This window comes from uncultured Alloprevotella sp., from assembly GCF_963536905.1.
Classification (GTDB): Bacteria; Bacteroidota; Bacteroidia; order Bacteroidales; family Bacteroidaceae; genus Alloprevotella.
In genome coordinates, this window is record NZ_CAUTBW010000001.1 from 1 (window position 1) to 108,621 (window position 108,621).

The 108,621-nt window shown below is 48.5% G+C and carries 73 protein-coding genes, 1 tRNA gene and 1 pseudogene; 26 read left to right on the top strand and 49 right to left on the bottom strand.

The window, feature by feature from the left end; genetic code table 11:
• Positions 1-632, top strand: a 632-nt coding sequence (locus ABLA33_RS00005) for a thiamine-phosphate kinase (RefSeq protein ID WP_347718739.1), incomplete at its 5' end; no start/stop codon positions are given.
• A gap of 132 nt (positions 633-764) precedes the next feature.
• On the opposite strand, the gene ABLA33_RS00010 is transcribed toward ABLA33_RS00005, so the two are convergent.
• From ABLA33_RS00010 to ABLA33_RS00045, 8 genes are all read right to left on the bottom strand, one after another.
• Entirely contained in the window at positions 765-1,127 is a 363-nt protein-coding gene (locus tag ABLA33_RS00010) for a DUF488 domain-containing protein (RefSeq protein WP_311489575.1), read from the bottom strand.
• Between the two features lie 12 nt (positions 1,128-1,139).
• A complete protein-coding gene (locus ABLA33_RS00015) occupies positions 1,140-1,538 on the bottom strand; it encodes an FKBP-type peptidyl-prolyl cis-trans isomerase (protein WP_311489576.1) in 399 nt (132 codons plus the stop codon).
• 79 nt (positions 1,539-1,617) lie between these two features.
• On the bottom strand, positions 1,618-2,250 hold the full coding sequence (locus tag ABLA33_RS00020; RefSeq protein WP_311489577.1) for an HAD family phosphatase: 633 nt from the start codon (positions 2,248-2,250) through the stop codon (positions 1,618-1,620).
• 41 nt (positions 2,251-2,291) lie between these two features.
• A complete protein-coding gene (locus tag ABLA33_RS00025) occupies positions 2,292-2,918 on the bottom strand; it encodes a flavodoxin family protein (protein ID WP_311489660.1) in 627 nt (208 codons plus the stop codon).
• Positions 2,902-4,080: an iron-containing alcohol dehydrogenase gene (locus ABLA33_RS00030; protein WP_311489578.1), complete on the bottom strand. Its 1,179-nt coding sequence runs from the start codon at positions 4,078-4,080 to the stop codon at positions 2,902-2,904. The genes ABLA33_RS00025 and ABLA33_RS00030 overlap by 17 nt, the downstream gene beginning before the upstream one ends.
• A gap of 66 nt (positions 4,081-4,146) precedes the next feature.
• A complete protein-coding gene (locus ABLA33_RS00035; protein WP_347718740.1) occupies positions 4,147-6,294 on the bottom strand; it encodes a S8 family peptidase in 2,148 nt (715 codons plus the stop codon).
• A 107-nt stretch (positions 6,295-6,401) separates the two neighbouring features.
• Entirely contained in the window at positions 6,402-7,694 is a 1,293-nt protein-coding gene (locus ABLA33_RS00040; RefSeq protein WP_347718741.1) for an L-serine ammonia-lyase, iron-sulfur-dependent, subunit alpha, read from the bottom strand.
• Between the two features lie 146 nt (positions 7,695-7,840).
• A complete protein-coding gene (locus tag ABLA33_RS00045) occupies positions 7,841-8,263 on the bottom strand; it encodes a helix-turn-helix domain-containing protein (protein WP_311489581.1) in 423 nt (140 codons plus the stop codon).
• An 823-nt stretch (positions 8,264-9,086) separates the two neighbouring features.
• Here ABLA33_RS00045 and ABLA33_RS00050 point away from each other — a divergent pair.
• Entirely contained in the window at positions 9,087-11,168 is a 2,082-nt protein-coding gene (locus ABLA33_RS00050) for a TonB-dependent receptor (RefSeq protein WP_347718742.1), read from the top strand.
• 94 nt (positions 11,169-11,262) lie between these two features.
• Here the strand turns inward: ABLA33_RS00050 and ABLA33_RS00055 are convergent, their stop codons facing one another.
• On the bottom strand, positions 11,263-12,639 hold the full coding sequence (locus ABLA33_RS00055) for a hypothetical protein (RefSeq protein ID WP_347718743.1): 1,377 nt from the start codon (positions 12,637-12,639) through the stop codon (positions 11,263-11,265).
• Between the two features lie 276 nt (positions 12,640-12,915).
• Here ABLA33_RS00055 and ABLA33_RS00060 point away from each other — a divergent pair, with 276 nt between their 5' ends.
• Complete coding sequence (locus ABLA33_RS00060; RefSeq protein ID WP_311489584.1) at positions 12,916-15,306, top strand: GH92 family glycosyl hydrolase; 2,391 nt, start codon at positions 12,916-12,918, stop codon at positions 15,304-15,306.
• Between the two features lie 175 nt (positions 15,307-15,481).
• Here the strand turns inward: ABLA33_RS00060 and ABLA33_RS00065 are convergent, their stop codons facing one another.
• Positions 15,482-16,087 (bottom strand): DNA alkylation repair protein, encoded by a 606-nt coding sequence (locus ABLA33_RS00065; RefSeq protein WP_311489585.1) that lies wholly within the window; start codon positions 16,085-16,087, stop codon positions 15,482-15,484.
• Between the two features lie 391 nt (positions 16,088-16,478).
• Between ABLA33_RS00065 and ABLA33_RS00070 the strand changes: the two genes are divergently transcribed.
• The 7 genes from ABLA33_RS00070 to ABLA33_RS00100 all read left to right on the top strand — a co-directional run bounded on the left by ABLA33_RS00070 (position 16,479) and on the right by ABLA33_RS00100 (position 27,620).
• The gene (locus ABLA33_RS00070; RefSeq protein WP_311489586.1) at positions 16,479-17,771 is read left to right on the top strand and encodes a hypothetical protein; all 1,293 of its coding nucleotides are present in this window, start codon (positions 16,479-16,481) and stop codon (positions 17,769-17,771) included.
• Positions 17,772-17,821: 50 nt separating this feature from the next.
• Positions 17,822-19,102 carry an imelysin family protein gene (locus tag ABLA33_RS00075; protein WP_347718744.1) on the top strand — a complete coding sequence of 427 codons (1,281 nt, stop codon included), beginning with the start codon at positions 17,822-17,824 and terminating at the stop codon, positions 19,100-19,102.
• Positions 19,103-19,190: 88 nt separating this feature from the next.
• Positions 19,191-20,918 (top strand): di-heme oxidoredictase family protein, encoded by a 1,728-nt coding sequence (locus tag ABLA33_RS00080; RefSeq protein WP_347718745.1) that lies wholly within the window; start codon positions 19,191-19,193, stop codon positions 20,916-20,918.
• A 155-nt stretch (positions 20,919-21,073) separates the two neighbouring features.
• Complete coding sequence (locus ABLA33_RS00085; RefSeq protein WP_347718746.1) at positions 21,074-22,171, top strand: imelysin family protein; 1,098 nt, start codon at positions 21,074-21,076, stop codon at positions 22,169-22,171.
• Positions 22,172-22,173: 2 nt separating this feature from the next.
• Positions 22,174-24,426: a cytochrome c biogenesis protein CcsA gene (gene ccsA / locus ABLA33_RS00090; protein ID WP_347718747.1), complete on the top strand. Its 2,253-nt coding sequence runs from the start codon at positions 22,174-22,176 to the stop codon at positions 24,424-24,426.
• A gap of 614 nt (positions 24,427-25,040) precedes the next feature.
• The gene (locus ABLA33_RS00095) at positions 25,041-26,318 is read left to right on the top strand and encodes a histidine-type phosphatase (RefSeq protein ID WP_315089557.1); all 1,278 of its coding nucleotides are present in this window, start codon (positions 25,041-25,043) and stop codon (positions 26,316-26,318) included.
• A 111-nt stretch (positions 26,319-26,429) separates the two neighbouring features.
• Positions 26,430-27,620 carry a porin gene (locus ABLA33_RS00100; RefSeq protein ID WP_347718748.1) on the top strand — a complete coding sequence of 397 codons (1,191 nt, stop codon included), beginning with the start codon at positions 26,430-26,432 and terminating at the stop codon, positions 27,618-27,620.
• 173 nt (positions 27,621-27,793) lie between these two features.
• On the opposite strand, the gene ABLA33_RS00105 is transcribed toward ABLA33_RS00100, so the two are convergent.
• The 11 genes from ABLA33_RS00105 to pepT form a co-directional block, all read right to left on the bottom strand.
• On the bottom strand, positions 27,794-29,629 hold the full coding sequence (locus ABLA33_RS00105) for a WG repeat-containing protein (RefSeq protein ID WP_347718749.1): 1,836 nt from the start codon (positions 29,627-29,629) through the stop codon (positions 27,794-27,796).
• Positions 29,630-30,538: 909 nt separating this feature from the next.
• A complete protein-coding gene (locus ABLA33_RS00110; RefSeq protein WP_347718750.1) occupies positions 30,539-32,530 on the bottom strand; it encodes a dihydrofolate reductase in 1,992 nt (663 codons plus the stop codon).
• A gap of 13 nt (positions 32,531-32,543) precedes the next feature.
• Positions 32,544-33,998, bottom strand: coding sequence for a TrkH family potassium uptake protein (locus tag ABLA33_RS00115; protein WP_311489594.1), 1,455 nt, complete (start codon positions 33,996-33,998; stop codon positions 32,544-32,546).
• A 172-nt stretch (positions 33,999-34,170) separates the two neighbouring features.
• Positions 34,171-34,653, bottom strand: coding sequence for a hypothetical protein (locus ABLA33_RS00120; protein WP_311489595.1), 483 nt, complete (start codon positions 34,651-34,653; stop codon positions 34,171-34,173).
• Between the two features lie 16 nt (positions 34,654-34,669).
• On the bottom strand, positions 34,670-36,013 hold the full coding sequence (gene trkA / locus ABLA33_RS00125) for a Trk system potassium transporter TrkA (protein ID WP_347718751.1): 1,344 nt from the start codon (positions 36,011-36,013) through the stop codon (positions 34,670-34,672).
• Between the two features lie 51 nt (positions 36,014-36,064).
• Complete coding sequence (gene dxs, locus ABLA33_RS00130; protein WP_311489597.1) at positions 36,065-37,957, bottom strand: 1-deoxy-D-xylulose-5-phosphate synthase; 1,893 nt, start codon at positions 37,955-37,957, stop codon at positions 36,065-36,067.
• Between the two features lie 384 nt (positions 37,958-38,341).
• Positions 38,342-41,206, bottom strand: a complete 2,865-nt coding sequence (locus ABLA33_RS00135; protein ID WP_347718752.1) for a choice-of-anchor J domain-containing protein — start codon at positions 41,204-41,206, stop codon at positions 38,342-38,344.
• Between the two features lie 366 nt (positions 41,207-41,572).
• Complete coding sequence (locus ABLA33_RS00140; protein ID WP_311489599.1) at positions 41,573-41,728, bottom strand: hypothetical protein; 156 nt, start codon at positions 41,726-41,728, stop codon at positions 41,573-41,575.
• Positions 41,729-41,740: 12 nt separating this feature from the next.
• On the bottom strand, positions 41,741-44,098 hold the full coding sequence (gene feoB, locus ABLA33_RS00145; protein WP_311489600.1) for a ferrous iron transport protein B: 2,358 nt from the start codon (positions 44,096-44,098) through the stop codon (positions 41,741-41,743).
• Positions 44,099-44,333: 235 nt separating this feature from the next.
• The gene (locus ABLA33_RS00150; RefSeq protein WP_311489601.1) at positions 44,334-46,637 is read right to left on the bottom strand and encodes a cation:proton antiporter; all 2,304 of its coding nucleotides are present in this window, start codon (positions 46,635-46,637) and stop codon (positions 44,334-44,336) included.
• Positions 46,638-46,703: 66 nt separating this feature from the next.
• Complete coding sequence (gene pepT, locus ABLA33_RS00155) at positions 46,704-47,930, bottom strand: peptidase T (protein ID WP_311489602.1); 1,227 nt, start codon at positions 47,928-47,930, stop codon at positions 46,704-46,706.
• 81 nt (positions 47,931-48,011) lie between these two features.
• Here pepT and ABLA33_RS00160 point away from each other — a divergent pair, with 81 nt between their 5' ends.
• From ABLA33_RS00160 to ABLA33_RS00175, 4 genes are all read left to right on the top strand, one after another.
• Positions 48,012-48,479 carry a nucleoside deaminase gene (locus tag ABLA33_RS00160; protein ID WP_347718753.1) on the top strand — a complete coding sequence of 156 codons (468 nt, stop codon included), beginning with the start codon at positions 48,012-48,014 and terminating at the stop codon, positions 48,477-48,479.
• A 119-nt stretch (positions 48,480-48,598) separates the two neighbouring features.
• Positions 48,599-49,903, top strand: coding sequence for an MFS transporter (locus ABLA33_RS00165; protein WP_347718754.1), 1,305 nt, complete (start codon positions 48,599-48,601; stop codon positions 49,901-49,903).
• 52 nt (positions 49,904-49,955) lie between these two features.
• Complete coding sequence (locus ABLA33_RS00170) at positions 49,956-52,628, top strand: 4-alpha-glucanotransferase (protein WP_347718755.1); 2,673 nt, start codon at positions 49,956-49,958, stop codon at positions 52,626-52,628.
• An 81-nt stretch (positions 52,629-52,709) separates the two neighbouring features.
• Positions 52,710-53,636 carry a DMT family transporter gene (locus ABLA33_RS00175; RefSeq protein ID WP_347718756.1) on the top strand — a complete coding sequence of 309 codons (927 nt, stop codon included), beginning with the start codon at positions 52,710-52,712 and terminating at the stop codon, positions 53,634-53,636.
• A gap of 325 nt (positions 53,637-53,961) precedes the next feature.
• On the opposite strand, the gene ABLA33_RS00180 is transcribed toward ABLA33_RS00175, so the two are convergent.
• From ABLA33_RS00180 to ABLA33_RS00255, 16 genes and pseudogenes are all read right to left on the bottom strand, one after another.
• Entirely contained in the window at positions 53,962-54,696 is a 735-nt protein-coding gene (locus ABLA33_RS00180) for a DUF2807 domain-containing protein (RefSeq protein ID WP_347718757.1), read from the bottom strand.
• Positions 54,697-54,772: 76 nt separating this feature from the next.
• Positions 54,773-54,846 (bottom strand) — tRNA-Arg (locus ABLA33_RS00185).
• A gap of 97 nt (positions 54,847-54,943) precedes the next feature.
• Positions 54,944-55,981: an aspartate--ammonia ligase gene (gene asnA, locus ABLA33_RS00190; protein ID WP_347718758.1), complete on the bottom strand. Its 1,038-nt coding sequence runs from the start codon at positions 55,979-55,981 to the stop codon at positions 54,944-54,946.
• Between the two features lie 140 nt (positions 55,982-56,121).
• On the bottom strand, positions 56,122-57,138 hold the full coding sequence (locus ABLA33_RS00195; RefSeq protein WP_347718759.1) for an endonuclease/exonuclease/phosphatase family protein: 1,017 nt from the start codon (positions 57,136-57,138) through the stop codon (positions 56,122-56,124).
• A gap of 114 nt (positions 57,139-57,252) precedes the next feature.
• Positions 57,253-57,933 (bottom strand): BACON domain-containing protein, encoded by a 681-nt coding sequence (locus tag ABLA33_RS00200; RefSeq protein WP_347718760.1) that lies wholly within the window; start codon positions 57,931-57,933, stop codon positions 57,253-57,255.
• A 19-nt stretch (positions 57,934-57,952) separates the two neighbouring features.
• Positions 57,953-58,528 (bottom strand): DUF6624 domain-containing protein, encoded by a 576-nt coding sequence (locus ABLA33_RS00205; protein ID WP_347718761.1) that lies wholly within the window; start codon positions 58,526-58,528, stop codon positions 57,953-57,955.
• 59 nt (positions 58,529-58,587) lie between these two features.
• Positions 58,588-61,404 carry a putative LPS assembly protein LptD gene (locus ABLA33_RS00210; protein ID WP_347718762.1) on the bottom strand — a complete coding sequence of 939 codons (2,817 nt, stop codon included), beginning with the start codon at positions 61,402-61,404 and terminating at the stop codon, positions 58,588-58,590.
• Positions 61,405-61,493: 89 nt separating this feature from the next.
• Positions 61,494-62,030 (bottom strand): HDIG domain-containing metalloprotein, encoded by a 537-nt coding sequence (locus tag ABLA33_RS00215; protein ID WP_347718763.1) that lies wholly within the window; start codon positions 62,028-62,030, stop codon positions 61,494-61,496.
• A gap of 505 nt (positions 62,031-62,535) precedes the next feature.
• On the bottom strand, positions 62,536-65,136 hold the full coding sequence (clpB, locus tag ABLA33_RS00220) for an ATP-dependent chaperone ClpB (protein WP_347718764.1): 2,601 nt from the start codon (positions 65,134-65,136) through the stop codon (positions 62,536-62,538).
• A 178-nt stretch (positions 65,137-65,314) separates the two neighbouring features.
• Positions 65,315-65,857: pseudogene (gene msrA, locus ABLA33_RS00225) on the bottom strand (peptide-methionine (S)-S-oxide reductase MsrA); the annotation flags it as partial.
• A gap of 12 nt (positions 65,858-65,869) precedes the next feature.
• A complete protein-coding gene (locus tag ABLA33_RS00230) occupies positions 65,870-67,363 on the bottom strand; it encodes a sulfatase (RefSeq protein WP_347718789.1) in 1,494 nt (497 codons plus the stop codon).
• 161 nt (positions 67,364-67,524) lie between these two features.
• Complete coding sequence (gene glmM / locus ABLA33_RS00235; protein WP_311489618.1) at positions 67,525-68,943, bottom strand: phosphoglucosamine mutase; 1,419 nt, start codon at positions 68,941-68,943, stop codon at positions 67,525-67,527.
• A gap of 147 nt (positions 68,944-69,090) precedes the next feature.
• Positions 69,091-70,614, bottom strand: a complete 1,524-nt coding sequence (locus ABLA33_RS00240; protein ID WP_347718765.1) for a hypothetical protein — start codon at positions 70,612-70,614, stop codon at positions 69,091-69,093.
• A 16-nt stretch (positions 70,615-70,630) separates the two neighbouring features.
• Positions 70,631-72,214 (bottom strand): DUF6057 family protein, encoded by a 1,584-nt coding sequence (locus tag ABLA33_RS00245; protein ID WP_347718766.1) that lies wholly within the window; start codon positions 72,212-72,214, stop codon positions 70,631-70,633.
• Positions 72,215-72,910: 696 nt separating this feature from the next.
• Positions 72,911-74,050, bottom strand: coding sequence for an aminoglycoside phosphotransferase family protein (locus ABLA33_RS00250; RefSeq protein ID WP_311489621.1), 1,140 nt, complete (start codon positions 74,048-74,050; stop codon positions 72,911-72,913).
• Between the two features lie 188 nt (positions 74,051-74,238).
• Positions 74,239-77,991 (bottom strand): glycoside hydrolase family 2 TIM barrel-domain containing protein, encoded by a 3,753-nt coding sequence (locus ABLA33_RS00255; protein WP_347718767.1) that lies wholly within the window; start codon positions 77,989-77,991, stop codon positions 74,239-74,241.
• A 194-nt stretch (positions 77,992-78,185) separates the two neighbouring features.
• Here ABLA33_RS00255 and ABLA33_RS00260 point away from each other — a divergent pair, with 194 nt between their 5' ends.
• Positions 78,186-80,480 (top strand): CotH kinase family protein, encoded by a 2,295-nt coding sequence (locus tag ABLA33_RS00260; RefSeq protein WP_347718768.1) that lies wholly within the window; start codon positions 78,186-78,188, stop codon positions 80,478-80,480.
• Positions 80,481-80,505: 25 nt separating this feature from the next.
• Here ABLA33_RS00260 and ABLA33_RS00265 read toward each other — a convergent pair whose 3' ends face one another.
• The 4 genes from ABLA33_RS00265 to ABLA33_RS00280 all read right to left on the bottom strand — a co-directional run bounded on the left by ABLA33_RS00265 (position 80,506) and on the right by ABLA33_RS00280 (position 82,760).
• A complete protein-coding gene (locus ABLA33_RS00265) occupies positions 80,506-80,919 on the bottom strand; it encodes an RNA-binding S4 domain-containing protein (protein WP_347718769.1) in 414 nt (137 codons plus the stop codon).
• A gap of 1 nt (position 80,920) precedes the next feature.
• Positions 80,921-81,484 (bottom strand): aminoacyl-tRNA hydrolase, encoded by a 564-nt coding sequence (gene pth, locus ABLA33_RS00270; protein ID WP_347718770.1) that lies wholly within the window; start codon positions 81,482-81,484, stop codon positions 80,921-80,923.
• A 128-nt stretch (positions 81,485-81,612) separates the two neighbouring features.
• Positions 81,613-82,218: a 50S ribosomal protein L25/general stress protein Ctc gene (locus ABLA33_RS00275; protein WP_311489626.1), complete on the bottom strand. Its 606-nt coding sequence runs from the start codon at positions 82,216-82,218 to the stop codon at positions 81,613-81,615.
• Between the two features lie 287 nt (positions 82,219-82,505).
• Positions 82,506-82,760: a hypothetical protein gene (locus tag ABLA33_RS00280; RefSeq protein WP_347718771.1), complete on the bottom strand. Its 255-nt coding sequence runs from the start codon at positions 82,758-82,760 to the stop codon at positions 82,506-82,508.
• A gap of 418 nt (positions 82,761-83,178) precedes the next feature.
• Here ABLA33_RS00280 and nusB point away from each other — a divergent pair, with 418 nt between their 5' ends.
• The 10 genes from nusB (at position 83,179) to ABLA33_RS00330 (ending at position 96,655) form a co-directional block, all read left to right on the top strand.
• Positions 83,179-84,108 carry a transcription antitermination factor NusB gene (gene nusB, locus ABLA33_RS00285; RefSeq protein WP_347718772.1) on the top strand — a complete coding sequence of 310 codons (930 nt, stop codon included), beginning with the start codon at positions 83,179-83,181 and terminating at the stop codon, positions 84,106-84,108.
• Positions 84,109-84,239: 131 nt separating this feature from the next.
• Positions 84,240-84,563: a preprotein translocase subunit YajC gene (yajC, locus tag ABLA33_RS00290; RefSeq protein ID WP_315089525.1), complete on the top strand. Its 324-nt coding sequence runs from the start codon at positions 84,240-84,242 to the stop codon at positions 84,561-84,563.
• 140 nt (positions 84,564-84,703) lie between these two features.
• A complete protein-coding gene (locus ABLA33_RS00295) occupies positions 84,704-85,696 on the top strand; it encodes a YbbR-like domain-containing protein (RefSeq protein ID WP_347718773.1) in 993 nt (330 codons plus the stop codon).
• Entirely contained in the window at positions 85,689-86,315 is a 627-nt protein-coding gene (gene coaE, locus ABLA33_RS00300) for a dephospho-CoA kinase (RefSeq protein ID WP_347718774.1), read from the top strand. Before ABLA33_RS00295 ends, coaE begins: the two co-directional genes overlap by 8 nt.
• Positions 86,316-86,381: 66 nt before the next feature.
• Entirely contained in the window at positions 86,382-86,801 is a 420-nt protein-coding gene (locus ABLA33_RS00305; RefSeq protein WP_347718775.1) for a DUF5606 domain-containing protein, read from the top strand.
• Positions 86,794-87,405 (top strand): DUF6621 family protein, encoded by a 612-nt coding sequence (locus ABLA33_RS00310; RefSeq protein ID WP_347718776.1) that lies wholly within the window; start codon positions 86,794-86,796, stop codon positions 87,403-87,405. The genes ABLA33_RS00305 and ABLA33_RS00310 overlap by 8 nt, the downstream gene beginning before the upstream one ends.
• Positions 87,406-87,680: 275 nt before the next feature.
• The gene (locus ABLA33_RS00315) at positions 87,681-90,587 is read left to right on the top strand and encodes a glycoside hydrolase family 27 protein (RefSeq protein WP_347718777.1); all 2,907 of its coding nucleotides are present in this window, start codon (positions 87,681-87,683) and stop codon (positions 90,585-90,587) included.
• 656 nt (positions 90,588-91,243) lie between these two features.
• Entirely contained in the window at positions 91,244-92,458 is a 1,215-nt protein-coding gene (locus ABLA33_RS00320; protein WP_347718778.1) for a saccharopine dehydrogenase family protein, read from the top strand.
• Between the two features lie 253 nt (positions 92,459-92,711).
• On the top strand, positions 92,712-93,743 hold the full coding sequence (gene recA, locus ABLA33_RS00325; RefSeq protein ID WP_347718779.1) for a recombinase RecA: 1,032 nt from the start codon (positions 92,712-92,714) through the stop codon (positions 93,741-93,743).
• A 374-nt stretch (positions 93,744-94,117) separates the two neighbouring features.
• On the top strand, positions 94,118-96,655 hold the full coding sequence (locus ABLA33_RS00330) for an adenosylcobalamin-dependent ribonucleoside-diphosphate reductase (RefSeq protein WP_347718780.1): 2,538 nt from the start codon (positions 94,118-94,120) through the stop codon (positions 96,653-96,655).
• Positions 96,656-96,849: 194 nt separating this feature from the next.
• Here the strand turns inward: ABLA33_RS00330 and folB are convergent, their stop codons facing one another.
• Genes folB through ABLA33_RS00345 form a run of 3 tightly spaced genes read right to left on the bottom strand, consistent with a single transcriptional unit; the run spans position 96,850 to position 100,657 of the window.
• Positions 96,850-97,218: a dihydroneopterin aldolase gene (gene folB, locus ABLA33_RS00335; protein ID WP_347718781.1), complete on the bottom strand. Its 369-nt coding sequence runs from the start codon at positions 97,216-97,218 to the stop codon at positions 96,850-96,852.
• A gap of 12 nt (positions 97,219-97,230) precedes the next feature.
• Complete coding sequence (locus ABLA33_RS00340) at positions 97,231-99,702, bottom strand: bifunctional UDP-N-acetylmuramoyl-tripeptide:D-alanyl-D-alanine ligase/alanine racemase (protein ID WP_347718782.1); 2,472 nt, start codon at positions 99,700-99,702, stop codon at positions 97,231-97,233.
• Positions 99,703-99,748: 46 nt separating this feature from the next.
• Positions 99,749-100,657 carry a GSCFA domain-containing protein gene (locus ABLA33_RS00345; protein WP_347718783.1) on the bottom strand — a complete coding sequence of 303 codons (909 nt, stop codon included), beginning with the start codon at positions 100,655-100,657 and terminating at the stop codon, positions 99,749-99,751.
• 125 nt (positions 100,658-100,782) lie between these two features.
• Here ABLA33_RS00345 and yfcE point away from each other — a divergent pair, with 125 nt between their 5' ends.
• Complete coding sequence (gene yfcE, locus ABLA33_RS00350; RefSeq protein ID WP_347718784.1) at positions 100,783-101,325, top strand: phosphodiesterase; 543 nt, start codon at positions 100,783-100,785, stop codon at positions 101,323-101,325.
• A gap of 536 nt (positions 101,326-101,861) precedes the next feature.
• On the opposite strand, the gene ABLA33_RS00355 is transcribed toward yfcE, so the two are convergent.
• From ABLA33_RS00355 to ABLA33_RS00375, 5 genes are all read right to left on the bottom strand, one after another.
• Positions 101,862-102,314, bottom strand: coding sequence for a peroxiredoxin (locus tag ABLA33_RS00355; RefSeq protein ID WP_009346954.1), 453 nt, complete (start codon positions 102,312-102,314; stop codon positions 101,862-101,864).
• Positions 102,315-102,402: 88 nt separating this feature from the next.
• The gene (locus ABLA33_RS00360; protein ID WP_347718785.1) at positions 102,403-103,152 is read right to left on the bottom strand and encodes a YaaA family protein; all 750 of its coding nucleotides are present in this window, start codon (positions 103,150-103,152) and stop codon (positions 102,403-102,405) included.
• A gap of 674 nt (positions 103,153-103,826) precedes the next feature.
• On the bottom strand, positions 103,827-105,602 hold the full coding sequence (locus ABLA33_RS00365) for an ATP-dependent helicase (RefSeq protein ID WP_347718786.1): 1,776 nt from the start codon (positions 105,600-105,602) through the stop codon (positions 103,827-103,829).
• Positions 105,599-107,710 (bottom strand): AAA family ATPase, encoded by a 2,112-nt coding sequence (locus ABLA33_RS00370; protein WP_347718787.1) that lies wholly within the window; start codon positions 107,708-107,710, stop codon positions 105,599-105,601. The genes ABLA33_RS00365 and ABLA33_RS00370 overlap by 4 nt, the downstream gene beginning before the upstream one ends.
• Positions 107,711-107,850: 140 nt before the next feature.
• The coding region (locus ABLA33_RS00375; protein ID WP_347718788.1) for a Fic family protein at positions 107,851-108,621 on the bottom strand (771 nt) is incomplete at its 5' end.

Below are 108,621 nucleotides of genomic sequence, written 5' to 3' on the forward strand. Positions count from 1 at the left end.
GCTTGGCTCTCAGTCTGACGTGTATCGGTGAAGCATCAGCCGAAGACCTTGTTTATCGCAGTGGCGCAAAAGAGAACGACCTCATTTGCGTGAGCGGTAATCTCGGAGCGGCCTACATGGGACTCCAACTGATGGAGCGGGAGAAGCGCGTTTTTGAAAGTCGCCCCGCACAGGATGCCGAAGCCGCGCAACCCGATTTTGCAGGGCGCGAATATCTCCTTGAGCGTTTCCTCAAGCCCGAAGCCCGTCGCGACATCGTTGAACGCCTGCGCACTGCTGGCGTTCGGCCAACGGCCATGATGGACGTCAGCGACGGCTTGTCGAGCGAATTGCTCCACATCTGCCGTGCGAGCCATTGCGGTTGCCGCGTCTATGAAGAGCGCATCCCGCTCGACTATCAAACGGCTGTGACGGCAGAAGAACTCAATCTGAATGTGACGACCTGCGCGCTCAACGGAGGCGAGGACTACGAACTGCTCTTCACTGTGCCGCTCACCGACCATGAGAAAGTGGAGCAAATGGAGGATGTGGCCGTCATCGGAGCTATCACGCGCGAAGCCTTAGGCCCACAGCTCGTGGCACGCGATGGACAAGAATTTGAATTGAAAGCACAAGGATTTAAGGCATTCTAAGATAGGAATCATTCAAAAGAATCAACAAAAAGCCCCTTCCAGTATTCCCGCAAAGAGAACTGGAGGGGGCTTTGCTTATTAGTTGGACTGGTCAGACTAGTCCGACCAGTCCGAGAACTTCCTTTTTCTTTTTTACAACCGCTTTTTCAGCCAGTCGCACAGGACGATGGCGTGGTTGTGTTGCTCGTCTTTAGCACCATAGAGGAGAGTGACGTTGTGCTGCTGGAGTTGCTCGCGGCAGCGTTCCACAAAGGCTGGAGCTTCAGGATTAGCATTGAGTTCGGCTGTATATTGTTCCGTGAAGTCAGGGAAGCGTTCCGGCTGATGATTGAACCATTGGCGCAAACTCGTGGTAGGCGAAATCTCTTTGCCCCAATAGTCGATGGCAGCTTTTTCTTTTGCCATGCCACGCGGCCAAAGTTTGTCGGTTAGGATGCGATAACCATCTGTTAGTTCAACCGGCGCATAGATGCGTTTTACAATAAGCTGATACATATTCTATAGGTTTTAAGAAACACTTATAAGTTCCAAATCGAAGATGAGTGTAGAGCAACCAGGAATATCTCCTGAGGAGCGCGTGCCATAAGCCTCAGAGTGGGGGATGTAGAGCGTCCAGCGGTCGCCAGCATGCATAGCGCGCAGAGCAATCTGGAAGCCCGTGATGAGATCACTCACGCGGAAGGCTTCAGGATAGCCGCGTTCCCACGCATCATCAAACACCTTGCCCGAGATGAGGCTCCCACGATAGTAGCACGTTACGATGGAGCGCGGTCCTACATCGCGCGTCCCGTCGCCCGACTTAGTGATGCGATACAAGATGCCGTGGGGCAATTCGTGGATGCCCTCTTCTTTGCGGATTTCTTCGAGGAATTCCTCGTTTTTGCGGAGATATTCTTTTTTGTTCATATTTTGTTTTTGGAAAAAATAAAGGGGCAGCTGCATAGGCAGGTTGCCCCATATAGTTGCAGGGAGAAGTCTGAAAAAGTTAGGGGAGGCGCAACAGTTGAAATAATTCTTCTGTCCAATCCTCGCCATTGACGGGCTGGAAGGTGGCTATTCCCAATTGCTGCGCAGCAGAAATGTTGTGGGATGAGTCGTCGACAAATAGGAGTTCCTCGGGGTGTACGCCTTCAGCTTCGAGCACGCGGTGGAAGATTTCGGCCGACGGTTTCATCACCTTCATCTGATAGCTCAGATAGAGCGCGTCCACATAGTCGGCAAGGGAATTTCCGTTGCCGTCAAAGTCCTTGCTCAAGGCCCAACCCATCATGAAAGGATTCGTATTAGAAAGGATAGAAAGACCATAACCCTCGCGGCGGAGACGCTGTAAGGCTTCAAGATTGCGCTGCGGGAGTCCGTCGCAATAGCCTCGCCAAGCGTAGCTACAATCCTCGATAGTCACGGCGCGTCCGATGAGCAAACTCAGTTGCCAGCGGAAGTCCTCCGCCGTAATCTTACCTTCTTCCAATTGCCCAAAGATGCCCTGCTGCGTGTAAGCACCCAGTCGTTCCTCCGCATCGAGCAATCCTATCTGCTTGAAGCGTTCCACGGCCTGTTGTTGGTTCTGTCGGATGATGACTCCTCCGAAATCGAAAGCGATTCTTTTGATTTTATTCATTGCGTTATCCTTTTGTTTGTTACGGCAAAGTTAGTGATTTCTCACCGAATGATTTTTTGTGCCAGTCGGTGCGCACGTTGCAAGTCCTTCGGCGTGAGTGGGTGTTTCTTTGTGCCGCCTCGTTCCAGCGTTCCACAGATTCGGAAACCACTCCATTTCAGGATTTCTTTCAAGGCTCGCACCACGCCGCGCGTTTGATGGAACCAAATGTTGAACGGCCAGAATGTGGTGCTGGTGCTGACAATTGCCGCCCGCTTGCCCTTCATCAATCCGATGGGAATACCGCGTTTGTCTTCGTCCATCATTCCGTAGACGAGGCGGTCAAAGAGAATTTTTAGTTCGCCAGGGATGTTGCCCCAATAGCAGGGCGCGCCGATGATGAGGAATTCACACGCCTGCAGTTCCTCCAGCACTCGCACGGAATCGTCCTCGGGCAGACAGCAAGCATGCTTACTGCGGCAGTACATACAGCCCGTGCAATGCCTCATTTGTAGGTCGGCCGTTCGGATGAGATGCACCTCTTTACCCGCTTCTTGCAGTGTGCGTTGTATTTCTTCCAGCATTTGCGCGATGAGCCCTTTTCGGCGCGGACTGGCATTGATGATGAGCACTCGCCCCTTGATGGTTTCCGTGGGGGCGGGGGAGCCATGGTTATCCTCTGACGGCATATTCATAGATTTGACGCGTGTGTGCCTCGTTGAGCGGGACAAAATTACCCACCAGTTCGCCTTTGGTCACATGGAGATGACTGTTGATGAGTTCCAAGTCGAAGTTGTCGATGCCCAATTCAGCGATGTTTGTAGGCATTCCGATGGTGTGGAAAAAAGCCTTTAAGCGCGCAATGCCTTCGAGCGCATCGGCTCGCTTGTTAGCCGTAGCAGGAACATTCCACACCTTATGTGCGTAGTGGGCCACTTTATCTACATTGTGGTCGGCCATGAATGTCAGCCAAGCCGGGAAGATAACTGCCAATCCTGCACCATGTGTGACACCATAGAAAGCACTGAGTTCGTGCTCGATGGCGTGTGACGACCAGTCCTCCTCGTTGCCCGTGCCACAGAGTCCCGTGTGTGCCAGCGTACCACACCACATCAGTGCAGCGCGCGCATCATAATCGTTGGGACTTGCTAAGACTTTCGGCGTCACCTCAATGATGGTGCGCAACAGCGACTCACTCAGCGCGTCCGTCACTTCAGTGTGCGGCGTATTGGTGAAGTAACGCTCCTGGATATGTGCCATCATATCGACCGCTCCGGCCGCAGTCTGGTAGGGCGGGAGCGTCATGGTGAGTTCGGGGTTCATGATAGCAAACTTTGGGCGCAGGGCGCGCGGCGTTCGGAGGCTGATCTTTTTGTTTGTACTCACTTGTGTGATGACGGAGTTGCCCGAGCCCTCACTACCTGCAGCCGGAATGGTGAGGACAACGCCCACGGGCAGCGCGGTCTGAATAATGGCCGTACCCGCATAAAAGTCCCAAAAATCACCCTCATAAACCAATCCGGCCGCAATGGCCTTGGCCGTGTCGATAACAGAACCGCCGCCAATAGCCAACAGCATATCGACCTGCTTTTCTTTACCTAAGCGGATGCCTTCATAAACCTTTGTATCTATGGGATTGGGTTGGATGCCACCAAAGAGCGTGTAGTCGACGCCCGCCCTACGGAGCGATTCCTCCACTCGGCCTGCCAAACCAGTGTGGACGATGCGTTCGCTACCATACACCAGCAATACGTGGTGGCCACCATACCGCGCCACCATTTCTCCCGTTCGCTCTTCTGTGTTCTTACCGAAGACGAACTCCGTAGGACTATAAAAAACAAAGTTGTTCATACCTATATTTCCTTAAAATAAAAAAGGCCTCATCCAGAAGGACGAGGCCTATGAGAGTTTTTATACTTATTTGACAACGACCTTCTTGCTCACCGTGGCATTTGCTGTGGTGACATTGAGGAGATAGACGCCAGCGGGCAAACCGCTCAAGCTGATGGTTTCCTCCTGGCCTCGGCTGATGCCTTGCAAGTTGCGCTGGTTCAGCAGTTGTCCACTCACGTTGTAAATAGCTATGTGGGCAAAATTCTCATCGCTGTTGAAGAGAATGTTCCAAGCCTCGGGCTTCATGTTGATAGTGACAGGCTGGTTGGTATATTCCACCGGATTAATACCCGTACTATTATCCATAGTGAGAGCCATTTTGAGTCCTTCGTAAGCATCCAGTTTTCCGTAGCCAAACGTAGGCGTCCATGTGTCATTTCCGGTGTATCTGTCGTGGCGAGCCGTTTTTTTGAGAATCTCAACGATTTGTTCAGAAGTCAATTTAGGATTGGCTTGCATCCAAAGGGCTATTGTACCCGTAACTACCGGCGTTGCCATGGAAGTTCCGTTCATTGCACCATAGTAATAAGTCTTTCCATTGATAACCAGTTTGTGTGTCACTTCTTCCTGCAAATCGTCAAGACCATGATCGTATTGGTTGAAAGCAGAAAGTATGAAAGTTCCTGGGGCAGCAATGGTGGGCTTCATGATGGTAGAGTCGCCCAGCCATGGACCAGGACTGGAGAATTTCGCAATCCTACCTGGGGTATAGCCAGGTAGAGAGTATGTAGAGCCTTCTGAGTTTGTGAAACGCGTAGAGAGGGTGTAGGCCGCAACGGAAATAGCACTCGGTACGTTAGCACCGCCTTCGCTACTGAGATATTTACTGTCGCCTCTGAGGAAACCGCCCGCTGAGTTGTCAAATTCACCATATTCAACTTCCATCCAGCAGTGGACCTCGGCATCCTTTTGGCCCGTGAGTTCAACGCCGAATTGTGCATCACTACCTCCGATAGATTCGATGGTAGAACTATTCAAAACGAAGGAGAAGAAGTGCTTGTTATTGTTTTGGTCGATGTCGTCATCGATACCTAAACCGCCTCCGCTAAGCGTAGAGATCTGGCTGTCGGTCAGATACGTTTTTCTACCATTATAATAGTAGAACGGACGGAATGTTACATGCTTTTGACCGTCTGCGATAGTCTCCCAGCACTGCCCAATAAGAAGGGTGTTATTTCCCCTGTTCGGAGAGTCTGGCGTCTTTACAAGGAATGATTTCGATTGATTGTCGGCCGTGAACTTGTGATAAGTGTGGATGGGGTCTTCACCTTCGTTGCCCGCTGCTGCCACTAGAACGCCGTTGTATCGCTTAAAGAGGCGGTCCATTGTGCGGTCGTAAGTGGTGGTGCCATCGTGTGGGCCGCTCTGTGCGCCCAAACTCATGTTCACCACGAAAGGTTGTTTTTTTTGCTGCGCATATTGTGCTATAGCACGAACATCCTCCAGCATTTCTTTCTCATCGAATGAAGAAGAAATGAAGTAGAGGTCGGCGGCTGGAGCAATACCCTGCAAATCGTTGCCGAGGTTGCGTCCACCAGCGATATTAGCAACGTGAGTGGCGTGTCCCTGTGCTTGCAGACCATCGCCTTGATTGGGAAGAACCGTTGTGGGATTGGCTGATGTGGGCTTTGCTCCGCGTCTCCACCACATTTTTACGCGGGTTTCGTTCTTAGCGTTGGTGAAAGCTAAGTGCTTGGGATAGAAGCCTTGGTCTATCACGCCGATGAGCACGCCTGTGCCATCAAACGGCGTGTCGAGATTGGTTCCTGCCTGCACTTTGTCGGCTCCAATGTCGTGACGGGCCTGTTTGAGCAGCGGACGGAACTTTCTCGAAACCTGCATGATATTGATATCATTGCGTGTAGCGAGTTGCTGAATCTGTGCCGCAGTGAGCGTGGCCGAAAGGATGTTGTCATCAATAGCCGTCACATCGAATCCTTCAGCTTGGAGTTCTTTCTCCAGGGCTTCGGCGTTCTTCGCATCAATAAGGATGGAGAACTCTTCGGGTTGGGTGGCACTGATTCCGCGGGCTTTTGCCGCTGTGGCTTGTTTTACGAGGCGCTCCAGTTGAGTAGACATTTTGCTACCATTGCCGCAGAGGGCTGTTTGCGCCATTACTGAAGAACTGATTGTCAGACCAAAGGCTAACGTGCAAAGTATTTGTTTCTTCATTGATAAATATGAATATTTTGTTTATATGTACGCAAAATTAAAAAATATCCAGACACATTCCAAGAAAGGAGTGTCTGGATAGCTATTTTTTTTGCTTGTGGTGCTAATTATTTTTTATGCGTCATGATATTGAGTACGCAGCGGTCGGTTTCGTCCATAGCATCTGTACCGATAGAAACGAGGTTGCGGATACTTTGTTCCACGTCGTCGTCGATGATACCTTCCACGCTCGTAACATATTCGTTCTGCATGGCCAGCATAGCACACATCACGGCCGTGCTAACGCCTGTGGTGAGCTTCATCGCACAGCTGGGCTTTGCTCCGTCGCAGATCATACCCGTTAGGTTAGCAATCATATTCTGAACCGCGTATGTAATCTGTTGGTAGTTGCCGCCCATCAAGTAGGTAATGCCGCAACTCGAACCCGTGGCAGCCACCACGCAACCACAGAGAGCCGAAAGCGTGCCAAGATGTTCTTTTATATAAATGACAGTGAGGTGCGAGAGCATGAGCGCCCGAATCATTTCCTCCTCCGTATTGTTGTTTTCGCGCGCAAAGACCACAATGGGATTGGTAGCACAGATGCCTTGATTGCCGCTGCCGCTATTGCTCATCACGGGAATCATTGCTCCAGCCATTCGAGCATCGCAAGCGCAGGATGTGCTAGAGATGATGTGTGAGAAGATGCTGTCGCCCATAATTCCACGACCGATGGGGCGAGAAAGAATCTTACCCAACCGATGGCCGTAGTTGCCTTTGAGCGAAAGTTGTGCCGCTTTCTCATTGAGCTGGCGTGCTTCGTCGATAAATCGGATTTCCTCGAGCGGCGTTGTGGTTGCAAACTCATAGACTTTTTTGAGAGATAGCCCTGATTTTTCTTTCTTCACCTCATTGTTTCCCTGTTGCTGGTTTTGTTCATCTAATAATATGGTTCTGTCTGTTTTGAGGAGAGTGAAGCGAGTGTGTTCATGAGCTATGGCAGCTGTGGCCGAGTGGCCACCAGCTGTCACACATATTTCGACATAGAGTTTGTCGCACGCGTTTTGCGCCAGATCAATGTGGATGCGTTCTTCAGCAATGAATTTTTTTCCTTCTTCTACAGCCGCAGTGTCGACATCGCGAAGGACTTCTAAACCGTAGTCAGACTTTCCCACCAAGGCTCCGAGAGCGATGGCAATGGGAAGGCCCACCATGCCGGTGTTGGGAATGCCTACTCCCATGGCGTTTTTTAGGATATTTGCACTCAGGTGTGCTTCAATGCGTTCTGGACGTTGTCCAAGTAGTTCCGTAGCTTTTGCCGTTGCCAGTGCCACGCAGACAGGTTCGGTACATCCGATGGCGGGTACAACCCAATGGCGTACCAAGCGGATGATTTTTTCGCGTTCTTGCGTATCTAACATAGTCTTTGTTGGATATAAAGAGATTTATGAGCGGGGAGGGGAAAGCCTTCCCCAGTACCTAGTTATATATTTAAGATTTCTGTTATTGCCCAAAGCGTCGTTCCTGTCCTCTGCCATAGGGCGAGTGGATGGCCTCTTTTATTGGCTCAATCCTTTTTTGCTTTTGTGCCGAGAGCTTGCACTCGGTACTGTCGCGGAGTCATTTTTTCTTCTCGATGGAAAGCCAAGTAGAAAGCTTGGCGAGAGGCAAAGCCGCAGTGCAGGCCAATTTCCTCCACAGATTGATCGCGGTAGCGAGGACTGGAAAGCATTTTGCGTGCATCGCGCAAACGGTAGTTATTCACTAGAGCGTTGTAATTGTCGCCCGTGTGTAGGGCCACCACCACAGAGATGTATCTCGGGTTGGTCTTCAGATCAATCGCCAGTTGACGGGCTGAATAATCTGGATCTCGGTAAAGTTTCTCCACTCCAATTTTCTGGATGATTCGAACGAAAAGCTGGTCGGCTATGTCATCTTTAATTCGAGCATAAGACAACTTCTCCGTGTCAATAGTTTTGGAGTTTGCCATAGTTCACTGTGTTATTATAATTTATGCAACAAGTATTTGTTAATGCAAAGGTATTGATTATATTTAAAAAATCCACAAAAAGAAGATGTTTTTTGAAATTTATTTTTTCTGTCATAAAAACATGTTTAATAACATGTATAATAGTAAGATTAATAATGTGTTATGGTAAAATTTCGCAGGCAATAAATCTATTATTTAGCACTAAAAATATGTTGCGAAACATATAAACAAGGCCTTAAAGTCTTGTTTTTTGTGTTAAATGGCACTCAAGTTGTATTCACACCTTCCCCAATGACGCGGATTTTCTGCTCTATTGTGTCCTTAAATTCTTGCTATTCAGTGGAAAACGGATGAATTTAAACGCTTATTTTCTCGATTCTTCGAAATTGGGCAACCATGCTGGTTCATAACGGCTTTGTGTAGGGAGAAAAATCTCTTTGCAGCGAACGAAAAATATCCTTATTGCGTTTTCAAATACAATAAGGGCGTCAGCTGACAGCCTTATTGTGTCAGCTGACGCAATAAGGATATTTTTTGCTATCTCAGAATTGCTTGTAAATAAGAAGATGATGTGTGATTAAAGGTTTGTTTTGTAGTGGTTTATACTTCTTTTGTGCTCAAATCGTCTATGCTCTCTCGAAAGGTAAAAAAGAAAAACTTTTCTGCACATATAGCTCATTCTTTGCTTTCTATATTTTCCTCTATAGTGATGAGTTCTTTCCGTTTTTTTCCATTCCAGAAGCCCTTCTTTTGCTGGCTCGGGGCAAAATGTTAAATTTGCAGCGCGGGAGGAAAGTCCCCTTTATTTTTTCTATTAAAACACATGAATAATTCAACAAATCTGAAGCTCAAGCCGGTGGTATTCCACCACTTCAGCCGCAAGTCCTATGCGCTCTTCTCTGTACTGAAGCGAGAAGTGACGGTGGGCGTGCTGAGTGTGGCCACAGTCACAACGGCTTCCGCTGCCATTACGTTGTCCGACGTACGCCCCGTTCCAGCTGGGCGCATCGACACTGTAGTGCTGAACAGCGCCGAGGTAACGGCCTCGCGAGCTCCTTTGGCTGCTCAGGTAGCAGCCCGTCAGGTGACCACGTTGAGCCGCGCGGACATTGCGGCTGCGGGGGTCACGAGTGTGAACGACGTATTGAAACTGGCCGCGGGTGTAGATGTCCGTCAGCGCGGCGGTTTTGGTATTCAGACGGACATCAGCATTGATGGAGGCACTTTCGACCAAATCACGCTGCTTGTGAACGGCGTTCCCATCAATAATCCTCAAACAGGCCATAATGCAGCCGATTTCCCTGTTAATATTTCCGACATCGATCACATTGAAATCCTGCAAGGGGCTGCTTCGCGCATCTTCGGTTCGCAGGCTTTTAGTGGTGCCATCAATATTGTGACGAAGCCTCTGGGCGATGCTCTCTTCTTGAAGGCTGAGGGCGGTTCGTACGGTACGTTCCGCGAAGAATTGCGTTCCTCCCATCGTTGGCAGCGTTTCAATATGACGCTGTCGCGCTCTATGCAGCGTTCGGACGGAGCTGTTGAAAATGCCGACTACAAGACCAACAAGGTGTTTTGGACAGGCCGTCTGAGCCTGCCGCGTTTTGTGCTGAAATCTCAAGCCAGTGCGTTGTGGAACGACTTTGGGGCTAACACGTTCTACTCCGCTGCCTTTCCCAATCAGTGGGAGGCCACGCGCCGTTTCATGGTGGCACTGCAAGGCGAGTGGAGCGGGCGCATCCATCTCTCCCCACAACTCAGCTGGGCGCGCAATGTGGATCATTTCCAACTGATTCGAGGCACGAAGAAAGCTGAGAATTTCCATCGTGGTAACGTGTTGAACAGTGGGCTCAATGCTTGGACCGACTGGGCTGCAGGACGTACTCTTCTCGGAGTGGAATTGCGCTATGAGGACATACAGAGTTCTAATCTCGGACTTCCCGTAGACTCGTCGAAGTTTGTCCGCGTCCACGGCCAGCGCAATAGCTTCTACACGCACCGCGACCATCGCACGAACACTTCGCTCTTCTTGGAACACACGCTGGTGCTGAACCATTGGACTTTCTCGGCAGGTGTCATGGGACAGACCAATACGAGCGTGCGCGGCGGACTGCGTTTCTATCCGGGCGTGGATGTGGCTTACCGACCGATGCAGAGCCTCAAACTTTTTGCCAGCTTCAACCGCTCGATGCGATTGCCCACGTTCACCGACCTTTACTATAAGAGTCCGACACAGGAGGGCAACAAGGATTTGAAAGCTGAAGAGAATAGTTCGTTCCGTGTGGGAGCGGACTACGTTTTGAAAGGCTTTAAGGCGCAGGCCTCAGCTTTCTACAACCGTGGAAATAACATGATCGACTGGGTGATGCGTTCGCCCACGGATAAGTTTCATGCCACTTCGTTCAACCTTGATAACGTGGGCGTTAGCCTACAGATGGATGCCGACCTCCGCGTGTTGCTCGGCCAGCATCAGCCGTTGGAGCGTTTCGCCGTGAGCTATGCTTATATCCATCAGAATCGCCGCGATGGAGAAGCTTATTTCAAATCCAATTATGCGCTGGAGTATCTGCGCCACAAATTGGTGCTCCGACTCTCACATAATATATATAAGCAGTTGGGAGCCGACTGGAGTTTGCGCGTGCAGCGCAGAGAGGGCAACTACCTTGTCTATGAGAACCACAAGAGTACGGGACAGCTCCATCCCTACGGCACGCACGCTCTTCTCGACCTGAAACTGAAGTGGGCAGCAAAGAGCTGGACGGCTTACGTGGATATGTCGAACCTCACCGCAACGCGCTACTTCGATTTGGGCAATGTGCGCCAACCGGGCTTTGTGGTGATGGCCGGCGCAGATATTCGGTTGAACGACTTCAACTTTATGAAAAAAGTCTTCGGCCGTCCCTAAATTTTTCTCTCTCGACTTTCCTTCCACACAACAAAAGCCGCTGCAACTCTCTGAAGAGTGCAGCGGCTTCTTTTTATGTCGTTCGACGAACTGTTTACTTCACGTAAACTTTCTTGCCGTTCTGGATGTAAAGACCCTTAGTGGGAGCTTCAACGCGACGACCTTGGAGGTCGTAAGTAGCATTGGATACGCGAACCGCAGTATTGGGCGTTGTGATACCCGTATAGGTATTAGCTTCTTTTTGGTCGTAAGTCAGATCAAGACCAATGCCCCAGTTGAACGCATGGAATTTGCCATCGTTGTCAAACTGGAAGATGTTGATTGAGAGAGGCAGATCCTTGTAGTCCTTACCATTGTAGGAGAACGAAATAGCTCCATAGCCAGTTTGTCCATCAGACATTCCTTCAGAGATTACAGGTACTGGACTGAAAGCCTTAGTGCCCGTTGCGGAAGGACGCACACGAACCATTAGAGTCTGGTTGGCAGCGATGGCTTCTTTAGCAGAGAAGTGAACCACATAGATGGCAGCTTGCTGACCTTTTGCAGGGATGAGAGTTACCTTATCGGCTGTCAGCTGAGCCTGCAGAGGCTCACTGGCCGGACGCCCGTTTTCAAGTGGAACAAGGTCTACGGCAACATCAGAAGCCTTCACCTCTTGTGTACCATCAGCATAGAACATAGCTTCTCCGCCTAAGATGTAAGCCGGTGCAGAGCTGTTGAACAAGAAGAGCTCATAGGCTGCTGTCACCTTCAGCTCTTGGTTGCCAAATTTCTTACCGAAAGTTTTGGTGATATTGCTGTTGGCTTTATCGCTGTTAAAGCCGAAGTAGTCGCTAATATTGATAGTGCCAGCCAAACGGCGTACGTCATAATTTACAGAAGGGTAAAGCGTTTCTCTGCGCAATGCGCCACCGCCGTAAACAACAATATTTCCCAGTGAGAATGTATCTGCTGTTGTTTTAGCATTGAGTGGAGACGAACCCACCTTGCTGCTGCAAATGAGCTGCGGGGCGGGCAGTGCAACAGCAGGATATGTAACGGTCAGCACAGAGTCTGTACCACCCTGAATCTCCTTCGTGAGGTAAGTGTACTCTTGTTGATCTTCAGAGACCTTTTGTGCAGGGTCAGCGTACATCCATTTGCATTTCTCTCCTACCATGACGCCTTGGAAGGAAAGGGCTGTGTTGGCCGGTGCAATGAGGTAGCCTTGGTACGCGTTAAACTGGTTGTCGGCTCCAGCCCAGAAGCAGCCCGCTGGACGTGCGTAGAAAGCGGAAGGAGCAGTGGAAGTGATGCGGGCACCCATCTTGTTGGCTTGGAGCGCCTTTCTTGCTTTGTTCACAGCTTTCTGGTTGAGCGACAGAGTAGTCACCGCGTTGCGACCACTAAGGTTCACCTCTTGGAGCTGGGTTTGAGCCATAGAAGCAAGGCCGAAGGCTGCGAGAGCCGAAAGGAGTAAAGTTCTTTTCATAAGCGTGTGTTTAGATTATAAAAATATAATGAGTTGTTTCTTAGCTTTAGACAGACAAACGCCTGTTGGATTGATGGAGCGAAACTAAACCTTTTTTTTGAAGAATGCAAGTTTCAATAACCTTTTTTAATAAATATGTGGGAAAATACCTCGTTTTAGCTACCATAACTGATAAAACTCGGTTTTCTTCCTTTCTCTTCTTAAACATGTGTTTTGTGTTGTCCGATATATTAAAAAAAAGGAAGGGCGGATAGGAAGTGAAAAATATCCTTATCTTTGGAGCGAAGAAAACTCCTAATTATGAAGAAAATAGCTTTAGCCTTTTTGGCTGCCGCTTTGAGTTGTGCAGCGATGAGCCAGACAAGCGACCTGGCTTCCTATGTCAATCCGTTTATAGGTACGGGCGGACACGGCCATACGCACCCTGCAGCCGTTGTTCCGCATGGTATGATTCAGCCGGGGCCCGACACGCGCCACCATGGTTGGGATGCTTGCTCGGGCTACTACTATGAAGACAAGACCATCAATGGTTTTTCTCAAACGCGCTTGAGTGGTACGGGCTGCGCCGACCTTTCCGATTTCCTGCTGATGCCTTTCACTGGCACGGCCGATTTGGCGCATGTGGGCGAGAAAGGCGGAAAATATCGCTGCCCTTTTGCTTCTGAATTCAGCCATCAGCAGGAGAGTGCAACGCCGGGCTACTATTCCGTGTTTCTCCAACGCTACGGCATCAAAACTGAGATCACGTCGACGGAGCGAACGGCTCTGTATCGCTTCACCTACCCCGAAGGGAAGGACGCGGGTATGATTCTCGACCTCGACTATAACAACCAGAATCAGTATATGCTGGAGTTCGACTACGAACAGTTGAACGATCACACGATGCGCGTATTCCACCGCTCGTTGGGTTGGGCCTATAATCAGCCCATCTATGGCATTTTCGAATTTTCTCAGCCTTTCACCTACGAAGTAGTACGCGACACCGTGCGCGAAGCCAACCGCGACTATCCTTGCTGCAAGCTGGTGCTCCATTTCAAGGACGTGCCAACCAACACGAAGCAGTTGCTCTGTCGCGTGGCACTCTCTTATGTCGACTACAACGGCGCACAGAACAATCTGCGCTGCGAGCAACCCGGTTGGGACTTTGACGGAACCCGCGCTGCTGCACGTGCGCTCTGGAACGATGAATTGAGCAAAATACAAATCAAGGACATGGCCGACAATGCCGATTCTGTTCGCCAAATTTTCTATACGGCTCTTTATCACGCCCAATTAGAACCGATGCTCTTCAGTGATGTCGATGGTCGCTATTTGGGAATGGACTTGAAAGTGCACCAAGGATTGCAGGAAGATCCGATGTACACAGTGTTCTCTCTATGGGACACTCACCGCGCTTTGCATCCGCTCATCAGCATCATCGACCCCGCGCGCAATGAAGCCTACATTCGCAGCCTTATCCGCAAGGGCGACGAGCTGGGAATAGTGCCAAAGTGGGAGCTGGCAGGCAACGAAACGGCTTGCATGATTGGCTACCACTACGTGTCCCTCGTGGCCGATATGTACACCAAGGGCTACCACAATTTCAACCTTCAGCGCGCCTATCGCCATGCACTGCGCTGCGCTGAATACGACACAACGGGCATCGCTCCAGTATTCCCACGTTGGAAGATGGAAGAAATCGAACCTTCCGCCAAATACTACAAAAATACGCAAGCCTACATACCGTTCGACAAAGCCAGTGAGAGCGTGGCGCGCGCCTTAGAGTTTGCTTACAATGATTGGTGTATCAGTCAGCTGGCTGAGGCTGTGGGCGATACGGCCAATGCGCGCCGCTATCAGCAGTTCGGGCAGGCTTATCGTCAATACTTCGATGCTAAAACGGGCTTCATGCGCGGCAAGGACTCACAGGGAAATTGGCGCACACCTTTCGATCCCGTGAGCAGTACGCACCGCATGGACGACTATACGGAGGGCACCGCGTGGCAGTGGACTTGGTTCGTGCCGCAGGACCCTGAAGGACTCGCCTCTCTCTTTGGCGGGCGCAAGAAAATGCTCCACAAGCTCGATTCGCTCTTTGTGATGTCCAGCAAGATGACCGGCGACAATGTCAGTCCAGATATTAGCGGCATGATTGGCCAGTATGCCCACGGCAACGAACCTGGACATGGGACGATATTCCTATATAATTATATGCGTGAACCTTGGCGCACGCAGGAACTCTGTGATAGCATTCTCTACGGCCTGTACTATGCCGGCCCGAATGGCCTAAGCGGCAACGAGGACTGTGGACAGATGTCGGCCTGGTACATACTCAACGCGATGGGCTTCTATCAGTTCTGCCCCGGTCGCCCTGTCTACACCATCAGTCGCCCCATCTTCGGCGAAGTGAGCATCTCTCTGCCCAACAATCGTCAGTTCACGGTGCGCACCATCGGCAACAGCCGTCAGAACAAATACATTCGCCGCGTGCGCCTCAATGGCGTTGTCCTCACCGCTCCTTTTTTTACCCACGAACAACTCATGGAGGGCGGCGTACTGGAAATAGAGATGAGTGCTACTCCTACGAAGTGGGGCACAGACGCCAAGCCCGTGAAACTCTATATGCCCAAGCGGCCGATAAAGCCCATAAAGCCGATAAAGCCCATAAAGCCCGCTCGCAATCGTTGAGCTTTCCCGTGTGGCGGGTTTGTCCCACGGCTATCTTCAGCCCTGCAAATCACCACCTTTACCCTCTAAAAAATCCCTGCTCCAAAAAGGAGTAGGGATTTTCTTGTTTTTTTGAAAAACCAGCGTCTTTCTCTTTGTGGGAGAAGGAGAGAGGACTTTCTGTAGGATCGTGTTGTCACATTCCAACGCTGTCCAAAACTTGGTTTCCCAAGCGTTCTTGACCGATGCCTAAGTCCATGAATTTCATCAAGCTGCGCCAAGCTGCTTGCTTCACCATTGTGTTGTCAGAGCGGAGGTCCGTGGTGGTATGGTCGAGGTATTCAAGCATATCTCGGCGGTTGGGCACTTTCCTTTCGGTAAAGAGGCGGCCCAGCAGCTGGTAGCCCACATAGCGGAACATAGGGCGCTCGTCGGCCAGCCATACGAAGGCACGTTCCGAAGCATAAGGCGTGCGCGAAAGCAGATGGAACACCAAATTGTCGGCCTCCTCAGGGAAGAGAATTTGTTCCACCCAAACATCGGCAAGGTCGGCAGGAAATTCCTCTACCGGCATCAGCATGCCAGCCAGCAGCCGACATTCGCGAATGTTCTCTTTCCACAAAGCCGCCGCCAGTTCGTAGGTAGTAGGCAGTTCGTGAGCATATTCCTCCAGGCGCGGTTTTTCTACGCCGAAGTTCACTTTATAGGTCAGGCCCTTGTTGCGCATGGCTTGCGAGATAGGGCCGTTCATCATCGAATGGAGTGCGCACTTGATTTGGCGCAGTTGTTCTTGTAGTTCCATGGCTGCAAAGATACGATGAAAAGCCGAAAGAGAGCCACCTCCCCTTTGTCCGTTTTTGCAGGAAGGGAATATGTGTAAATAGAATAAGGGCGTCGGCTGACATCCTTATTCAGTCAGCTGACATCCTTATTGTATTTTCAAACGCAATAAGGATATTTTTGACCACTATTCTACAGGCGCATTTCCTTATTCAGCAGGTTAAAACTCACTCCTTTTTGCAGAACGATGGTAGTATTTTTCTTCCTTCTTAGGCTTTATTTACCTTTTTTGGGGTATTGCGTAGATAGCCACATCTTTGTTCTTTTGCACACGAAAATTAAAGCACCTGAAATTCACTCAAATTTTGGGTGAGAGATTGCGTAGGATAAAAGAGAATTATACAATAATTATAATGAAGAACGAAAAGTTAAAACTCGTTTTAGGCGTGTTGGGTTTGGGCTTGAGTATGACAGCTTCAGCTCAAATCAATGCTGCAGATTCAGTGATGAATCATGTGAAAGGCAATCGCTTGAGTGTCGGTGGATACGGTGAAGTGGCCTATTCCCGCAACTTTTATAGCGACAATGTTTATCGTTATGCCAATCCGGCGAAGTACAAGGACGGCAAGAGTCACGGACGTTTTGATTTGCCCCACGTAGTAGTTTATTTGGGCTACGACTTCGGAAAAGGCTGGAGCATGGGGTCAGAAATCGAGTTTGAACATGGCGGTACGGGTTCGGCTTACGAACGCGAATACGAAGAAGGTGGCGAATGGGAAGTAGAAACCGAGAAAGGTGGCGAAGTAGAGCTGGAGCAGTTCTGGTTGCAGAAGTCCTTCTCTCGTGCTTTCAACATCCGCGCCGGACATATCGTTGTGCCCGTTGGTCTTAACAACAGTCATCACGAACCGCTCAATTTCTTCACGGTATACCGTCCAGAAGGCGAGAACACAATTCTGCCCTCCACTTGGCACCAGACGGGTGTGAGCTTGTGGGGACATTATCGCAACTTCAAGTATGAATTGCAATTCCTCGAGGGACTTGACGCCATGCAGTTCGACCGTGACGGCTGGATTAAGAAAGGTCCTCACAGCGCGTTCGAGTTCTCTCCTGCCAGCAAATATGCCATGGCAGCGCGCCTCGACTGGTATGCAATGCCCGGTATGCGCTTAGGTGTGAGCGGCTACTATGGCCACTCCATCAACAATACGCTGATGAACGACGCCAATGAGAAACTCAAAGGTGCAGTTACGATAGGTAGCGTTGACTTTACGCTGAACAAATACAACTGGATTGTGCGCGCTCAGGCCACTTATGGACATCTCGCTGATGCCTATTTCGTGAAAACCCTCTCAGGACGTAGCACAAAGACTAGCCCTTATAGTACTTCAGAAGTGGGCAAGAACGCTGTAGCTCTCGGCGTTGAAGCTGGTTACGACCTCTTCTCACGCTTCGAAAAGCTGCGCGCTAACGAAAAGAAACTGTATGTCTTCGGTCGTTACGACTACTATAACCCCTACATCCGCGACCATCGTCAAGCACCTTATCCCTATGAGGAAAGAAACAAGCTGACCTTTGGTATCAACTACTATCCGCTGCCACAAATCGTTATCAAGGCCGACTACGGTGTACGTATGTTCAAATCGCCTTATAACAATGAGCCCAGTCTCAACTTTGGCGTTGCTTACGAGGGCTTCTTCCTCTAACGAAAGCGTGATTTCCAACAGACAAAATAATTCTTTTATATTACACAACAATGAAAAAGATTTTCATGTATGCTATGCTGTTTGCAGCAGCTAGTGCAACCGTTCTCGGTTTTAATTCTTGCAGTAGCGATGATCCCGACCATGTTCAGACGCTTACTGAGGAAGAAGGGTATCTGCAAAAGGTGCTCGGTTCTTACGTGGACAACACGATCAACCCCACTTATGCCAGCATGGCTAAAAATGCAGAGACTTTCTACGAGCAGATGAAGACCCTCCGCGATGCAGTGGAGAATGGTACAGCCACCCAAGCTATGGTAGACAAGGCTTGCGAGAGCTGGAAAGCTACGCGCGCTAACTATGAGATGAGTGAAGCCTTCTTGCTCGGTGCTGCCAGCGACTACAACATCGACCCGCACATCGACACCTGGCCCCTTGACCTGACGGCTCTCCACAACCTCTTGTCAAGCCCCAACCTGCTGAAGAATATCACTACCACTGATGACGAAGCAAACATCGAGTACGCTCACAACAACCTCAACCAGAACCTCCTCGGTTTCCACGCTGTTGAGTTCGTTATCTTCCGTAATGGCGCTCCTCGTAAGGTTTCTTCTTTCAACAGCGGTAACGACAATTTCAACGATGGCGTTGACTTCACGGACATCAATGCACTTGATGAGCTGAAGTATTCTGTTGCAGTTGCAGGTGACTTGAAGTATTCTATCTTCGAACTCGAAGTGTGCTGGGCTGGTGGTACAGAAGCTCACAAGAAAGCTCTCGAAGCACAGGAGAGAAAAACTTCAATGCCCAGCTCTAATATCACTTACGGCGAAAACATGAAGAAAGCCGGCCAGGTAGGTAGTCTCTACACTTCTATCAAGAGTGCAGTGTCCGCTATCCTCAGTGGTGATCACGGCTGTGTAGGTATCGTTGACGAGGTAGGTCAGACTAAGATGGGTAAGCCCTACGGTCTCGGTACGAACGATGAGAACAAAGAATCTGATCCTAACTACATCGAGTCTCCTTTCTCTCACAACTCACTGACCGACTTCTGGGACAACATCCAGAGCGTAAACAATGTATGGAACGGTGGCGTTGATGCCAACAAGCGCAGCAGTATGTCCTTCGCAAGCTACTTTAAGAAGTACAACCCCGAATTGGGCACAAAGGTGCAGAATGCTATCAACAACGCACAAGCTAAGCTCAAAGCTTGCCCCGCTCCGTTCGTAGCCAACTATAAGAACGCTCAAGTGCTGGCAGCTATCAATGCTTGCGATGAGCTGACAAAGGCTCTCGGAGCAGCTGATGAATACATCCAGCAGAAGAAAAAATAAAAACGACAAGTAATTAAATTCTAATTCAGTGTGAATACCCGTCTACCCTAAACAGGGTAGGCGGGGGTTCGCGCCTAAATAATATGCAATGAAAAATTTATCATCCTACTTATTGATGGGTATGGCCGCATTGTCCGCAGCATCTTGTTCGGACAATACCGACACACCTGTAGGGCCCACTTATCACAAGGACTCCCTCGCCGTTTTCTCGCAAGCTGAATGGCTGCCGGGAGGTGAGAAAGGAACCACCAGTAATGAGCAGGGCTGCTATTCAAATCCTGCCCCCGCTGTTGAGATGGCTGGTTTGGATATCACGTTTAAGAATGGCGAGAATTTCTTTGAACACAACGCCAACCTCTTTACACGTCCGTTCTGGGGACTTGGTCCAGCTTGGGTTCGTACTGGTTGCGAATTCTGTCACCCTTCTTACGGTCACGGAAAGCGTCAAACCGAGTATCGCGCAAACAAGATGGGCAACGGCTACTTGCTCGTGATTTATCACCCAACGGCAGGTGTCGACGGAAACGGCAAGCCCTATGCTGCTAACTCTTACATCACCGAAGTGACGGGTATGCCGCAAACTCAGGCTATGCACCCCTTCAAAGCACCTGTTGACGAGAAGGGCATCAGCATTACGTGGAAGAATGCAACGGATGAGCACGGTAATAAGTTCCCTGATGGCGAAACTTACGAACTCTCTTATCCTGATGTGCAAATAGCCCAATCAGCGTTCAATACCAAACCGCTACCCACCAACTATGAGGTGCGCCTCGAATCCACTATCGGTATGTACGGTACGGGCCTTATCGACGCTATCAGTCAGGACTCTATGCGCGTTCAGTACCAGCGCGAAGCTCGCTTCGCTCAGTTGAACCCCGCCATGTGGAACCATGCCGCTAACGACTGGGCAAACACTGCTTGGTACACGCTGGCAGATGGTCAGAAACGTATTAAGAAGTTCACCTACGGTATGACACGTGCCACATTGCTCGATGGCCCTGGTGGCAACGCAATATGGAACATCACCAACGTGACCCGTTCCGACCGTCACTATCTCTACACCACTGCAGCTTGGGCTAAGGCCATGAGCGAAGATGCCGATGTGATTGAAGCCATCAAGAGAGAAGGTGGTAGCTTCTCCTCTCTGCTTCATCCCTACTATGGCGACGGTTCTACCGACAGTATCAAGACACTTGTCAACAAGCTCCTCGGTCTGAACAGAAACACTCCTGAGATGCGCGCCGACTATGAGAAGTATATCGTTAATGCCGCACCTTGGAATGGTCGCGAAGAGATGACGGATGAAGACTACTATTCCTTCGGCGTTTGGCACCGTGGTCTCGGTGTGCCCAAGGCACGTAATCTGGACAATCCAGAAGTGCAGCGTGGTAAGAAACTCTTCTATCAGATGGGCTGTACGCACTGCCACCGCCCCTCTTGGACAATCAAGAAGGACAACATCTGGATTGACAACGCAAGCAAGGCTTATATAGCTACACATCCTAACGCTAAGTTCCCCACTTACGATAACACCGTTATCTGGCCTTATACCGACTTAGTTCAGCATAAGCTCCACATGGTCAACGATATTCGCACTGGCTGGTGCCGTACCACTCCGCTCTGGGGTCGTGGTCTTTCCACGCAAGAAACGGGTGAAGGTTCACGCCTCCACGACTGCCGCGCTAAGAACGTTGTAGAAGCCATCATGTGGCACGGATATAGCAAAGAAAGCGATGCTTACGCTGCTGCGCAGAAGTTCTATCGTTTGTCAAAGAGCGACCGCGACGCCGTTGTAGCATTCATCAATGCTATCTAATTTAGATTCCTAACTGGAAGTTTCACAGCTCCCTCTATCATTCTCCTTGGGAAGATACTCCGTTACCGCCTTTATGTGAGGAACCAGTGTATCTCCTTTGCTGGAGGAAGCTAGAGGGAGCTTTTTATCACTCTAATCTCTTAATATTATCTCCAATGAAAATCTTTTGGACAATCGTTATATCACTGTTTGCCGCTTGTGGACTTTCCTCTTGCAGTAATGACAATGGAACTTCTTCCGGTAAGCAATCAGAAGTGCTTGCTGAAGCCATGGCCCACAACCTGGACTTGTTCTACTATTATAATAGTCTGACATCGGCCACAGCAGACACAGTCTACCATCAAATCAATGCCTTGGCTTATGGTAAAGTTACGCAACAACAGCTCAATACAGCTGCTGCAACCTTCCTGCGTATGCGTCTTCTCTATGAGCAGACTGAAGCCTTCTTCCTTGGGCCTAATTCGCATTTTGATATTGATGCCGATATCAATAAATGGCCGCTCGATCACCAATCCTTCGATCAACTCATGACCAGTGGGAGCCAGTTGGAAACTGTCAGCGGTTTGCCATCATCCATCGTAGGTTTTCATGGACTTGAATACATCCTCTATCGCGAAGGCAAGGTGCGCAATGTTAGCGACCTGACAGCCCGCGAAATCCAATATGCACAATTGCTCATTGCCGATTTGCGCCTGCGCTTGGCACAAGTCCGTTGTGGCTGGACTGCTGCCGACACAGAGTTGAAACAATTGTTGGCTGCCCACGCCTTACCCTATACAGCTCCCGATGAGTCGGACTATCGCACCTATATGCTCAAGGCCTATACCACAAAGCAGTTGGCTGCCGCACTCCTTACGGGCGATCACGGCATGGGCGGACTGTCCGACGAGATAGCCTACACGAAGCTGAACAGACCTTATTCCTCCGACTCCACCTATATTGAGTCGCCATATAGCATGACCTCGCTCGACGATTTGGAGCGCAATCTTGCCAGCATCTCCAATGTGTGGTATGGTGCGCCGCTCAAGAAAGGCACAGCCTCTTTCCATTCCTATTTTGCCTCCTATGCTGCAGCAGAAGGCCAGAAGGTGGAGGAAGCTCTTGTGAATTGCAAGAAATCGCTTGAGGCCATTCCCAAACCTTTTGTTAGTCATTGCAAGGACGCCTCTGTGCCTTTAGCCATCAAGGCCTTTGAGCAACTCACGGCGGCCCTCTCTGATGCCAATGACTACATTCAGAATAACGAAAAATAACAATGCTAAAGAAAATAGTTATAACTCTATATGTGCTGGTAGTAGTGTTGCTGGCTGCCATCACAGTCATTGAAAACATCTACGACACCACCTTCGTGAATCAGCACTTCTATGGCAGCTGGTGGTTCTGCCTCTTGTGGGCTGTGTTCACTGCTGCTGGAATTCTCTATATAGTGCAACGCCGAATGAGAAAGTGGAGCTTACTTTTGCTCCACCTCTCCTTCGTTGTGATATTGTTGGGTGCGTGGCTCACCCACGCCACTTCCTTCAAAGGTACGGTACACCTGCGCGGCGACCAACCCACGAACCAGTATTCTGTGATGACGTCGATGACCGGGACAGAAAGCCACGATCTTCCTTTCTATGTCCGACTCTCCCGCTTCCAAGTGGTCAATACCGCTGGAACGCTGGCACCTACGGACTATGTAACAAACTTCGTTATCATTGATGGTGCGAAGAATCAGCCCGCGCAAGTGTCGATGAACAAAGTGTACACTTATCGCGGCGTGCGTTTCTATCAAGCCAGCTACGACACCGATGCGCGCGGAAGCTACCTCAGTGTGAACAGCGATCCCTGGGGCTTGCCCATCACCTATCTTGGGTACGCGCTCCTTTTCTTCTCGCTGATTTGGTTGCTCCTTGATCCGAAAGCCACTTTCCGCCGCCTCCTCAAGAATCCGCTGCTCCGAAAGGGCGCGCTCATCTTGGCGCTGGTGGTTTCCTCATCGATGCTACCCTCTGCGAGCCAGGCCGCTACCACGGTGGACCGCACTACGGCCGATAAGTTTGGCCGACTGTTCATCAACTACAACAACCGCATTTGTCCCGTTCAGACCTTTGCTTGCGACTATGTGAAGAAACTCTACGGCAAGCGCACCTATGAAGGGCTCACACCCGAACAGGTGCTGACGAGCTGGATCTTCTTCCCCCGCGAGTGGCGCAACGAGCCCATCATTCGCGTGAAGAGCAGCGAACTGCGCGAACATTTCGGATTGTCGGACTATGAGAGTGTTCATTCCTTCTTCCGCGATGGCAACTATATCCTCGGCCCTTATGCCCATGAATATGCTGAGGGACAGACCGATGCCCTCCATAAAGCTTGCGCTGAGATGGATGCCAAACTGCAAGTGTGTATGTATTTGCAAGAGGGGAGTGTGCTCACCATCTTCCCCCACACCGTGGGAGCTAACACCATTTGGTATAGTCCTGCCGATAGTCTGCCGTCCTCTCTGGGGCAGATGAACATCCTTTTCTTCCGCAACGCTTTCCCTCTGCTCTACGACCAGATTGCCTCGGGCAATGTGTCGGGAGCTAACCACGTTCTCGATAAGATTCTCGCCTTTCAGCAGCAGAATGCAGGAAAGAGTCTGCCCACGCCCACGCAGGTAGAGGCCGAGCGCATCTACAACGTGGTGCCTTTCGCAACGATACTGGCTATGGCCAATCTCGCACTGGGTTTCCTGGCTTTGTTCCTAACCATTCGCCGCTTGATGCGAAAAGATGATAAAGCAGTGTCGCGCAAGGCCGATTATGCGCTGCTCACCCTCTTAGTCGTGTCGTTCTTAGGGCTCACTTTCAGTTTGGCCCTTCGCTGGATTGTTTCGGGCAATGTGCCGTTGAGCAATGGCTATGAGTCGATGCTCTCCGTGGCATGGTTCGTGGAATTGCTGAGCCTTTTGGCCTATCGCAAAGCCCGCATTGTCCTGGTCTTTGGTTTCTTGCTGAGCGGTTTCTTCCTCTTGGTGAGCCACATCAATCAGATGGACCCCGCCATTGGCCCCATGATGCCCGTACTCAATTCACCGTTGCTTTCGGTTCATGTGAGCATCATCATGATGAGCTACGCTCTACTGTCGCTCACCTTCATCTGTGCGCTCACGGCCGTTATCATCCATTTCCTGACGCGCAACGCCGTTTCGAAGGCTGAGCGCGACTTGCGCACCGAACGCTTGGAAGCCTTGCAGGTGTTGAGCCGCCTGTTCCTCTATCCCTCCATCACCACCATGGGGTTGGGCATCTTCATCGGCGCCATTTGGGCCAACATCAGTTGGGGGGCCTATTGGAGTTGGGACCCTAAGGAGACATGGGCACTCATCACTTTCATGATTTATGCCGTAGTGCTCCACACGCAGAGCCTCCCCGCCTTCCGCCGTCCGATGGTCTACCACCTCTATATGCTCGTGGCTTTCCTCAGCATCGTGATGACCTATTTTGGCGTGAACTATGTCCTCGGCGGTATGCACAGCTATGCGTAGGGGAAAAATGCAATAAGCGCGTTGGCTGATAGCCTTATTCTGTCAGCTGACATCTTTATTGTATTTTCAAGCGCCATAAGGATATTCGCGCAAGGACCCACTTTTTTGATAACTTTGCTCTAGAAGTCATCTATCAGCTGACTTCTGGAGCTTTTTTTTCTGCCTCTTGTTGGGCGCGATGGGGCAAATGTGCTGTTGTAGCTCTCCGCGGGGCCATTTTTCAGCTTCTTTGTCGATGGGAGTGACCGGTCTGGCAGTGTTTCCATGCCTCTTTTTCTTCCTCAAAACCAGTTCATTGCTCTTCTTTTTTAGGAAAAGAGAGGACTTTTCTTTGCGGTTCTACTCCGCATTCCTCCTGTTGTTTCCTCCCTTCTTTCTTTTTGTTAAAGGTTATTTTGAAACCTTACAAAAAGTTGTAAGATGAGATTTTGAAATGTTAAAATTGGTGGATTTATTGTTTGTTTTGCAAAGTAGACTTTATATTTGCGATCAGAATCCTAGAGAACCCTTCTGCTTTGGCAGACTGTGTTCTCTTTTTGTTTAACTAAAATAAAGTCATTTTTAAAATGAAAACAAACATTTTATCATCCGTGCGATGCAGCTTGTATGTTTCTATGGCAGCCATGATGATGTGGCTCGCTCCGATGGCTTCAGTTGCTCAGAAATTGCGTTCTGACGACTTCAAGAATCGTTATCAGCTCAAAGAAGTTGTAGTCCTAAGTCGTCACAATATCCGTGCCCCGCTTTCAACGAAGGGCTCTCTTCTCGAAACAGCTACTCCTCACCACTGGACCGACTGGTCGGCCGATGCTTCTCAACTCACGCTCAAGGGCGGTGTGCTGGAAACCATCTTCGGCCAGTACTTCCGCAAATGGGCCGTTGATAGTAAACTCTTCCCTGAGAACTACGTGCCCACGACGGATGAGGTGAATATCTATGCTAACTCTATGCAGCGTTGCATCGCTACGGCGCGCTATTTCACCGGTGCATTCTTCCCCGTGGCTTCCGTGAATGTGAACCATCGCTACACCCCCTCAAAGATGGACCCTGTATTCTTCCCACGTCTCACAAAGATTAGCGACTCTTTCAAGGCAGAGGCCATGAAGGAAATCGAGGCTATGGGTGGCAAGAAAGGTATCGTAGGTATCAACGAAGGTTTGAAAGACGCTTACGCTATCACAGCTAAGACGCTCGACCTGGCTCACTCTCCCGGTGCTGCTAAGGGTGGTATCAAAGATTTCGACAACTACAACACACAGATTCTGCTGGAGCGTGGCGAAGAACCTCGCATGAAGGGTTCTCTCAAGGATGCCAACACTTGTTCCGATGCTTTCATCTTGCAGTACTATGAAGAGCCCGATGCTATCAAGGCAGGTTTTGGCAACAAACTCTCTCTGGAAGATTGGACCAAGATTGCAAAAATCAAGGACGTTTATGGTGATGTGCTGTTTGCAGCTCCCATCGTGGCTGTTAATGTGGCTCACCCACTGTTGCAGTATATGTACGACGAGCTGAATGCTGACAATCGTAAGTTCGTTTTCCTCTGCGGTCACGACTCTAACATTGCTTCCGTAACGGCAGCCCTCGGCGTGGAGGAATACTCTCTCCCCAACAGCATCGAGAAGAAGACTCCGATAGGTAGTAAGGTAGTTATCGAGAAGTGGGTAGGCAAAGACGGTAAGACTTATTGCGATGTAAACATCGTTTATCAGTCCACCGACCAGTTGCGTCAGAATCAGATGCTCAATCTGAAGAACCCACCGATGGTTTACCCATTGAACTTCAAGGGCCTCACTCGCAATGCTGACGGTCTCTACAATTTCAGCGATTTCAATAAGCGTCTGAAAGAAGCTATCCGCGCTTACGACAAGATCGAGGACGACGCTGAATAAGCCCCCCTTCGCAATCCTTTAGGAGACGGCTCTTTACAAAAGTGTCCGTACTCCTTTCAGAAAAAAGGATAACAACATTCACTGGATAACAAAAAATAACAATATCTATATATGAAAAAATCAGTATTGGCTCTCGCCCTTGCTGCCACTTGCGGCGTAGCTGCTCAAGCACAAGAAAAGCTTGACGTTAAGATGACGGGACGCGCTCTCTTCGATGCTGCTTCCTATTGGCAAAACGATGCTTCTGAAGCTCAGGACGGCAAACTCACCGATGGTGTGGCTGTTCGTGATATTCGCGTGGGTGTTAAGGCCACTTATGGCAAATGGCTTTTCCGCGGCGATTTGAGCTATACCAACAATAGCGTTTCGCTCAAGGACACTTACCTCCAGTATAGTTTCCAGAAAAACAACTTCCTCCGTGCCGGTTACTACACCGTGCCTTTCGGTCTCTCTTCTGCTTACAGCTCTGCTAAGAAAGAATACATGGACGAGCCAGAAGGAAACGTGTATCAAGTGGGCCGCCGCATCGGTGTGATGCACACTATCTACAACAAGCCTTTCTGGGGACAGTATGGTGCGTTTGCTGACAACTCCGCGCTGACAAAGAGCACCGACAAGAGTGGCCGTCAGGGCTACACGCTGGCTGCTCGTGGCGTTTGGCGTCCCATCATGACGCAGGATTATGGTTTCCACGTGGGTTTCTCTTGGAATCGTGTGCAGGCTGAGGCTACCTCTAAGGGCAAACACGCTGCCATCGGCTACAACAAACGCTACCTCACCGTGGTGGACAAAACCCTGGCAACAGGAGTAACCCTCACCGACGCACGTTGGGAGAATAAGTTTACAGCTGAGTTCCAAGGTCTTTACCGCAACTTCCAGCTCTCCAGCCAGTACTACTGGTCACACATTGCTCGCGAAGGCGGCAACAGCTATAATACTGACGGCTTCTATGTTTCGGCACGTGGCATCGTTGTTAATCCAGGTAACTACAAGTACAACTTTGCAGGCTCTGGCGTTGACAATCCCGATAACAAGAACCTTGAAGTTATGCTCGGCTATGGTTATTTGAACCTCCGCGATGGCGATGCTTACGCTAAGAATAAGGCCGCTATTGCTGCCGGCTTACCGGGTGTCGATCTCTCCAAAGCTGGTCGCATGAGCGATGTCAGCGTAGGTCTTTCCTATTTCCTGAACAAGTACGTCACCTTCCGTCTCAACTATCACTTTGTGACGGTGAAGAACTTCGACCTCGAGAAGAAGAACGTCAATGTGCTTCAGGCCCGCGTTCAGTATATTTTCTAACCTGAAATCTCATACCGCTTATCTGCCGATTTCCTATATTTCGGATAGATAAAAGCAACGGGATGCTCCATTTAGAGCATCCCTTATTTTTAGGCCACAAGGCGTGATTCTTGCCTCAATGTGCTCTCAATGTTTCGTAGCGTTTTGCTTCTGCTCGAGGAGAATGCTATTTTTCACTCGATGGCTACTACACTGTCGGAATCCGTAGCGTCTGAAATATCAGTGTCTACATCGCTGGAATAATTCTCCGACGTAGTGTCTTCGCTGATATTCGCGTATTTGCTGATATCAAAATTCTTTATCGCTTCATTCTTACCCCAAAGAGCCGATACCGAAGTTTTTCCTTTCAAGATTAAGGCTGTGCAACCATTGTTCATGGCGATGATAGCAGCCCCATTGTTTTCTCTCACAACAGTTCCCATTTGCTTGAATTTTGCGCATACTTTGCTGAAAAGGTCTTTCATCTTGCCTTTCATCTTTCCTGCATTACCAATAGCGAAAGCAAAATAGCTCGGTTTTATGTTGTTGAAAGCGTAGCCTGTAGGCACTCTTTGATCATAATAGAAGTATTCATAATATTCGCGTTCGGTGCGGTAGGTTTGGCGGCTAATGTTGTCTGGAAATCCAATCTCAATCTTCACAGGGATGGAGATGAAAGCTTTATCATAAGATAAATCACTTTTGCTATCGTACCAATACGGATCTGTCCCCGGATGTTCGCTCGTGCCGGCATTGTCTTCTTTTGCATATTGAGCCACCACTTGTTGAACCGTAGAATTGAAAGATAATTTGTCAATGCCGTTCGGCGTTATACCCAGAGCACCCACTAATTCATTGAGATCCACAAAATCACTTTCCACCCAATTGTCGCCTATCGAAAAATTGATGTTTATCATGTCGGGGAGCTTCTCTACGTTCTTACCCTTTTTGTCGATGAGCGTGTATTGTGTGTCAGATTCTTTTACTACAGTGTATTTATCACCGAACAGATCGAAACGAAATGCCTCTTTGTAGTCCTCTTTGAAGATTTCTTCGTCCTTTTCGTTGATATATTTGTATTTGAAATTCAACTCTTTTCCGTCCACTTTCTGACCTGCCCAGAGATTGTCTCCATCAAAATATAAGACATCATATTTAGCGCGGATAAGAACTTCGCCTTTCATATTCATGAGTCCATATTCATCTTCTTTTTTATAGATGAATTTATCACCATGGATAGTACCAACCTCTTCAATCTTTTCTGAGGGTTTAACAACCTCTTCGCCCTTGTCGTTGATGATGCCCCAGCATTTCTTATCATCTTTTTTGATGGCAACTCCTGAATATCCATCCTGGAAACCAGGTTCACTGATATCATCGTATTTTCCGCCACTGAATTCAAAGAGTTTTTTCCCTTTAGTGTCGAGAACGTATATTTTGACTTTTTCCTTTTCGCCTTTTTCAACCTCTTGCTCGTATTTCTTATCAATAGCAATAAATTTTCCATCACTGCAGCTGCTTATATAACAGTAATTTGCAGGAATCACGCTTTTCCCATCAGTGTCAATCACACCAAAGTATTTGTCGGTTCGATAGACAGCATAACCTTCAGAAAAAGAAGCTACTTTTGTCACAGTTTTTCCATCAATTTTGTCAAGCACTTTGAGCGTTTGCCCCTCCTTGTCGATGATAGAAACAGGTTTGTTGCGTTCAACCACCAAGGCATGACCTTCACAGAAGCTCGTGGCAGAAACGTATTCTTTGCCCACTTTCTTAGGTTTCTTTTCGGTGGTATAGATTTCCCACAAGCCTTCTTTGTTTTTCACCATGAAGCGACCTTCGATGGCCACTGTGGGTGCTTCTTTGAATTCTTCAGAGAAGAGCACTTGGCCATCCTCCATAGAAATCATACTCCATTTTCCGTCTTTGGTCTCTTGGAAAGGTATTCCCTGAATGACTCTCTCAGACTTGTCTGCACACGACACCAAGCCCAATAGGAGCAATGCTAATAAAACGATGTTTGTTTTCATGTGTAATGTTTTTTAGTGATAAACTGTTCTGTTGTAATGTTCTTCTGGGTAAAAGTTGCTTGCAAATATATGTAAAAGCCTAAGACATAACAAAAGAAAAATAAAAAAAGTTTAAAGAAAAGTGTTTCTACAGTTGCTGGTAGCCTTATTGTGCTGACTAACAGAATAAGGATATGGACTGACAGAATAAGGAAGCTGATGGGCGCAATAAGGATGCTGACGGGGAGGGAAGAAAGAGGGGAAAAAGGGTGGGGAAATGTTTGGAGAGAGTCGGGGGAATGTTGTATCTTTGTGGTGTGAACGGTGCAATATCCCGTTCAGAAGCGTTCTTTGACAATCTAAGACCATTGAAAAAATAGTATAAAAATCTTACCGAAATTTTAGTTCTCTTTCTGGCTGCTTTTCTCGTTGCAGAAATGTCGTTTTTTTCTCACTCGTTGAGAGAGGGAGGAGTGAGCCTGTGTGTTGTAAAAAAGTTCCTCTCAATTTCCTGCTCCTCGTTATGTTTCGAAAGTAGGACAACAGCCTTTCTCCTCTTTTCCTCTTGCACGCTTCTCGCCTTCAGTGTGCCTCCTCCTTTCACACATCGCTCACACATCGCTCACACATCGCTCACACATCGCTCACACATCTGCACTCATCTTGCACTCATCTTGCACTCATCGCAAGAAGAAGAAAAACGAAGAAGAAAAATATTCCCCCCACACCCCCTATAAAAAGAAGAAGATAAAAGAAGAAGAAAACCCAATATTCTTCCTTACGTCAGAATATTGGGGCGCGAGAGATATTTTTTAGCGAATTTCAGCAAAAGCGAAAGGGCTTTTTAGCTAAATCTTGGAGCAAGTTGGTTGATTGAATCTCGGACCAGTCCGACCCGTCCGACCAGTCCGACTGCTCCGACCAAAAAGCTTATTCGTTCACATCTGGCAGCGTATTGTAGTCGCGGCTGTAGCGAAGCATCTGCTTGTCGTAAGGCTCGGTGTAGTCGAGTTTCACGTCAGTGATATTGCCTTGTGCGTCGCGAACGGCCGAGTAAACAGGATTGATGAAGCCCTTGTAGGGTTTGAGGTTGAGCTTGTTGTAGCGATCGAGGATTTCCTTGTGGAGCTTCGGGTCCACCTTCACGCCGTAAGTCTCCACGAGTTGGCGAGCCGCTTCATAGTCGCCCTCGCTCTTGATGCGCTGCACCTCAGCCAAGAGTTTGCCGAAGAGTTGGCGCAGAGCAGGATAGTCGTTGATGCGAACATAAGTTTTTCCGCCCTTCTTCACGAGTTCCACCACCTTCTTGTCGCGGCCATGCTCGTAAGCCCAGTGGGCGATGAAGGCACGGTTGCGCATGTGAGCCTCCTCAATGTTGTTGCCCGGTTTGATGCGTACCAGCTGCGTGAGCAGGCCGTTCTGCATGTAGGTGTAGTACTGCGCTTTGTAGGCCTCTGCATCGGGCGTAAGGCCAAGTTCCGTCATTTTCGGGTCGGCCACATAGTAGAGACCGAAGAGGTCAGCGCGTCCCTCCTCGATGGTAGAGCCGTAGGCCTTGAGCGAGTCGGGGTCAGTGCCAGGAAGGAGTTTTCCAGAGCCATGGCCAAGGCACTCGTGGAGGTCAGTGTGGAGATCGTCCGTGATGTCGCCATAGCGATTGATGAGTTGGCGCGTAGCCTCGTCGATGACAAATTCCTTGTCCATACCCGAGCCGTGAGCCGCCTTGCTGTAGGCATCGGTCAGGTTGCCGATGGTGACGGACTTAGAGCCGTGTTCCTTTCGAACCCAGTCGGAGTTGGGCAAGTTGATGCCGATGGCCGTTGAGGGGTAGAGGTCGCCGCCGAGGATGGCCGCTGTGATGACTTTCGCGCTCACGCCCTTCACCTTCTCCTTCTTGAAGCGAGCGTCTACAGGCGAATGGTCCTCAAACCATTGAGCGTTGGCACTGAGCGTTTCGGTGCGGCGCGTGGCCTCTATGTCTTTGAAGTTGACGATAGCTTCCCAGCTGGCTTTCATGCCGAGCGGGTCGCCGTAAGTCTCCGTGAAGTTGTTGGTGAAGTCCACGAGGTCCTCCGTATCTTTGAGCCAAAGGATGGACCAAGCATCGTAGGTGCGGAGGTCGCCGGTGCGGTAGAACTCGATGAGCTTGTCGATGACGTGTTGCTGCTTCTCGGTGTCGCAGAAGGGGCGCGCCTTTTGCAGACAATCGATGATGCGCGTAATAGCCGAGCCATACAGGCCGTGTTCGCGCCACACTTGCTCCGTGAGTTCGCCGTCCTCCTTCACCAAGCGGCTGTTGAGCCCCATCATGATGGGGTGCGGATCGTTGACGGCCTTGCGTTGCGTGTAGAATTCTTCCGCTTCAGCCTGCGTAACGCCAGGGCCGTAGTAGTTCTCCGCCGAAGTGAGGATGAGGTCATCGCCGTCCTTTTGGTTGACGCGCATGGGCATCACTTCCGGATTGAAGATGACGGGGAAGATTTCCTCGTCGAGCGAGTAGTTGAGATCGGCCAAAGTCTGGCGGAGCCATTTCTCCGAGAAGCCCGGTTGGAACTTCTCCGAACCGTAATGGTGGTGGATGCCACTGGCAAACCACACCCGCTTAAGGTAAGTGGTGAGTTCTCGGAAATCCTTGCTGTTGCGGTCGCCGCGATATTGCGTATAGACCGTTTCGAGCATACGCCGTATGCGCAGGTTGTAGCGTCCGTTTTGGTCGAAGAGGATGTCGCGGCCTTGAAGAGCAGCTTCGCTGAGATAATAGACGAGAGTCTTTTGGCGGAGAGTCAGCTTCTCGAAGCCTTCCACTTTGTAGCGAAGCATCTGAATGTCGGCAAAGGCCTCGTCGGTGTAACGGAAGCCCGCCGTTTGGCTGTTAGCAGCCATCGTTGCAGTAAGCATCATTGCGGTGAGAATTTTCTTCATATAAAAGTTGTTATTAGTTGTCTCTCCAGAAATCCGGAACGAAGGGGAGGAGCAGAGAGAAAATCTCCAAGCGGCCGGCCAGCATGAGGAACGAGTTGATCCAGAGGGCGGCATCAGGGAGAACGTTCCAAGAGTCGAGCGGTCCGATGAGATGGCCATAGCCAGGGCCCACATTGGAGAGCGTAGTGATACAGCAGCTCACAGCGTCCATCATGCTGAGCCCCATCGCCATGAGAGCTATGGAGCCAAACAAGGTGAGGCCGAAATAGCAGGCCACGAAAACGAACACGTTGCGAACCACGGCCGGCGGAAGGGGCTGACTGTTGATGCGGAGCGGGAAAACGGCATGAGGGTGAAGGATGAGGCGGAACTCATTGACGATGGCTTTCCATATCGTGAGGACGCGGATACATTTGATACCGCCACTCGTGCTGCCAGCACAGGCTCCCACGATTGTGATAAAGGCCACGAACATCCAGGTGGAGGGATGCCACAGCATGAAGTCCTCCGTGGTGAATCCCGTTGTCGACTGTATGGATATGGTGTGGAACGTGCTGAGTCGGATGGCTGTTTCCCACGGGCGGTGGTCCACGAGGTGGAGCACAAGAGCCCCCACCACGGTCACACTAACGAGGATGAGCAGGAAACAGCGCAGCTCGCCGTCCTTCCATACGTCCTTCCAGCGGTGTTTGATGACGGCCAGATACAGCAAGGTGAAATTGATGCCGGCCAAGAACATGAAGAGGATGAGGACGTATTCAATCTGTATAGAATCAAAGAAAGCGATGCTCGTCTGGTGGGTGGAGAAACCTCCCGTACCCATGGTGGAGAACGCGTGGCAGATGGCGTCGAACGGAGTCATGCCAACGAAATATAAGCTCACGGCGCAAGCCATTGTGAGGAAGAAATAGAGGCCTCCAATCCAGCGAGCCGTGGTGCGGATGCGTGGATGGAGTTTTCCGATGTTTAGTCCCGAGGCTTCAGCGGAGAAGAGTTTCTGTTCCCCTACGCCCATGTTTGGCAGAATGGCGATGGTGAAGAACACGATACCCACACCGCCCACCCAATGGGTCAGGGTGCGCCAGAAGTTGATGCAATGAGGGAGGGAATCGATGTTGTTGAGCACCGTGGCCCCCGTAGTGGTGAATCCGGACATGGCCTCGAAGAATGCACAGCTCACGCGACTTTCCGCGCCGCTCAGCAGGAACGGCAGCATGCCCACCGCGGAGAACAAAACCCATGTGGAGCTCACTATCAAGAAGCCCTCGCGCCGCCCCATGCGGTTCTCAAATCCTCGTCCTGCAAACTTTAGCAACATGCCGCCGAGGATGCTGAGAAAGGTGGGAAGACCGAACGAGAGCAAGGCGTCTTCGTGGTAGATGTAAGCCACGCCCCATGTACCCAAGAGGATAACGGCTTCGAGGAAAAGCAACTGTCCGAGGACGGACCAGATTATTTTGTAGTTCATATTGTTTTGTTTTGGACCTATTGAGGAGTTCCATTTTGTGGAACAAATCGAACGAAATCATGCACTATCCACGACAAAGTTACGCCTTTTCGGAAAAAGTGCAAAATAAGGGGGCGAGGATGCCCCTCCTTGCTGGAAGTCGTCCTCGCCCGTTAGTGTGTCAGAAGGAAGTTTAGTTCCACTTCTCGGTGATGGTGTAAAGCTTGTCTTCGCCCACCACGCGTGCCAGTTCTGCCTTCAGTTCGTTGGCAGCCTGCGCATTGTTGGTGCTCTGCGTGAGATAGTGACCCGGAAGTCCCTCCACCCAAACTTTCAGCACATAAACGCCGTCGAAGCTAAGGCTGTATTGCTCGATGGAGTCGTACTTGATGGGGAAATTCATAAGGAGGAGTGTGCGCGAAGCATCGAAGAAGAACGCGTTGTCGCTCACGTCGTCGATGTAGTGGGTCACAACCACCTCTTTCGTGATGGGACCATACTGCTCCTCAAGGGCAGCCTTCTTGCTCTCCCATGCATCGGGTTCGCGCAGGGCTTCCTCGATGGGTTTCTGCAATGTGCCGCCTTTGCGGTTGTTCCAATAATACTTCACGTAGCCACTGATGAAGAGCACGATAAGGAGTCCTACTAAAAGACCAAGGAAAAAATCTGAATACATGATTACTATGGGTGTTTTAATTAAAATATTTTCCGAGTTTATTGATGCTTCCTTCGATGCAGAAGGCCATCACCGTGTCGCCAGCCTGCAACTGTGTCATACCATTGATGAGCGACCCAACGCCATTGCGCATCATGCCGCCCAGGGTTACAGTGGAAGGCAAATTGAGGTCGCGAACAGGGTGGCGCGTGGCGCGTGAACCTTCCTTCACCACGAGTTCCGCCACATCGGCTGCGGCAATGATGAGGCTTTTCACGTTTGTCACGTCCGACCGTAGTATGCGGTTGTAGATTTTGTCGGCGGCCAGTGTTTTTTTTTCTATGATAGAGCCGATGTCGAGGCTCTGAGCCATCGTCACATAGTTGGAATTGTCAATCAAAGCCACAGTCTTTCTCACACCGAGCTTTTTGGCGTTCAAGCAACTCAAAACGTTCTCCGAACTGCTCGAGGTTGTGGCCACAAAGGCTTGCGCCCGATGGATGCCCTCTTCTTCGAGCAGGTCGATATTGCGGCCGTCTTCGTTGATACACATGATGCGGTTGTCCTCATAGAGCGACTGGAGATGCTCGATGCGGCGCGGGTCGGTTTCGAAGACTTTTGCGTGCATATAGTCGGGGAGGAAAGCCAAGGCTCTCTCCGTGGTGTTGCCGCCGCCCAAGAAGAAAACGTTGCGCACATCGGGATAGTCCTGCTTTCCGGCAATCTCTTTGATGTAGCTCGCCTCGAGTTCCGTTGTCATGAAGTAGACCACATCCTGGTCGAGTAGGCAGTCGTTGCCGTGGGGGATGATGGTGTCCTCTTTGCGCTTGATGGCCACAACGTGGTAGGGGCTGTCGGGCTTGGAAATATCGCGAAGCGGCACGTTGAGTATCCTCGCTCCTGTTCTCACTTTGATGCAGAGCAACACAAGCTGATCGTTGAGCATCGGAATCCACTGGCGGGTCCAGCTGCGGCGGATGTTGTCCATGATTTCCTTACCAGCGGCCATCTCGGGATAGATAATGCTGTCCACACCAGTCTGGCTGAAGAGCTCGCGGTTGCTCTCGAGCGCGTACTCATGGTTGTTCACGCGCGCCACTGTTTGCTTTGCCCCCAACTGCTTGGCCAGCATGCAAATGGTGAGGTTGTGTGCCTCGTCGGGAGTAACAGCGATGAATAAGTCTGCATTGCGCGCTCCAGCATCACGAATCACATGGATGGAGGATGGGTCATCGTTGAGTGTGAGAATATCGAAGTCGTTACCGATGTCCATCAGTCGGGACATATCTTCATCAATGAGCGTGATGTCGTGGTTCTCCAACGAGAAAAGTTTGGCCAGATGAGTTCCTACTGCGCCTGCACCAGCAATGATAATTTTCATAATCTTCTATAGAATGAGTTGTGCGCTCCTCTTTTAGGGAGAAGAGCTTTCCTATAATCTTCTTTTTATTTCGCGGACGATGCTGTCCTTGTCGAGCCCTACGATGCGGTAGAGTTCTTCCACGCTGCCGTGCTCCACAAATTCGTCGGGCAAGCCGAGGCGATGGATGCGTGCGGGCAGGTCGTGGTCGTCCATAAATTCGAGTACGGCACTGCCCATGCCTCCAGCCCTCGTTCCGTCTTCGATGGTGATGACATGGCTGAAGCGGTGGCCCACTTCCGTCAGTAGCTCCTCGTCGATGGGCTTGAGGAAACGCAGGTCGTAGAGCGCGATGGTCTTGCCCGTCTCCTGCTCCACTTCGGCAATGGCGTCGGCGGCTGTGTTGCCAATCGGGCCAATGCTGATGATGGCCAGATCGGTTCCGTCCTTAATCTTGCGCCCTTTGCCCACGGGCACTTCCTCCAGCGGGCAGCGCCAGTCCGTCAGGCGGCCACATCCGCGGGGGTAGCGTATCACGAAAGTACCCTTGCCGGGCAGCTGTGCCGTATACATGAGGCGGCGCAACTCTTGCTCGTCGTAGGGCGAGGCGATGGTGAGATTGGGGACGGGACGCAATGCGGCCATGTCGAACACACCGTGATGCGTAGGACCGTCGGCTCCCACAATGCCAGCACGATCCAGACAGAGCACTACGGGCAAATTCAAGATGGCAGCATCGTGGATGATGTTGTCGTAAGCGCGCTGACTGAAGGCGCTGTAAATGTTGCAAAACGGTATCATGCCTTCTTTGGCCATACCCGCACTGAAGGTCATGGCGTGGCCTTCGGCAATGCCCACATCGTAGGCGCGGCCGGGCAGGGCTTTCATCAGGATGTTCATGGAACACCCTGTGGGCATGGCGGGCGTCACGCCGATGATTTTCTCATTCTGCTGTGCCAGTTCCACGAGGGTTTCGCCAAACACGTCTTGGAATTTGGGCGGTTGGTTGGCTTTGTTCTGCACCACGCGCTCCCCGCTGTCGGGGTCGAACTTACCAGGGGCGTGCCAAACGGTGGGGTCGTCCTCCGCGGGGGCTAAGCCCTTGCCTTTGATGGTGTGGATGTGGAGCAACTTTGGGCCGCCCATCTCCTTGATGCGCTGGAGCGTGCGTACGAGTTCTATAATGTTGTGTCCGTCCATCGGACCGAAATAGCGGATATTCATGCCCTCGAAGATGTTTTGCTGATTGGCAATCAGCGACTTCAAGGCGTTGTTGAAACGAATGGCGGCGCGCCGGCGGTCTTCATTGAGCCAGCCCCATTTGTAGAATAGGCGAGAGAGGCGGAAGCGCAAACTGTTGTACTTGCTGCTTGTGTGCAGATGTAGCAGGTATTGCTTCATGCCGCCCACGGAACTGTCGATGCTCATGTTGTTGTCGTTCAGAACGATGAGCATGTTGTTGGGCGTGTCGCTGGTGTTGTTGAGACCTTCGAAGGCTAAACCGCCGCTCATGGAGCCATCGCCGATCACGGCCACTACATGGCGGTCCACTTCGCCCTTCTTCAGAGCAGCCACGGCCATACCTAAGGCTGCCGAGATGGAGTTGGAGGCATGACCACAGGTGAATGTGTCGTATTCGCTCTCGCGAGGCGTGGGGAACGGACAGATGCCGTGGAGCTTTCGATTGGTGTAGAATTGATCGCGGCGGCCTGTCAGGATTTTATGACCATAGGCCTGATGTCCCACGTCCCACACAATGCGATCGTAGGGGGTGCTGAACACATAGTGGAGGGCTACGGTGAGTTCCACAACGCCCAGGCTCGAAGCGAGATGCCCTGGGTTGTGGGACACTTCCTCAATGATGTCGGCGCGCAATTCTTCGCACACGGCGGGAAGTTCCTCAACGCGTAGCTGTCGAAGGTCAGCAGGTGAATTTATTTTGGATAAGTATTTAAACTTAGGCATTTCAAATGTCTTTTTATGCCCCAAATGTAGTGTAAAGCCAGGGAAATGCAAAAAGAAACGTTCTTTTGTGTGCTTTCCTCTGCTCCTCTTGGCTCATTAGAAAGGGGAGAAAATGGGGAGAAAAGAAGGGGAAAATGTAGGTAAAGTCATGTTGCCCACCTTGTTTCTCCTCTGCTTCCTGATGGGGAGGAGGTGAGAAAACAGAAAAAGACTGCCAGCCGACACATTAAGGGCGTGGGCCGACAGTCTTATTCTCTCTGCCAGCATCCTTGTTCTATTTTTTCAGTGTATGGAACAGGTGGCTGACCGAGGGGAAAAAGAAAACAGCTGCACGGTGTTGTCATCGTGCAGCTGTTGGAGTATTAAGAAGTAGATATGAATCTATTATTTGCTGATGAGCTTCTTGCCGTTGCTGATGTAGAGACCCTTGAAGGTCTTGCCAACGCGGCGGCCAGAGAGGTCATAGCGCGGAGCGTTTGCTTCGGCAGCTGTTGCCGTTTCAGCGGTTTCGATGCCCGAAGCAACTTCAGCTTTGGCAGCGTTGGAGAAGCGAGATTCGCCCTTGTCGTAGACGGCTGTTACGGTGTAGGTGTATTGGCCACCACCCACAGTGTCTGTGAACTGATTGCCTTGAACCGGTGTGCTGTTCACCTTAACGCCATCGCGATAGATGTTGTAGCCCACGAGCGTCAGCTGTTGTGCTGCTGAAGAGTCGGGCAAGAAGGTGATGTCGTCAATGAGTGTGGCAAAACCATCTTTGCTGGATGCCACGATAGCAAAGTATTTAGCACCCTCGGGCAAGTTGTATTCAGCCTTAGCCCAGTCTGTCGGAACCACATGAGCGTCAGTAATCAGCTGGAAGTCGGCGCGGTTGAAACCCGTAGTGGAGTAGTACACGCTGTAAGTCTCGTTGTTGTCGCCCTTGTATGCCTTTTCCCAGAGAGAGATGGTCTGAGCCTTACCGGGAAGTTCGGGAGAAACGAGCCAGTTCTGCGTCACGGCGCGAGGAGCACCGAAGGAAATGAGCAACTTGTTGCCGCTGTGGCCCTTCCAACCTGGACCGCTGGCAGGAGTTGTTGCGGAGTAGTTGAACACTGTCCATGCTTGGCGGTCGCCCATACCTGGGAAACTGGATTCGTTGAAGCCGTAAACGGTGTGGTTGTCTACGTCGTAGAGCGACCAGTCGCCAATGTTCTGAGAACTAAAGTCAGCGTAGTCTTCGAAGCTTTCAGTGACAGGTTCGTCCTGTGTGCGCGGAGCGTTGGGAGTTCCCCATGTCAGTTTGTTGTTAGTGCCAGCAACAGCTTGCAATTGTTTTGCTGCGGGGTAGGAAGGATATTTCACATTCACACTCACCGTGTCGGTCGTGTTGTCCGTCAAATCTTGATCGGCAGCAAATTCCACCTTTGCGTAGAGGTTGGCAACATCGCCTAAGTCGCGTTGCGGAGTGAACGTCAGCGTATTTGCCACTTTGTTGCCTTGTGCAACGGCTGCACCCTTCATACTTGCCAAACGCTTGTCGCCGTTGTAGAGCACCACGTCGTAGTCGTTGGCAGCATTAGCACCGATATTGGTCACGCTCACAACGACAGATGCGGGGTAGTCCACGCGCAGATGAGCAGGAGCTTCAGTGAGTTCGGCCTTGAGGTCATTGTCCTGACGGTCCACTAAACTGATGTTGTCGAGGTAGATATTGCTTGCATTGCTCTGTCCCTTATAGTCGAAAGCCAACTGGATGAATTTGCTACCCACGAATTGCTTCAAAGGCAATTCCACCTTTATCCACTGACGTGTTGCAGTGGTCTGCATCGGGATGGCCTTAATGGTATCAAGAGCTGCATAGTCCTTGGAAACCGATACAACCAATGTGTCCTCAGCTTGTGTGTGAGTCTTGTAGTAGAATGTCAGCATCGGTTCTTTGGCAGTGCCAAGATCAATCAAACCGCTCTCAAGGCGCGACCATTCTCCATCGAACATCGGCGTGAAGGCGATAAAGCCGCGGTCTGCGTCTTGTGCGAAACTGCCTTCGTCGCTCAGCGGAGTCCAACGAACACGCTTGTTGTAGTCAACCAACCAGAAGTTGGACATCTTACCATTCTTGAAGGATTCAAACATTGGCAGTGTGTAGGGTTTACCCGTTACCACCATCTTGGAGTATGTTACCTTGCCTTCACCGGCTTCATTTTTCGGCGTGATGCTGTAGTAGAGCAATTCCTGCTGTTCTGGCACTGTGGGGGTGTCCTCATAGGTGTTAGCCGTTAATGCGGAGGCAAGCTCGGTGGATTTTCCACGCTTCAGTGTGTAGGTGACGCTTGCGGGATTCACATAAGCACCATTGGCGCCAGTCGTCACCTTATCCCAAGCGAGTTGCGCCTTACCATTGGCGTAAGTCAGATTGAGCTTGGCAACGGCAGCAGGCGTATCAACGCCCACAAATGCGCTCACGCTCACTTCTGAACCCTGACCTTGTGCGTTGGAGGGTACGAGTTTGTAAGTCGTTGTCCCATTGGGCACATTGGTGTCAGTATAGCTCAGAGCGCTACCTGGTAGCGGATTTTCAAAAGTATGAACGAGTTGGTCGCCACGATAAACGTCAATCTTCGTTAGGCTGGCGAGAACGCCACCCGACTGGTCGGTGCTGGGCGCGGTGAAGTTGATAACGGCTGAGTTGCCACCGTTGGCAGCGGGCGTAACCGTTGCGTTCGTTACGGCAGTAGGAGCTCCTGCTGCAAGTTCCTCCTTGAGTTCTATACTATATATATATAGTGCACCTTCGTTGAACTGGAAAGCGGTGTTGAAGTGCCAACCAATGTTGTATTCGCCATCGGCAGCAACGGAGAAAGTGGTCTTCACTGTGGCTTTCTCAACATAATCTTCTGGTGCTTCCTTTTCCTCTATGAGTGTCTTGGTCATATCGTCCACCGTAGTGCCTTGACCAATTTTCACTTCGTAGGTTTCCTTTGCATTCTGCGACTCTCCGCTGACAACAAAGGCCAGAGAATAGGTCTTGCCAGCTTTGAGCGCTACCTTAGGACTGAACAACCAGTCGTCGGCCTGTATCGTGCGCGAACAAGAAGCTGCCTGAGAAATGAGATTAAACTTGAAGGCTTGATCGTCTGTGTTTGCGTCAAGCACTGTGAAGCGTTCGAAGGCGGATTCCTCTTCGAATGTCTGTGTCCAAGGCAACGTAACGTTTTGCGCGCACATAGCCAGTGGAAACATCATCATTGCTACTATAGTACTCCTCATAACAAAATGATTTTTGAGTTATAAATGGAAAAATTTGCGGCAAATATATTAAATACTATGAATAATGCCTAACAAAATGGGAATATTTAGTTAGGAAAGTGGACTTTTGCGTTTTCTATCCTCTTTTGTCTTTACTTTTTCTTGTTTGAGCGAACTACATAGAAGAATCATCTATTTGCTTTTTTCTGTGGAAAGTAAATGATGCTGTGTGGGATATTGCTTGCTGCCACTAATATGCACGCAAAGAAAAAGTCCGCAGCACTCACTAAGAGAGGTTGCGGACATAGTTTGTTATACTGATTTGTGTGAAATGCCTAAGAGTTTCTTCCAACTCCTTGTGGAGCGGTGTCTTTTTCTTTGTGGCCCTCACTCCTTATTGAGGAGCTCTTTGAGCGCACAGCCTTGAGCCTGACACGTTTCACATTTCTTTTTGTTGTGCCGATGCTCAAAAATCTTTTTTGCAAGCACACCCACCACGATAGCCACGATGAGCAGTAGTAAGAGAATACTTTGTAGATTCATACGATGAATGTTTTAGAAAATGAGATGGGCAAGGCCGTAGGCAATGAGGGCGCACAGCCAAGCGATAGCCGTTTGCCAGAACACAAGACCAATGGCGTAGTTGCGCCCCATTTCTTGCTTCACGGTGGCGATTGTTGCCACACACGGCGTGTAGAGCAAAGAGAAGACGAGCAGGGAGATGGCCGCGGGGAAAGCCAGTGCGGCGTGGAATCCTGCTGTGTTGCCAAAGAGCACCGTCATGGTGGCCACCACGCTCTCCTTTGCCATGAAGCCGGCAATGAGAGAAGAAACAAACTTCCAGTTGCCGAAGCCCAACGGACTAAAGATGGGGGCTATCAGATTGGCGATGTGTGCCAGCATACTTTGTTCTGAGTCGGTCACAGCGTTCAGACCGAAGTCGAACGACTGGAGAAACCATATCAGAATCGTTGCCACGAGGATGATGCTAAAGGCACGCTGGATGAAGTCCTTCGTCTTGTCCCAGATGAGACGCAAAACGCTCTGCGCACCAGGCAAACGGTAGTTGGGAAGCTCCATAACGAAAGGCACAGCCTCGCCGCGGAATGCTATCTTCTTCATGATGAGTGCCACGATAATGCCCACAAAAATCGACAGCAGGTAAAGCCCTGTCATGATAAGGCCGCCGTCGTGGGGGAAGAAGGCCGCGATGAAGAAACCATAGATGGGGAGCTTGGCAGTGCAGCTCATGAATGGCGTCAGCATCACCGTCATGCGGCGGTCGCGTTCGGAGGGCAGCGTGCGGGTTGCCATCACGCTCGGAACGGAGCAACCGAAGCCCATGAGTAGGGGAACGATGCTTCGACCCGACAAGCCGAGCTTTCTCATACTCTTGTCCATGACGAAGGCTATACGTGCCATATAGCCGCTGTCCTCCAGCATGGAAAGGAAGAAGAAAAGAATGATGATGATGGGTAAGAAACTAACAACAGTGCCCACACCCGTGTAGACACCTTTGATAATCAAATCGTGGAGAATGGGGGAGACGTTCCAAGAAGTAAGGGCTTGATCGCTCACTTCGGTGAACCAGTCGACGCCCTCTTGCAGCCAATCCTGAAGTGTAGTGCCGAGGAGGTCGAAAGTAATGTAGAAGATACCCGCCATAATGAGGAGAAAGGCTGGAAAGGCTGTCCAACGCCCCGTGAGTATCGTGTCGATGCGCCGGCTGCGAGCGTGTTCCTTGCTCTCCTGCGGTTTCACCACCGTGTCGGCACACGCTGACAGAATGAAGCTGTAGCGCATATCGGCAATAGCGGCAGCGGCATCGAGTCCGCGCTCTTCCTCCATTTGTTCGCGTATGTGTTCCATCATTTCCTCCTCGTTTTCCTCCAGTTGCAGGGCTTTGTTCACGAGCGCATCGCCTTCGAGGAGTTTCGTGGCGGCGAAGCGTGCTGGGATTTGTGCCTTCTCGGCGTGGTCGTAGATGAGATGGGTCATGGCGTGAATGGCGCGATGCACCGCTCCTCCGTGTTCGTGGGCGCCGCAGAAGTCCTTCCGAGCAGGACCTTCATTGTATTTCGCCACATGAATGGCGTGTTCCACGAGTTCTGCCACACCTTCGTTTTTCAGTGCTGAAATGGGGATAACGGGGATACCCAGCCGGCTTTCCAACTCATTGACGAGAATCGTTCCGCCGTTGTTGCGCACCTCGTCCATCATGTTGAGAGCCAAGACAGTGGGGATGCCCAGTTCCAGAATCTGCATCGTCAAGTAGAGGTTGCGCTCAATGTTGGAAGCATCCACGATGTTGATGATGCAAGTAGGGTGGACGTTGAAAATAAACTCTCTGCTGACAATTTCCTCATTGCTGTAAGGCGACAGGGAGTAGATGCCGGGCAGGTCGGTTACGGTGGCTTCGGGATGGCCTTTGATAATTCCCGTTTTCTGGTCTACTGTCACGCCGGGGAAGTTGCCCACATGCTGATTGGCGCCCGTCAGTTGGTTGAAGAGCGTAGTTTTTCCGCTGTTTTGATTGCCCAAAAGCGCAAAGGTCAGTTTCTCATTGACGATGTGTTTATGCTCACCCGTGTGACCTTCTATCGGGTTCATTTCACCATAACCGGGGTGAGGCTCTTCATGGCCGTAGCTGACACTGAAGTTATGTTGGCTCTTCTGTGGTTCGGGATTTTCTTGCAGCTCTATATCGATTTTCTCAGCATCTGCCAGTCGGAGCGTTAGCTCGTAGCCATGCACGAGCAGCTGCATCGGGTCGCCCATTGGCGCATATTTCACCAATTTTACATCGATGCCTGGAATAACGCCCATGTCGAGGAAGTGCTGACGCAGTGCACCCTTTCCTCCCACGGCTGTCACCCGTCCGGTCTGACCTATATTGAGTTCTTTTAATGTCATAGTTGTTATGTTTTGAAAAAGCAAAGTTACGAGCGATTTTTCAGACCCGCTATACCGCGTTTGGGGGATGGTTGTAAAAAATATCCTTATTGTGTCAGCTGGCTTCCTTATTCTGTCGGCTGACACAATAAAGGCGTAGGCCAACAGCCTTATTGTATTTTTGAGTCAGTGCCTGCTGGCTTGAAGTGTGTCGGACAGGTCAGACTGGTCGGACTGGTCCGACACTCTTTTGCTCTTATTCCTGATTTTCTTTTTTCGGGAGACTGTATTGACGGAGCCGTTTCAAGTCCTTGCTTTCGCCCACCAGCCAAATGGTGTCGCCTGCATGGATGACACGATCGGCCGAAGGCACATCGATGGCATTACTCGTTTCGTCGTCATTATCGAACCCTACAACCAAACATTGGAAGTCCGTGCGGATATTGGCCTCGAAGAGGTCTTTGCCGCAAAGCGGAGAACCCGTGTGAATGGTGAAATGATCGATATCGAGATGATGCTTCTGATCGTTGGGCGTGGCTTCTGCTATCTCACTATTCATTCGTTTCGACAAATTTTGTAGGCTCTCATCATCACCTATCACTTCGATGCGATCACAAGGGAAGAGCATGGTTTCACCATCGGGGATGTTGATGCGATTGTTGCCGCGGATGATGGCTGCAACGTGTACACTGTCGCGATGCCCCAGTTGGAGTTCACGCAGTGTTTTCCCACCCCAACAAGAGTCTTCCGGCAGGGCCAGTTCGGAGAGGTGGACGTCATGCTTTTGCAACGTGTTGGCATAGCCTGGTCGGCGAGCTGCTGCATATATCTCACGCGAACGCAGATTGGTGGTGAAGGTGCGCTCCAAGCGGATGGAAATGAGTTTCACCCACAGCGCGAAATGATTGTGGACGGCAAATTTCTCCAGCACAAAACTGAGTGTGAGGAAGATAGCAATCAGAACGTTCCAATACCACTGTAGCGGACAGAGAAATTCGATGATATAGAAAACGCCAGCAGTGGCAATGGCAAAGCGTATAAGCACCGTGATGTTGAAAAGTATGAGGTTGAGCGTGGAGTGTTCCTCGCGCCATTCTTCCACCTGTGGAGAAAAGTATTTCTTCGTCACGATGGGGCGTAGGAAAATGCTCACACCCACATAAGTAATGATGCCGCTCAGGATGTTGCCCGCCCAGTGGCCAAAGATACCGCGAGAGAGCGGGAGTACTGTGGAGAATGATATGGTCACAAAGGCGGCCGACAATACGAGGTATGCTCCCGTGATGATGAGCTGACTGGTCAGCATATTCTTCCAGGGGTGTGCAGATTTTTGCTTTTCTAATGCTGCGCCTCGCTGCTCCAATCGGCGGGTGACGGTTTGGGGCAAAAGTCGCTGTACGAAGCCGTAAGCGGGTTCGGCCAACTTGATGAGGTAGGGGGTAGTGAAAGTGGTGATGATACTCACTGCTACCACCACGGGGTAGAGGAATTTGCTCGTCACGCCTAAGCTGACGCCAAGGCCAGCAAGGATGAATGAAAACTCACCTATTTGGGTGAGCGAAAAACCGCATTGCATGCTCACTTTGAGCGTGTGGCCAGAGATGAGGAAGCTCAGCGAGCCAAAGAGAGCTTGCCCGATGATGATGGCCAATACGATGACCACGATGGGTTGCCAGTAGGCTACAAGAATAGAGGGATCTACCAACATACCCACGCTGACAAAGAAAATGGCACCAAAGAGATCTTTGACGGGGGCTACTACGCGCTCAATGCTTTCTGCCTCGATGGTTTCGGCCAAGATACTACCCATCATAAACGCACCAAAGGCCGAAGAGTAGCCGGCTTTGGTGGCGAGAACTACAAGGAGGAAACATAGGCCCACGCTTACGATGAGTAGCGTTTCCTTACCAATCCACTTGGAGTTGCGCCGCAAAACGAGTGGAACAATAAAGATGCCCACCACAAACCAAAGCACGAGGAAGAAGCCGAGCTTCAAGAAACTTTGTAAGAGTTCTGTGCCTTCAAACTGGCTGCTGACGGCCATTGCCGAGAGTATCACCATGAGCAAGATGCCCAAGATGTCCTCCAAAATGAGTACGCCCAGCACGACGTTGGCAAACTTCTTTTGCCGCAAGCCTAATTCGTCGAGGGCTTTGTAGATGATCGTTGTGGACGACATAGCCAGCATGCCGCCTAAGAAAAGGCTGTTCATGTGGCTCCACCCGAAGCTGCGCCCCACAAGGGAGCCTATCGTGATCATAAACGTGATGACACTCACTGCCGCTATGATAGGGCGGAGTCCCATCTTCACAATTTTCTTGAAAGAGAACTCAAGGCCGAGGGTGAACATGATGAAGATGACTCCGATACTCGACCATGTGTCGATACTGCTTGTGTCGGACACGGTGGGTACCCAAGTCATGTGAGGGCCTGTGAGAAAGCCGGCCAGGATATAGCCCAGGATGAGAGGCTGCTTGAGGCGCTTAAAAAGAAGGGTGGTAATTCCGGCTACAATCAGAATGAGTGCTAAGTCGGATACGAGTTGTGGAAGTTCAGACATAGGAAAATAAAAAACGAGCCTCAACTGTTTGTTAGCAAAGGTTGAGGCTCTATGAGGAAAAGTTTCTTATTCGTTGAAGTTGCCCACGATGCGGCAGATGTTCACTACTACTTCCATCGCTTTTTCAAGGTTGCGGATGGGGAGGAACTCGTGAGGACCGTGGAAGTCGAGCCCACCGGCGAAGATGTTCGGACAGGGCAGCCCGCGGAAGGAGAGCTGCGCACCATCTGTTCCGCCTCGGATGGCTTGGATGCGAGGACTGACGCCCGCTTCCTCCATGGCCTTGATGGCTATGTCCACTACGTGGTAGACGGGGTCTATCATCTCCTTCATGTTCTTGTATTGGTCGTGGATGTGGATACTGACAGTGCCTTCGCCATACTTCTCGTTGAGCTGCGCTGCCACTTCCTTAATGGTGCGTTTGCGGGCTTCGAATTTTGAAGCATCGTGGTCGCGAATGATAAAACTCATCGCGGCATTCTCACAAGCGGACTCAATGCCGAGGCAATGGAAGAAACCTTCGTAGCCCTCTGTGAGCTCGGGGATTTCGTCCTGCGGAAGGAGGTTCATGAACTCTACGGCAACGCGCGTTGCATTGACCATTTTGTTCTTAGCATAGCCTGTGTGTACGCTAACGCCTTTGATTTCTACTTTCGCTGCAGCTGCGTTGAAATTCTCAAATTCCAATTCGCCAATGTCGCCGCCGTCCATCGTGTAGGCCCATTCGCAGCCAAATTTTTCAACGTCGAACTTATGAGCACCTAAGCCAATTTCTTCGTCAGGATTGAAGCCCACGCGAATTTTGCCGTGCTCGATTTCGGGATGTTCTTTGAGATAAACCATCGCCTGGACAATTTCGGCGATACCTGCCTTGTCGTCAGCACCCAGCAGGGTGTGACCATCGGTCACAATGAGGTCCTCACCGATATGTTGGCGAAGTTCGGGGAAAACTTTAGGACTTGTAACAAGACCTCCCTTTTCCAACTCAATATCTCCACCGTCGTAGTTCTTAACAATATGCGGTTTGATATTAGCTCCCGAGGCATCGGGACTGGTGTCCATGTGGGCAATGAAACCTACCACGGGGGCGTCCTTCTTAGTATTGGCTGGGAGTGTGGCATAGAGATAGCCTTCGTCTGTCAGTTCTATGTCTTCCAAACCAATCTCCTCGAGCTGGTCGCGCAGGAAGCGCGCAAAGACAAGTTGTTTGTCCGTACTCGGCGTCTTACCCGTGTCTTCGGCAGATTGTGTGTCGAATGTCGTATATTCAAGAAATCTTTGAACAATATCCATATTTTGACGTTTATTTATATGCTTTTTGCAAAAATAGAAATTATTTCTTACTTTTGCCTACAAACGTCTTGATTTTTAATAATGGAAACGATAGACTTCATGCGAGAAGCGATACGCCTCTCTGATGAAAATGTTAAAAACGGTGGCGGCCCATTTGGAGCTGTTATTGTAAAGAACGGTGAGATTATTGCTACAGGGGTCAATCGCGTTACGGCGAACAACGACCCTACGGCGCATGCCGAAGTGAGTGCTATCCGCGCTGCTGGACAAAAGTTGGGCACGTTCGACCTTAGTGGCTGCGACATCTACACGAGTTGCGAGCCGTGTCCCATGTGCTTAGGAGCTATTTATTGGGCACATCTCGACCGTATGTATTATGCCTGCAATAAGGACGATGCGGCGGATGCTGGTTTCGACGATTCTTTTATTTATAAGGAACTCGATCTTGAAGCCTCCGAGCGTCGTTTGAAGTCGGAGAATATGCTGCGTTCCGAAGCTCTCAAAACTTTTGAAGCATGGAAGGAAAAAAGCGACAAAGTGGAGTATTGATTTTCAGAATCTCCGCAACGTGATACCGAGGAGCTATGAGTAGAGAACTATGCCACGGCGGTTCTCTGCTGATAGTTCCTCGTTATGTTTTCAGGATAACTAACTAAACTCTTTTTTATATGAAACAAAAACCTAATCTAAACTTTTGGAAGCTCTGGAATCTTAGTTTTGGATTCTTCGGCGTACAGATTGCTTATGCCCTACAAGGGGCTAATATCTCACGAATCTTTGCTACACTGGGAGCAGACCCGCATAGTTTGGGGTATTTTTGGATTCTGCCTCCGCTGATGGGACTTCTTGTTCAGCCCATCATTGGTACGCTGAGCGACAAAACGTGGACGCGTTTCGGCCGCCGCATTCCCTATCTCTTCGTAGGCGCTGCTTTTGCCGTAACCGTGATGTGTTTGTTGCCCAATGCGGGTTCGTTCGGCCTCACTATTGGTGGAGCGATGATTTTCGGCTTGATAGCATTGATGCTCCTTGATACGTCCATCAATATGGCTATGCAACCTTTCAAGATGTTGGTAGGCGACATGGTGAACGAGAAACAAAAAGCCAGAGCCTATTCCATCCAAAGTTTTCTTTGTAATGCCGGCAATGTGGTAGGTTTTGTCTTTCCTTACGTTTTTGCATGGATAGGACTGAAGAACCAAGCTCCCAAGGGCGTTGTGCCTGATACAGTCATTTGGTCGTTCTATGTAGGTGCAGCTATCTTGATTCTCTGTGTTGTTTACACGGTTTTGAAGGTCAAGGAATGGACACCTGCTGAGTATGCAGCGTATAACGAAGCCAAGGAGGAAGTGAAAGAGGAAAAGGCCGACTGGCTGACGCTCTTAAAGAATGCTCCTGCCACGTTTTGGAAAGTAGGCCTTGTTCAGTTTTTTTGTTGGGCTGGTTTCCTTTATATGTGGAATTATACGCCAGGTGCAATCTCCGAAACAGTTTGGAATACGACGGATACCAGTACGCATGCTTACCAAGAAGCTGGAAACTGGGTGGGCATTCTCTTTGCCGTTCAAGCCATGGGAAGTGTGGCTTGGGCACTTGTCTTGCCCCGCTTCCGCAACACGAAAGTGGCTTATGCCATCAGTTTGCTCGTTGCCGGAATAGGTTTTGGTATGGTGCCGTTCATCCACGACCAGTATCTGCTCTTCGTTCCGTTCCTCCTGATTGGTGCCGGCTGGGCTGCCATGCTCGCCATGCCGTTCACGTTTGTCACCAATGCCCTGCAAGGTTACGGCCACATGGGAGCATACCTCGGGCTCTTTAATGGAACCATCTGTGTGCCGCAGATTGTTGCCGCGGCCATAAGTGGCTATTTACTGACGCTTGTTGGTTCTCATCAGAGCAACATGATGTATGTAGCCAGCATCTTCCTCTGTCTCGGAGCATTATCTGTTTCTTTCATTCGAGGAGAGAAATAGCTCATCATCCTTTTAATATAACTACATCGAATAATATAAGCACATTAAATATATGGAAGTATTTTTTCATTTAGAGTATAAAACGTCCTATGGAGAAGAGCTCTATGTGAACGTTGTTGGCGACAACAAAAAATATATCATGCACACGCTCGATGGCCTACATTGGGAGGCACAGTTGAAACTAAAAGGTGAGGGCGCAGTGCTGAACTATTTCTACAGTGTTGAGACAGCTGGCGGGCTCCGTGCCGTGGAATGGACGGCCGAAACGCACCGCCTCGAACTTTCAGTAGCAAACGCCAAATGTTATCACGTTTACGACCGTTGGATGGATATTCCAGAGGATTCCTATCTTTATAGTTCGGCTTTCACCGAATGTGTAAATCGCCGCGAGAAAGCAGCTGTGGAGCGTGACAATTATGCCCACACGGTGCGCCTCAAGGTGCGTGCGCCGCAGTTGCGTTCCGATGAGCATTTAGCCTTATCGGGAGCTACGCCCTTGCTGGGAGATTGGCAAGAGGATAAGGTGCTGCCCATGACAGAGCACAACTACAACGAGTGGATCTTAGACCTCGATGCCGATAAGTGTGCAAATGGAAAAATAGAATTTAAGTTTTTGGCACAGACAACCAAAGAAGGGCACACGTCAGTCCGATTTTGGGAAACGAGAGAGAATCGTGTCATCATGCTCCCTAAGTTGGCCAAAGGAGAGGTGGTAGTCTATGAATTAGACCAGGCTTTCTTCCCCATCCCGAACCATCGCATGGCAGGAACGCTCATTCCCGTTTTCTCCTTGCGTTCTCAGAGCAGTTTCGGTGTGGGAGATTTCGGCGATTTGCGCAAGATGATAGATTTCGTAAGTGCCACGCGTCAACGCGTACTACAGGTGTTGCCCATCAACGACACTACCATCTCGCACCGTTGGACCGATTCTTATCCTTATAGCTGTATCAGCATCTTTGCTCTCCATCCGCAGTATGTCGATCTCACCCAGCTGCCCGCACTCAAGGATAAGAAGCGCGCTGCCCACTTTGAGGAGCTGCGCAAAGAGCTGAATGCGTTGCCCGAAATCGACTATGAGCGCGTCAATGCAGCCAAGACGGAATATCTCCACGAACTCTTTGCTCAGGAAGGCGATAAGGTGATGAAGAGCCAAGCCTTTAAGGCGTTTTTCCAAGAAACGGAGCAGTGGCTCGTGCCTTATGGGCAGTACTGCTATCTCCGCGACAAGAATGGAACGGCCGACTTCTCTCAATGGCCCGACCATAAAGTGTGGGACGAGAAAGAAAGGAAATCTCTCTCCACTCCTGATACTGCAGCATGGAAGAATGTGGCGTTCTACTATTACGTACAATTCCTGCTCAGCACACAGATGGAAGCTGCTCACGACTATGCTCGACAGAAACACGTCATCCTCAAAGGCGACATCCCCATAGGTGTGAACCGCCACGGCTGCGATGTGTGGATGGAACCCAACTATTTCAACCTCAACGGACAGGCTGGTGCTCCACCTGATGATTTCTCTGTTAACGGACAGAACTGGGGTTTCCCTACCTACAATTGGGATGCTATGATAGCCGATGGTTGTCGCTGGTGGGTGCGCCGTTTCCAGAATATGCAGAAGTATTTTGATGCCTACCGCATTGATCATGTGCTCGGTTTCTTCCGCATTTGGGAAATACCCATCCATTCTGTCCACGGATTGCTCGGACAGTTCGCGCCCTCGCTCGGTATGACGCGAGAAGAGATAGAGTCTTACGGTCTCCACTTCCAAGAAGAATTATTCACTAAGCCATTCATTGCCGACTGGGTGCTCGACCGAATTTTCCATGAGTATGCACAAGAGGTCAAGGACACTTATCTCAATCATGCTCACGACGATATTTGGGAGATGAAGCCCGAATATGATACGCAGCGCAAGGTGGAAGCTGCTTTTGAAGGTCGTACGAGTGAGAAGGATATCCTCTTGCGCGATGGACTGTATGCCCTCATCAGCGACGTGCTCTTTGTGCGCGACCGCAATGATAGCAACAAGTTCCACCCGCGTATTAGTGTACAGTTCGCCTTCATTTATGAAGCACTCTACGATTCCGACAAAGCTGCATTCAATCGCCTTTATAATGATTACTACTATCGTCGTAATAATCAGTTCTGGTATGGCGAGGCCATGAAGAAGTTGCCTCTATTGGTCAATGCCACAAGGATGCTCGTTTGTGCAGAAGACCTCGGAATGGTGCCAGCCTGCGTGGCGTGGGTCATCCAAGAGTTGCGCATCCTGAGTCTTGAAATACAGTCGATGCCAAAAGATCCCAACGTTCGTTTCGGCGTTCTCCCAGCTAATCCTTACCGCTCTGTGAGCACTATCTCTACCCACGATATGCCCACATTGCGTCAATGGTGGGACGAAGACATGGACCGCTCACAGGCCTATTATAATACAGTGCTCTATCGCGAAGGCATTGCTCCTCATCCGCTGCCGGGCTGGTTGGCACGCGACATTGTTTATCGTCATCTCAATTGCCCCTCCATGCTCTGTATTTTGAGCCTTCAGGATTGGCTTTCTGTGGATGAAGAACATCGCCACCCCAATGCCGATGCCGAACGTATCAATTTGCCTTCCAATCCTCACCACTATTGGCGTTATCGTATGCATCTCAGCATTGAAGAACTTATGAAAACTTCTATGATGCAAACCATTTCGGAAATGGTGGAGGAAACAGGCCGATAATATCCCCGCTGGCGGAAGTCGGCAGGAATTCTTTCCATAAGGAGGGACTGAAGAGTTCCTCCTTTTTTCTACACAATCATTATGACCAACAAACTAAAAGGTACTATCTGTGGCGTGCTGTCTGCCATCTTTTATGGGACCAATCCCGTTGGCGCCCTCGTTTTGTATGCCGACGGCTTCAATTCGTCCAGTGTGCTGTTCTATCGCTTTTCCATCGCCACGCTTCTGCTGGGCGCGTTGCTCCTTGCGCAGCGAAAATCGTTTCGGATCACTCGGAAAGAGTTTTGCATCATCTCTGTGCTTGGCCTCCTCTTTGCTGTCTCGGCCCTTTCGCTCTATATGAGTTTTCATTTCATGGCTGCCGGCATCGCCTCGACGCTGCTGTTTGTCTATCCCGTTATGGTAGCGGTGCTCATGGCCCTTTTCTTTCGAGAAAAGGTAACGCCCACCACGGTCGTCTCCATTCTGTTATCGCTCGTGGGCGTAGCGCTGCTCTATCGCGGCGACGGCCAATCCACACTGAGTCTGGTGGGCGTAACCCTCGTTCTGCTCTCCTCGCTCACTTACGCCTTCTATATCATCGTTGTCAACCAGAGTTCGCTGCGTATGTCGTCCGTGAAGCTCACTTTCTATGTGTTGCTCGTCTGCACGTTGGCCATTATGGCTTGGTCGTTTGTTAGTCCTGGAAATCATCTGATGATGCTCCACACGCCTTGGCACTGGTTCATGGGTTTCTGGATGGCGATATTCCCCACCGTGCTCTCCCTCGTGCTCATGGTCCTTGCCGTCCACGACATAGGCTCTACGCCAACGGCCATCATGGGCGCACTCGAACCCGTCACTGCTGTCTTCATCGGCATCTTCCTCTTTGGCGAAGCTTTCTCCCTCCGTCTGGCCACGGGCATACTGCTCATCCTTGTTGCCGTCCTCCTCATCATTCTTGGTAAGCACCTCCGCTTCCGACCCATGCTCTTCCGCCTCCGCAAGTATTGGCGCTGGAGATATTGAGGCCTGAAGCATTCACGAATACAAAGAAAGCAGTAAAACCACACGTGGGATTTACTGCTTTCTTTCTATCATCTCGATTTTCGTTATGGAGTTTTGCCCCTGCTTTTTCCTTATTGCGTTTGAAAATGCAATAAAGATGTCAGCTGACAGCCTTATTGTGTCAGCTGACGCAATAAGAATATTTTTCCTCACTGCCTATCTACAGAATTCCCTCCATATCCCTTGTGAATACGCGTGCTCAGTGCTCTCCCAATAGGAGGCTACCGAGCGTTGCTACTCATAGGAGATATGGAGGGAGCTTTGAAAAAGGCTTATTTTTCTATTCTTACTTCACTTCTAATCCCTTCGTGTTGATTTTTCCCAAGGAGGAATTTGTTTTATTGAGTTTGTTGGTATTCCCTTTCAAGATGATAGAGCCTATACCGCTGCAGTTAGCCACAACGCTCTTGCAATTGACCGTGGCCGTGACACTACCCACGCCGCTGCTCTCCAGTTTGCAGTTGTTGCTCTTCACAGAGAATGTGCCAGAACCTACACCCGAGAAATCGAACGAAGCATTGCCCGAAACGGTGAAATGACTGTTGCTGAGACTGCCCACGCCTTCGCAATCCACTTCAAGGCTCGTGCAACTAACATTGCCGAAGCTGGCGGATCCTACGCCTTCGAGGCTGATATCTAAATCTTTGGTGTTGAGCGCTTGGCAGGTGAAATTGCCCACGCCTTCTTGTTCGAGACTTTTCAAACTAGGAGCTGTCACGTCAATGGTGCAACGGGAATTGTTGTTCTTCAAATTTCGCTGTGTAGTGATATAAAGCGTGTTTTCTTTTACATAAATGGTGTCGATACCAGGGCGAAAGGCCGTGGCCGTCACCTTATAGGTGTTGCCTTGCGTGAAGCGGACGTTGGCAACGGATTCCATCTTGATGTTTTGAAAGTCTCGCAGATTGAAGGTCCTGTCAACTGTTTTCTGTGGTTTTTTCTCGTTAGTGTTCAGCGTAATAGAACAACTGCTGGTGTTCACCACGAAAGCGAGCAACGCAAGGGAAAGAAGACTTTTCATACTTGTATTTTTTTTGTTATACAAAAGCAGGAGAGAAGGACACATTGTTCCAACTCTCCTGCCGGATAAAAAGAAGTGACTCCGATGGGACTCAAACCCATGACACATGGTACCGGAAACCATTGCTCTATTCAACTGAGCTACGAAGCCATAGTCCTATAAGACAATTGCAAAAGTAAGGATTTATTTGGAATTAACAAAAAAAACATCGGTTCTCGCCGCGCTGTGGGGGAGAACCGATGTGATGTTAAATGAGTGGAATGCCTGCGGCGCTACATTGCTTGCGCATTTCAGTGGGCCAGATAGAGGCTTGAATCTCACCGATATGCGCTTTCTTCAGATACATCATGCAGAGTCGCGATTGCCCAATACCTCCACCAATGGAGAGAGGTAGTGTGCCGTCCATCAAACGTTGGTGGAAATAGAGCCCGAGGCGGTCTTCCTTACCTGTGGCTTTGAGTTGGCGCAGTAGGGCCTCTTTGTCAACACGAATACCCATCGAACTGATTTCTACGGAGCGTCCCAGCGTGTCGTACCACAAAAGCAAGTCGCCATTCAGTCCCGCCGTTCCTTCCTCGTTGATGCTGGTCCAGTCGTCGTAGTCGGGGGCGCGCAGATCGTGGGGCTTGCCATCGCCCAGTGGACCTCCAATGCCGATGATGAAGACGGCACCGTATTCCTTGCATATCCGATCTTCGCGTTCTTTAGGTGTCAGGTCGGGAAAGCGTTGGCGCAGCTCTTCCGCATGGATGAAATGTACCTTTTCCGGCATACTCGGACGAAGCTGTGGGAAACGTTCGCAGATGAGAAACTCCGTGCGGAGCATGGCATAATAGATGTTTTTGACAGTCTTTTTGAGGTAGTCGATAGTGCGGTCCTCTCTGCTGATAGAGCGTTCCCAGTCCCATTGATCAACGTAGAGGGAATGGAGATTATCCAGCTCTTCATCAGCACGAATAGCATTCATGTCGGTATATATACCATAGCCCACGGGCACTTGTTGGTCGGCCAGCATCAGTCGCTTCCATTTTGCCAACGAATGGACCACTTCGGCGCGCGTGTCGCCCAAATCCTTGATAGGGAAGGAGACGGGACGCTCCACACCGCTCAAATCATCGTTGATACCAAGGCCGCGCTGCACGAAGAGCGGGCCAGTGACACGGCGGAGCTTCAGCCCTGTAGCTAAGTTGGTTTGGAAAAATTCTTTTATCTCTTTAATGCCCTGCTCGGTGTCGTTGCGTCCGAGTAGTGCTTTATAACCTTTAGGTATGATTACTTTGCTCATTTGTGTGCTTTTGTGTTACTGATGCAAAGATAATACGGCTTTTTGAAAGAGAAAAGATAAATAAAGAATTCTTATGTAAAAAGTTTTAGGAATTTTTAGTCTATTGCTTATTGCGAAGGTCTTTTTTCTTGTGGGTTGCCTCACTCGTAGAGGTCGAGCAGGAGGGGGAGATGATCGGAAGTACCGCCGTGATAGTGAGGACCTACAAATGTGTAGCGAGGTTTGAGGCCGCCGCTGGAATCTGGTTCGGTCAGGAAAGGGAAGTGGACAATCCGACAAGCGGAAGGCGTGGTGCGGAGACCTTCTGCAGCCCGCAAGAGCCCACCATTCACTACAAATTGGTCAAGTTGGTTCCATTCCCCGCGAAACTTATAAGTGCCGCGAATATCTTCGGGTCCTTTGAGATTGGCTGAAAGGATGTAGAGCGATGTATCGGCAAATGGCGGTTGGGGCAATAAGGCGCGCAATCCCTCACTGAGGCTTCGGTTGTGAAACTCATCATTGCAATCGCCCGTGATAACGAGAGCGGGGCGCAGACGGTGCTGTATCAAACTGTCGGCCGCGGCTCGGATGCGTTGTGCTGTGCGGATGCGGTAAGGCTCAGTCTTTTCTTGTCCGCCCGCCCGACTGGGCCAGTGGACGGCCATAATATCGAGTGTGTCGCCCGAAGCCACTCGGCCGCTTACGCGCAGCACATCGCGCGTGGGTTTTTCGGTGGCAGGATGGTAAGCAATACGCAGTGTATCAGTTTCAAAAGGGCGGAAAGCCATGGGCTGGTAGAGCACGGCCACGTTGATACCGCGCCGGTCGGCACTGTGGGTCACAATGTATTCGTAGCCCAAGCGGCAGAGCGACGTGTGGCGACAAAGGTCGCGGATAACGCTGTCGTTCTCCACTTCGCAAAGCACAATGACGTCGGGAGGGAGTGTGCCACCCACGGCAACAATGGCGCGGGCCAATTTCCCTAATTTGGCGTGATACAAGTTGCTTGTCCAGCGATATTTCCCTTGTGGCGTGAAATCCACATCCTGCTTGCCAGGAGCGTGGATAGTGTCGAAGAGATTTTCGACGTTATACTCCATGATTCGGAAGCAGCGGTTTTGTGCCGTGAGGGAGAGGGAAAGGGATAGAATAAACAAAAGTAGCGTGTGTTTCATTGTAGGTGAGTTTTTAAGGTGAACATAAAAAAGAGCGCGAACCTTGTTTACACAAGGGAGGTAAGAAAGGTTCGCGCTGTGGGAGACGGCAAAGAATACCGTAAGAATGTTGGTTTAGTTGGCTGCTGCTTGCACCACTTCGATAGTGTCGGTGATGCCCGCAGAGGTCAGGGTGATTTGTCCAGCCCGCTCCACTCTGGTTGTGTTAGGCGTGATGGTGAGCGAGAGAGGGTGGTAGCCCGCTGTCTGAGCGGCCGTGGGCACTTGAATCCACGCAGCGTTCGTTTGCACCATTGCGCCGTTGGCGTAAGTAGTGAAGTAGAAAGGCAGAGCCGTTGTTTTGGCATCGAGGTTTACCTTGTAGTATGCTCTGTCGTTCTGTTTGTCGTTGTTGAGGTCTTTGTAGGTGGCTGCAGGGGAGGAAATATTGAGCCAGCCCACTTGAACCACGGGCATATTGATGGTGTGCCCACCCTGAACATGGAAAATTGTTTGACGCGTAAGGCGGTCGGTGTTCACAGTAAAGGCCAGTTTGAGCAACGTATTGTAGAGTGCACCTTTGTATTTAGGTGTCATCTCGTTGGGAGTAACTGCCAACCAAGAGTTATCGACTGTCAGTTTCCACGCGTCTGTTGAGAGCACATGGATGGTATCTGATGCTTGGTCAGCATAAGCCACCATGTTGGGCTTCATAGGTGCAAACTGCATAACATGCTGTTCGAATTCGCTTTTGCAGCTCGTAAGGGTCAGCACACCGGCTGCCACTACGGATAGAATCAATGAAATGTGTTTCATACGTATGAAAAATGAGTTTTTATTGAGCGTTTAGTATGGTTTCAATAGTGAGCGTGCGATCCCATGTATAATTCCATTCGGGATGACGCTTTGAGAGTTCATCAATATAGGCTTGTTCCGAAGGTAGGCCTAATGTGGCACGGCGTTCGTCGAGTTTGTCAGCGTCGGCAACAGGCCAGAGATACGTTTTCCCGTTCATCTCCATGAATTGTGTACCATAGATTTGCGGTTCGAGTTGATCGTATCGTATGCCGTCTTGGAAGGAGGCATAATAGAAAGCATCCAGGCGTTTTTTCTGCCATGCTTGTTCGATGAGGTGAGCCATCGGCAGGCGGAAAGCCAGCGGGGAGTGGGACAGAACCAAGTAAAGTCCTTGATTGGCTTTAACGGAGCAGCTGTCAGGGTTATAGTCCGCGATGAACTCTTTGAGTACTGCGCGGTTCACACTGTCCTGTGCTTCGATAAGGCTATCAACAGTTTCGGTTTTACGGATTTGTTGATCTGCATCAAAGAGGCGTTCGAGACGCTGCGAAACGCTCTGCGCCGAGCAATTCAGGGCTGCAAGAGCAAAAAGGGATAAAACAATTTTCTTCATATTCATATATGTAAGGGGCATTCAGATGGCCACCCTTTTGTTTTTTGTGTTGTTGTTTGTTAGTACCATTCAATGTTACTGGAGTAGCTGCTGCGTTTGTCCCATTTGAGAGCATCGGCAAGTTCGCTGGCAATAGCACGGAAGGTGAAGTTGAACGAAGTGTAGGGCCTAAGTACCACGTTACACGACATTTCAAAGCAATGGAGATTGCGAGAAAGTGATGCCGTAGTCATGGAAACGCGGTGCTGCTCGAAGTCGTAACCAGAGGAGAAGGTAATGTTCCAACCATCGGAAAGGCGGAGATTACCCGAAGCATTGAGCGTTTGCGTGAACCCGAAAGGATAGCGCATGGTGCGCTGGTTGATGGGTTTGTTGCGATTCTCAAACATGGTGATACCATAGGAGAGCGTGAGCGACCACGGCAGTTGGAAATGGAGATAGCCATCTTTGTCGACCTTGGCCTTTTCTTTCTGCACCGATTTCTTCTTTGTGGCCAACAAATCGGGGTCGATGTTGGCATCTTCCACGTTGGTTTGCTCGTCGTTGTCTGATTTGTTTGCAGTCTCTTCTGTTGTGTTGTTGCGGCGACCAGCGAAGAGGTTGCGCAACTTAGTGAACGTTTGGTTGTTGAGCGTGTAAGAGATGTTTTGGCTCATGCCCTGGAAGCGTCCGAAGCGTCCGTGGCTCCATTCGGTGCGGTCGCCCACTACCACATTGCCCTTGTTGTCGAAGACATAGGCGTAAGTGGCAAAGAGTGCTGCAAGGGAGAAGGTGTAGCTCTTGGTGAGCTTCAAGCGTAGGCGAGTTGTCAGGTCGCTCCATTGGCGCGTTTTTGCCGCCATATTGTAGGAGAGCGAAGCCGAAAGTTCATCGATAAGCGAAATCTTCTTATAGCCCGTTGTGTCCTTATCGCTCTTGACCTTCATCTCAAGGTTGTTGGAGACGCTCATCGTGACCATTCCTTGCTTCGTACTGGAAGGATAACCGAAAATGCCGCTTTGATACGGAGAATACGGCACTCGCTCCACGTTACCACTGGCATCCGTCTTGTCGTAGTGGCGCGTGTAGCCGTAGCGTGAGGCAGTGAAGTCGGGCGCATAGCTGAAGCTGACGTTGGGCTTAAAGACGTGGCGGATAGCAATAATCTTACTGCCGAAAAGCTTCTTCCAAGGTTTGTAGAATCCATAGAGTGTCGTGTTGGCACTTACGGCCACATTCCAATCGTAGAGATTGTAGAAACCATAGGTAGTATCGGCCACTTCGCGCAGTGTGGTAGCATCCCAGTTTCGCATGATGCGGTTGGTGTACATCACATCGTTGAACGAGAAACTCGGGGAGATGTTGATGTATTTGAAGAGCTGGAACGTGGCATCAATAGGGATGCGGTGCTGCATACCATTGCGCCAGTCCTTGATGAGATTGGAATGGAGCAGCTGGTCCTCTTTGGTTGATATGGAGTTGCTGAATTGTCCCGTGTAGGACATAGAAATTTTTTCGTACCACCGTTCTTTCCCCACTTGGTGCTTGCGGCGGAACGGATAGAAGCGAGAGAGCGAGAAATTCAAATCGGGGAGCGACATGGTGATAGTACTGGTGCGCATGTCTTGCGTGAGGTTGGAAGAACCAGATACTGACAAACCGATGCCCGAAAAGAGATGGCTGAAACTCACCGAACTGGCGCGCGTGCTCTGCGTATAGGAGAGCGGGTTGTACAAACTCTCCAGATTTTTGCGCTCATAGTTTTCTGAAGCAAAGTTTACGCGAGCGGAGAATGTGGTATTGCCGCCGGCGGCAGCATCCTTCGTGTGGCTCCACTGCACCTTGAGGCTCGTTGTTTTCATGTAGTCCGGCAAATTCTTTTCGCCCTCCACCGTGTTGAGATAAGAGATGTAGAAATTACCGTTATATTTGTAGCGCTTCTTATAATTGGTCTCCAAACTTAATCCCCAGGAGCCTTTCGTGTAGATTTCCCCCAGGAGCTTCAAGTCCATGTAGTCGTTGAGCGCAAAGTAGTATCCACCGTTGCGGAGATAGAAACCGCGGACAGTCTCATCGCCGTAACTCGGCATGATAAAACCGCTAGAATATTTCTTATTAAAGGGGAAGAAACCATAAGGTATGCCAATGGGGAGCGGCACATCCTCAACCACGAGATAGGCCGGACCAAAGACGGTTTCCTTGCCCGGAATGACCTTGGCGCGCGATAGTTTCAGATAGAAATGGGGGTGTTTGGCGTTACAAGTGGTGTATTTGGCCGATTCCAAATACAGCGTACCGTCGTCAGTACGTTTGGAGCGTTCGCTCTGGATAAAGCCGTTGCCCTGAGTGGTATTGACATTTTGGATGAAACCTTTCTTCGTCTTGAAGTTATAGCTCATCTGCTCGCTCACATATTCGTCTGAACCCTGCTTGAATGAGGGTTTCTGTTCGAGTACACCAGCCGTGTCGGCAATGGCCTTAGCGTGAACAAGGCTTGAGTCCATATTCATCGAGATATGGCCTGCATCGAGCGTCATATTCTCGTATTTCACTTCTGCTTTGCCGAATAGAAACGCCAGTTTTGTATCGGCATCGTAAACAACAGAGTCCTCGGCTGCAAAGTCCACAGGTTTCTCCAAGCCGCCACGCTTCTTCCGCAGCGTGTCCGTGCGTAGCGTGTCCGTGCGGACAGAGTCGATGGTGATGGCTTTGGTAGCGCGAAAGGTCGAGTCCATCTGTGCCCGGCGTTGGCGGATAAGTGCCGTGTCGGGCGTAGCTTTTCGAGTGGTGTCGGTCGCTGAGGCAGAGGAGGGCTGATAGTAGAGGCCATTCTTTATGCCTGCTGTCACGCACAACGCCATCAGTGACGATAAGAGTATCGTTATAAAGGTTCTCACCTGAATTGATCAATTTTAGTGGGCGAAGATACTAATTCTAATAGAATTAGGCCGTTTTCTCACTCTTTTTAACAGCCTTCAGCACTGTCTCAATCGAATTGTTCAACCCATTTACGGAAGATTTCTACACCTTTGTCGCCGAATTTTTCAAGACTTTTCACTGTCTCTTCCACCGTACGCTCACGTTCGGGATGACTTTTAGAGAAAAATTTATCGGCATAGCAAATCACCTGTTCTTCCAATGTTTCGGGACAGAGGTCTGTGGCGGGAGGCTCCACTCCGTGATCTCTGAAGGCTTGGCGGGTCATGCCCGTCCCCGTGTGGCGTTCGCAGATGCGGGCAAGGTCTTCACGACCCTCTCGGCGCATGAGTTCTGCTCCCAACATGCCATGGAGCAGATAATTGAAATGGCCATGGCAATGGATGCCCGGTGCATCGGTCAAGAATATTCCAAGGTCGTGGAGCATAGCTCCATCGCGTAGGAGTTTTTCATTGAGATGCAGTTCGGGATGTTTGCTACAAACCTCAAGCGCCTTCTTTTCAACTTGCTGACTGTGGTGGATGAGCAACCGTCGAAGAGCATTGTCGTCGGGGTAGTACTTGTAAATGATTTCTAATGGATTCATGTTTATCAATCTCTTTGTTCCGTTGCAAAATTACTCAATTCGGAGGATTCAGCGAAGTGGAAGAACGAGGCTTTTCTTTATAAAAGAAAAACGGGCCAATTACTTGACAAAGCTGCCCATCCTTTTAGCCAGCTTCATCTGCTGTTCTCCTCAATTTTTTACGAAGATAAGTTTTTCTTAGCTCGATTTCCTATTTTTCTTCATCTAAATATCTATTTTTTTATTTTAGCGACTCTTTTTCTTTTCTTTTTGCTCCATTGATTAGCCTTTTCTATTCGAAAATACAATAAAGCTGTCGGCCAACACCCTTATTGTGTCAGCTGACAGCCTTATTGCGTTCGCCAGCATCCTTATTGGACAGACGAAAAAAATAGGACTATTCTACGCCCTCTCTCTTGCTCTTTCGATTTTGTGAGATTCTCGCCTGAAGAAACTGAGAAGTTATTTTACAAAACATAAAAAGCCGCGACAGGAGATACTGTCGCGGCTTTGAGAGTATAGAGCCTTACTTGTTTGTGAAAGTGAGGTGGTCGCCTTCGGCTTGGGCCGTTATCGGGCGACTCTTGTCGATGCTTCCACTCAACAGAGCTTTGCTTAAATCGTTGAGCAACAACCGCTGGAGCGCACGCTTCACGGGACGCGCACCAAACTCGGGATCGAAACCAGCTTCGCTGATGAGCGCGATGGCATCGGGAGTAACGGTGAGTTGTACCTCCTGCTCGGCGAGTCGGCGGATGACGGCTTCAACTTGCAGGCGAACAATGAGTTCGATTTCGTCCTTCTTGAGCGGCTGGAACATGATGATATCGTCGATACGGTTCAAGAACTCGGGGCGGATGGTCTTTTTCAGCATCTCCAGCACTTCGCTCTTCGTTTCCTCAAGGATGTTAGCCTGCTTAGCATCGGGAAGTCCGCGCATAGCCTCGAACTTCTGTTGGATGAACTGGCTACCGAGGTTGGAAGTCATGATGATGATGGTGTTCTTAAAGTTGACCACACGGCCCTTATTGTCGGTCAGGCGGCCGTCGTCGAGCACTTGCAGCAAGATATTGAACACGTCGGGATGTGCCTTTTCAATCTCATCGAAGAGTACCACAGAGTAGGGCTTGCGCCGAACAGCTTCTGTGAGTTGTCCGCCCTCTTCGTAGCCTACATAGCCCGGAGGTGCACCAACAAGGCGACTGACGCTGAACTTCTCTTGATACTCTGACATATCGATACGCGTCATCAGCGTTTCGTCGTTGAAGAGATATTCGGCAAGTGCCTTTGCCAGCTCTGTCTTACCAACACCCGTAGTGCCCAAGAAGATGAACGAACCGATGGGGCGTTTGGGGTCTTGAAGACCTGCCCGACTGCGGCGAACAGCATCGCTTACGGCCTGTATGGCTTCGTCCTGTCCGATGACACGTTTGTGAAGTTCGCTCTCCATGTGTACCAGTTTTTCGCGCTCGCTTTGCAGCATTCGGCTGACGGGTATTCCTGTCCAGCGGCTCACTACATCGGCGATATCGTCGGGCGTCACTTCCTCCTTGATAAGAGCTTCTGAGCCTTGGCGCTGATGGAGTTGCTTCTGGATGGAGTCGATTTCATCCTGCAACACCTTTAGTTTGCCGTAGCGAATTTCAGCAACTCGCTCGTAGTTGCCTTCACGCTCAGCGCGCTCAGCCTCAAACTTGAGTTGCTCCATTTGTTTCTTGTTGTCCTGAATCTTGTTGAGTAATTCGCGCTCGCCTTCCCACTTTGCGCGGAAGTCCTTTTCGCGTTCCTCCAATTCAGAAATCTCCTTGTTGAGGGCAGCAAGTTTCTGCTCGTCGTTTTCCCGCTTGATGGCCTCCCTTTCAATTTCGAGCTGGCGCAAGCGTCGTGTGATTTCGTCGAGCTCTTCTGGTTGAGAGTCGCGTTCCATTCGCAGTTTTGCGGCAGCCTCGTCCATGAGGTCTATGGCCTTGTCGGGAAGGAAACGGTCGGAGATGTAGCGATGAGAGAGCTGGGCAGCGGCAATGAGAGCATCGTCCTGAATACGCACCTTGTGGTGGTTCTCATAACGTTCCTTCAGACCGCGCAGAATGCTGATGGCGTCCTCCACACTTGGCTCGTCCACCATGACAGTTTGGAATCGGCGTTCGAGTGCCTTGTCCTTTTCGAAATACTTCTGGTATTCCTCCAGTGTGGTGGCTCCGATGGTTCGGATTTCACCACGTGAGAGAGCCGGCTTGAGGATATTGGCAGCGTCCATGGCTCCCTCTCCTTTGCCAGTGCCCACAAGGGTGTGGATTTCATCAATGAAGAGGATAATCTCTCCGTTGGAGTTGGTCACTTCATTGACAACACTCTTGAGACGTTCCTCAAATTCGCCCTTATATTTTGCACCGGCCAGCAGTGCACCCATGTCAAGACTGAAAAGCTGCTTGTTCTTCAGATTCTCAGGAACGTCGCCACGAACAATACGTTGTGCCAAGCCTTCAACTATGGCTGTTTTACCCGTACCTGGTTCACCGATGAGGATAGGATTATTCTTGCTTCGGCGGCTCAAGATTTGCAGAACGCGGCGAATCTCCTCGTCGCGACCAATAACGGGATCGAGTTTGCCTGTGCGGGCTTCGTCCACGAGGTTGCGGGCGTATTTGCCCAGTGCCTGGTAGGTGTCCTCGCTCGAAGCAGAGTCGGCTTTGCGTCCACCGCGCAATTCTTTGGTGGCAGCAATCAAGCCATTCTCTGTGACGCCTGCATCGTGTAGCATCTGGCTGGCCAAACCTTGGGTTTTAAGGATGGCGAGCAGGAGAGGCTCGAGGCCTACGAATTGGTCGCCATCTTTCTTGGCTATATCTGTTGCCTTGGTCAGAGCCTCGTTGGCGTCGCGGTCCAGATAGGGTTCACCACCGCTCACGCGGGGCTGATTTTGGAGTTCGCGGTCCACAACCTGCTGCAAGGCATTGCTGTTGACGCCCATCTTCCCGAAAAGGAATTGTGTGACGTTTTCCCCCACTTGCAGGATACCTGCCAGGAGGTGTACAGCCGTAACAGCTTGTTGCCCGCCGCTTTGTGCACGGTTGACAGCCTGTTGTACGGCTTCTTGTGCTTTAATTGTGAAATTATCGAAGTTCATAACTTTTTATTTTTATTATTTTGCCACACAATAAGACAAAGGCCGCGCCAAATGGAATAAGGGTGACATTTTGTCAGAGGTTCGTACAAAATAATACAAAAAACATCCGCCAGAGTGAGTGGCGGATGTTGATGCGGAGAGCCTATGAATAGGCGGATTAGTTGTCGATACGCTGTGTTTCGCGAGCCATTTTCATGAGCTCGGGGGAGATATGACAGTAGCCACTTGGGTTCTTGTCGAGGTAGTCTTGATGATATTCCTCGGCAGCATAGAAATTCTTCAGTGGCATTACTTCTGTGGCAATCGGATCAGAGAAAGCGAAACTTTCCTCGGCCACGGCGTCCTCTATGATGGCTTTGTCGGCTTCGTCCTCATAGTAGATTCCTGTTCTGTACTGTGAACCTTTGTCTGCTCCTTGTTCGTCGACCTGCGTAGGGTCGATCGTCAGGAAATACATACGGAGCAAAAAGAAAAGAGGAACTTTCTTCTCGTCATACTCCACCTTTACGGTTTCGGCAAAGTGGGTTGTGTCGGAGCAGACCTCCTCGTAAGTTGGGTTTTCCGTATTGCCGTTGGCATAGCCCACGGTTGTATTGACCACTCCGTGTATCTGTTTGAAAAAGTGCTCAGTGCCCCAGAAGCAGCCACCAGCTAAATAAATTGTCTTCACTATTTTGTTTGTCTTTTGATGTGCTAATCGCGAGCGGCAGACCGCGCGGATTAGCACTTTTCTTTATTTCAGTTGCGATTCAATAGGGTCACGATATTGCCCTTGTAGGCGATGAAGCTCCTTGCGAAGTTCCTTCGTGATTTTTTCCGTACCAGGCTGACCATAGATATTATTGAGTTCGTGCGGATCATTCTTCAAATCGAAGAGTTCCCATTCGTCAATGTCATTGTAGAAGTGAATAAGTTTCCAGCGGTCTGTACGTACGCCGTAATGGCGCTTGACACTGTGTTCAGCAGGGTACTCGTAGAAGTGGTAGTAAATACTCTTGCGCCAATTCTTCGGGTGTTGTCCTTTGAGCAATGGCAGGAGGGAAACGCCGTCCATATCGGCTGGAATCGGAGCTCCCGCCAAATCGAGGAAAGTTGGGGCATAGTCGATATTTTGTACCATCTCTTTGATTTCTCCGCGGCCTTTAAATCCAGCGGGAAGGCGCATAACGAGCGGCGTGTTAAGGCTCTCCTCGTACATGAAACGTTTGTCGAACCATCCGTGTTCTCCCATGTAGAATCCCTGGTCGGAAGTGTAGACCACAAGCGTTGAATCGAGCAGGTTGAGGCGTTTGAGCTCATCCAGTACTCTACCTACGTTATCATCGAGGGACTTTGTCACTTTGGCGTAGTCGCGCATGAATCGCTGGTACTTGAATTCGGCCAACTCGCGCCCAGAAAGATTGCGCTGCTTGAAGTCGGTTGTAATACTGTCATAGAAGCAGTCGTAATCGGCACGGTCGCGTGAATCCATGCGTCCAATCATGCTGAGGTACGAATTTGTCAGACGTGTGGCTGCTCCAGGGGTGTAGATTTTGTCATCATATACAATGTCCATATCGTGAGAGGAAGCGATGCTCATCTCTTGAGCTGCTGCTGCGGCTCTGCCTTTGTAGTCGTCGTAGAAAGTCTCGGGCACTTTGAACGTCTTATCCTCGTATTCGTGGAGATACTTGATTTCGGGCAGCCAACAACGGTGACAAGCTTTATGATGGATGAAGAGCGCAAAAGGTTTGGACTTGTCGCGCTGGTGCTCTAACCAGTTGATGCTTTTATCTGTGATGATGTTGGTGATGTATCCTTTCTCTCGCACAGTGTCGTTCTTCATCGTGATGAAGTCGGGGTTGTAGTAATCACCTTGTCCTGGAATGATGTTCCAGTAGTCAAAGCCAGTGGGCAGACTGATAAGGTGCCACTTACCGATGAGAGCTGTTTCGTAGCCGGCCTTTTGCAGAAGTTTCGGCATGGTCTGTTGCGATCCGTCGAAGATGCCGTGCTCGTTGTTGGTGAAGCCGTTGTTGTGAGAATGTTTACCCGTCAACATGCAAGCGCGTGAAGGACCCGAAAGAGAATTTGCCACGTAGGAATTAACAAACTTAACGCCATCGCGGGCAATGCGGTCTAAGTTGGGAGTGGAAATATGGCTCTTGTCATAGCAAGACATCATTTGCGCCGTATGATCGTCGGTCATGATGTAGACTATATTGTAGCGTTGAGCAGCTGCAACCATAGGTAGCAAAGAGAGTAGGGCTACAGCTTGGGTTTTCTTTTTCATAAAGCGGGAGATAAGGGTTATAAAAAGAAAGGATTGTGAAAATTAGAGAGGGGTATATACAAATCGACGCGGGGAGTATGCCTTTTCAGAGACATACTCCTCGCGTCGGGTAGTATTTAGGCTTTGTCAGAACCGGCGGCTTGCTTGTTCATCGTTTTCTCAACGATGTCAATGAGTCGCTTACCCAAAGCATCGGCTTCCTCAATGGTGTGAGCCTCTGAGAATATGCGGATGATGGGTTCGGTGTTGCTTTTTCTGAGGTGTACCCACTTGTCGATGGTATCAATCTTCAGACCGTCGATTTCAGTAAGGTTCTCTTTTGCGAACTCTTTTCTAACTTCAGCCAGAATAGCGTTGAGGTCTGTTTGGGGTTGCAAATCGATACGGTTCTTTGCGATGGCGTAGAGCGGATACTGTGCTTTCAGCTGCGAAGGCGTTTTGCCCGACTTTGCCATATAGGTAAGCATCAAGGCAATACCAACTAATGTGTCGCGACCATAGTGGGCTGCTGGATAGATGATTCCGCCATTTCCCTCGCCGCCGATCACGGCGTTGGTTTCCTTCATCTTCAGCACGACGTTAATCTCGCCCACAGCAGAAGGGGTATACTGTCCACCGTTTTTCTCTGTCACATCGCGCAGGGCACGGGTGGACGAGAGGTTACTAACGGTGTTTCCTTTCGTGTGTTGGAGAACCCAGTCAGCACAAGTAACAAGGGTGTATTCTTCTCCATACATTTCACCGTCTTCTTGGATGAAAACCAAACGGTCTACATCGGGGTCACAAACAAAGCCGATGTCGTAGTGTTTTTCTTTCATCACGCTGCAAATCTCATTCAGATTTTTGCGCAGCGGTTCAGGATTGTGAGCAAACTGTCCGTTGGGCTCACCATTCAGTATGTCATAAGTCACGCCCAGCTGGTCGAGAAGTTTCGGTAGGATAATGCCACCCACGGAATTGATAGTGTCGAGACAGACGTGGAACTTAGCGTTTCGAATTGCTTCTACATCTACCAGTTCCAAACCTTTGACCATATCAATATGGTATTGGTCATAGATATTTTTTTCTTCGTAGCTTCCGAGTTCATCTACATCGGCGTAGACAAAGGAACGTTCATCGTCGGCCAGACGAACCACCTCTGCTGCCTCAGCTGGGGGGATAAATTCTCCAAGTTCGTTGAGGAGCTTGAGTGCATTCCACTGTCGGGGATTGTGAGAAGCCGTCAGGATGATACCTCCCACAGCGTTTTCAGCAGGAACAGCTATTTCTGTCGTTGGAGTAGTGGCCAGGCCGATGTTGACTACATCGAAGCCCAATCCCATAAGAGTGCCGCAGACACAGTGGCTCACCATTTCTCCTGAAATGCGCGCATCGCGTCCTACGACAATTTTTTTCTGTACTTTTCCGCCAACTTTTGCAGCACGGAGGGTTGCATACGCTGTTACAGACTTTACAATGTCGAGCGGATTAAGTGTATCTCCAGTGTGGCCGCCGATGGTGCCGCGGAAACCAGAGATAGATTTTATGAGTGTCATTTATTTTGAGTTAGGTTTTAGTTTTCTTGATAGACAGCACAAAGTTAAGAAAGTTCAGAAGAAACTGCAAGAAGTTTTTCTAAGAAATGAAGCCTATAGATGGCAATTCTCCGCAAGAATTTCTGGGTTCTTGCGGAGAATTGGAGATTATTTCCCAAGTGGCGAATATTCCACTTTTTTAGTGTGTTTGTCATCGTAGACTGCTTCGCGTATCTTGTCGGCCGATACTTCCACCTTTGTTCGTGTGAGTTCGGGAACATTGAAGCTCTTGAGTAATAGTTTGTTTTCTTCTGGGTCGGCCTGTGGTAGGACGAAAGCTTTGTGGGCGCGGCCTTCCTTATCGAAGTAGGCAATAAAGGGGCGCGTGTAAGAGCCGTCCATGCGCCGACTGCTAAACACAATCCAGCGGCCGTTGCTCGACCATGTGTGATAGCTGTCTACGTCAGGGCTGTTGGCTTCCGTGAGAGGGCGAATCTCTCCGGTCGTTAAGTCTTTGATCCATAGGTCGCTTGATTTGTGCCAGATGTGGAACTGGCCGTATTTTCCGAGAGTGAAGAGCAAGTATCGCCCATCGGGACTGACACGCGGAACACTTGCGCTGAGGCCCATACTTGTGCAGTCCACCTCCAATTGTGGTGGTCCGAACCGGCGGGTCTTCTCGTCGAATGTCATACTATATATATTATAGCGCACAGAATCGTGGCGTTCCAATATGCGATTGATGGCCAGGCTATCGGGCAGTCCTTTGAAATCGGGCACATAAGCGTCGCAATAGTAAAGCTTCTTACCATCGGGAGCCCAACAAGGGAATGTCTCAAAATGGTCGTCGGTTTTGAAAATATTTGAGAGCTTGTTGTTGTCTGCATCATAGAAAACGAGGTCGCTGGCATAGTCCACCACTTCTATCTTATTCTTATTGATCATGTGAAAAGCCTGTCCCGTCTTGTTGCTGGAGAAAACCACCCAGTTGCGTGTTGGGTGCCACGTTGGGTATACGGTGTTGGCCAGTGTAGAGTCGGTTTTCATGTTTAGCTTCTCAATCTTTCCATTCTCTATCAGCATTGTTCCGCCGTGTATGGCGCGAACGTGGAAGAGCATGCGCTTCGTGTCGTAAGCCTGATAGTTGTGGCAGTTGATGCAATGGTTCTCCTTTTCATCAAACGTACGGTTGTTTTCATAAATCGGCGTTTGTTCGAAGTTTTCCAAATCGCGCTGATAGATGCCCAGTTGGCGATAGAGTTCGTAGCTGGGTTCGATGAGGCGATAAGAGAGATATTTGTCGATAGGCTCTTTGGCTACATGGATAACATATTTCGGGAAACTCACCCACTGGCCGTTACGCTCAGCATAGAGTTCCACGCTCAAGTCGCGCCCCTTGTTGGCCGTGAGCAGCTTGCGCCATTCGGTGCTGTCGAGGATGAGTTTTCCATCCTCATTACCCCCTGCCACGAGCTGCACGCCTTGTCCTTGGATCACTCCTACAAAGTTGTCGCCCTTTGCTGTCACCTGGAAATTGAGTGGGGCAATGTTGGGCGGAATGGTGATGTCGCGGTAGTCGGGGTATATACCTGCCACCTCCTTCACGGGGGTGGCATTTTGAGGAATGCTCACCTCCTTGGCACAGGAAGCAAAGGCAAAGAGCGCGAGCAAAAAGAAATATATTTTTTTCATAATTCAGCTGAGCAATTTAGTTGACCTGTCCTTTATTTTTACGGTTGTTGTCCACATTACCTTCATTGTTTTCGCAGAAATAATAGTAGAAGTAAGTGCCCAACCAATCTTTTTTCAGGTTGGCGCGTAGAGCCTCCTTATCTTTAGTATAAGGTCGGGCCGCCATGAGGAAAGATTGGAGGTTGGCCATAATCATTTGGTTCACTCCGTACTGCTTTACCACGTCTTGATAGCCTTGCTTGATGGCGAGACAGGCGAGGGCCTCTTGCATGGTTTGAGAAATGGGCATCCCGTTTTGCATCATAAAATTTACACGTGGGAGCAATGCTACCAAGTCTTTGGAATAGAGACACGCTGCAGCCGAGGTGATGAGCGTTTCGTTGGAACCCCTGTTCACACCGAGATTGTAGCCCAAGAACACAGGCTGACGATAGTTTTGTTCGAAAAGGTCCTCTTTCGGGAGAAACTTCTTGACACCAGCCAACTCCGAGTCTTCATCGATGAGCTTAGGATTGTTGAGCATCGGCTCATAGCGATTCACAAAAGTTTGCTCAAACGGCACGTGTTTCAATATATCGAGGTATTTTTCGGCCAGCTCTTTCTCGCCAGTCAGGATGGCGCAGAGCGCACAGCGCTTGAGGTTGCGCGTGGTGGGTCCGTCCATCACGATGCGTTCAAAGGCATAGTGGTAGGCTGGTTGCACGAGTCCCGCGGCAAAGTCGCAATCCGCCTGGAGCAGTCCATACTCTTCGCTGCCGTCCATCTTTTTCAGACCAGCATCGGGATAGTCGTAGGGGATTTCAAAAAGGCGATCCAAGAGCTGATCGGTGCGGAGCAACGCTATAGCATGGTAGGCAGCCACGGTGCGGGTGGGGCGGCGTGCCGACATAGCATCATCGATCATTCCCTCCCAGTCCTGCTCCATCATCTTGTTCTGCATCTTAGCTCCGAGAATATCGTTCTGATGGCGATACATGGCATCGGCGTAGAGCCCCACGAAACCAGCAACGGCCAATAGGAAACCGATGCGTAGTCCTTTGTTGCTTGTCTCGGACTGCTCTTTGCCCCGGCGGAGGAAACGCACAATTTGTGCCACTACGACGAGGACCACCAGTGTGAAGAATGGAATGAGCATCAAGCGGCTCGGTTCGGCTTTGTAGTAGAGATTGGTGCCCAGTTCAACAATGTAGGTCATGATGGCGATGGGCAGAAGGAAGGCTATACCCCGCCAGCGAGCAGGGATACGGAAAATGGCATCCAATTGGCAGGCGATGGCCGTGAGGAGAGCGGAGAGAATGAGACCGCCCACCCATTTCGATTTGAACACCACCATCAGATAGCGGCCGAACCAAAAGAGATGGCCGAAGGGCGTATCGGTGAGGAACTTCATAGATGTGGCATCGCTCACCACAAAGGCATCTTGCTGTGCGCGCACAAAGACATCGCCATAGATGAAAGTGCAAAAAACGAACAACAACACGAAGCCGCAAATTTTGATAAAGGGATTCCAACAAAACTGTTTTTTAGACTTCATGGCCTTTGTTGGCGTCTGCTTTGCAGGGGCTTTGTGTTGCGGCTTGTAAGTTTTTTTGTGTGACATTATCAAGGTATATGATTACTTTGCTGACAAAGGTACAACTTTTTGCGGATTGGTCTTGCGGTTTCTATGTTTTAGCCGCGAAGAGGAGAGCTTTTGGCCCACGAAGTTTCACGAAGGAGGCGAATGGACACGAATTTTCTTTTTCGATAAGTACTCACAAATGAGATATTGAAAATATAAATTCGTGCCCATTCGCCTTATTCGTGTCCATTCGTGGGCTTAAAGCCAAAGGCAGCATATCTCTCGTAAAGAATCTTCGCAGTTTTCGGTTCTCAAGAATGGCGTAAAAATCAGCGGAAGATACGGTGGCTTATTCCGTCCCTGCCTGCACGGACTCATTTGATAAGGTTGTTGGCAGATACAATAAGGTTGTTGACGAGTATCCTTATCGCGTTGGCTGACATCCTTATTGTGTGAGCTGACAGGATAAGGAAAATTTTGAGTGGAGTGGTATTGAGAAATGTGGCTACAATACTGCAATGCCATTTCTGGGTGAAGATTTTCTGAAAAACGAAGGTGCGGATGTGTGTTGAGCATCTAAAAGAGAATGAAAGAGCTGCGTTCTCAGTCTCTTTTAAGAAAACTACTTGTCAAGTTTTTGGGCGAGAAGGCGCTATTAAGTACATGAAAAAGGGAACTTCCAATCTGTGGAAATTCCCTTGTATAGAGATAATGTGAAGGCATGAAGCCTTGTTTTTATACCTCAAAAGTGTTCAAGAGGTTGTTGTACTGACCAGCAGGGCCACGCTGACCCACCACTTGCTTGATGAAGATTTCCATTTCCGTTTCGTGCTGGTCGGCGCTCTCAAAGAGTTTCCACTGTGCGCGAGCACGCACTAAATTGTGGTCGGCATACTGTGTCTTGTAATATACATCGCCGTTGATGTAGTCGATGAGGAAGCGCACAGATTGCATATAGGGGAAGAGCTTTGCGGCGTAGGGGAGATTTTCTATTTCAACGGGAGTGAGGAATACGCCTGCACTGTGGAGGTAGCCCTTAGCGAAAGCTTTGAAAATCTCAATATTGAAATTCACATTGTCCAGGTTCGGGTCGTCCTCTTTACCTGTGTTGGCAGCGGAACGTAGGTAGTCGCCAAAATCAGAGAAGATGAAGTTGGGCATAACCGTATCGAGGTCGATGACACAAAGCACCTTGCCGTCTTTATCAAAAAGGATGTTGTCTACTTTCGTATCGCAGTGGCAGATGCGTTTCTTGAGTTTGCCTTCGCGCTGCAAGCGTTCGGCTTTTGTCATCTCTTCAGCGCGTTCCTTAATGGCTGCGATGAGATCACGCACATTGTCCACGCGGCCGCTACGGTTCTCCTTTGCAGCTTCTTCGAGTTGGTGGAGGCGGAATTCGAGGTTGTGGAAATCCTTAATGGTCTCGCCCAGTTTTACAGGGATATCTGCCAGCCAGCTCTGAAACTGTCCGAACGTTTCGCCTACGATGAAGCTCGTTTCGGGAGTGACCTCCGTCATGCTCGTAGTATCGGGGATATAGACCATAAGGCGCCAATATTTCTCTCCATCGAAGTAGTAGTATTTTCCATCCTTTGCCGGAATGAAACGCAGGCACTTGCGTTCGATGTCCTCCGTGTGGTTGGCCTCCAGCTTTTTGCGGATATGGTCGGTGACGTGGATAATGTTGTTCATCAGCATATCAACGTCGGGGAAAATCTTGTTGTTGATGTGTTGCAGTACATAGTCAGGATCTTCGCCCTCTGTGGTGACTTTGTAAGTAGTGTTGATGAGTCCGTTACCAAGGGGCTTCACGTCAATCACGTTGCCTTTTACATCGAATTGGGCTACAATGTTGAGCAATTCTTTTTGTTCCATAGATTTATAGTTGTATGTTTTTGTTTATGTATTCTGTTTCGAAAACGCAAAGAAAGTAATTTTATTTCACAAGGGCAACACAAAATAATAAAAAGGGAGTGCTTCCACACAGCTGGAAGCACTCCTTTGCTTACTTTGAGTTGTTCATCGGTCAGGAAATAGAGAATCTGACCGTGAAAGAGATGTTATTAGAATGCTACTTTTTTGCCATTCACGATATAGAATCCTTTGCTTGTATTTGTTACGCGGCGGCCTTGTAGGTCGTAGATGATAGTTTTTGCAGCATTGGTATTCATTGCCATGTCTTGAATGCCTGTTTCGAGGCCTTTGAGCGGTGTGAAACGCAATTTATAAGTGTATGTGCCACTGCTTGGGCAGAGATACTTGTTCAGTGTGCCTGCACCGCAAGAACCATTGCCGAGACCTTTTTGCATATAGTCGAAATGAACAAAAACATCGCGCTGACCAGTGGGCAAGTTCCACATGTGGCGGTTTGCCTTCAGCGTGGCATCGTCATAATGAAGAGCAGAGAAAGATACTTGGCCTTCGGTCTCTACTTTGACGCCGTTGCCCTCATCATCGGATAAGGTGAGATAGCGCAAGCCTTCGTGGTTGCCAGTGCTTTGCGGACGAGCGTAAGCTTCAAGCTGCTCGCTGACGGTGGACTGATAGAGTCCGAAGAAAGAACCTTCCTTACGGTCTACATAGTTGGCCAAAGGACCACGTGCGTAGTAAGTCAGATTTTCGAACGAGCTGGGGAAACGCATACCCATACCGATGCGGCGGAGGTTGGCAACAATCGGAGAGAAGGAAGCCTCCAAATCGACAACGCCATTAGCGTAGACAGTGTAAGTGAAGACGTAGGGGCAACGATTACCTTGAACGTTATACTTAATAGTAGCAGAGAGACTGTCGGGAGCCACAGTGACGGTCCACGTTCTATCGCCGGTGCCTGTAGCCTGATTGTAGTTTTCAGGATTTCCGTAAGGCTCTTCGTTCTCTATGTAGCGATAGTGGGCAAGTTCGGGACCTTGAGCCGGGATAATGATGTTTTGACCATCGCTCTTCCAAGAGCGAAGACCACCACTGCGCGTGAAGACGATAGTGTTCTTTCCTGTATTGAAGGTGACGTCGTAAGCAGTCTGCTTCACCTGCATCTTGTTGGTTATGTTACGAACAGCAGGGAGCGCAGCAGGGCGAGCCTGTAATTGGTCTTCGAACGTTACCAGTTCGTAGCCAGCATCGCACCAATCGGAAGCTTCGTTCAGGCAAAGAGCGAGTTGGAGGAAATATTCGTGGCCTGTTTCGAGTGTAGTAGTATAAGGTACATTGACCGTAGTGCTTTGCAGCGGCTGGCAGTTGAGAGCCGTAGTTCCGGATTCTACTGTTTCTCCGTCCTTCAATACTTTCCATGCGAGTTTGAAGGCATTAAGATTGAGCTGCGGGTAGTTGTTTGTCAGACGGTAGTATTTTGTGGACATCTTCTTGAAGTCAACGTACTGATACACCTTCTTCACTTCTGTGAGTTCGGCACTCCATGAGCGGTCTGCGTTGAGAATTCCGTTGTTCACAAAGTTTCCTTGGTGAGGGCCGGGTTTGTCGTAGCCACTGATGTATTTAGGATAGCCATTCAACGTTGTTGTCTTAGCTTTGATGTCGTTGGCATCGTAGATACTTTGATCTACCCAGTCCCAGATGCAACCACCGAGGCCGTAGTTAGAACCAATGATGACATCCCAGTATTCGCGGAGATTGCCCACCGAATTACCCATTGCATGGGCATATTCGCAGAGGAAATAGGGCTGTTTGCGCCAGTTATTTGCCGCAAGTCTTTGCACCTCATTTACATCTTTGTACATCACACTCCAGATGTCCGTACCAGCAGTGTTATCATTGGTACTTCCTTCATAGTGGATAGGGCGATTGTTATCAAAGGCCTTTACGACGTCATGGATTGTTTCAAAATTACTAAAGCCGCTAGACTCATTACCAAGACTCCAAATGATGACAGAAGGATGATTGTAGTCGCGTCGTACCATTCTCATCACGCGGTCCTGCATTTGTGGCAACCAAGAAATTCTTCCTGCAATAGCACCGCTGGGATTGTGTAGATTATCATTCCAGTTCTTGTGACATTCAAGGTCTGCTTCGTCCACAACGTAAAAGCCGAGGTAGTCCATCATCGCCATCATTTTTGCTTGGCGAGGGTAGTGGCTGGTACGCACAGTGTTGATGTTGGCCTTTTTCATAAGGGTCAAGTCCGTCCACATAGTGGCAACGTCGATGGCACGGCCCAAAACAGGGTGCGTGTCCTGCGTGTTGACACCTTTGAGATAGGTACGGTTGCCGTTCACAAAGAATTGGCCGTTTCTGAGTTCGAGAGAGCGGAAGCCATACTTTGTGGCAAATGCTTCCTCTTCGTTGCTGCCGTTGAGCTGGCTCACGATGAGCGTGTAGAGGTTTGGAGCGTCTGGCGACCATAGTTTAATGCCGCTGAGCTGGCCCAGGCTGATGGTGTTCTGCTTGATGCTGTCGCCTGCTGCAAAGGTGATGGTGGCTGATTGCGTAGCCACTTCAGAACCAGAGGGATCGAGCAGCGAAAGACGTACAGTGCGGTTGCCAGCCACTTTAGAGGGGTTTGCCATGGTTATGGACACGTTTGGCGTTGCAGTGCGATTACGCGCATTTACCTCAGCGCTGATGAGGTGGTCCTCAATGTAAGTCTTAGGTGTAGCATAGAGATATACATCGCGGTGTATACCTGTCATGTGCCACATATCTTGTCCTTCAAGATAAGAGGCATCGCTCCATCGAATGTTCTGCAAACTGATGTTGTTTTCTCCCGAGCGCACGAAGTTTGTCACGTCAAATTCGCTGACGTTATTGGCTTCCTGCGTGTAGCCTACATACTTGCCGTTTACCCAGATATAGCTAGCACCGTAGATACCATCGAAATGGAGCACTACTCGCTGACCTGCAAATTCGGCGGGCAATACAAAATTGCGGCGGTATGAAGCAACGGAGTTGGGAACATTACTGTTCATGTTGATGTAAGGAGGATTGTCGCTGAACGGATACTGCACGTTAATGTACGTAGGCTGTCCGTAGCCCTTCATCTCTAAGCAAGAGGGCACAGAGATAGTGTCCCATGCAGACGCATCAACGTTGTCGCCGTAGAAATCCTCTCCTGGACGATTGTTGGTGCCTTCCTGCCATTTCAGATTCCAAACTCCATTGAGCGACATCCAGCGTGCGCCTGTTGGATCGAGCCACGGTTTGGCGAAGCGCTCTGTGTCAGCCTTCAGTTTAGCTGTTGTAGCGTAGGGGAGGTAAGTGGCGTGAGCTGGCTCATTGTTGATGCGGAAAATTTTCTCGTTTTCCCATTCCTCTCTGTTTGAAGCAACGCTCGGCACCTCAGCAAAGCGGAAGTGTGTTCCTGCAGCTGTAGCATCGCTACTATTGACCAGCTGATCGTTAGAGCCGCTACACAAATAATAATAAGTACCTTGGTATTGTGTCCGCAACTGGTAGACACCATTGGAAGTATCCACGCTAACGAGTTCTATTTGCTGATTAGGATTTGTTGGGTTGGAACTCCACTGAAGAGGGTACTTCTTGCTGTTGAGAGCCATGTCGATAGCACTATTATAAGCGTCGCTCGTAATAATGTATTTCTTCGTGCCTTTCAAATTGTCGGGCTGTTCAAAGCGCCAAGTGCGCGCAGTGGCTGAACAATCAGAGAAGGTGTTTAGATAAAGTCGCGCATCATTAGCACCGTTATCCCAATTGGTTACAACGAGCTGCATGCTCTCGTTGTAAATGGCGTAGCATTTTCCTGCCTCAGGTTGCGCGCCGTAAGTTTGCGCCTGCATAGAGAATGCAGTGGCAGCAAAGAATCCCATGGTGAGGAGATTCTTTAGCTTCGGTAAAGAAAGATTCATTTTATTGTTGTTTCTGGTTCGTTTTATGTTGCAGTTTGCGGGCAAAGATAAGAAAAAAATACAAGCCAGTGTATCTTATCTTCTTTTTTACTTACATTTGCAGCTGCTAATTATAGATAGCAAAATAGACTTAATGTGTTTTTAGGTAGAATAAGCTGAATTTTTAAAGTTATCCCTTTGATAAAGATGAAGATATGAGGAAAGTATTACTCTTTATGCTCTTTTTTGCAGCGCTGTCCGCAATGGGGGCTGTCCAGTTTAATGAAACGACGCGTTATCGTTTGGTGTGTAAAAAGTTCGGCGCTGGCGGCATAGGAATAGGTGCATACCACGGGAGCACGGCTTTAGTATATTATGACATATATGCTCGAGCGGCAACGGCGGATGCTTGGTGGTATATCCGTAAGAATGGTAACGGTTATACTTTTCAGAATGCTGCAACAGGACAATACCTCTACCACGAATCAACGCGTGAGGAGCAAGTGGCCAAAGGCCTTCGCCTGTGCAATGCCGTCACCTCCGACAGTGTGCGTTGGAGGTTGATAAGCAAAGATTCCTTTTTTGAAATTTCTAACAAAGCTGTCCCATCGCAGTATATCAACTGCCGTACCGATGGCTCTTACCTTGTTGGAACTTATTACAATGCAGATGATAACGGACTTTTCGAGATTTTCGACGAGCAAGGCCGTCAGGTCAAGGACGATGAGCAGCCCGAAACGTTGCGCACTCCTTTGTCGGGTTATGTAGATATGTTTCGCTTGAACAATAAAGACCTTGTTTACGACAGTCTGAGCGGAAGTTTCTTTTTCTCTGCCCGCAAGCGCTATCGTGACGGTCGCGACTTTTCAGCAGCGGTAACGTTGTCCGCGCAACCAGGTGTAACGCTGTCGCTCGACGGACAAGAGCTCTCGGACGGCGGAACTGTTACAATCCACGGCATAGACTGTGGAAAGACTTACCCTATTGTTGTAAGTCGCAACGGGAGTGTGGTAGCCTCCGGTCCGCTTCAGATGACGTTTCTTCCCATTGTTGAAATGAATGTTTCCTCAACCAATCAGAACTCTTACACCCGCGGCTCCATCCGCGTGACAGATCCTGGTGTCACTGGATACGATTCTATCTATGTGGCCGATTTTCGTATCCGTGGCGCTTCGGCAACCAACTATCAGAAGAAGTCGTATGCCGTTAAATTGTATGATGCTAATGGTGAATCGAAAAATGTAGAATTTCTCGGTAAACGTTCTGACAACAATTGGATTTTAGATGCAATGGTGATTGATAAGGCTTGTATGCGAAATCGCCTTTCTACAGATTTGTGGAAGGATATCCACACCGAACCATATTACGCACAGTTTGAGAAAAAGAAGATTCGACCCTACACTCGAGGCGAATTCGTGGAAGTGTTTCTTAATGGTGCCTACCACGGCCTTTATTGTATGACAGAGAAGATAGACCGTCAGCAACTGCGCTTGAAGAAGTCGGAAGGCGACACTATACACAGCTTGCTCTATAAGTCAGGACAATGGAGCTACGAAGTCCTTTTTGGCCACGAACTGGGCTATCCTTCTACAACAGGCAGAAAGCCGGCTTATTATAGTAATAATTATGATTCTTGGCGTGAATGGGAACTGAAATACCCCGACTTGAAAAAAGGCGAGAAGATTGATTGGGGACCACTTTACAATGCTATCAATTTCTGCGCTACTGCTTCTGATGTCGAATTTGAGAGAGGTATTGAGTCTTATCTGGACCTCCCCGTTTTGCGCGATTATTATCTCTTCCTCGACTTGCTTTTTGCCTACGACAACGATGGTAAAAATATGTATTATGCCCTTTATGACTTGCAGAAGAATAATGGCCAGAAGCTGACGATAGTACCTTGGGACCTCGATGCCACTTGGGGGCGTAGTTGGGATGGTACTAACAGAGACCAGGGAGATCCTACGGCCGATTGGTCGGTAGTGCGCCGCGCTTATACTGGAGGTCTTACCTACTACAACCGCTTGGAGCAAAGTCCTTATCTTAACTGGTCACAAATGCTGGCCGACCGCTATGCCGAACTTCGTTTGTCGAAGAAGATAGATGCTGATAGTTTGGTAGCGCGTATCACAGAATACGCCACACTCTTTAGCGACAGTCGCGCCGATCAGCGTGAAGGTTCTTATTGGGCTATGTATCACGGTGGAATCCAAAAGGACGTGGAATATATGAAGAAGTGGATCAAGGCTCGCATCCCCGCGCTCGATAGAAAGTATAATTTCGACCCTACCACCTCTGGGCTGCGCCAGGTTTCCGATAAGTCCTATGTGAGTGCAGCCGGCGGAGTAGGTAGCATCATCTTTAGTAGTAGCGCGCCACAAATGGTACAAATCTATACCATTGATGGCCGCCTCTATCGCACCGTTCGTCTGACCCAAAGCGTAGAGACCGTCGACGATATTCCTGCAGGCCTCTATCTGACCGCTGGACAAAAAGTGTTAGTACAGTAAGTCTTTTCTTCCTAAAGAAGGGGCGTCAGTCATCGTCTCCGTCTTCCATGAAACTGTCGTCAAAGGCAACAGGAATCATGAAGTCGTCGATGGCACGGCGCTCCTTTTTTGTAGGCCGACCCGTGCCGCGAGCGCGATCAACGAATCCGCTGATACGGCTCATTTCGAGCATCTCATACTGTTGCGGGTCAGTGATATTTTCCAATATATCGGGAATGAGTTTTGCTCCCACACGTTTCTCGATGGCTTGCTTTACGCGAAACGTGTAGGTCACTGGTGGCTTGCGCACGCTCACTATGTCGCCCTCCTTCACCGTTCGTGCTGGCTTGGCTGCGGCATCATTGATTCGTACGCGATTATTCTTGCAAGCATCAGCAGCTATGGTGCGCGTCTTGAAGATGCGAGCTGCCCAGAGCCATTTGTCCAATCGTGCTTCCATTTTATTTCTTGTTGTAATTATTCATAGCGAAGTCGATGCCGCTTAATGCGAAGGCCTTGATGGTTTCGCAGGCTATGCCAACACGCTCGTCCATAGCGGCTAAATCCTCTGCCCCGAACTGACCGAGTACAAAGTCCACCTGTCCACCGCGCGGATAGTCGTTGCCAATGCCGAAACGTAGACGAGCATACTGCTGAGTACCCAGTTGCTGCGTGATGCTTTTCAAACCATTGTGGCCTGCCTCCGATCCAGAGGGTTTTAGGCGCAGTTTGCCAAAGGGGAGAGAGAGGTCATCTACCACGATAAGCACATTCTCCAATGGAATATTCTCTTTGTTCATCCAGTAGCGCACAGCATCACCGCTGGCGTTCATATAGGTGGAGGGCTTTAGCAGAACGAGCATCTGATTTTTCACGCGCATCGTTCCAACAAAGCCGTAGCGTTTGTCCTCAAACTGCATTCCGGCCGACTTGGCCAAAGCATCGACTACGCGGAAACCTATATTGTGGCGTGTGCCGTCGTATTCATCTCCAATATTGCCGAGACCAACGATTAAGAATTTCATATTATTTCGTTTGTTTGTTCACTTGTCCCGAATTGTTGAGGGAAAGTCTGAAAAAGCCCGGAACTCCATGAGCTCCGGGCTTAAATATGTTCTTTGTCTTAACTGACAGAGTAATGCTGAAGCTAACCTTATGCACCAGCCTCGGCAGTAGCCGTAGCGTTACTCATGGCAGCACGTGTCATCTTAACGCTGACAACGTTCACCTCCTTCGGAGTAACGAGTTCGAGCTTATCGAAGCTCAGCTCGCCAACCTTGATGCTCTTGCCGAGCTGCAAATGTGCAACGTCGATAATGAGCTTCTCGGGAATATCCTGATAGAGAGCCTTTACATTGATCTTACGAATCAGTGTAGTCAAGCGGCCACCGGCACGAACACCTTCTGCAAGACCCTTAGTCTGGATGGGCACACCGATAACGATGGGACGCTCTTCGTGTACCTCAAGGAAGTCGAGGTGAAGGATATTGTCCTTAACGGGATGGAACTGAACTTCACGGATGATAGCCTTGTGATCTTCGCCGTCAATGTTGATATCGATGAGGTAGATGTGGGGAGTGAAGATAAGCTTGTTAGCTTCTTTCTCTGAAATAGTGAAAGCGATAGCTTCAGGGTTGCCATTAGCGTCCTTCTGCAAACCGTAGAGGTTACAAGGAATCAGACCTTCGCGGCGTACTGCCTTCGTTGCTTTCTTACCTAAGTTGGCGCGCTTTGCACCAGATACAGAAATCTGTTTCATTTTTCTTGTTTGTCTTTAAATGTGTTACTCTAAATTAATTGCTTAATTCGCCATCGCACGGGGAGCCTCCCTTTTCGTTGGGCTCTCGGACAATTTCCGAATCGGCCGCGAAGTTACCATTTCTTTCTCGAATGGCCAAATGGGGCTGTGGCTTATTTCTGTCAGCGTATATATATAATGGAGCGTTGTTCCTGTATGTTGTAAATATTTACGTAATTCTATGGACTCGAGAATGCGATAAAATCCAACTTGTTTATGTACAGTCTGAAATAACGCATTGTTGAGGCTTATTGTTTCCTTATTGTGTATTCTTTGAATGGGCTTGTAAGGGTGGCTTTTATAAGAAAGATGGCGGATAAAATAAGGTGATTTGTAAATGCAATAAGGCTGTCGAGTAGCGCAATAAGGAAGCCGCTCAACGCAATAAAGCTGTCGGCTGACAGAATAAAGAAATTCTTGAAAACACTATGCTTTTTAGTCGTTTCATTCTGTTTGCTGTCGAGTTTCTTTGGAAAAATCTGAGGCGGGATGGCAAGTGTCATTCAGTAGGCTCCTTTTGTTCATTGGTGTCTGCCTGCGAGTGGCTTTTTTCCTTTTTCGCTCTTTCCGTCGCTTTGACGTGAGGTGGTACATCTTTATTGTGTTCCTTTTTCCTCCTTGTTTCATTTTCTATTTTGTGAATCCTGACTGTCAATAAAATTGATCTATTTGTTGAACTTTTTGTTGTCATGATATTTTAGTGCCTTCTCTATATAGGTAGCCCTCATGTGTGCTACCCCTTTAATCACTAAACCACGGCAAAATAGTTCTCTTCTATGCCTGTTATTGCACTCTCTTAGCACTTTCTTTGGAAAAGTGAAGCATTTATAAGGAGATTTTGACTTCTCGCCTTTTGTTTTTCTCTCCGCATTTTGTATCTTTGCAAACGTGTTAGGGCTCTAATGCCACACAGCGATGATTATGATAAATCGAGAATTGATAAGGCTGAAAGTGGTTCAGCTAGTGTATGCGTTTTACCAGAACGATGGTAAAACATTGGATGTGGCCGAGAAAGAGTTGAAGTTCAGTCTTTCTAAGGCTTATGAACTCTATAAGTATCTCCTTTCTATGCTTGTCGATCTGAAAGCTTATGGAGAACGTAGAGCGGAGTCGAGTGCGGCTCGTGCAGAACGCTTAGGAACAAAAATAGGCGGTCTGTCACCCGATAGGCAATTTGCTGATAACAAATTCCTTGTGCAGCTGGCTGACAATACAGCACTGGGCGAATACCGAGAGAAAAAACAAGAATGGCCTGAGGAACCAGCTTTCGTGAAGAAGCTCTATACCACTATGATTGAGAGCGAACTCTATCAGAACTATCTGACGAAAGAAGACTTTAGTTATGAGGCCGACCGCGAACTGATACGTAAGCTCTACAAAACTTACGTTTGCAATAATGAGGATTTTGATTCGCTCCTCGAAGAACATAGCCTCTATTGGAATGATGATAAAGAAATCGTTGATAGTTTCGTCATGAAAACCATCAAGCGTTTCAAGGAGGATAGTACTGCTGAGCAAGAACTTCTCCCCGACTATGCTGCCGTGGAGGATAAAAACTTTGCAGGAACTCTCTTCGTTGAAACATTGAAGCGAGCTCAGGAAGTTCGCCAGCTTATTCGCGAAAATTCTAAGAACTGGGAGTTCAACCGCTTGGCTTTCATGGATGTTATCATCATGCAGATAGCTTTGGCCGAAATCCTCACATTCCCGCAAATCCCGCTGAGCGTCACGTTCAACGAGTATCTCGACATTGCTAAAATCTACAGCACACCAAAAAGTGCAGGCTATATCAATGGACTTCTTGACCATGTGGTGAAGTCGCTCAAGAAAAAAGGTGAACTGATGAAGTAAAAATCCTTGGCGTCTTCCTCTTCTGAGGTGATGCGCCAAAGGATACCACGCTTCTTCCTTTTCAGCGCTGCGGAAAGAAAGCAAAAGCAGGAAATATAATTAAAATTGAAAACCATAACTTAAAAACCTATATGACTACTCCAAATTTAGTTCTTCTTCAGGGCGCTCAAGCTGGCGATGGAGGAATGGTGTCCATGCTCCTCATGATGGCCCTTTTATTTGCCATTGTTTATTTCTTCATGATTCGCCCTCAAAACAAGAAGCAGAAGGAAATCCAGAAATTTCGCGATGCTCTGAAGGCGGGCGACGATGTGGTAACGATTGGCGGAATCCAGGGAACCATCAAGCGCATTGATAACGACACGAACACCATCATCCTGAACGTGGCTACAGGCGTTGATATCCGTTTCGACAAGAGTGCTATCATCCCGAAGGGCACTAGCAACAATCGATAAATAGGGGAACCTCTCAGAGCTCCCTCCATCTCCCCGCGAAGGGGAGGGCTCAGCGTCCTCTTTGAAAGAGGAAACGGAGCGCTCCTCTTCAGCGAAGGATGGAGGGGCTTTTCGATTTTTTTCTTATTCTTTAATCTCTGATGGAAATATCCTCTCGAGCAAAGCAACTTCTAAAGTTGGGCATCGCTAAGGTTTGGAACAAGCAGTTTCTGACCTTTCTGTTCTTTTTGGCATTAAGCACCACCTTCTGGGTATTTACAAAACTCAATGATACCTACCGGCGCGACTATGAAGTGCCTATCCGTCTTGTCCATGTCCCTAAGAATGTGGTCATCACCTCCGATCTGCCAGAGTATATCCATGTTTCCGTCACCGACAAAGGCTGGGGGCAGCTTGCTTATGAGTATGGTGGCTCAAAAAATCCTATCACCGTTGAGTTTGCCACTTATGCCGGTAGCAACGGCTACGGCTCTGTTCCCGTCACCGACTTATCGCGCCAAATTCTGGCCCAATTGCCAGCAGGCGCATCTCTTTCGGGCTTGCGCCCACAATCGTTGGAGTTCTATTTCAATTATGGTGAGCGCAAGCGCGTTCCCGTTCGTTTCAAAGGCGATATAGATGCAGCTAATCGCTACTATATTTCATACATCCACGCCGTGCCTGATTCTGTAACGGTGTATGCACGTCGTAGTATCCTCGATACGCTAACGGCCGTGACCACCAAAGGTGTTTATCTGCGCAATGTTTCTGATACAACGACGATGAATGTTGAACTTCAGTCTATCCCTGGTGTTAAATTTATTCCTAATAGAGTTAAATTGAAAATAGGCGTCGACCGTTTGGTGGAAAAGACTGTCCAAGTGCCGGTTCAGCAGGTGAATTTCCCCGCTTCAAAGGTATTGCGCACTTTCCCTTCCAAAGTGAACGTCACCTTCCAAGTAGGCATGGCCATGTACAAGCAAATCACAAGCGATAGTTTTGTATTGGTCATCAACTATGAGGATCTGCTCAACAACCCCACTCCGCGCTGCCATCTCAAGTTGAAAACCATTCCCAACGGTATTCGGCAGGTGCGCATCTCTCCTTCTGATGTAGAATATGTCATAGAGGAAATTCCAACAACCGATGAGTAACCGACCCTTTAGTGTAGCTGTGACAGGCGGCATAGGTAGTGGAAAAAGCTATATCTGCCGCCAACTCGCAAATGCAGGCTTCCCCGTGTTCTATTGCGATGAGGAAGCACGACGCATCATTGTTGCCGATGCCGATGTGCGGCAGCAACTGACGGACTTGATAGGAGAGGAGCTATACACGCCAGAAGGAGTTTTGCAGAAGTCGGTTCTCCGCGCCTGGCTCTGCCGCGGAGCAGAGAACGCGACCCGCGTGAATGAAATTGTCTGGCCCAGCGTGGCCAATGCTTTTAAGGTGTGGGTCACTCAGCAAGTAGCTGAGTTGGTTTTTATGGAATGTGCGCTGCTTTTCGAGAGTGGTTTTGACCGACTTGTCCATCGCAAAGTGATGGTGAGTGCTCCCGATGACGTGCGCCTTTCTCGTGTGCAACAGCGTGATAATGTTGCGCTCGAAACCGTCCATAAATGGATGGCGCTCCAAATGCCCGAATCGGAAAAAATTGCTCGTGCAGATTTTGTTATCTCCAACGACGGCGTCACTCCGCCCAATCTCGATGGACTTCTCCAGCAGCTGTTGGCAGAAGCCTCAAAGGAAGCCACCGCCAACAGAAGTATGCACTAAATTTCTCCAATTCCAGAAATATATATATCTTCGCAAACCAAATTTTGACTTAATAAAAGAAAGAAAATGAAGGATACTATTCTCTCTATCTCCGGACGTTCCGGTCTTTTCCGCCTTGTTGCTCAAGGTCATGGTAATCTCATCGTGGAAAATATTTTGGATAAGAAGCGCTCTGCGGCAGGTGGTCGCGACCGCGTTACTTCCCTCAATGATGTTTCTATGTATACCGACGAGGACGATGTAGCCCTGACACAGGTGTTTGAAAATATCTTCAAGGCTACCGAAGGTAAGAAAGCGTCCATTGATTATAAGCATGCCTCTGAGGCAGAAATGCGCGATTTCATGGCTACCGCTCTGCCAAACTACGACCGCGAGCGTGTCCACGTTAGTGATATGCGCAAATTGGCACAGTGGTATAATATTCTTATCGAAGCCGGCGTAACGGAATTTGCGGACGAAGCTCCCGCTACAGAGGACAATGAATAAAACAGGTGCGCAATCGGAGCGCGCTACACAGACTTTCAGCACCAACGTTATCCTTGTGGATGCCGATCATGTTGATGATGTCGTGCTGAATCTTACGGCTAATTTTGAGCGCATGCTCAATCGCCGATTGCCAAAAGCAGATCTGCCACGCTGGCTGAACTGCTTGGCGCTTGACGGAGGGCTCCGACCGGGCAACAATGCCATACAGGTGATCTTCCTTCATAAGCAGGAGAATCAAGCTCTCAAGCATTTTGTTCCCGCTCATTATGCCAACGACCTCGACGGTAAGGCTTTTACTGATTCGCTGGGAGAGTTCACGCTCCACAGTGCAGCAGTGCCCGAATTGAGTAGTTCTGAGGAAATGTTTCTCCATACGCTCAACGAACTTCTCAAATCCGCCACCACGGAGCGCCTTATGATTGTCGGGGATATGGATAGCGAGGAAACAGCAGCAGCTATCAAGCGTTGCATAGCTCAAGCCCCGCAACAAAAAAGTATAACACTGTTCGCCATGGAACCCGTAGCGGGTCGTGGTTTTATGCAGGAAATTCTTGGATATTCGCTGATGAATGCGCTCGGCATCAAAGGGAGCGAATTTGCATGATAATTACAGAGAAGGTGAGGACGCAGCTGGCGGGAGATTTCCCAAAGGCTTGCTTGTGTCGGAAAGGCCTACGCGGTTAGTGCCCTAATGTTTCTGACGGCGTTCCCCACCTTCTCTGTTCTTTTTTTATTTGTGCGCGAAAGGCAATAAGGAAGTTGCAGCATGGACGACTCCTTTTTATCGCGCTGATAGGGGTTGGCTTCATTTTCTACCTTCTTTCCCTTTGTGGAAGCATTTAATCTTGAAATATCTAACATCAAATAAATAAAAACCTTATGAAACTATCTCTAAAACTTGAGTGCTTGCTCCTTTTCTGCTTGGCCGCGCTGACTGGCTGGGCAGATGCCATTCAGGGAAGTACGACGGATCCAGCTTCTGGTAGGCCGGAGCACCGTTACATCCTTGCTAACAGTCAGGGCTATTATGTAAACAAAAATCTGGCACCTACTTCCACGCCAGCCAACCGCGCAGTTTTTGCCATGTATGCCGTGGACGGAAAGGCGGACGCCTACTACCTCTACAACGTAACGGCAGGTAAATGGGTGAGCTATACGAAGGCTGCCACTTATAACAATCAAACGGGCTTCCTTCAGCTTTCGGCTGAAAAACCCGAAGGAGCTTACTTCCGTTTTGATAATTATGCTGGTGAATACTATCAGATTCAGCCCTACACCACGGGAGGTACCAATGAGAAGTATTTGAATTGGTTCAAAGGCATCGGTTCTGACAATCCTTTGGACGGTAATGTCTCTTTGGGTCTTTGGCAGGATAGCGGATCTAAGGATGCTGGTAGTCGTTGGACCTTTACGGCCGTCGATGTGGAGCATACCTGGACACTTTTCTCTGCTGGAATGCCTTCCAATGCCGTTATCAAGGTGGGCAACAAGGAGTATCGTGGCGTGAATGCGCAAGGCGATACGCATTTTCGTGCGGCTTATGTCGATGCGAGTGAAGTATCTGTGACATGCGGCGGCGGTTATGTCTACACGCTTGTGGTAGATAATGCCAACCACCAAATAAACGTTGATTTTGTACAATTGTTCAACCCGACGGCATCTCCCACGGCGGAAGAGAAATATCCCTATTTGCTCAAGATGCCCGCAGCCTATGTCGGGACAAACGGCGGAAACCTATTGGGCGTTACCAAGAAATCGGCCGCAGATCGTTTCCTTCTGATTGAAGATACGGCCCGTTTGGGACAATATTATATATATGACCAAACCAGTGCAACTTGGATTTCTTACAGTTCTGCAACTATTGGTTCAACGGCTAAGCAGCAGAGCGAAAGCAAAGTGACGGTGGAAACCTCCAAGGCTTCGGCCAAAACATGGCAACTACGTTTGCGCCGCGATGGGGCAAGTGTGAGTATTTTGCCAGGCGAAATCTCTGACCCTTCGGGAGCTTCGCCAGCGTGGAACTTTACGGGTGGCGTGTCCCAAAATGTTGTTCTCAATTTGTGGCGTGCTGACGACAGCAACAGTGCTTGGCTCATCGAAGATCCTTCGGTCGGTTCGTTGGCTTGTGCCACAACGTTGTTCTCTGAACCTGGCAAAGAATTTATGCACAAGATTGTGCCCAACGAAGGAGAAACGGTGGTGGGCGTTGACTTTGGTGGCCTGACCTCTCTGAAGCTCTACGACGATCGCCTCTCCGTTGGAAATGCCTATAAATATGTATACGGCAAAGCCCCCGAGGCGGAAGGTGAATATAGCTATGTGGTGAAACTAAAAACCGCCGACGGCGATGAAAGCAGCGTTGCTGTGCGCCTCACGGTTAGCAACCACTTGCAGTCGGCCACACCGATGATGGGCTGGCTCACCTGGAACTGGTTTGCTCGCGCCATTAGCCACGACAAAATCTTAGCTGTAGTGGAAGGTATGCAGAATAAGGGGCTTATCGATGCAGGTTATTCTACCATCGTGCTCGACGACTGTTGGGCAAAACCAGAAAGCGATAAATCGAAACTCACTTATGATCCTGCTAAATTCCCCAGTGGAATCAGTGGGTTCAAGGCCGCGTGTCAAGCCGTCAATCCTAAAGTGAAAATCGGCATTTATAGTGATGCTGGTAGTATGACTTGTGAAAGATATCAACCCGGTAGTTATGGCTTTGAAAAAGAACATCTTGCCCTTTTCGACAGTTGGGGCGTTGATATGCTCAAGTACGATTTCTGCAATAGCGAAAGCGCTGCATTCGCCAGTTATAAGGCGATGGGAGCAGCCGTCAAGCGTCTCAATGAATCGCGTGTAGGTCGCACTCCCTTTGTCTTTAATATCTGCGAATGGGGTTCCAACAAACCTTGGACATGGGGCGCAGAGGCCGGCGGAAGTAGTTGGCGTGCCACGTCAGACGTGCGCGAGAGTTGGGTAGGTAGCTTCGGTCTTCCAGGTGTGTTGGGTGCAACAGATGTTGTACGCAATCTGTGGATGTATGCCGGCGTTAACCGCTTCAACGATCTTGATATGATGTGTATCGGCCTTCATGGTTTGGGCGGTCCGAGTAACTATACTGTTGGCCATCAGCAGAACGGCGGTGTCATCACAGGTCTGACGGCCGAACAAGCTCGCTCGCAGATGAGCCTTTGGTGTATGTTTGCCAGTCCGCTTTCTCTCTCCTGCGATTTCCGCAATACGCCCGCAGCTGAAAGTAATGGTTCAGCTGGCACACTCCCTAAGCCACTCATCACAGCCGACGATTTGGCCACACTGAAGAACCCCGCCATCATTGCCATCAATCAAGATGCACTCGGTCAGCAGGCAGAATATATGAAGAGCCTAAGTACAGGTACGACGAACTTTTCCAAGACGGGCTACGACGTTTATCTGAAAGATTTAACCGAAGGTCGCAAAGCAGTGGCCGTGGTCAATCGTGGCGGAAGTGGGGTGACGCCTTCCGCTCTCCCGCTTTCAGCCCTCTATATGAACGCTACGGCGACCTACATGAGTAAGGACGTTTGGAGCGGCGCAGAGAAAGAAATCAGCGGAGTACTCTCCGTGGGGCAGTTGAAGCCTTACGAAACGAAAGTGTTTGTGCTGACTGAAAAAAACGCGACTACGGGAGTTGGCAAGACGGCTCTCACAAGTAGCAATGCCACTCCTATTTACGACCTCTCCGGACGTCAGCTTCGCTCTGTTGAGAGAGGCCAACTCTATATCCAGGGTGGCGATAAACTCATGAAGTAAGTTTTTGTGTGCTGCCTTTTGCGACAGCTCTCTCTTTAGATAATTCTCAACGAACTGCATCCCTATTCCGTAAAGGAATTTAGGTGCAGTTCGTTTTTTGTAGCTTGCCTTGTGCAGTCCCTTTTCTTGTCAATTGTTTTCGTGTTTTAGCGTGCCGAGAATAGCTTGAAATTCAAGTTAAAGTAAAGAGTCCTCAGTACAGTCCGACTCGTCTGACCTGTCTGATAAGGATATTCACGAATATCCTTATTGCGTCAGCTGATACAATAAGGCTGTCGGCTGACAGAATAAGGAAATTTGCGGAGACGAATAGGCTTTTAATTTGCTAAATCCGACAAAAAAGTCGACTTTTCCCTCGAAAATGAGGGAATCTTTGAGAAAAGTCCCGATTTTTTTCCTCTATTTTTTTAGCGCACCTGGCCTGATTGTCAGCAGAAAGCTTGTGTTTTAGTTTTATTAAGACTTTTCTCATCCTTTACCAATGTAAAGGAAAGCGACAGTAAGAGAGTTTCGCTTTAGCTATGAGAGTTTTGCTCGATTGCAGGCTTTCTCAAAAGTAACAGAAAAGAAGGCTGTCTTTTTCAATAAGTGCGTTGGAAAATATCACCGAAAAAAGTTATCTTTGCGCATAATTTATCAACAAAAAAACAGACGATATGGGAAGAGTCATTATCATCGGTGCAGGTGGTGTTGCTACCGTTGCAGCGATTAAGGTTGCTAAGAATGCAGATGTCTTTACAGACGTAATGATAGCCAGTCGTACGCTGGCAAAGTGTGATGCAATCGTTGCATCGATAGCAGAAAAAGTTGGCGCAGAGCGTGCAAAGAATTTCCAAACGGCACAAGTGGATGCCGACAATACTCCCGAGCTGGTGCGCCTCTTTGAAGGTTTCAAGCCCGACTTGGTGATGAACCTCGCGCTGCCTTATCAGGATCTGACCATTATGGACGCCTGCTTGGAATATGGTTGTTCTTATCTGGACACGGCCAACTATGAGCCGAAAGATGAGGCTCATTTTGAATACAGCTGGCAGTGGGCTTACCGCGAACGCTTCGAGAAAGCCGGACTTACGGCTATTCTGGGTTGCGGCTTCGATCCGGGCGTGACGAGCATCTTCACGGCTTACGCTGCAAAGCACCATTTCGATGAAATCCAGTATCTGGACATCGTCGATTGTAACGCTGGTAATCACCACAAAGCTTTTGCCACTAACTTCAACCCAGAAATCAATATCCGCGAGATTACGCAGAAAGGTCTCTATTATGAAGATGGAAAATGGGTGGAGACCGAGCCGCTCGAAATTCATAAGACGCTGACCTATCCCAATGTAGGACCGAAGGAGAGCTACCTCCTCCACCACGAAGAGTTGGAGAGCCTCGTGCTCAACTTCCCCACAATTCGCCGCGGTCGTTTCTGGATGACTTTTGGCCAGGAGTATCTCACTCACTTGCGCGTGATTCAGGACATCGGTATGGCAAGCATCAAGCCTATCAATTATGAGGGCAAAGAAATTGTGCCACTGCAATTCTTGAAGGCCGTTCTTCCCAATCCGCAGGAACTGGGTTCTAACTACGACGGCGAGACAAGTATCGGCTGCCGTATTCGCGGCTTGAAGGATGGTAAGGAAGAAACTTACTATGTCTACAACAACTGCTCTCACCAAGCTGCTTACGAAGAAACAGGTATGCAGGGCGTGAGCTACACTACGGGTGTGCCAGCTTGTATCGGTGCACGCCTCTTCATGCAAGGACTTTGGAAGAAATCCGGTGTGTACAACGTGGAAGAGTTTGATCCAGATCCTTTCATGGAAGAACTCAACAAGCAGGGGCTGCCTTGGCACGAAATCTTCGGTGGCGACTTGGAGCTGTAGGATATAATTAAGGACTCGTTGCTTCGAAAAGTTCCCTCCGTTTCTCTCATAAAGGAGCAAGTAGGGGAGAGCCTATAAATGATTCCTAAAATAATAGATATTAACTTATAAACTAAAAAAGCCCTCTGTGGGTGGTCTCGGAATTTTCCTCTTTTGGGGAGACATGGTGGGACTGCTGTAGGTTTCTTGAACGTTCCTTTTGGTAGAGCGAACGACGATACCTTTGGGTGGGGGCACACATACCTTTTCTTATATGGCAAAAAAAGAAGAATTGGAAGCTTCAGCAGCCAGCGAAAAGCTGAAAGCGCTGCAAGCCGCGATGGCCAAAATCGAGAAAGATTTTGGTAAAGGCTCTATCATGAAGCTCGGCGACGATAAAATTGAAAATGTAGGAGTGATTCCAACGGGAAGTATTGCACTGAATGCTGCATTGGGCGTGGGGGGTTATCCCAAAGGCCGAATCATCGAAATCTATGGCCCAGAAAGTTCTGGTAAGACTACGCTGGCTATCCACGCTATTGCTGAAGCACAGAAGAAAGGCGGCATCGCTGCTTTCATTGATGCAGAGCATGCTTTCGACCGTTTCTACGCTAAGAAATTAGGTGTTGATATCGACAATTTGCTGATTTCTCAGCCCGACAACGGCGAGCAGGCACTTGAGATTGCGGACCAGCTGATTCGTTCGAGTGCTGTGGATGTGGTTGTTGTTGACTCCGTGGCCGCTCTGACCCCAAAGGCCGAGATAGAAGGCGATATGGGCGATAATAAAGTGGGCTTGCAGGCTCGCTTGATGAGCCAAGCGTTGCGTAAGCTCACGTCAACCATCAGCAAGACCAACACAACGTGTATCTTTATCAATCAGTTGCGCGAGAAGATCGGTGTGATGTTCGGTAATCCCGAAACTACCACTGGCGGTAACGCACTGAAATTCTACGCCAGTGTACGTTTGGACATTCGCCGCGTAACGACACTGAAGGACGGAGACCAAGCTGTGGGCAACCAAGTACGCGTGAAGGTGGTGAAGAATAAGGTGGCACCTCCCTTCCGTAAGGCCGAATTTGAAATTACTTTCGGAAATGGTATCAGCCATATAGGCGAGGTAGCCGATTTGGGCGTTGAATATGGCGTTATCACAAAGAGCGGCTCTTGGTTTAGCTATGGAGAAACGCGTCTCTGCCAGGGGCGTGAGGCTCTCAAGAAATTGTTGGCCGATAACCCTGAACTCTGCGACGAAATAGAGCAGAAAATTACTGCTGCCATGCAGCCAAAGAACGAAGAAGAGTAATTGCTGACTCTTAGGAGTCTAAACTGTGAGCCTTTGTGCGACAAGACGAGCATTATGTCCTATGTGCTCACTCGTAAGTCTTTGGTTTTAGGAGATTTAAAAGAGTTGTTTGTGGTTTAGACTTTTTAAAATAGAAAACTTTTTAAGCAGGCTTTGATTGTAAGTATTTGATAATCAAAGCTTGCTTGTTTTGTTTTGGAAAACTTTTAGGGATTTGATAAATATATGCGTGAAGATTTTTGGAAATATGGGTGGGAATGTATAGCTTTGCATCCCGAAAAAAGAGAGGAGGGTTTTATTCCAGAAATAAATAAGAGATGATGCTCTTCTTTTTTATATAACACGTTAATTATATTCTCTAAAATCTTCATAAGGTGGAACAAAAAATCTACAGCTACGATGAAGCGTTTCAAGCGTCCCTCGAATACTTCGCTGGTGACGAGTTAGCAGCCCGCGTGTGGGTCAATAAATACGCTCTCAAGGACTCGTTTGGCAATATTTACGAGAAAACGCCTGCTGATATGCACAGGCGTTTGGCCAACGAGCTTGCTCGCATAGAAAATAAGTATGAAAATCCGCTGTCAGCGGAGCAAATCTTTGAGCTCCTCGACCATTTCCGCTATATTGTCCCTGCAGGTTCGCCAATGTCAGGTATTGGAAATCCGTATCAAGTAGTGAGCCTTTCCAACTGCTTTGTGATAGGCATCGATGGCGATGCAGATTCCTACGGCGCAATCATGAAGGAAGACGAAGAGCAGGTGCAGCTGATGAAGCGTCGCGGTGGCGTTGGTCACGACCTTTCGCAGATTCGTCCGAAGGGTTCTCCAGTTAAAAACTCCGCCCTTACCTCAACGGGTATTGTTCCGTTTATGGAACGCTTCAGCAACTCTACGCGCGAAGTGGCGCAGGACGGCCGACGCGGCGCACTGATGTTGTCCGTCAGCATCAAGCACCCCGATAGTGAGGCCTTTATCGATGCGAAAACTGAGGAGGGTAAAATCACGGGCGCAAATGTCAGTGTGAAAATTGATGATGCTTTTATGGAAGCCGCTGTTGCAGGAAAGAAATACCAGCAGCAGTACCCCATCGATAGCAACAACCCGAAGGTGGTCAAAGAAATAGAGGCGCAGGCACTTTGGCAAAAGATTGTTCACAACGCATGGAAGAGCGCTGAACCGGGTGTACTTTTCTGGGACACAATCATACGCGAAAGTATCCCTGACTGCTATGCCGACCTTGGTTTCCGTACAGTGAGCACGAATCCGTGTGGAGAGATTCCACTCTGCCCCTATGATAGTTGCCGATTGTTGGCCATCAATCTGTATAATTATGTAGAAAATCCATTTACGGAGCAGGCCTCTTTCAACTTCGAGAAGTTCCGCGACCACGCAGCTAAGGCGCAGCGACTGATGGATGATATCATCGATCTGGAACAAGAGAAGATAGATTTGATTCTCAATAAGATCGCAGATGATCCGCAGACTGAAGAGGTCAAAGAAACAGAGCGACATCTCTGGGAGAAAATCAAACGCAAAACTGGTATGGGGCGACGCACGGGTTTAGGTATCACGGCTGAGGGCGACATGCTGGCAGCCCTCTCTTTGCGCTATGGTACTCAAGAAGCAACGGACCAAGCTGTGGCGGTTCAACGCACGCTTGCACTGGAAGCTTATCGCTCCAGCGTTACGATGGCTCGTGAACGTGGCCACTTCGAGATTTTTGATGCAAAGCGTGAAGAGAAGAATCCGTTTATACTTCGTATCAAAGAAGCCGACCCGCAGCTCTATGAAGACATGGTGAAATATGGTCGCCGCAATATAGCTTGTCTTACGATAGCTCCCACGGGTACAACATCGCTCATGACACAAACTACGAGTGGTATTGAACCTGTTTTCTTGCCCGTCTATAAACGTCGCCGCAAGGTGAATCCGAATGATCCAAAGGTGCGCATCGACTTCATTGACGAAACGGGTGATGCTTTTGAAGAGTATATCGTGTACCATCATAAGTTCCTCACTTGGATGAAGACCAACGGCATAGACACGGAGAAGAACTATACGCAGGAGGAAATCAACCACCTGGTGGAACAGTCACCGTATTACAAGGCTACGGCAAACGATGTGGACTGGCTGATGAAGGTGTCAATGCAAGGAGAGATTCAGAAGTGGGTGGACCACAGTATATCTGTTACTGTGAATCTTCCGAACAATGTTGATGAAGCCCTTGTTGACCGCCTCTATGTGCAGGCTTGGCGTAGCGGCTGCAAAGGATGTACGATTTATCGAGATGGAAGTCGCTCGGGCGTTATGATAAGCGTTAGCAAGAAGAAAGAGAAAAAGACTCAAGATTGCCAACCTCCTGAAGTGGTGGAGAAGCGCCCCGATGTACTGGAATGTGATGTTGTTCGTTTCCAAAATAACAAAGAAAAATGGGTGGCTTTTGTTGGGCTGCTCGATGGACGTCCCTACGAAATCTTCACAGGTTTGCAGGACGACGACGAAGGTATCGTATTGCCCAAGAGTGTGACAAAAGGACACATTATAAAGGCTGCTGGACAAGATGGAATGCATCGTTACGATTTCCAGTTTGAAAACAAGCGCGGCTATAAAACGACAGTAGAAGGCTTGTCTGAGAAATTCAACAAAGAGTTCTGGAACTATGCCAAATTGATTTCAGGAATCCTTCGCTACCGTATGCCGATTGAGAATGTTATCAAACTCGTTAGTTCTATGCAGATGGAGAGCGAGAGCATCAATACGTGGAAAGCCGGTGTTGAGCGCGCCTTGAAGAAGTACATACAAGATGGAACGGCTGCTAAAGGTCTGAAATGTCCCAATTGTGGTCACGAAAGTCTTGTTTATCAAGAAGGCTGTCTGATCTGTAAAAACTGCGGCGCCAGCCGTTGCGGATAGTGACAAGCGTATTATACCTCATAAAATAAGTTCTGCCGCCTGTTCCATCTCGGAATAGGCGGCAGTTTTGTAGACTTATCTTCGAAAAAATGTAGTATTTCTTGTTTTGTATCTTCGAAAAAGTGTGATTTTTCCTTATTTTATCTTCGAAAAAGTGTATTGAAGTGTGATTTTAGTCTTCGAAAAAGTGTGATTTAGACATCTTCTCGCTTCGTTGTCAGCGTGACGCTCGCACCTAGGCAGGCGGCACCGATGGGCGGGTTTACTTTGGTGAGCGTCAGGGTGACGACACTGATGAGCGGGAATGTCTTGAGAATGTGCCGATTGATGCGGCCGCAAACGTGCTCAAGGAGGTTGGAGGGTTGCTCCATTTCTTTACGCACAACCTCATAGACACTGGCGTAATTGACCGTTCCATTCAAATCGTCCTCCTCTATGGCCGTGGTGGCATCGGGGAGAATGAGGTGTACATCAACGGTGTAGTCGCCGCCCACTACGCGCTCTTGCGGCAAGCAGCCGTGAAAGGCGTAGAACAGAAGCTGATGAAGGGCTATCTCTATCATCTTGGCGTTTTTTTACTGGAAATACACTCTCTTCACGCGTTCGCTGATGCTTGTGAGTACCTCGTAGGGAATGGTCTGCAAGACATCGCTCAGCACAGTTACTGGGAGGTGGTCGCCAAATATCTCAACGCTGTCGCCCTCGTGGCAAGGAATGTCCGTGACATCAATCATGCACACATCCATACAGATATTTCCCACATAGTAAGCCTTCTGCCCATTGACAAGGCAATAGCAATGGCCATTACCCAGATGGCGGTTGAGGCCGTCAGCATAGCCAATAGGGATGGCAGCAATGCGGCTGGGGCGCGTGATAGTTCCCTTCCGACTGTAACCTACCGTATCACCCGGCGCAACGTCGCGAATTTGCAAGATAGTAGTTTTGAGCGACGACAGATTATGGATGACGTGGTTATCGATAGGGTCGATGCCGTATAAGCCCAATCCGAGGCGGCACATATCAAGGTGGCGCTCCGGGAAACGCTCGATACCCGCCGAATTGCAGATATGGCGCAGAATCTTGTGGGAGAAAGCCTGTTGCAACTGCCTTGAACCCTCATCGAAGAGTTTGAACTGCTGTGCGCTGAACTCATCGAATTTTGGACTGTCGCTGCCCACGAAATGCGAGAATACGGAGCGCGGAATGAGCGCTGACTGGTGTTTGAGACGATCAATGAGTTGCGGCATATCCGTCTTAGGATTGAAGCCCAGGCGATGCATGCCCGTGTCGAGTTTAATATGAACGGGGAAATTAGAAATACCCTGTTTACGTGCCGCCTTAATGAGTGCTTCGAGTAAGCGGAAGTTGTAAACCTCTGGTTCAAGGTCGTATTCAAACAGTGTATTGAAGGACGACATCTCGGGGTTCATGATGATGATGTTAGCCGTGATGCCCGCCTTTCGGAGGTCTGCGCCCTCGTCGGCCACGGCCACGGCTAAGTAATCAACCCCTCTGTCTTGCAGCGTCTTGGCTATCTCAACGCTTCCAGCCCCGTAAGCGGAGGCTTTGATCATGCAAACAAGCTTTGTTTCAGGCTTCATGAACGAGCGATAGAAGTTGAGGTTCTCCGAAAGAGCTTCGAGGTTCACTTCGAGCGTTGTCTCGTGCACTTTCAAGGAGAGAAGTTCGGTGAGTTCCTCAAAATTGAATTCGCGTGCACCTTTCAGCAATACGAGTTCGTGTTGTATCTCGTTGAGCACGCCACTCTCCAGCAGCGCCTCGGTAGAAGGGAAAAAGCGCTTTTTGATTGTAAACGCAGAGTGGGCAGCTGAAATCTGAGGGCCTACACCAATGATGCGGTTGATGCCGCGCGAGTGAACCATATCTGCCACTTTCGCGTAGAGATCTTCGTGACTCATTCCGCTCTGCTGGATGTCGCTGAGGATGAGTGTGCGCGTCATTCCGTTTTGGTCGGGGCGGCGACTCATAAAGTCCAGTGCGATGTCGAGTGAGTTAACATCGTTGTTGTAGCTATCGTTGATAATGGTGCAGCCTCTTACGCCTTGTTTCACCTCCAGGCGCATCGCCACAGGTTCGAGCTTCTTCATGCGCTCGGCAATAACGGCAGGGGTGATGTGGAGGTAGAGACAGACGGCCAGCGCGTTGAGAGCGTTCTGAATAGAAGCGTCGTCAACGAACGGAATCGTCATTTCGTAGTTTTTCTTGAGGTAGGCATAGGCTATCTCTGTAGAAGTTTCATTCTTCTTAATGGTGTGGATAAACAGAGGACTATCGGCATCTTTGCGCGACCATGCCAATAGATCTCCCGTATAGAGCGAGCGTTGGACACAATCGGAGATCACGGGATCGTCACCATCGTAGATGAGGATATTGGTATCTTTGAAAAGACTCAGCTTCTCCAAGCATTTCTCTTCTATGGTGGCAAAATTCTCTTGATGAGCTTGCCCGATATTGGTCATTACGCCAATGGTGGGTTGGATCATGGCGCGCAGGGTTTGCATTTCATCGGGCTGGCTGATGCCCGCTTCGAAGATACCTATCTGGCTCTGTTCGTTGAGCAAACAAACGGAAAGTGGCACTCCCACTTGTGAGTTGTAGGAGCGCGGGGAGCGGGTGACAACCATTGAAGGAGATAGCAACTGATAGAGCCATTCCTTAACAATCGTCTTGCCATTGCTGCCTGTCACACCGATAATTGGAATGGAGAAAGCTTCGCGGTGGCGTTCGGCCAATCGCTGGAGAGCTTTGAGCGGCGAGATAACCAAAAGGAAGTTAGCTTCGGGATAGAGTTCCTCATAATGGTCAGGGACAGTTCCAACAACAAAGTTGCGCACACCGCGGCGATAGAGGTCGGCGATGTACTTATGGCCGTCGTTGCGCTTTGTGCGCAGGGCGAAAAAGAGCGATGTTTCTGGAAAGGCTAAAGAGCGGCTGTCCGTCAGCAACCAGTCGATTTGGGCATCCAAGTGATGGCCAAACAGACGCGCTCCAATGAGCGCAATAACTTTTTCAAGAGAATAATGCATAATTATTATCCCGTTATGAGACGTATTTATTTTGTTTTCTTTTATCCTAAAATAATCGAGGTTCTTCTGCCATAGGCTTATCTGCAGCTATGGGTTTGTGAGCGGTTCGGCGGCGTTCTTTCTCCAGCGTTTGTGCTTGTCGGCTTGTTTCGGGAGAAAACGTCCATTCGCGGAAACGTTGCCAAACATAGTCGGACGCTTGGGCCGAAGGATGCAGCATATCGGCATCGAAGAAGCGATAATCGCGCAGCTCGTCTGTCACGATTTCGTAGGCAGGAAAATAGAGCGCGTTATCATTGGCCGCACAAAGTCGGTCGACAGATAGCATGAGTGTAGACTTTGCCAGTTGGTTGCCGTGCATTCCATATTTTGCATAGCGATAAGGACTAATGGTGAAGAGCACTTTCAGCCGTGGGAGTTCACGCGCAAGAGCTTCGAGTAGTGGATTCCAGGCGTTGCAAATTGTTTCGAGGTCAATGGTTTGTTCTTGAAACGTTGTGGCCAACTCTTTGTGGCAGTTGCCCACCACATAGCCTTGTGTGCGGTGCAGATAGGCGTGGTTAGTGCCCAGCGTGATAGTGAGAATGTCGGCTTCGCGTAGCAAAGTGGACGCTCTCTCGAAAGCCTCCATGATTTTTCGCTTACAGTCGATGCGCTCTTGGGCGGAAAAATGCGTGGAATGAAGCCAACTGTGCCACAGCCCATCGCGACCCTTGAAGATGTAGGCGTCTGGAAAGAACAACGAGCCTTCCAGCAAAATTTCCAACGCCATGCGGATGCTCTCAGGATTATAGAGCACGCCAAAAGGATTGACACACACTTGTCCGTCGGGGAGAGCCTCCTTCATACGAGCGCCTATGCTGTCGGCAAAACAAGAACCTATCAGCAGGACGCGGCTTGTGGGTGTCACCGTCAAGGCTGTTTTGGGTAAATCAACTATTGTTCTAAATTCCATACTTAACTGCAAAAATACTCCTTGAGAGGAGAAATAAGCCTATTATCAGTGAAAAAGTTTGTAGTTTTGCACCTCATCATGGGTGGAAGGCCTCAAAAGGAGGCGACATCTGTATTTTTATGCGTATGAAATACCTCATAGTTTCTGATATTCACGGCTCTCTGCCGGCTTTGGAGCGCGTGCTCGATTTCTTCCATAAGGAGCATTACAATATGCTTTGTATCTTGGGCGACATTATCAATTATGGCCCTCGCAACGGACTGCCTGAAGGCTTAGACCCTAAAGGTATCGTAGAACGGCTCAATCCTTTGGCTGATCGCATTGTGGCCATTCGTGGAAACTGTGATAGCGAGGTGGATCAGATGCTGCTCGATTTTCCGATACTTAGCGACTATGCGCTGCTTGTTGAGGGCGGGCAACGGATATTCTTGACTCACGGTCATGTGTATGGCGAGCAGAATTTGCCGCGTGCCGGTTTCGACGTTTTTATTTATGGGCATACCCATCTGTGGAAACTGGAACGTGACGAGCAGGGTAGGGTGATTTGCAACACGGGTAGTCCCACCTTCCCGAAGCAGCAGCGGCCCGCCACGTTCTGCACGTTGGAGAACGGAAATCTCAGTGTGCGCCTGCTGGACGGAACGATTCTCAAAACAATAGCTCTGTGATGTAAATTATCATGGTTGCTTTCTTCTTTTTGTAAGCTTTAATTTACAAACGCTTTTCTGATTCTAGAAACGGAAACAACCTTTTTTGTGTTTTTTTTATCGGCCTGTTCGCTTGTTTTGCTTAGTTTGATTGGTCGGAATGCTAAAGAAAGGAGGATTTTCCTCTAAGAAATGCGTTTTTTGGCTTATTCTGTCAGCTGACAGCCTTATTCTATCCGAAAATATCCTTATTCTATCCAAGAATTTCCTTATTGTATTTTCAATTCCTCGGCGAGAAAATAAAATTCCTCGGCGAGAAATTTTAATTTGCCCTATAGAAATTGAAAATAGGCCTATTTTTTTGATGCAAAAAATAGGCGTTCTTTTCGATCGTAGGCGAAGAAATTGATTTTTGAGCCTCTCTTGAGGCTGTAGACTGCGAAAAATATTGACAATATAAGACGTTTCTAAATTTGTCTTATGCTTCTTTTATAGTGAATACTGTAAAGGTGAAACGATATCACCTTTACAGTAAATGGAGTTATATGGAGACTTTATTATTCTCCTAAGATCTGTGCGGAATGCTCCTTCACCTTGATTTCTTTCGGGCTCATAATGCGCGTGATAACGCCTTGTTCATCGGTGATAAACGTGGTGCGGAACACGCCCATAGTGGTGCGGCCGTACATCTTCTTTTCTCCGTACACGCCGAGGGCTTCAACGAGGCGCTTCTCCGTGTCGCAAATGAGCGGGAAGGGGAGTTGATATTTTTCGATAAACTTCTTGTGCGATTTCTCGTCTTGAATGCTGCATCCGAGCACTTTGTAGCCTTGCGCAAGGAAACGTTCGTAATTGTCGCGCAGGTTGCAGGCTTGATTGGTGCAACCCGGAGTAGAATCGCGCGGGTAAATGTATAACACTACTTTTGAGCCACTCAGTTCGCTCATTGTCCATTCTTTGCCGTCCTGGTCTACGCCCAGCACTTCCGGCAACTTTTGTCCTATTTCCATAATTGTAAGTTTAAAATTGAAGCCCCTTTTCTTCTCTCTATGAAGGGAAAGCTCTCTCCTGTAGTTTGAAGCGGGGCGCATTTAGGGGTTATAATTGAATGTCTAAATCGTCTTGAATTCTTTGTAGGAATGCTTCCACGCTTTCTCCCTCGGCGGGGAACTGGCTCAGGTTTCCTGCTTGTTTGATAATCTCCCGCGTCATTGCACCGCGGCAACTCTTGGCATACATGGCGGGAGAAACCATGCGGCCGTTCTTCTCAATGTAGAACGTGGGCTGAATCACATGCACTTCTTTCTTGACACGCTTCCAATCGAAGAGGTGCTCCATCTCCTTTGTGGCCAAGTGCACGAGGATTCCATCGTCGGACTGCACGGCACGGATGAGTTCTTCCGTCAGCCGCGGCTTCCAAAAATCAAACATGGTGCGTTCTTCGGTGGCTTCCAACTTCACCTTGCCTTCCATGCGGTAGGGGTGGATGAGATCAAGCGGTCGCAGAAGCCCGTAGAGAAACGAAGTGATGAAAAGATGTTCTTGTGCAAAACGGAAGTCTTCGGCCGAAAATTCTGCCGCTTTCAAGTGTTTGTAAGCTTGTCCGAAATAGGCTAAAATGGCAGGCATTTTCTCGTTCTCTTCTCTGAACGACTGGTAGCGCAAAAGGTTCTCTGCCGCCAGTTGTGGGCTACAATTCAGTGCGTTTCCCACCTCTTCCACATCCCATTGGCTCACCTCCAGCGCAAAGCGTTCGGCCTCGGCTTCAAAGCATGGGCGAGAGGTGCAGGGCACTTGCGTACTCGTCTGCGCATTCATTATTTTAGCACAAGCCAGCAGTATTTGCATATCATCATCTCTTTTTGATTGTGAAACTTAAGTCTAAGATTGTTTATCTTGGTCTTTCTATTATGCAGATGTCCAAATCTTTCTGTTTGCAAATATAATAAAAACTCGTGTTTTTTCTATCTAAAAAGTCTCATAGCAATCTTTCGGTAATATAAATCTAGCAAGTGAATTCCTACATCCACTTTTCAACCCTAGTCCTTACCAAATCTAGAATCATAGCTTTATCTTTAGACTCTATACTATCTTGAACTTTCTTACCCTTAAATGTTTGATAAATGGAAAAACAAAAAACAGGAATTCCTTTTATTAAAAAAGATTCTTAGTGAGTTTCAGGTGCTTTTTCTCTCCAGACTCCTGTTCTACTACCTATTTTAAGATATATTCTTTTCTCAATATCTAATTTAAATATAAAAAAGAGGGGAATATCAGAATTCCTCTCTTTTGTTGAAGATACTTGTTGTATTCTTTACTTCACTTCCTAAAACTTATCCGATACTGATTATCAGCGTGTTATATTCTTATGGTACAAAAATGTTTCCTCAATTTGAGTAGTATTGATTAGAAAACATCTTGGATGTTGTCTTGCAGATCTATATCTTCTATTATTTTTATAATCTTCTAGGTTTTTACCTAAATCAATCATTAGGAGGATTATCCCTAATGACAATTTGGGGTTATATCACATCATATTGAAATCTTATATTTTTTAACTCATCTGTCATTTCAAGAGCCTTTCTTTTCTTCGTCTGTCTTCCCGTCTCACTAATAAGATGCAAGTTCGTTTTAGCCCTAGAACAGATGACGTATAGCAATTTCTTTGAAGCTTTAATCCCCTTTTGAGCAAATATGTCATTCCAGTGTGGGATAAAACCTTTTAAAAGTCCATATGCGATTACTGTTTCAAATTCTTCTCCCTTTACACCAACACAAGTATTAATGACGACTCCTGTTCTTTCTCTATAAAAACTTTTAAACGATTGAATATCACTAGGAATTTTAAAATTAGGATCTTCTACACGCTTCTTAATACTAGTAAAATACAAATCCCATAATTCTACCAGCTGTGGATGCTTGGTATAATCTATTTCTACAGCCTTAAGAAATTGCATAAAACAATCTTTTATATAATCAAGGCCCTCTACCTCATTAGAATCTATTGAATTTATTAGTCTCAACAAATTTCGTTCACTTGAATATCTTTCTAAGAATTCTGTATTTGTAATATCTCTAAAACCATCTATTAATTCAGTTGCCCATCTATACCTTGCTGAATATATTTTTGGATTTGGTTCTGTGAGGAATAGCCGTGAAAGTTTATACCAAATATTATCTCTATTTTTTGACATTGGGGCTAATCCTGAAGCATCAAAATTTACGTCAGGTAACGTTACTCTTAATTTTTTTGAAACAGAGGTTATCAACCACCATTGTGGGACTAATACACAAATTTCATCCTCTGGAATTCCCTTATCCAAGCTGTTTTGAATTAATCTGGCTATTTCATCTACAATATTAGATTTATCAACCGTCTGATTAAGCGTTATCAAACTATCTTTTTCAGCATTAGACCCAACAGCATTAATTTTAATAGGCTGTGTTTGAAAATTACTATAAAAGTCAATAATCCTTTGACTCGATCTATAATTACCACTGAGTGTTAATGGTGTTACAGGAAGATTTTCAAGTTCTATCTGAATTTCATCTAAACTTTTAGCCACTCCTCCAAGAGATGCATAAATAGCTTGATCTATGTCACCGACGAGAAATAGAGATGTATTACCTTTTCCAGATTTAATGATTGTAGAAATTATTGCATATAATAAATCCTGCGTATCTTGATACTCATCAACACAAATCAATTTGAATAAATTAGAAAGCACTTTTGGAATCCTAGGATAGTCCGTTAATATTTTATAAGAATAACAAAGTATTTGTTCAAAATCTATAAGTTTTTTTTCTTTTAAAACATTATGATACTCATTCAGAAGTCCAAGTTTTTCACGATTTGTTTCAATACAGCTCCCATCTCTTTGAAATTGAAAATTTATAGGTTCTATCTGGTTTATATTATACTTAGTTTTTAACTCACTAACTAAATCAGCGCAAAAGGCTTCGTCAGCAATTGAAAATCCATTTTTCAGTGCAGGTACATAACAAGAGTAAGGCTTCAATATCCACTCTAAGCAAAAGGCATGTAATGTTCCTGACCAAACATTATCACAATTAATACCTAAAGCATTAAGTCGTCTAAATATTTCTTCAGCAGCTCTTACTGTAAAAGTTACAGCAGCTACTTTTTTCTTACAACCCTCATCAAAATGACTAGTGACATAAGCAAGTTTATGAATTATCACTCGCGTTTTGCCACTTCCTGGACAAGCCGTCAACAAAACATTTCCTTCTTGTTTAACAGCTTGTTTTTGCTCATCATTTAATTCGTTAAATGTCATAATAGCTTTAAGAATTTAGTTAATTGATCATCTTGGAAAGTATCACAAAATTCGTTTATAATAGTCTCCTCACTTTTTCCTTCTATTAGAAACTTGCTTGCTTCTTCTTGATAGTTATTATCATCATCTTCTCTGAATGCCATTAAACGATATGAAATTGCTTTAACTTTAGAAGATTCATTAAGAGAGTAAGCTGCAAATGCTATTGCATCCAGAATATAATTAGGGATATATGTATTATAAACTAATTCCTCAGCCACTAATAATGCTAACCAACCTTTACCAACCTTATCTGCAATCCTTAGAACTTCAACCCCAGAAATATCGACAGATTCCTCTTCTAATTTCTTTTTAAATTTATCAATATCTGCTTGCCGAGCGTAAATTTTATCTAGGCAATGTACATATTCCCAACTATTATTATTTATCAATAGATCCACTTCAAATGTATAATTTGCTAAACAAAGTTTTAAAAATTTGTTTCCCTTGCAAAATTCAGTAAGTCGATTTTTCCTTTCAAGTCCGCTTTTTTGTGACTTTCTACAATGCTTTTGATAATCATTATCTTTATTGGGGTCAGCAGGAAGAGAAACAATTGATTGATCAGAATCAGTCAGAATGGCGCAATGCTTTTGTATTCTGTCAGCGTGAAAAATCTGCGCAATATTCTCAAAACCAGTACTACCAATACTTATTAAGCTAACTCCTATCTCATCCAGTGAAAGTCCAAATACCTTTTTGAACATTTCTGGAATTAAAATCTGCTCTGCATCACCCTCAACTAAAACAACTCCTTTTGCAAACAGAAGGTTGCTTCTTACGGCATCTAAGTATCTTTCCACTCTAATAGTCTGACTTTGCTCTAAGTTATGTGCAGGATGAAAGACCAACGACCTTTGGCTTTCGCGTGCTAGAATATTCACACTACTTATTTTACTAACTGACGAAATATGTGTAGAGTGAGTTGATATTATTACCTGTGTTTTATTTTCTTTTAAGTTGTTGAAAAGAGTTTTTTGAATATGTGTGTGAATATGTGCTTCAGGCTCTTCGATGAAAAGGAAATTAGCAATGTTATCAGACTTTACCTTCTCATATTCCAGTAATTTTAAAGACAAATAAATCAAATTTGCTCCTCCTAAACTTAATTCCCAAATCTTCCCTTTATACCCTAAATCATCAGGATCACCAACCCATAGTTTTAATGACTGGAATAACTTCTCCATTTCATTAGGTATTTCTGATCTTATATCGATATTAGGTGCATAAGTAGTCCCCACAGCATCCTTTATGCTCTTATCTACCCCCCGCCTTATTTCCTTGACTTCATCCAGCGAGCTAATCTGTTCATTAAGGTTATCAATGCTTTCTATTATTTCGTTTTGCTTTGCTATTTTTACAGTTTTTTCCTTCCCTCTCAGAAGATTTAATAAAGGATTGTTAGCATAAGACCTTAAGTCACTTTCTACATCACGTAATGCTTTAATAAAAGTACATGAAACCTCATTATGAATACTTATTTCCGATGGGGGACGTGTCCCAAAAGCTAATTCCTCCTTATCATCAGGATTAGGAAATTCTATTTTATCAAAATCACCTACATATCGCCTATAGCTTTCATCATCACTAAAGTCTGCTTCCCCTCGACATAAATAAACCGTTTCATAATCCGCTAAGGAAATCTGGGTCAATATGTCTTCTAAGCCTTTGGGACATTTATCTTCCCTTAATGAATAATCATAAATTTTTCTTCTTAATTCATATTTGGGCCGAAAGTACACGGAGTAACTTCCTTTCGATTCTTGGTCCATTTGGCCACATGCTTGAATTGCTATCGCTTGTGCTTCCTCATTTGCATCCAATTCTTCAAAAACGACAGAAATAATTAACCAATGTCCTTTCCAAGTTCCTAAAGATCTATTAAAATCTGTTTCATAAAAGCTTATATATCGCGGAAGCGTATTATCAAGTAAAATTCTTAAAGCATAAAACAAATTTGTTTTACCTGAGCCATTTTCTCCGATGATAGTATTTATACCTTTCGTGAATTTCAGTTTGGCACTTCTGAAATTTCTAAAATTTCTAATAGATAAAGAAGAAATATGCATAATCAAAAATGTTTTAAAATTGTAGGCTTATATACTGTAACGCTGTAGCAGAATACATATAGTATACATAGTTAAATAATATGTTTTTTAGAAGTATTGATAAATTTCAAATATAAGTTATAGTTTTCTCAATATTGTGTCTATTCATTCTGCTCATAATAATATGAATAATCGATACCTTTCATAAACATTTCTCGGTCACCAATCTTGGTGGTGAGTGCTGCCTGTACCAAAGCCTTGATATGCGTGCTATCAGAAACACTCTCACGCATGGCTGACAAATATTCGTTTTTATCTATATGACTCCAATCCACACATCGTTTGAGAGAACGTTTCAGCATGAGGTCGAGCCAAATGCGAGTGCTGCGACCATTACCTTCCATAAATGGATGGGCTACGTTCATTTCGACATACTTGTCCATTATTTCTTCGAAGGTGTTTTCTGGCATTCTTTCAATTGTTTGTAGCGTAGCAGGGAAGTGCATACAATTAGCGAAAGTAAAACCTCCTTTGGATATATTCTTTGTTCGGATTTGTCCTGCAAAGTCATACAGTCCTCCAAAGAGATAAGCGTGTATTTGTTGCAGACACTTTACACTTCCCGGCTCTGCCGTTTTCAATAGTCTGCTCTCAAAAAGTTGATAGGCTTTCTTCTTACTCTGCCCATCGATGGTGTTATCGCTGTAAGTAAACCAATCAAGAAATCCCATTGCCTTGACATTGGATATTGCTTTTGCCAGAAGAGTTACGCCCTCTGCATCAAACGTATCTATCTTATAAGACTTCCCGTCAGAGGCTTTTAGCTTCAGTTGGTTAGTAGCACTAACCAACTGACTATTTTCTTTTCTTAGTTTGGTTTTGAGATACTTCCAATAGTTTCTCGTCTTTTGGTAATCATCTTGCTCGTTAAT

Bases quoted from the DNA above. Each gene is read 5' to 3' on its own strand.
- ABLA33_RS00355 (WP_009346954.1), bottom strand. From the start codon at position 102,314: ATGGAAATAGGACAAAAGTTGCCGGAAGTGCTGGGCGTAGACCAGGAC.
- ABLA33_RS00050 (WP_347718742.1), top strand. From the start codon at position 9,087: ATGAATAATTCAACAAATCTGAAGCTCAAGCCGGTGGTATTCCACCAC.
- ABLA33_RS00105 (WP_347718749.1), bottom strand. From the start codon at position 29,629: ATGAAAACAAACATCGTTTTATTAGCATTGCTCCTATTGGGCTTGGTG.
- yfcE (WP_347718784.1), top strand. From the start codon at position 100,783: ATGAAATACCTCATAGTTTCTGATATTCACGGCTCTCTGCCGGCTTTG.
- pth (WP_347718770.1), bottom strand. From the start codon at position 81,484: ATGAAATTCTTAATCGTTGGTCTCGGCAATATTGGAGATGAATACGAC.
- ABLA33_RS00165 (WP_347718754.1), top strand. From the start codon at position 48,599: ATGAAACAAAAACCTAATCTAAACTTTTGGAAGCTCTGGAATCTTAGT.
- folB (WP_347718781.1), bottom strand. From the start codon at position 97,218: ATGATAGAGATAGCCCTTCATCAGCTTCTGTTCTACGCCTTTCACGGC.
- ABLA33_RS00240 (WP_347718765.1), bottom strand. From the start codon at position 70,614: ATGAAAAAAATATATTTCTTTTTGCTCGCGCTCTTTGCCTTTGCTTCC.
- ABLA33_RS00085 (WP_347718746.1), top strand. From the start codon at position 21,074: ATGAAAATCTTTTGGACAATCGTTATATCACTGTTTGCCGCTTGTGGA.
- ABLA33_RS00195 (WP_347718759.1), bottom strand. From the start codon at position 57,138: ATGAAACACACGCTACTTTTGTTTATTCTATCCCTTTCCCTCTCCCTC.
- ABLA33_RS00255 (WP_347718767.1), bottom strand. From the start codon at position 77,991: ATGAATCTTTCTTTACCGAAGCTAAAGAATCTCCTCACCATGGGATTC.
- dxs (WP_311489597.1), bottom strand. From the start codon at position 37,957: ATGCCTAAGTTTAAATACTTATCCAAAATAAATTCACCTGCTGACCTT.
- ABLA33_RS00340 (WP_347718782.1), bottom strand. From the start codon at position 99,702: ATGCATTATTCTCTTGAAAAAGTTATTGCGCTCATTGGAGCGCGTCTG.
- ABLA33_RS00135 (WP_347718752.1), bottom strand. From the start codon at position 41,206: ATGAGGAGTACTATAGTAGCAATGATGATGTTTCCACTGGCTATGTGC.
- trkA (WP_347718751.1), bottom strand. From the start codon at position 36,013: ATGAAAATTATCATTGCTGGTGCAGGCGCAGTAGGAACTCATCTGGCC.
- ABLA33_RS00115 (WP_311489594.1), bottom strand. From the start codon at position 33,998: ATGAACTACAAAATAATCTGGTCCGTCCTCGGACAGTTGCTTTTCCTC.
- ABLA33_RS00200 (WP_347718760.1), bottom strand. From the start codon at position 57,933: ATGAAACACATTTCATTGATTCTATCCGTAGTGGCAGCCGGTGTGCTG.
- nusB (WP_347718772.1), top strand. From the start codon at position 83,179: ATGATAAATCGAGAATTGATAAGGCTGAAAGTGGTTCAGCTAGTGTAT.
- ccsA (WP_347718747.1), top strand. From the start codon at position 22,174: ATGCTAAAGAAAATAGTTATAACTCTATATGTGCTGGTAGTAGTGTTG.
- ABLA33_RS00365 (WP_347718786.1), bottom strand. From the start codon at position 105,602: ATGACATTTAACGAATTAAATGATGAGCAAAAACAAGCTGTTAAACAA.
- ABLA33_RS00245 (WP_347718766.1), bottom strand. From the start codon at position 72,214: ATGTCACACAAAAAAACTTACAAGCCGCAACACAAAGCCCCTGCAAAG.
- ABLA33_RS00305 (WP_347718775.1), top strand. From the start codon at position 86,382: ATGAAGGATACTATTCTCTCTATCTCCGGACGTTCCGGTCTTTTCCGC.
- ABLA33_RS00110 (WP_347718750.1), bottom strand. From the start codon at position 32,530: ATGAAGAAAATTCTCACCGCAATGATGCTTACTGCAACGATGGCTGCT.
- ABLA33_RS00260 (WP_347718768.1), top strand. From the start codon at position 78,186: ATGAGGAAAGTATTACTCTTTATGCTCTTTTTTGCAGCGCTGTCCGCA.
- clpB (WP_347718764.1), bottom strand. From the start codon at position 65,136: ATGAACTTCGATAATTTCACAATTAAAGCACAAGAAGCCGTACAACAG.
- ABLA33_RS00175 (WP_347718756.1), top strand. From the start codon at position 52,710: ATGACCAACAAACTAAAAGGTACTATCTGTGGCGTGCTGTCTGCCATC.
- ABLA33_RS00170 (WP_347718755.1), top strand. From the start codon at position 49,956: ATGGAAGTATTTTTTCATTTAGAGTATAAAACGTCCTATGGAGAAGAG.
- ABLA33_RS00120 (WP_311489595.1), bottom strand. From the start codon at position 34,653: ATGTATTCAGATTTTTTCCTTGGTCTTTTAGTAGGACTCCTTATCGTG.
- ABLA33_RS00280 (WP_347718771.1), bottom strand. From the start codon at position 82,760: ATGACACTTGCCATCCCGCCTCAGATTTTTCCAAAGAAACTCGACAGC.
- glmM (WP_311489618.1), bottom strand. From the start codon at position 68,943: ATGACACTCATAAAATCTATCTCTGGTTTCCGCGGCACCATCGGCGGC.
- ABLA33_RS00025 (WP_311489660.1), bottom strand. From the start codon at position 2,918: ATGCCGTCAGAGGATAACCATGGCTCCCCCGCCCCCACGGAAACCATC.
- ABLA33_RS00310 (WP_347718776.1), top strand. From the start codon at position 86,794: ATGAATAAAACAGGTGCGCAATCGGAGCGCGCTACACAGACTTTCAGC.
- ABLA33_RS00180 (WP_347718757.1), bottom strand. From the start codon at position 54,696: ATGAAAAGTCTTCTTTCCCTTGCGTTGCTCGCTTTCGTGGTGAACACC.
- ABLA33_RS00030 (WP_311489578.1), bottom strand. From the start codon at position 4,080: ATGAACAACTTTGTTTTTTATAGTCCTACGGAGTTCGTCTTCGGTAAG.
- ABLA33_RS00205 (WP_347718761.1), bottom strand. From the start codon at position 58,528: ATGAAGAAAATTGTTTTATCCCTTTTTGCTCTTGCAGCCCTGAATTGC.
- ABLA33_RS00020 (WP_311489577.1), bottom strand. From the start codon at position 2,250: ATGAATAAAATCAAAAGAATCGCTTTCGATTTCGGAGGAGTCATCATC.
- ABLA33_RS00315 (WP_347718777.1), top strand. From the start codon at position 87,681: ATGAAACTATCTCTAAAACTTGAGTGCTTGCTCCTTTTCTGCTTGGCC.
- ABLA33_RS00100 (WP_347718748.1), top strand. From the start codon at position 26,430: ATGAAAAAATCAGTATTGGCTCTCGCCCTTGCTGCCACTTGCGGCGTA.
- ABLA33_RS00010 (WP_311489575.1), bottom strand. From the start codon at position 1,127: ATGTATCAGCTTATTGTAAAACGCATCTATGCGCCGGTTGAACTAACA.
- feoB (WP_311489600.1), bottom strand. From the start codon at position 44,098: ATGACATTAAAAGAACTCAATATAGGTCAGACCGGACGGGTGACAGCC.
- ABLA33_RS00370 (WP_347718787.1), bottom strand. From the start codon at position 107,710: ATGCATATTTCTTCTTTATCTATTAGAAATTTTAGAAATTTCAGAAGT.
- ABLA33_RS00250 (WP_311489621.1), bottom strand. From the start codon at position 74,050: ATGGAACAAAAAGAATTGCTCAACATTGTAGCCCAATTCGATGTAAAA.
- ABLA33_RS00320 (WP_347718778.1), top strand. From the start codon at position 91,244: ATGGGAAGAGTCATTATCATCGGTGCAGGTGGTGTTGCTACCGTTGCA.
- ABLA33_RS00015 (WP_311489576.1), bottom strand. From the start codon at position 1,538: ATGAACAAAAAAGAATATCTCCGCAAAAACGAGGAATTCCTCGAAGAA.
- ABLA33_RS00265 (WP_347718769.1), bottom strand. From the start codon at position 80,919: ATGGAAGCACGATTGGACAAATGGCTCTGGGCAGCTCGCATCTTCAAG.
- ABLA33_RS00035 (WP_347718740.1), bottom strand. From the start codon at position 6,294: ATGAAGAAACAAATACTTTGCACGTTAGCCTTTGGTCTGACAATCAGT.
- ABLA33_RS00055 (WP_347718743.1), bottom strand. From the start codon at position 12,639: ATGAAAAGAACTTTACTCCTTTCGGCTCTCGCAGCCTTCGGCCTTGCT.
- ABLA33_RS00065 (WP_311489585.1), bottom strand. From the start codon at position 16,087: ATGGAACTACAAGAACAACTGCGCCAAATCAAGTGCGCACTCCATTCG.
- ABLA33_RS00140 (WP_311489599.1), bottom strand. From the start codon at position 41,728: ATGAATCTACAAAGTATTCTCTTACTACTGCTCATCGTGGCTATCGTG.
- ABLA33_RS00080 (WP_347718745.1), top strand. From the start codon at position 19,191: ATGAAAAATTTATCATCCTACTTATTGATGGGTATGGCCGCATTGTCC.
- ABLA33_RS00075 (WP_347718744.1), top strand. From the start codon at position 17,822: ATGAAAAAGATTTTCATGTATGCTATGCTGTTTGCAGCAGCTAGTGCA.
- ABLA33_RS00070 (WP_311489586.1), top strand. From the start codon at position 16,479: ATGAAGAACGAAAAGTTAAAACTCGTTTTAGGCGTGTTGGGTTTGGGC.
- ABLA33_RS00275 (WP_311489626.1), bottom strand. From the start codon at position 82,218: ATGAAACAGATTTCTGTATCTGGTGCAAAGCGCGCCAACTTAGGTAAG.
- ABLA33_RS00360 (WP_347718785.1), bottom strand. From the start codon at position 103,152: ATGCAAATACTGCTGGCTTGTGCTAAAATAATGAATGCGCAGACGAGT.
- ABLA33_RS00150 (WP_311489601.1), bottom strand. From the start codon at position 46,637: ATGTCTGAACTTCCACAACTCGTATCCGACTTAGCACTCATTCTGATT.
- recA (WP_347718779.1), top strand. From the start codon at position 92,712: ATGGCAAAAAAAGAAGAATTGGAAGCTTCAGCAGCCAGCGAAAAGCTG.
- ABLA33_RS00230 (WP_347718789.1), bottom strand. From the start codon at position 67,363: ATGGTTGCAGCTGCTCAACGCTACAATATAGTCTACATCATGACCGAC.
- asnA (WP_347718758.1), bottom strand. From the start codon at position 55,981: ATGAGCAAAGTAATCATACCTAAAGGTTATAAAGCACTACTCGGACGC.
- ABLA33_RS00040 (WP_347718741.1), bottom strand. From the start codon at position 7,694: ATGTTAGATACGCAAGAACGCGAAAAAATCATCCGCTTGGTACGCCAT.
- yajC (WP_315089525.1), top strand. From the start codon at position 84,240: ATGACTACTCCAAATTTAGTTCTTCTTCAGGGCGCTCAAGCTGGCGAT.
- ABLA33_RS00215 (WP_347718763.1), bottom strand. From the start codon at position 62,030: ATGAATCCATTAGAAATCATTTACAAGTACTACCCCGACGACAATGCT.
- ABLA33_RS00345 (WP_347718783.1), bottom strand. From the start codon at position 100,657: ATGGAATTTAGAACAATAGTTGATTTACCCAAAACAGCCTTGACGGTG.
- ABLA33_RS00295 (WP_347718773.1), top strand. From the start codon at position 84,704: ATGGAAATATCCTCTCGAGCAAAGCAACTTCTAAAGTTGGGCATCGCT.
- pepT (WP_311489602.1), bottom strand. From the start codon at position 47,930: ATGGATATTGTTCAAAGATTTCTTGAATATACGACATTCGACACACAA.
- ABLA33_RS00160 (WP_347718753.1), top strand. From the start codon at position 48,012: ATGGAAACGATAGACTTCATGCGAGAAGCGATACGCCTCTCTGATGAA.
- coaE (WP_347718774.1), top strand. From the start codon at position 85,689: ATGAGTAACCGACCCTTTAGTGTAGCTGTGACAGGCGGCATAGGTAGT.
- ABLA33_RS00095 (WP_315089557.1), top strand. From the start codon at position 25,041: ATGGCAGCCATGATGATGTGGCTCGCTCCGATGGCTTCAGTTGCTCAG.
- ABLA33_RS00045 (WP_311489581.1), bottom strand. From the start codon at position 8,263: ATGGCAAACTCCAAAACTATTGACACGGAGAAGTTGTCTTATGCTCGA.